The organism is Frankia sp. CgMI4, assembly GCF_001756285.1.
Classification (GTDB): Bacteria; Actinomycetota; Actinomycetes; order Frankiales; family Frankiaceae; genus Frankia; species Frankia casuarinae.
On record NZ_MAQZ01000125.1, the window covers coordinates 57672 to 173014 of the forward strand.

Genomic DNA, 115343 nt, shown 5'->3' on the forward strand with positions numbered 1-115343 from the left:
GAACCGCCCTCGTGGACGCGGTGCGCCAGGTGGCGGCGGGCAAGTCTCTGCTCGATCCCGCGGTGACGCCCCGGGTCCTGGTGCGGCTGCGGGAGGGACCGGCCGAGGACGAACGGCTCTCCGGGCTCACCGACCAGGAGCGGCGCATCCTCCGGCTGATCGCGGAGGGGCTCACCAACCGCCAGATCGCCAGCCGGATGTTCCTCGCCKAGAAGACCGTGAAGAACTACGTCTCCAGCATGCTGTCCAAGCTCGGGCTGGAGAGCCGGACCCAGGCCGCGGTGTTCGCCACCAGGCTGAACCCCTGAACCCCTGAGACTCTTGAGGCCTCTGAGGCCCGGGGCTCCCCGCAACCCCGCCGCACCCGCTAACCGAGGACGCCCCATCCCTCGCCGGAGTGCACGCGAAGCTCGGGCAACGGCGCGATCACTGGAACCTGCCAGGTCATGGTGGTGCCGATGCCGCCCGCTCCCGGGCCGAACTCCATCCGGCCGCCGAGGTCGAGCGCACGGTGTCGCAGGTTGGCCAGCCCGCTGCTGCGCGAGGCCTTGCCAGGGCCGCGGCCGTCGTCGCGCACCTCGACCAGGAGGTCAGCGTCGGTGACCCGCAGCAACACGTGGATCCGGGAGGCCCGCGCGTGGCGGGCGATGTTGGACAACGCCTCGCGCAGCGCCGCGAGCATGTGCGGGCGGATGGCCGCGGGGACCCCGCGGTCGATCGGTCCGTCCAGCCGGACCGTCGGGGTGATTCCCAGGGCCCGTTCGGCCTGGGCGATGACCGCTTGGATCTCGGCGCGCARATCGGTCTCCTCAGCAGCGTTGGAGGTCAACGAGAAGATCGTCTGACGGATGTCGGAGATGGTCTGGTCAAGCTCGCCGGCGGCGGCGTCCAGCCGCTCGGCCGCCCGGCTGTCCACGGCCCGGGCGAGGCTCTGCAGGTGCAGACCGGTGGCGAACAACCGCTGGATCACGACGTCGTGCAGGTCCCGAGCGATGCGGTCCCGTTCCTCGAAGACGGCCAGACGCTCCCGGTCGCGGTGCACCCGGGCCAGTTCGAGGGTGAGCGCGGCCTGCCCGGCGAAAGCCGCGGCCATCTCCAGGTCCAGACCGCCGAAGGAGGCCGAACGCCCACCCGAGCCGAGGACAAGGATGCCCAGCGCCCGGCCACCCGCCATCAGCGGCACCACCATGCCGACCTTCACCGGGAGGTCGGCATGGTCCGCGCCGAACAGCGGACCGCCCGGGGAGTCGGCGGGCACGAGCACGGCCCGGCCGGTGCGCATGGCCTCGTTCAGGCGGCGGTTGTCGGCGAAGACCCGGCCCCGCAGGTCGTCGTCCCCCTCCCCGTCGACAACCCCGACGACCAGGCCGKCCTCGTCGGGGACGAGGATCGCGGCGAGCCGGGCCGCAGTCGCCTGACGGGCCCGCCGGGCCACCAGGTCGAGCGCCTTCTCGGGCTCCGCAACCGACAGCAGCGCGGTCGTGATCTCCGCGCTGGCCGAGAGCCAGGCCTGCCGGCGCCTGGTCTCCTCGTACAGCCGCGCGTTCTCGATCGCGAAACCGACCGCGGCCGCCAACGCGCACGCCAGATCCTCGTCCTCCTGGGTGAACTCGCCGCCGCCGCGCTTCGCGCCGAGGAACAGCGTTCCGAACGCCGCGCCCCGCACCATGATCGGGACGTTGAGGAAGGTGTCGAACCGCGGGTGCCCGCCGGGAAACCCGATCGCGACGGGATGACGGGCGACGTCGGCCACCCGCAACGGCCGCGGGTGGCGCAGACTCTCCCCGATCAGGCCGCGCCCCTCGGGAAGCCTGCCGATCATGGTGGGCACCTCGTCAGGGAAGCCCACGTGGATGAGCTCCGAGATCTCCCCGTCGTCGCCGATCACCCCGAGGGCGCCGTACTTGGCCCCCACGAGCTGGCAGGCGGCCTGCGCGATCCGGCGCAGGGTGACCGGCAGGCTCAGTTCCCGGGCCACGTCGACGACCGCGTCGAGCAGGCCACGCATCCGGGTCTGCACGGACGCCACTTCGTTCACCTGCTCGGAGAGCTGGATCAGAAGCTGTTCGAGCCGCGTGGGATCGACATCGGGGACGGGTCCGCTCATCGGCCCAGGCCCAGGGCAATGACCGAACCTTCGTCCGGGTATCGACGGAATTCGACGAAAACCACCGCGCGTGGCACCTCATTTCCGGTCCCTCGCTCCAGCAGGGTGACGCGCGGGCGCCTGCCCAGGCGGAAGGATTGCCTGCCATGCAGGATATCCGGCAAACACCCACTCCGTGGAGCCGCGGGCGGAACGCCATGACGGGCACCGGCCGGGTCTCGGGAGGCCACAACGCGCCGGGCTACCTCCAACGTAGAGTGTTGTTCATGGCAGTGCCCCACCTCTTCCTGCACCGCGACCGTGTGACGGACCTGAGCCGGGTCGTCAGCGCGGCGTGTACCGGGCGGGCCTGAGCCAGCGTCATCCTCCCGCGGCGCCGCCGGCGGCGCCGGTGGCTCGTCGCCTGCCGTCCCTGGCTGGCTGATCGGCTGGTCCAGCTGACAGTTCCGTCGCCCCGCCCCGACGATCCGTCGGCCGCGCGACGCCACRCTCAGCCCGTTCGCACCGTGATCTCCACCGCTCCGCGCCGTCGCGCTCCGTGCCTGCGTCGCGGCGGGCCAACGCCGGCAGGACATCACCATCGTGCTCATTCGATGCGGTGACCCGGCGCCTCAGTCCCGCGCGCGGCACCGCTTCTCCCCGCCCGGCCGTGTCCGGCAGTGTGCCGGCGAACGCCACCGGCATCACCCGCGTCCCGGCATCACCCGCGTCCCGGCATCACCCGCGTCTTGGGAGTGACCCGTGYCCCTCCTCCACCCGGTCCTCATCGCCGACCCCATCCGCATCGCCGACCCCACCTGCATCGCCGACCCCACCCGCAGCGCCGACCCCTTCGTGCCGGCCTCGTGCCTGAGCGATGAGCCGGGCCTCATCGACCTGGTGACCCTGTGCGAACTGACCGCCGCGCTCGCGGCGACACCCGAGGTCTGGCGTCCCGTCATCCGTCACCGTCCCGACCGCCGGTGGTACACCCGGCTGCTGCTCTCCGCGACCGTGGAGGTGTGGCTGATCGGCTGGTATCCGGGGCAGYAGACGGAGGTACACGATCACGGCGGCGCGCTGGKGGCGCTGACGGTCGCCGAGGGTTTCGTGGAGGAGGACCAGTACGACCGGAGCTGGACCAGCTCCCAGGTGCACCGGCACGGGACCGGGGCCGTGGTCGGCTTCGACCCGACCCACATCCACCGGGTCGCCAACCGCGGCCGGCAGGTCGCGACGACGATCCACGCCTACTCCCCACCGGAACTGTCGATGYGGTTCGCGCCGGCGCCGGCCGATGGCGGCCGGGCGGAGGATCCGCGTGCCGTCGAGATCCCACCCGCGGCCGCGGCAGCCGCGACGGTCCTGGGCCCGGCCGTCACCATCGGCGCGGCCACCGCGGCGATGGAGGCGGGCAGGGGCGACCGCAGGGCTCCGACCCACGCGGTGGCCGGGAGCGGCGCATGACGGCAACCGAGCACGCCACAGCCACACCACCGAGCCGGATTGACGCGATGCTCGCGGCGGCCCGGTCCCGGCTGCACCGACTCGAACCGGCGCAGGCCGCGCGTGCCCTGGCCGAGAACGGCGACGCGGTGCTGGTCGACATCCGACCCGCGGCGCAACGCGCCGCGGAGGGGGAGATCCCCGGCGCCGTCATCGTGGAGCGCAACGTCCTCGAATGGCGGTTCGACCCCACCAGCGACGCGTGCCTGCCACTGGCGACGGGGGACGATCTGCAGGTCATCGTGATCTGCTCAGAGGGTTACACCTCCAGCCTCGCAGCCGACTCGTTGCGACAGCTCGGCCTGTGGCGCGCCACCGACGTGATCGGCGGATTCCACGGCTGGGCGGCGACCGGGCTCCCCACCTGCCCGGCCCGCTGACCGCCGCGACCCGCCGGCCCGACCGAGGCTTCGACCGGCTTCGACCGGGCCGGCGGGTTTACCCAGGGGGTCTACCCGGGGGGTCTACCCGGGGGGATCCCGGTCGTGCCGGCCACGTCATCGCCGCCCCTGCACCCCGCAGAGGTCAGGGGCGCATGCAGCGGCAAAAGCATCGGATGTGGTTCTGCGCACATTTCTCTACCGAAATCATCCCCCGAGAACCGGGGTAAGCGGACCTTCGCGGGATCGTCACCCGTACGCAATCGAACCCGGGTACCGCTCCAACCTTGATCGACGATGCCCCGCCGACGCCCCTCCCGGGCCGCGCCGGCCATCCGGCAACGATCTTCATGCAGGCTGTTTCCGCTGTCCAGTAGCGCTTCCCCGCCCATCCGGYGGTACCCGGCGAGCCCGGCACCGGCCGCCGTGGCGACCGAGCCCGACCGACGGCAACACCGATCCCGCCCGACGGCAGTCATCTCGGAACGCGCACGGTGCGTGACCATCTACCTCGGCACACGCCGGTACGGAGCCCCGGACGTCCGCGTTCCGGAACCCTTGCTATCCGGTCGAGAGACGTCTACGTTCCTCGGTTAACGAGACGAGACGGGATCGTTTCCGAGCGGGGCTCCGGCCACGGTAGGCCAACCGAAAAGGCAGCGTCGACGGATTCCACCCGGAACGCCCGAGGGCTTCTCGGCTCGACCAGGTCGACCTGCCTGTCTGGGTGTAGGCAACACCGGATTCGGCGGTCTGGAAAAGCAGTGTGTCCGCCTTTGCAACGTCAGCAGGAGACGGTATGCCCAGTCAGCCCAGCGTGCTACCCGCTCGAAGCTTCGCCACGCTCAGCTCCCTGTCCGCCGCGTGTCACCACGTGTCCGGCGGTGCACGATGAGCGCCGGCGTCCCGGTTCTTCCCGGCCGTGATCTGCCGCCACAGCCGTTCGGAGCTGGTTGGCCCGCCTACTGGCGCCAGGAARCGGCATGCCGCGACGGCGACCCGGACGCATTCTTCCYGCCGGACGGCCGCAACACGAAAGCCCGGGCCGCGGCCGAGAGGCGGGCCCGCAAGATCTGCTCCGACTGCCCGGTGCAGCGCCCATGCCTGGCCACCGCGATCTTCTGTCAGGAAGAGCACGGGGTGTGGGGCGGCCTGACCTCGGACGAGCGTGCTTCCGTCGTCCCCCGCGGGCGGCTGAGCGCGGACGACGCCCTGGTCTTCGCCGACCGGCTGCTGCTGTCCGTGTCGGTCGCGAGCTGAGCGGACCGCGCCCGGTGACCCCGGGCGCGTCCCGCAGCGGTGATCGCCCCCTGGTCACGCGGTGGCTCCTCACGCCKGCCGATCTGCCCGGATATCGGCGGCGATGATCAGGATCATGGTTCCAGACGGCTCGGCCGCGACGCCCTCGCTATCCGGTCGGGCCATACCTCATTGACGGACCCGGCCCATCCTGGGCAGTCTGCATGTCATCACCTCACGCCGCGGGGCGTGCGGCGCGGCGGCGCGGGGACCGGACGCGGGAGGGCGCGGTGGRCACGGGTATGGCTCCCGGCGAGGCCGGATTCGACGATCCGGGCGGTGGCGGCAAGAAACCCCGGGCCGTGCTGCCACAGATAGACCCTGGGAAATTCGCCGGAAAATTCTTTTCCCTGAATATCATACTTTATATCGAACCAGCCCTGCAGGGTCCTGCTCGCCGTTCCGCGCCCGCCACGCCAGGTACGGATTCCCGGCAACTCCGGCTGGAACGGCAATTCCGGCTGGAACGCGACGGACGTCGCGCCGTCGATTTCCTCCCCGTACGGCGGAGAGTTCGCTCGTGAAACCACGGCGGCGCCTTCTTCTGCTGCGGCACRCAAAGTCGGACTGGGCCGAAGGGTCAATCCACGACGCCGATCGACCGCTGTCCGGATCGGGCCGGCGGGGCTGCGAGCTCATCTCGCGCTACCTCACGGACAACAAGCTCGCGCCCGACCTCATTCTGTGCTCCTCCGCGCTGCGGACCCGGCAGACCGTCGAGGGCCTCGCGGATGCGCTCCCCCCGAACGTCCCGGTCCTGACCGAGGACCGGCTCTATCTGGCCGAGGCGCAGGACCTGCTGGACCGGCTGCGTGAGATCGACGACGGAGTGCCCAGCGTGATGCTCGTCGGGCACAATCCCGGTATCCACACGCTGGCCGTGGCCCTGCTGCCCCCGGCCGAGCGATACCGGATCTCCACGTTTCCGACGGCGGCACTCGCCATCCAGGATCTGACCGTTACGCGCTGGGCGGAGCTGGGTCAGGACTCGGCCCGGCTCGTCTCCTTCGTCACGCCGCGGGGCCTGCGGGAGGCCGTCGGACCGGCAGGGGCCCCGAAACCCGGCCCGCCGGCCTGAGTCGGGAACGCCGCCGGCCTGAGCTCGGCCGGCGGCCGAGCGCCGCGGCGCGGCAGCCCGATGAACTGGTAGGTGCCGCGCCAGGCCTCGTGAACCAGATCGGCACTGCACTCAGTAGGCCTGCTCCATGATCTTGGATGCGAGGGCGAAGACGCCGCCAACGACCAGCAGTGCGCCAGCCGCGATCCACAACGGCACCGAGGCGAGCGGGAGGGCGAACGTCCCGACAACAAAGCCTACGATGATCAGAAGTACCGCGGCCCACGAACCCGTGTTGGCCTTGTGGTGACCGGTCTCACTAGCCACGTCCACTCCCGTTCGTCCTCATCGGGGCCGCCCGGCGACCCGATGCACATCGTTTTCCGGTGCGAGACTACCCGCGATCGGCATGTCCGATCCCGGATGGCGATGTACCTTTGCCCAATCTCGCCATTCTGCCCGATCTTGCCATTCCCTTCCCGCGCCGGGAGCCCGGTCACCCGAATCCGGCGACCCGCCGCAAGTCCACCAACTGGTCGTCGAGCCAGCGCCGCACGTCGTGGGTGCGGACCTGTCTGGCGGCCGCGGCGAGCCGACGATGGCGCTCCTCCATCGGCATCGTCAGCGCGGTGTACAGGGCGTCGGCCATCTGCTGCACGTCGAAGGGGTGCAGGGTAACGGCGAACTCGCCCAGCTCCTCGTGCGCCCCGGCCATCTCCGACAGCGCCAGCACGCCGCCACGCCGGTTGACGACCGCGACCTCCTTCGCGACCAGGTTCATCCCGTCGGCGATCGCGTTGACGATCAGAACGTCACAGATGGAGTAGGCCGCCACGGCGAGCGGGAAGTCCTCGACCATCCGCAGGTCGATCGGCTGGCGCCCCTCCTTGGTATGCCGGGCGTTGATCTCCGCGACGACCGCGCCGATCAGGGCGATGTAGTCGGCGTACTCCGGCACGTCGGTGCGGCTGGGCTGCAGCAGCGCCAGGAAGCTGACCTTGCCCACCAGCTCCGGATGCTGATCGAGTAGGGTGCCGAAGGCCAGAAAGCCACGCACGACGTTCTTGCTGGGGTCGGTGCGGTCCACCCGCAGGATGAGCTGACGGTCATCGTCGAGGAAGATGTAGCGCAGCATCGCYACATGCGCCGCCACCTCCTCAGAGGCCTGCGTAGCGTCCAGCGCCGCCGGGTCGACCGAGATCGGGTGGTACCGGGCGCGGACCACCCGATCCGCCACCGTCACCGTCAGCTGCTCCAGGTCGATCGGCAGGCCGAGCAGCTCCTGGGCGCACAGGACGAAGTTGCGGGCGTAGCGCCGGGTATGGAAACCGACCACATCACTACCGAGCAGCCCGCGCAGTAGTCGCTCCCGGATGTCGGCGGGCAGGATGCGCCACTCGTCCGGCCCCGGCCAGGGAATGTGGATGAAATGCGTGAGCACCGCATCCGGGCACTGCTCCCGCACCCAGTCAGCCACGAGGTAGAAGTGGTAGTCCTGCAGCAGGACAAGCGCCTTGCCACCCCGCGCGCGCACCTCGTCAACCACCGCGTCGGCGTAGGCCCGGTTGACCGCCGCGTAGCCGTTCTCGAAGGCGTCGTGCTCGGCCCGGGTGAACACCGGTGACAGCGACCGGCCGTAGAGGCCGTGCTGGATGAACCACAGGACCGGGTTGGACCACACGCTGTAGAAGTCGGCGTAGGCGGTCGGATCGGTAACGACGAGCCGGACCCGGATGGCGGGGCCGTCCGGGTCGCCCTCCACGAGCCGGGGCGAGGGATAGGTCTGGACGAGGATGGAGCTCCCGGCGCTCTCCCCGGCGACGGCRACGTCCTCCTCGCTGGCTGCGCCGCACACCCACACCGCGTCGTCGAGATGCTCGGCGAGTCCGGACAGGGCCGAGACGAGGCCGCCCGCCCCCCYGGTGACGGTACGACCGGTGGCGTCCCGGTCGAACCTGACCGGACCGCGATTRGACAGCAGCACGAGCGGCAGGTCGAGCGACAGGTCGAGCGGGTTGAAGTCCGACACGGCGGATGCGGCCTCCTGGTCACGGGCGGTACTCGGCGTCCGGCACCGCTGAACCCGAGCGCCCGAGCGCACGGGGACAATCCGGACTGTAGTAAGCCCGGCTTTCGGATGCACCGCGTTGCAACGCGGCTAGGACGTTGTTACCCAGACCTTCATCTGGTTACTGCTCTCACCCGAAAGGTGTCCTCCTGTAATCAGATGCCCMGGCAAGCCGCAACGGGGAGATCCCGTCCCACGTCGGGAGGCGTGCCGTGCCTCACCCCAGCCGTCTACAGACCGTCCCGGTAGTCCCGAACCTCCTGCACGGCCGATCCCAACGACGCCAGCGACGTCTGCAATGTGTCGCGTGTCTCCACCAGCGCGCTGGTCAACTGTTCGACCGCACGGTGCTCACTGCCGTCGGTCGCCGCGATCACCATCGCCTGCGCCTCCTCGATCATGCTMAGCGCGCCCTCCAACTGCCCGGCCACCTCCTCGGTGCGCCGGAACGCCTCGTCGAGCTGCGCCTTGACGTCGGCGATCGTGCCTGACACCCGTCCTCATCCCTTCCTGGAACCACCGCTCCTGGAACCACCGCTCTTCGATGCGCCGGCCGAAGCCTGCCCGCCGCCGAGGCCGAGACCGAAGCGGACCGCCACCGCGAGCGCGGCCAGCGACGCGATCACCCCGACCGGTTCCATCGGGGCGAGCCGGAACGTAGCCAGCACCATCACCGCGGCCGTGCCCGCGCCCAGGGTGCCCGCCCGCAACACCGCCTTCGCCCCATCCTCGCCGCCGGCCCCGAGGGCGACCAGAACGGCGGCGGCCACTGTCGACCCGACCAGGCATGGCAGCGCGGGCGCGGCGACGAAGGCCCGCAGAAGTCCGACGATCCCGAGGATGAGCAGGCAGGCGAGGGCGGTCAGCAGCCCGGCCGACGCCGGGCCGGTGCCCTTGGAGACGGCCCGCAGCTCGGCGGCCTTGCTCATCGCGTCCAGGCAGAGCTCGTATGCCTGGCGCGGCGCGGTCCGCGGGTCCACCTGCGCGGCGGACGGCTCGTGCGGGCCGCCGGCGCGGCCATCCCGCGCAGCCCGGCCCGCCCCCAGCGGCAGGCCATCCGACCGGTGCCGCTGCCGCGCGAGCCCCCGTCCCGTGCGGTCGGCCTCCCGTCCGGCCTGTGCCAATGATCGGCCCCGCCGATCGCCCGGTTCGGCCGGGACGTACCCGCCCCCGTCGCGGTAGAGGCCGCGATCCGCCGTCCCCTTCTTCGCCAGGCCGACCCGCGGGACGGCGGCAGCCGCTTCGGCCGAGGCGTCGCCGGCCGCCGAGCGCAGCTGGTCGAGCTCGGTGAGCCCATACTGGGCGAGGGGCTCGGCGACCTGGTCCCAGACACTGCGGACCCTGGCCCGGATGTCCTGGGCGGCGYCCCGGTGCCGACGCGCGGCCGCCCGGCCGTCCTGCCGTCGGTCGCGGGCGTCGCGGCCGGCCCGGGCCCGGGCCTCGTCGGACGCACCGAGCAGGCGCCGGTACTGCATCGCCGCCTTGGCCGGATCGTCAAGATCCGGGTCGCCAAGGCCCGCGTCGCCAAGGCCCGCGTCGCCAAGGCCCGCGTCGCCGAACAGGTCGGCGAGATCGGACGCATCCACCGGCACAGATCCAGCCACGATCCCGTTCCGTCCTCTCCCGGCGCCTGCTCGGCCGTCGATCCCCACGTCGCCGACAGCCGCCACGTCGCCGACAGCCGCCACGTCGCCGTCGCTTCCCGCCCCGTCGTCGGTCCGCATCGGACTACCCCTGATCCAACGGCGCGAACGGCACCACGGTGCGCGGTTCGGCCTGGACGTGCCGGTCGAACAGGACCGCCCGATTCGGCATGGTCCCACCGGTCACCGACCGGTGTCCGGCCAGGACGAACAGGTCGCTGCCGGGTACCCCGGCCGCCACCCACGCGGCGATGTCGTCCCGGTTACCCGGACCGAGGTCCTCGGCCAGCCGGGACACTCCCCGCCACCAGCCCAGCAGGTGCACGCGCTGCGCCGGTCCCCGGCGGGTGAGCGTGCGCAGGTCGTCCAGTCCGGTGCGACGGGTCACCGGGTCACGCGCCTCCAGCCCGGCCCGGCCAGCGTCCATCGCAAAGACGACGACGAGCCGCAGCGGCGGCGCGACCGGGCCCACGCTGCCGGTGAGTGCGGACTCCTCCCGGACACGGGTCTCGTCGGCGGCACCGGCCAGCACCGACCGCAGGCCGGTGACATCGGCGACCCGAACGGGATGCCCGGCCCGGCGCACGCGCGCCGCGAGCACCTCCGCGGCGGCGAGCGCCATCGGCTCCGCGACGATGATCTCGACCACCAGTCCACCGGCCGGGACCTGCGCGGCGACGCTGGCCGCCGCCGCCTGCAGGATGCCGACCGCCTCCCGACGCAGCGGACCGAGCACGGCGAGATGCCGGCCGGGCAGCGCGGCGAGCCGTACCCCGACCGCGGGCGGCGCGAGGTCCAGGGGCACGCCAACCAGCGCGAGGGGATCGACATCGTTCTCGGCACCGTCCCCTGAGCCGCTCCCGGAACCGCAAGCACGCCCCGGCGACGCATCGCCCGCCAGCAGGCTCGGACCGGTTTCGCCACCGTCGCCGATGATCGCTTCGGCCGCAACCGCCTCGACGGCCGTCGGCGCCGGACGCCCGTCCAACGCCTGGTAGATCGGGTTGTCGTCAAGAACCGCGGGGGYGTGACCAGCAAAGACCCGCGGGGGCCTCGCATTCGGCACACTGCGCGCGGTCGTGGCCGCCAGCCGCCCACGCAGCACGCCTATCGCCGCCGGATCCGGGAAGGCGACCCGGACGAGTTCGTTGCCCGCAGGATGGCCGTTGCGCCGGTTGACGATAGCCTCCCCGACGCCCGAGAGCGCGCCGGCAGCCTCGTTCGCCGTGGACAGCAGGACCCGTGACTCCGAGATCGAGGTACGCAGCGCCACGCGCAACGCGAACTGCCCGAAGATCGAACCACGCTTCCCGGCGGTGGCATCGAGCGCGTCGATACCGGACAGCGTCTGGCTGGCGAGCAGCAGATGGACCCCGTAGGCGCGGCCCTGGCGGGCCAGGACCTCCAGGTGCGCGACGGCCTCCCGCGCCACCGAGTCCATCGGGGTGAGCATCACCTGGAACTCGTCGACCACGACGATGATCCGCGGCCAGGCCGAGCTCCGGTCGGCCGCCCGCAGGCCTCGCAGGTCGCGGGCGCCGACCGCGCGCATCGCCACGGCGCGGCGGCGCATCTGTTCACGGACCGCCCGCAGCACCGCGACGCCGAACTCGCGGTCGCTCTCGATGCCGACGGTGTCGGCGTGCGGCAGGTAGAACGGGTCCGTCGGACCGGCGGCAAACTGGGCGAACTCCAGCCCCTCCTTGAAGTCGAGCAGATGGAAGCGGACCTGGTCGGGCCCGTAACGCGCGGCGATCCCGTAGATCACGTCGAGGAGCAACGTCGACTTGCCCGACCCGGCCTGGCCGCCGACGAGGGCGTGCACGGTGTCGTCGTCGAAGGTGAACCCCACCGGCCCGTCGGGGCCCTGCGCCACCTCGACACCCACCCCGGCTGCGCTGTCGAACTCCCACAGGCCGCGGGGCAGCATGTCGCTGATGGCGGGCGGGCGGGCGGCCTCCCGGGTGGCCGCCGCGGCGACCTGAGCCGCGACCGCTGCGACCAGCATGGAGTGCGGCGGCGGGTCCAGCTCGACCCGCAGCAGACCGGTCAGCGACGTGCGCCAGCCTCCCGCGGCGGCCCCGCGCCATCCCGGCCGATCGGCGAGGAGCTCGACCGCGGTGAACACCACCGACCTCGGCAGGGGTTCCGTCACCGAGTCCTCGTCCTCGTCGGCTCCCAGACCGCCGACGTCGGGATCCAGCGGCGTCACCGCATCGGGATCGTCTCGCGAGCCGCCCAGGACCGGCTCCACGCCGGACGGCCGGACCTCCACGATGGAGATCACCACCACCCCGCAGGACGGGCCCTGGGCCGCGATGGCGGCGAGCGCCCGCGCGCCCTCGTCGTGCAGCCGGGGCTCACCAAGCAGCACCAGGACGCGCCAGGGCTCCGAACGCGGAAGCCCGGCCTCCTCCCGCTCCCGCAACGAGTCGAACCGGCCACCGAGCCGGTCCACGGTGATTCTTCCCACCTCCGCCGACAGCTCCGCGAGGACCTCCTCGAGCCGGGCCCGCGTCGTGAGCGTGGGGGTGGCCACACCGGCGGCACGCAGCGGCGCAAAGCCGGCGAGCCCGGCACCGAACTCGTGGGGATCGTAGACGACGAGTCGGACCCACCCGGCCGGCGCCGCGGCGAGGACGCGGGTCAGCAGGCCACGCACGAGGTCGACCGCGGCGGGCCGGCTGGACCGGGTCGTCTCGATCCGCAGGTTCAGGCCGTCCAGCAGCGGGATGGCCAGTGGCACCGTCCGGTGCTGCGCCGTGGGATCGTCGGGCGGCACGATGACCTGACCGACCTGCCACAGAGCGGGCCGGAAACGAGCCCGGTCGCCGACCGGGGCGACGCCGAAGGGGCCGTGCCGCCAGTCGGGCGCCGCCCAGGACGCGCCGGCGAATCCACGCGCCCGGGAACGGGCGATCACGGCGGCCCGGGCGAGCTCCCCGGCGACGTCGAGCCGCCCCGCGCCGGACTCACCGGGGCCACCGGCCTTCCCCGAGGCACCGGCCTTCCCGGAAGCACCGGAGCCCACCTCGGTCTCGATCCGGTCCGCCTGCTCATCCAGCCGGTCGGCGAGCGCCAGTGCCGCCCCCAGCGAGGACTGGATGCCGGCCACGAGCGTGCGCGCCCGCCGGGTACCCGACACGTCGACCTCCCCACACTGTGTGTTGCCGTGCTCGGCGTCGAGCCCCCCGACGACCATGACACGTCCGACGGAGCAAACATCCCAGAACGCGCCGACCGGCCGAACTGGCCTGCCGGCGCGACGGTCTGGACACAGGGACATCGCCGGACGAAAGCATGCGACGACATCGGCGACGTTATCGGTACAACCACCCGCCGCCTGGCCGTTCCGGACGACGGCGACGCCGGGACCACCCGAGCGGGCCACCCCCGACCGGCACCAAACCAACGGCGCCGCGCGTGTTCAATGATCCGTCGGGGCAACCGTCCCGGTCAGGTAAGCCAGCGCACCGATCGAAGGGGCGAAGGTCGGCGATGAGCAGGTGGAAAGGGAACGTCGGTGACGGACGCGGCTGACACGGCTGACACGGCGGGCCGCACGGAGACGGCGGGTCCGGCAGGTACGGCAGGTACGGCAGGTACGGCGGCGAAACAGCGACCGCTCGCCGTCATCGACGTCGACGGGGTGGTGGCCGACGTCCGACACCGATTGCGCTTCCTGCGCGCCAGTCCCAGCGACTGGGAGGCGTTCTTCGCGGCGGCGCCCGCCGATCCCCCCCTGGCCGAAGGGGTGGAACTGGCCCGCAAGCTGGCCCGAGACCACGAGGTGGTATGGCTGACCGGCCGGCCGGAGCGTTCCAGAGAGGCGACGCGGCGCTGGCTGACCGAGCAGGATCTGCCGCCGGGTGAGCTGCGGATGCGTCCGGACGCCGACCGTCGGCCGGCTCGGGTGTTCAAACGCGCCGAACTTCGCGAGCTCGGCGCCGGCCGTCGGGTCGCCGTCGTGGTCGACGACGACCCCGCCGTGGTGGACCTGCTGCGCGCCGACGGCTGGCCGGTCCTGCGGGCCGAATGGCTCGCCTACGAGGCGACGCTGGGCAACGCCCAGGAGACCGAGGGCCGCACCTGACCATGAGCCGCGCCTCGGCGATGTCGGGTACGGCCCGCGTCCGGCGGTCGGGCCCGCCGGTCAGCGCGAGGCCGACCGCCGGTACACGCGCGCGGCGAACGGCCCGAACACCACCAACAGACCCAGACACCAGGCGAGGGACTGCAGGAGGACGGAGACGACCGGACCGCCGAGGAACAACGCCCGCACGGCGTCGACGGTCACCGTCACCGGCTGATGCCGGGCGAACGCCTGCAGCCAGCCCGGCATGGTCTCCACCCGGGCGAAGGCCGAGCTGGCGAAGACCAGCGGGAAAATCCAGATGAATCCCGCCGACTGCGCCGCCTCCGCGCTACTCACCGACAGCCCGATGACGGCGGACAGCCAGGAGAAGGCGTACGAGAACAACAGCATCAGYCCGAACCCGGCCAGCGCCGCCGGCACCGTGGTCTCCCCGAACCGGAATCCCACGGCCAGACCTACCAGAAGCATCACCACGACGATGAAGACGTTGCGGGCGAGATCGGCCAGGGTACGGCCGGTGAGCAGCGCCGACCGGCTCATGGGAAGGGAACGGAACCGGTCGATCAGGCCCCGCTGACGGTCCTCCGCCAGCCCCACGCCGGTCAACATCGACCCGAAGATCACCGTCTGTAGGAAGATGCCCGGCATCAGGTAGTCCACGTACTTGACCCCGTCACCCACGTTGATCGCGCCACCGAAGACGTAGGTGAACAGCAGGACGAACATGACCGGCTGGATGGTCGCGAAGATGACGAGCTCGGGTATCCGCCAGGTCTGGATCAGATTGCGCCGGCACATCACCCACGCGTCAGCGACGGCCCACGACAGCCGCCCGCGCCCCGCCGGAGTCAGCTCGATGGTGCTCATATGGTCACCATGTCCTTGTCATCCTTGTCATCCTTGTCATCCCGGTCGTCCTTGTCATCCCGGTCGTCCCGGTCATCCCGGTCATCCCGGTCATCCCGGTCATCCCGGTCATCAGGGTTGCCGGTGTCGCCACGGCCGTCGCCGCCCGCACGTGCGGGCGGCGTCTCGCTGCCGGCCGAAGCGCGCCCGGTCATGGCGAGGAAGACGTCGTCCAGCGACGGCCGGTGCAGGGCGACGTCGGAAATCGGCACCCCCAGCTCGTCGAGACCCCGGACCACATCGGACAGCACGCTCGCGCCCGGTACCGGCACACTGACCCGACGCGTCTCCCCGTCGGCCGTCGCCGCGCCGGATCCGAACCGGGCGAGCACCGCCCGGGCGGCCTGGACATCCTCGGCGGCGTCACCACCGACGACGATGTCCAGCCGGTCGCCACCGACCTGCGACTTCAGCTCGTTCGGGGTACCCCGCGCGATGACCCGGCCGCCGTCGACCACCGAGATCCGGTGGGCCAGCCGGTCGGCCTCCTCCAGGTACTGCGTCGTGAGCAGGACCGTCGTGCCGTCCCGCACCAGATCGGCGATCACCCTCCACATCGCCGAGCGGCTGCGGGGATCCAGYCCGGTGGTCGGCTCGTCGAGGAACAGCACCGCCGGGTTGATGATCAGACTGGCCGCGAGATCGAGCCGCCGCCGCATCCCGCCCGAGTAGGTACGCGCCTGCCGACCGGCCGACTCGGCGAGCTCGAACCGCTCGAGCAGCTCGACCGCGCGGGCCCGCGCGACGCGGCTGCGCAGACGGTAGAGCCGCCCGAACATCTCCAGGTTCTCCAGGCCGGTGAGCCGCTCGTCGACCGCCGCGTACTGGCCGGTCAGACCGATCCGGGCACGCAGCGCGTCCGCCTGCCGGACGACGTCCAGACCGAGGACCCTGGCCTGGCCGCCGTCCGGGCGCAGCAGGGTCGACAGGATGCGTACCGCCGTCGTCTTGCCGGCTCCGTTGGGCCCCAGCACACCGTGCACGGTGCCGGCATCGACCCGCAGGTCCAGGCCCACCAGCGCTCGTTTGCCGCCGTAGCTCTTCTGCAGGCCCTCGGTGAGGACCGTCGGGTTGTCTGTCACGAGGCGGACCGTAYGACGAACCACCGACAGTTCGGRACCGAATAAGGGCGGGGGGCTAGGCCGAGCTCCGCCGGATCCGACGACTGGCCAGCTCGTCGCCGGGATGGGTCGCCGGCGGATGACCAGGCCGCTCGCAGGGCAGTTCGGCCAGCTGGCCACRCATGTCGCGCAGGGCTCGGCCGACGGCGATGGCGAACACGCCCTGTCYACCCCGGACAAGATCGATCACCWGATCGTCCGAGGTGCACTCGTACACGGTGGAGCCGTCGCTGATCAGGGTGAGCTGCGCCAGGTCGTCCACGCCGCGGGTACGCAGATGTTCCACCGCCACCCGGATGTTCTGCAGCGACACACCGGCCTCGAGCAGCTTGCGGACCACGCGCAGCACCAGGACGTCACGAAAGGAGTACAGCCGTTGGCTGCCGGAACCGGACGCGTCGCGGACGCTGGGGACGACCAGAGCGGTCCGAGCCCAGTAGTCGAGCTGGCGGTAGGTGATGCCCGCCGCGGCGCAAGCCGTCGGCCCCCGGTACCCGACGTCGTCCCCCGGCGGTTCGGGAATCTCATCCGGAAAGAGCTGGCCCTGTTCGATCATCGCTGTACGCACTTCGCCGCCATGCCAGCCCCATCCTCTGGACCGTTCCGGATCCGTCCCGACCGCCGACGTCACCCGACGCCGCCATCCCGGACACCCGGCCCGATCGAACCGTTTCCACTGTCGTGCGGCCTGCCACGATCACCTCGACCGCACGACTCCCCGACCACCGACGGCCGGCGAGGCCGCGACGTGGCACCCCTGTGCCCGTGATCCGGGACCGCCCGTCCACCCGTCGGCACGGAACCGGGCAGAGCACATCACGCCGTTGCCACAGCCCGGCAAGGTCAGAGCCGGAGAGAGCCCGTTCCGCCACGTCTACCGCGGGCAGGGGCACGAACTCTACGGTCGGGCTCTCCCGACCGTAGGAGCGACGCGCGGYTCCTTCAATGATCTAAGCCGGCGTGTCTGGAGTCCAGCGGACGCCATTCAACAGATCGGTCAAATCGGAAGCTCGCCCCGATACTGCCCGCACTGTGGATCACAGTGGATCACAGCCGACCTCGGCCACGGCTCGCTGAAAGTCTCAGCGGCCGACCTGCTCCCAGGCGGGCACGCCAAGGGCCGGGAAACCTCAGGAGCCGGGGGTGTTGAAATCCTCCGGGGAGATCGTGTCAAGGAACTCCCGGAACTTCTCCAGCTCGCTCTCCTGTTCTTGTTCCTGTTCCTCGGGAACGGTGATCCCGGCCTCGGCCAGGACCGCCTCGACCCCGTAGACCGGCGCTCCCATCCGCATCGCCAACGCGATCGCGTCGGACGGCCGGGCGGAGACCTCCACCCCGTTGCCGAACACGAGCGTGGCGAAGAAGACGCCGTCCTGAAGGTCGGTGATGGTCACCCGGGTCAGGTCCGTCTGCAGCGCACGCAACACGTCCCGCATCAGGTCATGGGTCATAGGTCGAGCCGTCGTGATGCCCTCCTGGGCGAAGGCGATCGCCGTCGCCTCGACAGCACCGATCCAGATAGGCAGATACCGCTCACCGCCCACCTCCTTGAGCAGGACGATCGGCTGCTTCGACGGAAGCTCGACTCGCACGCCGACGATGTCCAGCCGATGCACCGATCTACCTCCTCGCAGGTGGGGCGGGGCGGGATGTTGTGACCGGAGCCAGAAAACCCCACAGGGGAGACAGTATCCCCGCTTCCGTCCGGCGTCAGCGCGCCCACCGGTTCGGCTGTCCGGCAAGGCACTCCGAGCGCAGCCCCGACAGCCTCCTCACCTTGGTCTCAACTCGATCGTCCCGCCGCCAGCCGGGAGCGCAACAGGGCCGCGTGCAAGCGGACCAGCAACGCCGCCAGCTCATCGGCGGTCTCGGCGTGCCGTCCCGAACCCTCACCACCGCGCTGGCCCCGCAACGGGGCGACGGCGGCCTCGATGAGACCAGCCTCACGGTCGGCCACCGTACGGGCGGCCCGCAGATGCCGGGGCTGCACGCCGTGGCCGGCCAGCAGCGCCACGGTCCGCGCGACGAGCAGGGCGTCGGAATCGTAGTACCCGCCGCCGGCGATCGGACCCACCAGGCCGTGCTGTTCCARCTCGGTCAGGGCCTCGTCGCCGAGCCCCGCGGCGGCGAGAAGCTCCCGGCGCGACATTCTGACCCTTTCCGCCCCGAGGAACGCGTCCAGGCCGGTAGGGGCCGGATGCGGGGGCAGCGCGCGGGSTCCAGGCCGATGCACCGGGGTCTCACCGCGGTCGAGCGACGCCAGCTCCTCCTTGATCACGCGCAGCGGAAGAAAGCGCTCCCGCTGCGCGTGCAGGACGTAACGGAGCCGGGCGACGTCGTCGACCGAGTACTTGCGGTAGTTCGCGCTGGTACGGGCGGGTTCGACGAGTCCCTCCGCCTCGAGATAGCRGATCTTCGACAGGGTGATGTCGGCGAAGTCCGCCCGCAGACGGTCGAGAACCTGGCCGATGTTGAGCACCTTCGCGTTCTGTCCGGCCTGGTCCGAGCGCGTTGCGCCCGAACGCGGGGCCGACGATGCCGCGGCGAGGCCGCCGCTCACCGTGGGTCCTTCCTCGTCACCGTGCCGCTGACCCCCCGTAGCTCGCGCCAGTCAGGAACACCAGTCGGAACTTGCCGATCTGCACCTCGTCGCCGCTGGTGAGCTCAGCCGAGTCGATCCGCTCGCGGTTGAGGTAGGTACCGTTCAGGCTCCCGACGTCGCGAACCGAGAAGCCCTTGGTGTACGGCGAGCGATGGAACTCCGCATGCCGACGGGAGACGGTCACATCGTCRAGGAAGATATCGCTCTCGGGATGGCGGCCGACGGTCGTCATGTCGGCGTCCAGCAGAAAACGACTCCCCGCATTCGGCCCCCTCTTGACGACGAGCAACGCCGAGCCGGGAGGTAGCGCGTCAACGGCGGCCACGGCGTCCCGCTCGGTCGACTCGTCGACGTGATCGCCCTCGATGCCGGACAGCGCGGCCGCCAGGTTCAGCGTTGACGTCTGCTCCGCGGGTCTCTCCGGCGCCACGGGCTCACCCGGACGTACCAGAGGAGACCCGCACCGCGCGCAATACAGCGCGTCGGACGGGTTCTGCTGTCCGCACCTCGTGCAGAACACAGTCGCGTCCGCTTCCTGCCGGGATCCCGCACGGGCGGGGTACCCCAGCCGCTTCGGCCGCCACCGGACGGGCGGCGGGAACGTCTCTGCCAACACTGCGATGGTGGTAGCCAGACGTCCGCAGCCCACCCCCATCACCAGGATGATCACATGGCGACGGTCGGGCCGTCCACGATCGTGCCCCGGTGCACTCCGAGGCTAGTGCATCGCGGGCACGGTCGTGAAAAGAGTGCGACCCGTGTTGTTCGGCGTGGCGTGGCCCACCACCCACCAGAAGCACAAACCAGATACTCTCAGTTTTCCTTCACGTGCTCCGCGTACTCTTCGGCGGTCAGTAGGCCGGTGACGTCGGCGACATCCGCGACCGTGAGCTCGACGAGCCAGCCTTCCCCATAGGGATCAGAGTTGATCAGTTCCGGCGCACCGGCAAGTGCCTCGTTGCGCGCCGTCACCTCTCCGGCGATCGGCGCGTAGATCTCGGACACGCTCTTGGTCGACTCGACCTCTCCGAAGGACTCACCGGCCTGGACCGCGGAGCCGAGGTCGGGCAGAGAGACAAAGACGATGTCGCCCAGCGCCTCCTGCGCGTAGGACGTGATGCCGACCCGTGCCGTGCTCCCGTCGAGCCGGATCCATTCGTGCTCACGGGTGTACTTCAGGTCGTCCGGGTACACCGGAGATCGCCTCCCCTYGCTCTGACCACTGCGCGGACCGCTCTGCGCCGCCCGGCCCGACGCCATACCGTGCCGCGCCGCGCCGTGAACTCCACCAGGAACCACGTTCCTCGGCTGGCCCGGGGACAGGGGGTCTCCTATCCGGCCGGACGGGCGTAGCGAGGACTCGGAGCGGGTCGCAGCGCACGGATCTCGATGTGCTCGGAGGTCCGAACGGTCGCCTGCGCCCCGTCCCGTGCCGCTACCGTATCGAGCACCCCGCCGGGGATCCGCATCGCCTGGTCCAGCGTGTGGGCGTCGCCCACCACCCGCAGCACGTACGGCGGCGCGATCGACGTGCCGTCGACCACCAACCCCCGCCCGGGCTCGTCGGCCACGTAGGTCGAGACGACCGCTCGGACCCCGGCGATCTCGATCGCCTCGGCGCCCGCGTCCCGTAGCTCCTGCAGGGCGTCGACGAGGATCGAGGCGTCGACCGCGCGGTGAGGGTCCTGGATCGTCAGCTCGAGCCCCGATCCGGTGACCGGCACCATGCCGGTGAGGATCGCCAGCCGGTCGGCCTCGCGACGCACCTCGTCCGGCCCGGCCGCCGGGGCCGGCACCGACGTCGGCACGGGCGGCATCATCGGTTCCGCCTCCCGGCGGAGCTGCTGCTCCCGGGCTGCCAGGGACCGGTCGACGGCGCCGATCGCACCGAGGGTCGCGGCGAGCTCGTCCGGCCGCGCGGTGGCGAGTCCGAAGGACGGCTGCGCGGACCGGGTCGCGGCGACCGCGGCGAAACCGAGACCGGCGAGCAGGACCAGACTCAGGGCACGCCGCGTCCGGGCACGACCCGGCCGGACGTGCCCCGGAACCGGGCTCGGTGTCGGCTCCGACGCGACAGGGACCACGACGGGCGACGTGGGCGGGTCCGACGGCGCATCGGAGACCGGCGCATCGGAGACCGGCGCATCGGAGACCGGCGCATCGGAGACCGGCACCGGATCGGGCTTCGGATCGGATGCGGACTTCCGTCCGGGCCCGGATTCCGAAGGGTCGCCTGTCGAGGTCACCGCCATCGTCAGACCTTGATCAGATGTTGGCGCAACGCGGTCGCGGTGGTGAAGATGCGGATGCCCAGCACCACGACCACCGCGGTGGACAACGCGCCGCCGAACCCGATCAGGTCGCCGAGCAGCACCATCAGGACGGCGATCGCGACGTCGAAGACGAACGAGACGATGAACACCCGGTCGTCGAACACCCTCTCCGCGACGGCCCGCGCGCCGCCGAGAGCAGCGTCCACCGCGGCCACCACGGCGACTGGGAGGTAGGGATCCATCCAGTCGGGGACGGTCGGGCCCAGCACCAGGCCGGCCGTCACGCCCAGGGCAAGGGCTACCACGGCGATCATGATTCGCTCCGTCGAGCATGCCGCAGCACCTGGGGATCGGCCGCGGGCAGGGTCAGGTTTCTGACGGTGACGACCGACAGGGAGGTCACCGGTGAGTCGGGACGATGCCGCAGCCGGTCGATCACGGCGGACTCCTCGAGACGCCGCACGAGATCGTCCGGATCACCCACCGCTTCGACGGTGTACGGCGCGATCATCGGTACGAATCCGACGAGAATGAGATCACCGGCCGCCCGGATAGCGCTGAGAGCCGTCAGGCGGACGCCGTTGACCGCGACAGCCTCGGCACCCGAGATCCACAGCACGTTGACGAGATCGGCAAGATCTCGATCTTGAATCCGGGTCCAGTCGGACGCCGGTGCGGGGTGGGGACCGGCGAGCCCGGTCAACGGGCGCAGCGGGGTGGGTGCCGTTGACGCACGAGGTGCCGACGGTGCCGACGGTGCCGACGGCCCGGGGGCGGTCCGGTCCGCGAGCTCGATCCGGGCACCCGGTCCACGCACGGGGGACCAGCCTGCCGCCGGCCCGAGATCCGACAGCGCCGCCGTGGCCCAGGCCAGCTCACGCTCGGCCCGGGCGCGCTGTTCCCGCGCCGTCTTCACCCGCAGGCGCAGCTCGCCGACCCGGGTCGCGGCCGCAGTGGTCACGGCGGATCGCTCATGTATCTTCGCGCGCAGGGCCGCGACGAGCTCCGCACGTTCCCCGGCCGTCGTCGCGGCACGCCGGGCCCCGGTCGCGATCACCAGGCCGAGCAGGCCGAGGACGAGGGCCAAGGCGAGGGGACGCTGCCAAGGGCGACGGGGCCGCCCGGAGACTCCGCAGGGATCCGAAGGGCCGGCGGCCCCGGGGCATACCGGCCCTCGGCGTGGCCATCCGGTCCGTTCTCGCACATTCGGCATTCTGACCGACCGGACACCGAGCGCCGCCGACCAAGGCCTCGCCGCGCGTGCCGCGGCTACCGCGCCTCGACCACCTCGACCCAGCGCCGCAGCAGCACGTGGGCCTCCTCGATGTCGGCGCCCTCCGACCACAGGTGGGTGACCGCCTCGCTCGGGTCAGGCAACACCAGGATCCAGGAGCCGTCCGGACCGACGATCCGAACCCCGTCCGTGGTGTCGATGACATACCCCGTATCCGGGTCGACCGACTCCACCACGCGACGCATGACGGTGCCCTTGACCGCCCACGGGGTGGGCACTGAACGGCGCAGGATCGCCACCGAAGGTATCCGGGCGTCGATGGTGCTGAGTGTCAGCCGGGTCCGTGCCACCAGGGCCAGCAGTTTCACGAACGCCGCGATCCCGTCGATCGCGGGGGCGAACTCGGGGACGATGAAGCCGCCCCGCCCGTCGGCGGCGAAGACGATGCCGTCGTCACGGGCGACCCCGGTCAGCGCCGCCGCCGACAGGRAGGTCCGGCGTACCGTCAGCCCGTGGAAGCGGGTGACCTGGTCGGCTACCCGGGTGATGGTCACCGGGAGGGCTACCTCCGCGCCGGGATTCTCCGCCGCGACGAGGTCGAGGAACACCAGCAGGGCCCGGTCATCGTCGATAAGGTCCCCCCGCTCGTCAACGATCGTGACGCGCTCGCCGACATGATCGAACCGCACGCCGAAGGCCGCCCCGGAGCTGGCGACGAGGGCGCCCAGGCGGTCGGTGGCCCGCRGATCCTCCAGGGCGCTGCGGGGCGGGATGGTCTCGTCAACGCGTCCGTTGACGGTGAGCACGTCAACGCCGAGCCGGCCGAGCAGTGTCGGCAGCACCAGGGACGCCGAGCCACCCGAGGAATCAACGACGATCTTGAGATCCGCCTCGRCGACGCCGGCGGTATCGACCCGGTCGAGCAGATCCTGGATGTAGAGATCCATGGTACGGGCCGGGAAACGCAGGTCACCGATCTCACCGGGAAAGGCCCGGCGGAACTCCTGGCGGGAGAAGACCCGGTCTAGCTTGCGCTGTGCCACCGGGGAGAGGTCGTCGCCGTCGGCATCCAGGAAGATGATGTCGATGCGTTCCGGGTCTCCGGGGGTGGTGCGCAGCATGATCCCCCCGGCGGCGTTGGACGAGCGGACGTCGAAGCGGGTGACCGGCATCGGTGCCACCTCGAGATCACGGACGTTGATGGCGCCGGCGGTCAACGCGCTGATGACGGCCCGCTTGAGGGCCCGGGCGGCGCGGGAACCGTCCCGCGCGGTGGTGACGGTGGCCCCCTTCTTCAGGGTCGTGGCGTAGGCGCCGGCGAGGCGCACCACCAGCTCCGGGGTGATCTCCGCGTTCACCAGGCCGGACACCCCGCGCGGCCCGAACAGGGTCCGCTGGCCGCGGGACTCCCAGATGACGGAGGTGTTGACGACCGCGCCGGCCTCGATCGTCTTGAACGGATACACCTTCACGTCATGGGAGACGAACGCCTCCTCGCGGACGACGCACTCGTCTCCGACGACGGCGCCCTCCTCGATCCTGGCCGCCCGCAGCACGTCGGTGCTCTTGCCGATGACGCAGCCGCGCAGGTTCGTCTGCGGGCCGATGAGCGCGTTGTCCTGGACGATCGCCCGGTGCAGGAACGCGCCGCTCTTCACCAGCACGTTGCTGCCCAGCACGGAAAACTCCCGCAGCTCGGCGCCGGCCTCCACCTTGCTGTAGTCACCGACCACGAGCGGCCCCTTGAGGATCGCCTCCGGATGGACCTCGGCGTCCTCACCGATCCACACCCCGGGGGACACCTCGAAACCGCCGATCTCCACGTCGACCTGGCGGTTGAGCACGTCGGCCTGGGCCCGTTGGAAGCTCGCGATGGTGCCGACGTCCTCCCAGTACCCGGACGCCACGTAGCCGTACACCGGGGCACCCGCCTCGACCAGCCGGGGGAAGRTGTCGCCGGACCAGTCCACCGCCTCGCCGGGCGGCACCTGGGCAAGCACCTCGGGCTCCATCACGTAGATGCCGGTGTTGACGGTGTCGGAGAACACCTGCCCCCAGGTCGGCTTCTCCAGGAAGCGCTGGATCCGTCCGTCCTCGCCGGTGATGACGATGCCGAACTCGAGCGGATCGGGGACGGATTTCAGCGCGACGGTGACGAGCGCGCCCTGACGCCGGTGGAAGGCAACCAGGTCGGTGAGGTCGATGTCGGTCAGCGCGTCCCCGCTGATGACCAGGAACGCCTCGTCCCGCAGGGCGTCCTCGGCGTTCTTCACGCTGCCGGCGGTGCCCAGCGGGGTCGTCTCGGTGGCGTACGACAGGTGCATCCCGAGCTCGTCACCGGAACCGAAGTATGTCCGGATCATCGAGGCCAGAAACTGGACGGTCACCACCGTCTCGTCGAAGCCGTGCCGTTTGAGTAGGCGCAGCACATGCTCCATGATCGGCCGGTTGACGACGGGGAGCAGTGGTTTGGGCAGGTTCGCGGTCAACGGACGCAGCCGGGTGCCCTCGCCACCGGCCATGACGACGGCTCTCACCGGTCACCTCCCACTTGCGCTGGTCCGGGCGTCCGCCCGGAAGCGCCGGACGAGCTGGCCGGCCTGGACGAAGTACAGAAGACCAGACCACCAGTACAGGGCAGTACCCCAGATCGCGAACGCCCATCCGACCGGGCGTGCCGCGGTGGCCAGCCAGGAATCCCCGGCGGACAGCAGCAGGAGAGGGAAGGCGTACAACAGGTTGAACGTCGCAGCCTTGCCCAGGTAGTGCACGGGCAGCGTGACGCCGACCCCGATCCTGCGCAGCAACGGCGGCAGCGCCAGCAGCGCCACGTCGCGGGCAAGGAGCAGAACCGCGAACCAGACCGGCACGATCCCGCGGAGGGTCAGAGCGACGATGGTGGCGAGGATGTAGAACCGGTCGGCGAGGGGATCCAGCAGGACGCCGAGGCGACTCGTCTGGTTCAGCACCCGCGCGAGCTTGCCGTCCAGGTAGTCGCTGATTCCGGCGAACGCGAGAACGCCGAGCGCCGCACCGTCCGCCTTCGGACCCAGCACCAGCCAGAGGAAGACCGGCACGCCGAGCAGCCGCAGGGCGGACAGCGCGTTCGGAACCGTCCAGATCCGGTCCGAGGCGGTGGGCATGGTCATGCGGCCGTCTCTCCTCCACCGGTTGGGCGGCGCGACGCGCCGCGAAGGCGGTGAACGGYAGCCCACCGCACCCGGCGCTCCCGCAGGTCCCCACCCGACGGGTTCGGCGCCAGTGGGGACGTCCGGGCCCGGTGGGGGCCGCAACGCCCCGCCGACGGGCCGGACATCGCTGACGCTAGCGGATCGTGGGACACGGGGAGCGGAGAGGGATCCGCCGGCGGGGTACCCCGGCGTTCGGACCGGGTCGGATGGGACCGGGCTCAGAGGATGCGGCCGACCTTGTAGGTGGAGCTGTAGATGGGCCGCAGCGACACGACACCGCCGGTCTGCGGGRCAGCCCACATATACCCATTCCCGGCATAGATGCCGACATGGTAGATATTCCCAGGAGTACCGTAAAAGATCAAGTCGCCGGGCTGCTTGCCGGACTGGGGCACCTTCATCGAGACCCGGTACTGGTCCTCGGCCACGCGCGGCAGCGAGCGGCCGAGTTGTTTGAAGACGTACTGGACGAGTCCGGRGCAGTCGAACGAGTACGGACCCTCCGCGCCCCAGACATACGGCTTACCCTTGTTCAACGACGCGAGGTAGACGGCCTTCTCCCCGATCGAGCTACCCGGGATGACCTTTGGGATCGCCTGGTCGATGACGGAACCCGACCCTCCCGAACCCGACCCTCCCGAACCCGACCCTCCCGAACCCGACCGTCCCGGACCCGTCGGACTCGCGATCGTCACCGTGGCGGCACCGGCCACGGAGGGACGCAGGGCGTTCGATCCGTCGAAGACCGCGGTGATCGTCGTCGTGGAGAGCAGGCGCGCGGTGATCTGCGCGGCGCCGTTCGCGTCGGTCCGCAACCTCGTGGAGGTCTGCCACTGGGGACCGTTCACCACGACGATACGGACGTCCTGGTTCGCGAGCGGGGTGCCGCTGTCCGATTCCAACGCCCGCACCGTGAGCACCACCGGGGTGTTGGGCGCGACCGAGGTCTTGTCCGCGGCGATCGAGACGCTGGTGAAGACGGGGTCGTGGTCCGCGATGGCGGTGGCCAACGGGGCGAGCCTGCGGGCCGAGGCCGCATCGCCGCCGGTGGCGTGGTGTCCCGGGACGAGCGCGGCTTCCTGGGTGAGGGAGTTCGACTCCAGTGACGAGGTTCCGTCGGCGCCCCCGGGGACGGTGGCCGCGAAGGCGGCGGTCGAGGCCGCGATCGTCCCGGTGGTGAACGCGGCGATGGTGACCGCGCGTCGCGGAGGAGGAGTGGTACGGCGGCGAGCCGCGCCGGAGCCTGAGGAGCCGTGGGGCGCCGGCGGGCGCTGACGATTCCGGACGAACTGGTCCCAGTCCTCCGGAAGCCAGGCCATACCACGACGGGGCAAGACGTGTCCTTCCCGTGCGCCTACGAGGGAGCTGTCGGGTTCGGGCTGGCCAGCCCGGCGGCCGACGACCCGGTCAGTGCCGTCACCGCCAGAACGCGGCCGGATCCGCCGGCCACACCCGGAACCACGGCTCCCCGCACCTGCCCCGACATACTCGGAGGGGCCGCCGAACCGGGGGCAGGACCAGGCACATCGGTCCGACGGGTATCTCTATCAAAATAGGTATATCTGTATGACATGTAGCAGACACTTCATAATCCGGACACCTATGGATCGGTAGAACAGAAGTGCCGTTGATGACCATAGTGGACATACCCGGGCGGCTCGCAATCACCCCCACCCCAACGCTTGAACACGGCACCAGAAGACCGTCGCTACTCGGCAAGAAGTACGGATGCCGTCACGCCGGGTGTCCGTCGGCGGCTTGATCACGCCACCTCGCGTCAGGTCGTCACGACGCCCCGAGCATCGACGTGTCGTAGATCTCGCCGGCTGTCTCGTCGGCGATCCGGCAGCGGAACGGGCCGGGTCGTCAGGGTGCGGGCGGCGGGTTCACGCTCGGGACGGAACCGACCTGCGCCGGCGGCTGCCCGGGCGACGGCTGCCCGGGCGATGGGTGCGCGGGCACGGGCCCCCGCGACGGATCCGGCGGAAGCACGCTCGCCGCAGACCGGGCCGGCACGACGGGCGCGGCTCCTGCCGAGGATTCGGCGTGCGCGTACACCACCAGGTTGTTGAGATAGTGCCTGGCCTTCCGGTCGAAGGCGCCCCCGCAGGTGATCAGGCGCAGTTCAGGGCGGATTACCGGTCCGTAGACCCGGTTCGTCGGGAACCTCGACTTCACCACGTTCTCCGCGCGATCGACGACGAACGTCGTGGACACGCCGGTCGGCGAAGCGACCTCGATACGGTCGCCGGGCACGAGCTCGTGCAGCCGGTAGAAGACCGCCGGGCCGGTGGTGGAATCGTAATGGCCGACGAGCACGGCAGGGCCGATGCCACCAGGCGCCGGACCGCGGTCATACCAGCCGACATCTCCCCATGCCTTGGGCACCCCGAGCGTGCCATCCGGGTTCAGACCCAGATGAATGATCGGAGCGTCCACCCTGATCCGGGGGATGCGCAGCCGGGACGGATTGTTGACGACCACCACTGGCTGCTCGGGGACGGCGGGAGGTAGCCCGAACCGGCCGGTCGTCGGCACGGGGGTGGGCGGCGGCGGGACGTCGGCGATGTCGGCCGTCGCGTCCGCCCCGGGAGCGCCATGGACGGCATCGAACGCCGGTTCCGCCAGCCGGAAACCGCTGCCGAGGACGAGGACCGCCCCGACGAGGAGAAGCCACCGCCAGAGCGGGATGCGCCGACCCGCGACGGGTGTCCGGACGGAGAAGGCCGTCGGTGCGCCGTTCGCGGGCCGCTGGTTACCGCCGCCCGTCCCACCTTTCACAGCTCCTCCCGCCATCCCGCCCGTCGATCGTCCACGTACGCGTGCGGATCGCTCCCGAGGTGGATCGTCCGGCGCCCCGCCCGCGGCTCCGAACCGTCACGTGCCAGGGTCACGAAACCACCGACGGTGACTCTACCAATCAGTGAAGATACTTTCCGTGAGCGGCATGCTTGTGAGCGAGGTGTACCGGTCTCAACGATTCCGAGATCACCGAAAACTGGACGAACTAGACCGAAAAAGCAACCCGATCGCCGCCACAAGGAGGTCGATCCGGCCGCACCACGCCCGGGCGGTTAACCCGCATCCCCACACTCAGTCGCTATGGTATCACTCGCAGTAACGAATAGATCACCGTACGTGAGAGAGGGGACCAGATGAAGAAAGGTATGGGTCGAAGCGCCGCCGTTCTCGCGATATCAAGCGCGGCGAGCGTCACCCTAACCTTCGGGCCCGGCCTGGCCGCTGCCCACGCCCTCGACGACAAGGACAACCACCGGTGCGACGACAAGAAGGACGGGTGGGGCCTCTTTGGCGACAAGGACAATCTGGACGGCAAGGACCGCGACCGCGATGACAAGATCGACGGCGACAAGCGGATCCGGGCCGATCGGATCGACGACGGCAGGGACGGCCTGGACGGCAAGAACGGCAAGGACGGTCTGGACGGCAAGGACGGTCTGGACGGCAAGAACGGCAAGGACGGCAAGGACGGCAAGGACGACTGGTTCAACTGGGACGACAAGAAGCGCGACTGCGCCATTGCCGGCGTYGGTGCCGGCGTCGGTGCCGGCGTCGGGCCGGGGGGCGGGCCGGGGGGCGGTGTCGCCGCAGGTGGCGGCGGGATGGCCGACCCCGGGTCCTCGCCCCTGCTCCCGCTGGCCGGTGCGGCAGTGGGCGCCCTGCTGATCGGCGCCGGGGTTACCCGACGGCGCGCCCAGGGTGCGAGCTGACCCTGCTGTTCGGCGGCCCTGCGGCGTGCGGACACCCTCGTGGGTGACGGCCTCGGCCTGGTCCCACGCGGGGCCCACGCACGAGGGTCGGGGGTCGCGTCGTCAACGACGCGACCCCCGGTCACCGTAGTGGTCGCCGGTACGGTAATGTGGCTGCTGTACGGGACGTGGCGCAGCTTGGTAGCGCACCAGACTGGGGGTCTGGGGGTCGCAGGTTCAAATCCTGTCGTCCCGACAGAGGTGGTAAAACCCGTTGCTCAGGCAGGTGAGCCTGCTCAACGGGTTTTTTCGTCGTAAGCCGCCGTCACGCCGGTCCGGCCGGACCGGAAAGCCCACCCGGCTGACGGCCGGAACCCGGTCCAACCGTCAGCCGCCGCCCCTGCGGTCGCCGCGTTCACGCACCCGCACCGAGATCGAGATGGGCGAACCGGCGAAGCCGAAGTCCTCCCGGAGCCGGCGTTCCAGGAATCGACGGTAGGACGACTCCAGAAAACCCGTCGTGAACACCACGAACCGCGGCGGGCGCACTCCGGCCTGGGTCGCGAACAGGACCTTCGGAACCCGCCCTCCACGTGCTGGCGGCGGGGTCGCGGCGACGACCTCACCCAACCAGGTGTTCAGCCGGCCGGTCGGGATCCGGGTACCCCAGGACTCCAGCGCGGTGCGCAGCGCGGGGGCGAGCCGGTCGGTCGCACGCCCGGTACGGGCCGAGACGTTCACCCGCGGCGCCCACGCGACCCGGCCGAGGTCACGGACGATCTCCCGTTCCAGGGTGAGCCGGCGGTCGGTGTCCACCAGGTCCCACTTGTTGAAGGCGAGGACGAGGGCCCGTCCCGCGTCGACGACCATCGAGATGACCCGCTGGTCCTGCTCGGTCACCGGCTCGTCCGCGGCGAGCAGGACGATGGCGACCTCGGCGGCTTCCAGGGCCGAGGCGGTGCGCAGCGACGAGTAGTACTCGGCGCCGGAGGCCTCCCGGACGCGACGGCGCAGCCCGGCGGTGTCGATGAACATCCACTCCTCGCCGCCGACCGTCACCAGCTCGTCGACCGGGTCCCGGGTGGTGCCGGCGACGTCGTGCACCAACGACCGCCGGCTGCCGGCGAGCTTGTTCAGCAGACTCGACTTGCCGACGTTGGGCCGGCCGATCAGGGCGACCCGCCGTGGGCCGTCGGACTCKGTGAGGATCTCGCGCGGCGCCTCGGGCAACGCGGCGAGCACGGCGTCGAGCAGGTCTCCACTGCCCCGGCCGTGCAGGGCCGAGACCGGGTGCGGCTCGCCGAGCCCGAGGCTCCACAGCGCCGCCGCATCAGCCTCGAATCGTACGTCGTCGACCTTGTTCGCCACCAGGATCACCGGCAGCCCGCAGCGGTGCAGCACCCGGGCGACCGCCTCGTCGGCGTCGGTGGCACCGGTGACGACGTCCACGATGAACAGCACCGCATCGGCGGTGTCGAGCGCCGCGCGGGCCTGCTCGGAGACCTGGGCGGCCAGCCCCGTCGCGTCGGGTTCCCAGCCGCCGGTGTCGACGAGGGTGAACCGCCGCCCGCTCCAGACCGCGTCGTAGGCGACGCGGTCACGGGTCACCCCGGGGACGTCCTCGACGACCGCGGCCCGCCGGCCGAGGATGCGGTTGACCAACGTCGACTTGCCCACGTTGGGTCGCCCCACGACGGCCACCACCGGTTGACCGATCCCGGGGCCCGCGAACTCGCCGTCGAGCTCGCCCGCGAACCCATCGGGGCCGCCGACGTCATCGCCGAGGCCACCGTCGGCAAACCGGTCGAACCCGGCCGCGCCGAGGTCCGTTGATAGGTCTTGTCCGCTCATCACTGTCACTGCCAACTGTCATCGTGGGACGGGGATCGCCTGTGATTCCCGGGCTCGGCGCCGGACACGCGAGCGTGGTCGGATCGCCGGGGGCTCTCACCCGCCCGTCCGGAGCGAGCAGCGATCTTGCTCAGATTACCCGGCGCCGGCCCGGTCAGCTCCGCCGGTCCCGCCCGCCTCGCCGCAGGCCTTTCCGGCCCGGACGGTCGCCAGATGGTCGAGCAGGCGCACCCGGATGTCCTCCGCGACGGCGGCCAGCGCCTTGCGCGAGCGTGGGTTCGCCGGGACCTCCACCGCGAACGGCGCACCGAAGACCACCCGGATCGGCACCGACCGGCGCGGCCAGCGCGCCCCCCGGGGCAGGGCGGCACCGGTGTTGATGCAGGCCACCGGTAGGACGCGGCAGCGGCCGTGCACCGCGAGGTAGGCGATGCCGTGCTGGACCGCCGCCATCTCCCCGCTGCCCCGGGTGCCCTCGGGGAACAGCCCGATCGCCCCGCCACGGGAGAGCTCGTCCAGCGCGGTGTGCAGGGCCTCCCGGTCGGCCCGATCACGATCGATCGGAATCTGACCGCTGAACAGCAGCGCCCGGCCGAGCACCCCCCGGTACATCTCGACCTTGCTCAGGCAGCRCACGGTCCGTGGGGACTCGATCACCACCAACGGGCCATCCAGCCAACTGCTGTGGTTCCCAGCGAAGATCAACGGCTCGTCGAAGGGGACGTTCTCAAGCCCCTCCAGGCTGATCTGCATGACCACCCGGTTGAGGAACCAGCGGACCCCGGGCTTGAGGACGCGGTGCGGGAGGTCGTTGTAGATCGGTGACGCGGCACCCCGGTGGACCGGTCCACGCGCCACCCGGGCGGCCCGCCGGGCCGCCTCCGCGGCACGTTCGCCGGCACCGTCGTCCGGCCGAGYGGCCTCAACGCGGGGCGCCTCAACGCGGGGGTTCGACGTGGTCATCTCGTCCGGTTCGGCAGCTGCTCGCAACGCCGAAGCACCTCGTCGACGACTTCGGACACCGACAGGGCCGTCGAGTCCAGAACCACCGCGTCGGGCGGGATGGCCAGCGGGTCCGCCGCCCGGTTGCTGTCGAGCGCGTCGCGCCGGTCGAGTTCGGCGAGGGTCCGGGCGACGTCGTCGACGCCCTTCTCCCCGAGCTGGCGGGAGCGACGCAGCGCACGGACCTCGGTCGAGGCGGTGAGGAAGACTTTGATCTGGGCGCCCGGCGCCACGACCGAGCCGATGTCGCGACCCTCCACGACGATGCCGCCGGCCGGCAACGCGGCGGCGATCACCTGACGCTGTTGGGTGACGAGCAACGCCCGCACCGCCGGCACCGCCGCGATCRCACTGACCGCGTTGGTCACCGCGCGGGTGCGGATCTGGGCGTCCACCCCGACACCGTCGATGGCGATCGAGGGCTCGTCCGGGTCCGTACCGACCGAGATCACCGCCCGCTCGGCCAGCTCCGCGACCGCCGCCGAGTCCTCGATGTCAATCCGCTGTTCCAGCGCGAGCTGGGTGACCGCGCGGTACATCGCCCCAGTGTCGAGGTACCGCAGGCCGAGGCGGCGGGCGATCTCGCGGGCCACGGTGCTCTTCCCCGACCCTCCGGGACCGTCGACCGCCACGATCAGACCCTCGGCCCCGCCTTCGTGGACCGCGGGACCATCTCCCTCGGACCCGAGCGGCGCAGACGTTCCCTCCCGGCTGTCGGTGACCGTGCTTCCCGCCGACAGCGCAGACCCGTGGTCGGGCTTCACCCGATTCCTCCGTCCCGGTCACATAAAGAGTCGTCGGATCGCGCCCCCGCGGATGCCGACATGTGCAACCCGGATCAGGCTACTCGGTACGGCATCAGGATCGCCGGTATGCCGTCCAGCCGTTGAGCGTCAACCGGYCGACGAGCTCGTCCGCRGCCGTCGGATCCACCGCGAGCTCGACGATGCCGGCGGGTGCGTCAAGGCTGTGCTCGAAGGGCCCGACATCCTCAATGTTGATCTGCCACTGGCTGATGAAGCCGACGAGCGCGGCGAGCTGGCCGGGTCGGTCGTCGAGCACGACCCCCACCCAGCCCCAGGACTGCGCCGGGGCGCCGGGCTTGCGCGGAAGCAGCGCACGGCCGGCCTGGCCGCCCCGCATGAGCCGGGAGACCGCGGCGGTGACCTCGTCACCGGAACCGGTGTCGAGGACGTCGGCGAGCGCGGTGAGCTGGGCGCCGAGGGAACGCACCCGCTCGGCGATCGGGCCGCGGTTACCCTCGATGATCCCCGACCACAGCTCGGCGTCGCTGTCGGCGAGCCGGGTGGTGTCGCGGAACCCCTGCCCGACGAAGGGCACGTCCCGTTCCGGCAGCCCGACGAGCGCCCCCGCGAGCGCGCTCGCGACGATCTGGGGCACGTGGGAGACCGACGCCATCGCCGYGTCGTGACGCTGCGGGGTGGTCCGCACCGGCGTGGCCCCGCAGGCGAACGCCAGCGCCACCGTGGCGTGCACCGCGGCCGACCCGGTGTGCGGGACGGGACAGACCGCCCAGACCCGCTCGGCGAACAGGTCCGCCCGGGCGGAGACGGCCCCGTGCCGTTCCCGGCCGGCGATGGGGTGGGCCGGGCACCACGTCGTGAGGTCGCAGCCGAGCTGGACTCCCTCGACCAACGGTCGGACCTTGACGCTGCCGGCGTCGCTGATCGTGTCCGCGAGGCCGGAGCGGGCCAGGGCGCGTACCTGGACCGCGACACTCGGCAGTGGGGTGGCGACGACCGCATGATCGACCCGCTCCCCCGCCCACGGCCGCCCGGCCCCCATCTTCTCGGCAAGCGCGACCTGTGCCTCGTCCACGTCGCGGAGCAGGACCTCGACGCCCCTTGCCGACAGCGCGAGACCGATGCTGGTCCCGATCAGGCCCGTGCCGACGACCCCGACCCGGCGCAGGCGCGGAAGGCGTGCGGCATCCCATTCCAACCCGACCATGGCCTTGATCCTAAAGCCTCGGGCCTAGAGACCGACGCCGTGATACAGGGCGCCGATCTCGTGACGGGTGAGGTGACGGGCCCGCCCGGCGCGCAGGGTTCCCAGCGACACCGCCCCGAACCGGGTGCGCACCAGTCGATGCACCGGGTGGCCGACGGCGTCCATCATCCGGCGGACGACGTGCTTGCGCCCTTCGTGCACGACGACCTCGACCATCACCCGTCCGTTCGCGTTGTCGACGATGCGCGCCGAGTCCGCGCGCACCGGGCCGTCGTCGAGTTCGACCTCCGCGCGCAGCTGGCGCAGGACGTCACGGCGCAGCGGACCGGACACCTCGACGAGGTAGGTCTTGGGGACGGCGAACGAGGGATGGGTGAGCCGGTGCGCGAGCTCTCCGTCGTTGGTGACGAGCAGCAGCCCCTCGCTGTCGGCGTCGAGCCGGCCGACGTGGAACAGCCCGCCGCCGAACTCCGTGAGCAGATCCGCGATCGTCGGCCGACCCCGGTCGTCCGRCATCGCCGAGAGCACCCCGCGCGGCTTGTTCAACGCCAAGTGGACCAGGCCCGTCCGGGTGACGATCCGCTCACCGTCGACCTCGATGAGGGCGGTTTCGGGATCGACCCGGCGGCCCTGCTCGCGCACCACGGTGCCATCCACCCGGACCCGACCGGCAGCGATCAACTCCTCGCCGTGCCGGCGGGAGCCCACCCCGGCGGCGGCCAGCACCTTCTGCAGCCGGATGCCCTGGTCCTGGGGCCCGTCCGGGCGGTCACCGCTACTCATGACGGGAACCTGGTACTCATGACAGCAGCCCGATACTCATGACGGGAACCTGGTACTCATGACGTAACAATGTCATCAATCTCATCGATACCGGGCAGCAGGGGGGCAAGCGGCGGCAGTTCGTCGAGCCCGCGCAGCCCCATCCGTTCGAGAAAGTAGTCGGTGGTGCCGTAGAGGATCGCGCCGGTCTCCGGATCGTGCCCCACCTCCTCGACCAGGCCGCGGGCGGTGAGGGTGCGGATGACGCCGTCGGCGGAGACACCCCGCACCGCCGAGATCCGCCCCCGGCTCACCGGCTGCTGGTAGGCGACGACGGCCAGGGTCTCCAGCGCGGCCTGCGACAGCCGGGCCGACTGGCCGGCGAGCACGAAGCGCTCGACCCAGGGGGCGCACTCGTCCGCGGTGTAGAAGCGCCAGCCGCCACCGGTGTGCCGCAGTCGGAAGCCACGGCCGTCGCGGACATACTGCTCGGCGAGCTGCGCGAGCAGCCGCTCGACCTCCAGCGCCGGGGCGCCGAGGCCGGTCGCGAGCTCCGCGACGCCGACCGGCTTCTCCGCGACCATGAGGACCGCCTCGAGCAACGCGCCCAGCGGCGGCCGGGCCTCCCCGGCAGCCCCGGCCTCCCTGGTCACGACGCCACCTCCCGCGACTCCTCCTGCGCGTCCCCACCGTACCGATCAGATCCGAACAGCCCGTGGCCGATCGGCGGGGCGTCCGCCTCGACCGCCGGATCCAGGGCGATCCAGCGCACCGTCAGCTCGCCGAGCGGGACCTGCTGGTCGAAGGAGATCCGGCCCTCGCGGAAGAGCTCCAGCAGCGCCAGGAACCGGGCCACCACCTCGATGGTCTGCCGACAGCCGACGCACAGCATCCCGAAGGTCGCGGTGCCCACCTCGCGCAGCATCGCGATGACGGCGAGCATGTGCTCCCGCACGCTGATCCGGGGCAGGTGCACGTGATCGGTCGCAACCAGCGGCGGCAGCGGCGGCTCACGCAGCCGGGCCGCGAGCGCCGCGAGCTCCGTCGGGCCGATGCCGATCTGGACCTCCGGCAGCGCGGCGGCGTAACGGGGCTCCAGGGGTACCGCCCGGGGGGTGTGGCGCGCCTCCAGGGCCATGAGGCCGGCGAAGAGCGCCGCAGCCTCCTTGTACGCCTTGTACTGCAGCAGCCGGGCGAAAAGCAGGTCGCGGGCCTCCAGCAGGGCCAGGTCCGCCGACTCGTCCTCGGACAGGGCGCCCGGCAGCAGCCGGGCCGCCTTCAGGTCGAGCAGGGTCGCCGCGATCACCAGGAACTCGGTGGCCTGGCCGAGGTCGAACCGGTCCCCCAGCCGCCGGATGTGCGCGACGAACTCGTCGGTGACTYGGGAGAGCGCGACCTCGGTCACGTCGAGGCGATGCTTGGCGATGAGCGAGAGCAGCAGATCGAAGGGGCCGGTGAAGTTGTCGAGTTCGACGACGAAGGTCTCCGTGCGCCCACCACGACCCGTCGGCACGCCGGTGCGCGGGGCGGCCTTCCCGTCGGTCTGGTCAGCCGGAGCGGCCTGGTCAGCCGGGGCGGCGCGAGACCGGGTCATGGCGCCACGCTACGCCCCGGCGGCGTCGACGTGATCATCATCACCCCAGGTTGAGGCCTATCAGCGAGGCGAGTCCCCGCAGCAACGGGCCGATGAGCTGGCCGACGACCGAGGGGAATCCGACGAACAGCACCGGCAGCAGCAACAACGCCAGCAGGATGCCCAACCCGATGTTGCGCTCGGCCAACTGGTACCGGGCGTTGCGCCAGCCAGCCGTGGTCGGACCGAGCAGGAACAGCAACCGCCCGGCGTCTGTCGGGGGGACCGGGACGAGGCTGATGATGAACATCGACCCGAACGTGACGGCCATCCACAACGCGAGCTCGGCACCGAAGCTGTTCGGCACCGTCACCTCGGTGACGCGGTCACCGAGTCGCACCAGCCCCGGCTCGCCGAGCGGCTGGAACACCGCCAGGGAGGCCAGGGCGAGCAGGAGATACGTCAGCGGCCCGGCCAGGACGGCAGCGGCCACGTGGAACCGGCGGCGCCGCCACACGTCGTTCATGGGCACCGACTCGGCCCAGCCGTAGCCGACGACGAAGACGGCGACTGCGCTGAACGGGCTGAGCCGGTCCTTCAGGCCCGTCATCATCCGCCCCGAGCGCATCGGGGTCGGGTCACGGACCAGCCGGGCCACGAGCACCTGGGCGGCGTCGTGGGCGAAGATCCCGATGAGGAAGGCGAGGAGGATCCCGAGAAGCGCCGCGGGTTCGGCAAGGTGGAACAGCACGTCGCTACCTTTTCGCCCCGATCGCCTCGTTGTCCCGGTTCAGCCGACGGCTGGCGGCGTGTCGTGCCGGACCATCAGTTCCCGGGCGAGTCGCCGGTAGCCGGCAGCCCCCACCGACGTCGGGGCGTAGGTGGTGATCGGCTCGCCGGCCACCGTGGTCTCCGGGAACCGAACCGTCCTGTTGATCACAGTGTGGAACACCTCGTCCGGGAACCGTTCGACGACCCGGGCCAGCACCTCCCGGGCGTGCAGGGTGCGGGCGTCGTACATGGTGGCCAGAATGCCGGCGAGCTCCAGGCGCGAGTTGAGCCGCTCGCGCACCTTGTCAATGGTCTGCAACAGCAGCGCCACTCCCCGCAGCGCGAAGTACTCGCATTCCAGCGGGACGATGACGGCGTCCGCCGCCGTCAGCGCGTTCACGGTCAGTAGGCCGAGCGAGGGCTGGCAGTCGACGAGGATGACGTCGTACTCGTCGAGGATCGGCGCCAGCGCGCGGGCGAGGCTGTGCTCGCGGCCGACCTCGGTGACCAGCAGCACCTCCGCGGCGGACAGGTCGATGTTGCTCGGCAGCAGGTCGAGCCCATCGACCTGGGTCTCGACGATCACCTCGCGGACGTCGGCGTCCCCGCCCAGCAGGAGGTCGTGCACTGTCAGGTCGAACTGCATCGGGTTGACGCCGAGCCCGACCGACAGCGCACCCTGAGGATCGAAGTCGACGAGGAGTACCCGCCGGCCGTACTCCGCGAGAGCGGCACCCAGGTTGATCGTACTGGTGGTCTTGCCGACCCCGCCCTTCTGGTTGCACATCGCGACGATCCAGGCGGGACCGTGCGACGTCAGCGGGGGCGGGACGGGAAACGACGGCAGCGGCCGTCCGGTGGGTCCGGGCTCGCCCACCCCCGCATCGACACTCTCACCGCCGGCCTCGAGCCGCCCGTCCTCGGACAGGCGGGGATCACCGACCGTCACCTCCCCATAGAAGCGGCGGGTCGGTGAGGCGACGGACGACGTGTCGGTGAAACGGACCACTGAGGGATTGCTCCTTCTACAAAGAGCAGAAACGGACCGGTAGGAGCGTACCGACACCGACCCGTTCTCGGTGGCGCCGGGTGGCCGTAAAGCGGCGTGTCGCGCCATGAGCGGCGTGACCACGTTGGACGGACCCCACCTGTGTTGGACGGACCCCACCAACGGAGGTAGGAAATCAGACACCGGGGGGTGACCGCTCCGGTTCGACGAGGGATTCATCTCTCCGATCAGTGCTCGAGGAGACTCGAGGAGAAGGGATCCGGGATGGGCGCGCAGACGGTGGAAGCGGTGGTGGCCCGGGAGAAGGGCGCCGCGGTCTCGCTGGAGCAGATCGTTGTTCCAGATCCGGGTCCAGGCGAGGCACGGGTACGGGTGCGCGCCTGCGGCGTATGCCATACCGACCTGCACTACCGCGAGGGCGCGATCAACGACGACTATCCGTTCCTGTTGGGGCACGAGGCGGCCGGCACCGTCGAATCGGTGGGCGAGGGCGTGGTGGGTCTGGCCCCGGGTGACTACGTGGTGCTGGCCTGGCGGGCCCCCTGCGGAACCTGCCGGGCCTGTCGGCGCGGCATGGCCTGGTACTGCTTCGACTCCCGCAACGCGCGAAATCCGATGACCCTGGCGGACGGGACGCCGCTGGCGCCGGCGCTGGGCATCGGCGCGTTCACGCCGCTGACCCTGGTCGCCGCGGGCCAGTGCGTGCCGGTGGACCCCGCGGCCCGGCCAGAGGCGGCCGGGCTGATCGGCTGCGGGGTGATGGCCGGTTTCGGTGCCGCCGTGAACACCGGCAGGGTCACCCGGGGTGAGACGGTGGCGGTGATCGGCTGCGGCGGGGTCGGCGGCGCGGCGATCGCCGGCGCCTCGATCGCGGGAGCGCGGAAGATCATCGCGGTCGATGTCGACGACCGGAAGCTCACCTGGGCCCGACGCTTCGGTGCCACCGATGTCGTGAATGCCACGGCAGACGATCCGGTGGCGGCCATCCGGGCGCTCACCGACGGCTTCGGCGCCGATGTGGTCATCGATGCGGTGGGCCGCCCGGAGACCTACCGCCAGGCCTTCGACGCCCGCGACCTGGCGGGGCGGCTGGTCCTGGTGGGTGTACCCGACCCGACGATGACCGTGGAGCTGCCGCTCGCCGAGGTCTTCGGCCGCGGCGGTCACCTGTCGTCGTCCTGGTACGGCGACAGCCTGCCGAGCCGCGACTTCCCGATCCTCATCGACCTCTATCGCCGGGGCCGACTCGACCTCGACGCCTTCGTCACCGAGACCATCGGGATCGGCGACGTCGAGGAGGCGTTCACCCGGATGCAGCGCGGCGACGTGTTGCGCAGCGTCGTCATCCTCTGAGTCGTCGTTCACCGGGCCGCCATCTACTGAACCATCGTTCACCAAGCCTTTGCTCACTGGCGAGCTTCGTTGGCGGCGGGTCCACCCGGAGCCGGGAACCGCCGGATACGGTCGACCCCACCGGGTGCACCGCCGTCCGACGGCACCCGCGACACGCGCAGCGGGCAGCGGGCAGACCGATCGGGTCGAGGAGGGGACGCAATGATCGTCAATACMGGGCTTCGGGTGGATCGGGTGATCACACGCGGCGACTTCACGCTCGACGGTCAGTCGTTCACGGTCGACAACAACGTCTGGCTCGTGGGAAACGACGACGAGGTACTGGTCATCGACGCCGCGCACGACCCGTCGGTGATCGCGGCGGCCATCGGCACCCGCGTGGTCACATCGATCATTGCTACACACGGTCACAACGACCACATCAATGCGGCGACGGAGCTCGCGGACCTGGTCCGGGCGCCCATCGCGCTGCACCCCGCCGACGTGGTGCTGTGGAAGGCGATCTATCCGCACCGGGCGCCCGACCACGCGCTCGCGGACGGACAGCTCATCAGCCTGCCCGAAGGTGGAGCGCTGCGCGTCCTGCACACCCCGGGCCACTCTCCCGGCGKGATCTGCCTGTTCGGGGAGATCAACGGCGACCCGGTCCTGTTCAGCGGCGACACGCTCTTCCGCGGGGGTCCCGGGGCGACCGGGCGATCCTACTCCGATTTCCCGACCATCCTGGCCTCGATCCGTACCAGACTGCTCACCCTGCCCGCGCACACCGTCGTGCACACCGGTCACGGCGACGACACGACCATCGGCGAGGAGGGTATCGACTACGACGACTGGGTGAGCCGCGGCCACTGAGCGGCCACTGAGCGGCCACCGAGCGGGCGCAACCGGCGCGGGCACGACCGAGCCGGTCAGCGGCCGCTGACCGGCCGCTTCCCCGCATCACCGCCTGGTGTGCGCACCGGACCCCGGGTGTGCGCACCAGGCTAGAGTCGGYCCGCGGTGCGCCGGGTGCCGCTGCTCTGCCCGCGACGCGCCGCCCACATCGGGGAGACGATCGCGACTAGCGCGACCGCGACACCAACCTGCAGGATGTGCCGGATCCAGTCGAAGCCGCCGGTGTGGCGCACGCCGAGCGCGCTCGCGATTACGTTACCCACCAGCGCGCCGATGATACCGAACCCGACCGTCAGCCAGAGTGGGATGTTCTGCCGACCCCGGACGATCAGACGGGCCAGAAGACCGATCACCAGACCGGCCAGAACGATCCAGAGAATTTGGAACACCGAACACCCTCCAGAGCCTGAGTCTGCCTCCTCTTCGTCTCCATGAACCCGGCTGCACAAACACCGCGGGCACCCGACCTGCACCGGATGCACAAACCTTCCTTATTTGGTTTTTTCCTGGAAAATAGGCCCAATCCGGCGGAACGCCGCCCGTCCGTCAACGCGGAAGATCCCGGACGTCGACGGCCCGCAGATTGATGTTCGCGAATCCCTGGTGCATTCSGGGTACCAGGTCGACCCAGAAATAACCACGCAGCCGGTAGGAACCCTGCACGTAGCCGAAGGAAGCACCGCTGTGCGCCATCTCGGCAAGGCGGTACGTGCTCCCGAAGCACTCCTTCCCCGGCTCGAAGCCGGGCGGCTCCCCCGGCCCGAGCGCCCCGCACGCGTCGAAGAGGGTGAAGTTGGGCCGGTTGTCCCCCCCAAAGTCCGGTCCGGGGTAGAAGGCCCCTTCGTTACCCTCAGCGAGGGTGGAGATGTCGAGGAAGATGATCTGGGTGTCGTGGGCGGCGACGAAGTCGGTGAACGCCTTGGCCTGTGTGAGCTGGCCGACCGTGCCCCGGAACCCGGGGATCGGCCGCCCCGACGACAAACCGGCGGGAGGAACGATGACAGAGGGTGAGGGGAGCCCCAGTGGCCCAGGAGTACGTCCCGATCGGGCCGGGACGTCGTCACGCGACGACGGGGTGGGTGGCACGTCGTGCGGGCCGGGCTCCAGTTCCCCGCCCGTCGCCCGGGAGCTGGCGGCCGTCCCGGGGGCCCGCGGACCGAGGTCGCTGGCGGCCTCGGATGCGCTCAGGGCGGCCAGGCCCGCGAGTGTCGCGGCCAGGGCGGCCAGACCCGCGGTCCGGCGCGGGTGGCGTCGGGCGCGGGCCCGCCGGCCGGACAGGGGCCGCTTCGCCCCGGCGGAAGCTACCTCGGCGGAAGCGGCCACATCATGATCATCTCCAGTCGGCCGGCCACCGGCCGGACCGTCATCCTCGCCGGGCGCGGACCCGCGGACCCGCCCAAGCTCGCCAACCTGCCCGGACTCGCCAACCTGCCCGGACTCGCCAACCTGCCCGGACTCGCCAACCTGCCCGGACTCGCCCGCCGGACCACCGGTCCCGAGTGGCGCCCGGTCCGCTGTCCCCGCGCCGTTTGTCCCCGCGCCGGCGCTCTCCGGCGCATCGAGGCGGATCTGCGTCTTGGCGTCGTGGGTATCCTCCTCCACGGCCGGCAGAAGGCTCCTCACACGGGTCGCCACCGGTGGAGCGAGCCAGGCGTCCCGCAGTATCCGGCGTGTCTCGCGCCCCGGGTCGCCAGTAGACCCGATCAGCACGCGCAGCAACGCGTGGGCGCTCGGCCGGGCCATGGGCTCCTTGAGCAGCGCCGCGCGGACCGCTGGGCGCAGGGCCGGCGGAACATCCCCGGTGTCGGCCTCGTCGTGGACCACCCGGTACAGCAGTGCGTCGGGCCGGCCGGTGCCGAAGGGGGGTCGCCCCGACGCGGCAAACAGTACCGTCAGGCCCCAGGCGAAGACGTCCGCCGGCGGGCCGATCTCGCCGCGTCCAGTGACCTGCTCCGGGGCCATGTAACCCGGGCTGCCCAGCAACACCCCCGTCCTGGTAGCGRCCGTCGCGTCGACCGCCGCCGCGATGCCGAAGTCGATCACTTTCGGGCCGTCCTCGCTGAGGATCACGTTGCCCGGTTTCAGGTCCCGATGGACGATGCCGGCGTCGTGGATGGACTTCAGGGCCTCGGCGAGCCCGGTCGCCAGCGCCATGACGACCGGCATGGCCAGCGCGCCCCGGTCGGCGATCGCCTCGGCGAGGCTCTGGCCGTGGATGTGCTCGGTTGCCATCCACGGATCCTCGGCGTCGGGATCGGCATCGACCAGCCTCGCGGTGCAGGCACCGTCGACCGCCCGGGCGGCCGCGACMTCGCGACGGAACCGGCTGCGGAACTCGGGATCGGCCGTGAAGTCCGACCGGATCACCTTGAGGGCGACCGGCCCTCCGGTCTCGTCGTCGATGCCGAGGTAGACGACTCCCATACCGCCGGAGCCGAGCCGCGCGGTGAGCGTGAACCGGGCGATCCGCTCCGGATCGCCAGAGCGCAGCGACATCGCCGGCACCGCGCCCTCCCTTCCGTCGAGCTTTCCGCCGCGAGCCGACCGACAGCCGGCGAGGATTGGCCGCCGGGGCCGACCGCAGCTCCGAACGTTCCGACGCAGTGGCCGAGGCAACGGTCGATGGAGCATCCCGACAGGCCCGGAGCTCCCGGCCGAGGCACAAGCGGTCGATCCCGACCGATCGGCCTGGCCTGCCGGTTCCAATCAGTTCCGGGGAGCCGACCCAACGACTCGATCCCGGTTGCCACGTCCACCGTGCCAGCTAAATCTGTGACGGATCTGTGACGGAGATGTGACGGTCYGCGCGGTCGAATCACAGCGAGCAAACGAGTCCTGCCCGTGAGCGGATTCCGAGATTCGGAGATCAGGAGATTCGAAGATCAGAAAATAGTTTGATGTTCGCGTAGCCGGATCAGGTCCGGATCCTGCTCKATCGCCTGGATGTCCTCGGCCCGGGCATGGGTGACGAAGTGCTCCATGGGTACTTCGACGAACAGCCCTCGGGCCCGGACCGCGACCCGTCCGGTAGGGCTGTTCAACCGTCCCTCGCCACTGGCGTAGACCCGCCGGCCGAGCACGCCCTCGACCCGCGCGCTCAGGTGCAGGACAGTGCCCACGGGTACCGGCCGCAGGAAGTCCGTCTCCAGCCGGCCGGTCACCAGGCTGGTCCGGGTCAGATGCCCGAGCGCACCCAACGCCTCGTCGAGGGCGCAGCTGAGCAGGCCCCCGTGGGCGAGGCCCGGCGCTCCCTGATGATGCTCGGTCACCTCGAACGTCGCGCACAGCGCGAGCCCGGCATCGGCGTCGACCCGTAGGTGCAGTCCGTGGGCGGACTGGTCACCGCAGGCGAAGCACCGCACGTAGTGGGACGGCAGCACGGTGCCAGGCGCCGGTGYGTTCGCTGGACGTGGCGGGAGTTGTGCTCCCGGTGGCAGATCTGTTCGCAACGGCGTCACGACCCGGACTGTACCGACGCGGTGGGATCCGCCTGGCATCTTGCCGACGTCCCTTCCACCAACCGGCTACACCAACCGGCTACCGGCCGACCCGCGGCCAAGGACTCCGCTCAGCTACCGGCGGCTGGCCGCGCGACGCAGGTGGCGCAACTCGCGGCGCAGCCTGATCTGAGGAATGACACCGATGAGTAGGCCAACGACGAGACCGGCGGCGGCCGAGGCGGCCAGTGCACCCGCGACCGACATCTGCTTGGTCGAACCGAACAGCCAGATGCTCACGCGCGCGTCGTTCTGCACGACGAAGACCACGACAGCGATCGCGATGAGCAGCACCAGCACGGTGATCGCATAGGTGGTGTAGGCAACCCCGCGACGCGGGGGCCGGGCGCCGCCAGTGGGCGCACCCGGGACGCCGGGAGAATCCGGTGCGCCCGGGTGGACCGGCTGGTGCGGCACGGGCGCCACCTCGCCTGAACCACCCGGACCGCCCGGACCGGCTCGACCAACCGAACCAACCGGAACCTGGCCGGCGGGCGTTCCAGGAGGCGAGGCCGCGGGGGTCTGCCCGGCCGGCGCAGGCGCCGCGGGCGCGGACGGAACGGCGGACGGAGAGGCCACACGCCCCGCGTCGCCGAACCCTTGGCCCGGCTGCTTCGGTCCCGTCATGATCTTCCTGTTCCTCGACCCGCCGCCATCCCGCCCGATCGGCCGGCTCCGCGCACCGACAGCCCGATCAGCCCTACGCCCAGGAAGCGTGGACCGGGAAGCACTCTATACTGAAGGAAGCGGACGAGTTGGCCGGGCGGCCGCGTCGGCGCCGGCCGGTCCGGCGTCGCCGAGGAAAGTCCGGGCTCCACAGGGCAGGGCGGTGGGTAACACCCACCCGGGGTGACCCGCGGGACAGTGCCACAGAAAACAGACCGCCGGTGCCGGTCCCGGCGCCGGTAAGGGTGAAACGGTGCGGTAAGAGCGCACCAGCGCCCAGGGTGACCTGGGCGGCTCGGTAAACCCCGCCCGGAGCAAGGTCAGAAGGCCCGTGGCCGTCACAGGTCGCGGACCGCGCAGGCGTTCGAGGGCTGCCCGCCCGAGCCTGCGGGTGGACCGCTGGAGGCTGCCGGCAACGGCAGCCCGAGAGAGATGGTCGCCGCCGGCGAGCCGTGAGGCGAGCCGGTACAGGACCCGGCTTATAGGCCACCTCGTCCGCCTCAGCGGCCCGACCGCTCCCCGGTTTGTACAATCTGGGGATGAGTGAGATGCCGATCAGCGAGGCACGCGACCACCTCGGCGAGATCGTCTCCAAGGCGGAGCACGCCCGGGAGCGGATCGTCCTGACCCGTCACGGTCGCGCGGTCGCGGCAGTAATCTCCATAGAAGATCTCCGTGAGCTGGAAGCGGCAGAGGACGAAGCGGATCTCGCCGTCGCCCGAGAGGCGCTGGCCGCCGAGGAGCCTCGCGTACCCCATGCCGACGTCCTCRCCGAGTTCGGCCTGAACTGACGTGGCGCACACCGTCGAGTGGGCGACTGCGGCGCTGCGAGAGCTGCGCAAGCTCGACGCCTCCGCCGCTCGACGGATCCTGATCGCGGTGACACGACTCGCGGCGGAACCCCGCCCCTCCGGGGCCCGGGCCCTCACCGGCCAACCCACCGGGATACTGCGGATCAGAGTTGGTGAATATCGGGTGATCTACCAAGTCGACCACACCCGCGTTCTCGTCACGATCGTTCACGTCGCCCATCGACGTGAGGTGTACCGGCACCTCTGACCCGAGCGACTCGACACAGTGATATCAAGATCGCCCATCACCTGCCTACGTCCACGACAGGGCCGCTGTCCATGGCGCGCGTTCTATCGACGGATCGGGCCGAACCTGGTCATCGGTGTCGAGGCCGACACCGATCCGAAAAGCCGTCAGGTCGGCCGAAGAACGTCTCGACGACGTGGAGGGTGACGCATGAAGCTCGCAGCTCYCAAGCCTCTCGACCAGGTCATTGAGGACAACCGCGCGGATGCCGAGTTCCGTGACGCACCGGACCGCAGGGCTTTCGCCCGCGACGTTGCGAACAAGGTGGTGCGATACCRCACCGAGCACGGTCTAAGTCAGCGTCAGCTGGCGGCTGTCGTCGGCCTGGTGCAGCCCCAGATCGCCAGGCTGGAGAGAGCCGACCACCAACCCTCCTCCGACACTCGGCGCTGATCATCTCTGGAGGGATCGAAACGCTGGGTCGCCGTCCTCACCTGACTGGTCGTTTCTAGCCATGATGTGGTGACACTGCTACGGTAGGTGGCAATGTCGRTCGAACGGCCGGATGCGAGCGTCGATGCGCCGGCCGCTCCCTGGAGACCGGGGGCTGGGCCGAGCCAGGCCGAGGTGAAGGCGCGGCTGCTCGACCGGCTCACATCACCGGAGGCAGGCTCCCCCGTTTCCGCCGACGGCACCGAATCCGATGGCTTGGCATCCGCAGGCTCGGCCCCTGAAGGCTCGGCGCGGCCGGAGACGGAACGTTCCAGGATCGACGCCAAGCTGGACGCGCTCGACCGCCGGAACACCTCGGATGATCGTGCCCCGTGGCCGGCCGACCGTCGGTCGGTAGAGGACACGCGGTCCGCCGATCCTTCGCCGGTGGAACGCAAGCTCGCGCTGCTCGACCGCGGGCCCGGCGGTGAGATGGACGCGGCCAGGAAGCAGGATCGGCCGGCCGGACCGGAGAAGCTGGGGTGGCGGCTCACGAGGATCTGGCGGGAAAGCCTCCCGACTCGAGATGGACGCGCCTTCTTCGAGAAGTCCGACACGGACATGCGGAGGACCGCGATGGCCGCCGAGCCGGTCCCGGGAACCTACACAGCCGACCTGCATGGCGACCCGTCGGGATTCCGGGTCGGCAAGGTCGCGCTCGACGCCCGGCAGCTCGGCGCGCTCATCCGCGCCGACGAGAACTGGCGCGGCCGACCGGTGCGGCTGCTGTCCTGCGAGACCGGGCAGGGCGACAACCCCGTGGCCCAGAAGGTCGCGGACGAACTCGGGGTCGCGGTGACGGCACCGACCGAGCTGGCCTGGGCCGACGACCGCGGTAACGTGTGGACGACATCAATGACCGAAAATGAGTACGGTCGTCTGGTGCAAACCGTTCCCCATGACGGCTCCTGGATCAATTTTCATCCGAGAGGCGAGGGCAAACAGAATGCCTGAGGTGTTCGGCAACATTAAGATAGCGAAACTGTTCGACGGCACCCAGGACGGCACCCCCTTCGCCGCCGATCGTCCGAAGCTTCCCGCCGGCCGCGAACGGGCAGCATTTCTCGCCTATCTCTGCAAGGGTGAAGTCATCCTGCGCGCGGCGGGCCTCTCGGTGGACCGTTTGGACGAGTCACGCGGGAAGCAAGTTCCCATCGTGTTCTTGACAGACGGGGAATGGGTGTGGAGCGCATCGATCGCCTATTATCTGGAGGAGCACGATCTTCCGCCGGAGCCGGCGTTTCTCGACTATCTCCGCGGCCGGGACTTCACGTATGTGGCGCCGACGGAGGAACAGGTCAGCGCCGCGGCGGCGGCCCTGCGGGCGCGGTAGCGCCGCGGGGCCGGCAGCCTCGGCCCTGACCCCGCATCAACCCGCCTGAGCTGCCCCTATTCGCCGTAGATCGTCTGGCCCGCCAGGTGATGGGTGTCGTTGAACCCGCGTAGCACCGCCGGGCCGTCGGAGTACCAGTCGATGGTCGTCATCGACACCAGATCCAGGTGGAGGCGGTAGAGCACGGCCGGTTCCGCCGCCAGCGCCAGCTGGGCCAACCCCTTGATCGGCGTGACGTGTGAGACGATGAGGACCCGCCCGCCTGGCTGCTCGGCGAGCAGCCGGTCACGCACCCGCGCTACCCGGGCCACGGTGGCGATCAGGCTCTCCCCGCCGGGCGGCGGGACGTGCGGGTCGGCGAGCCAGGCATTGAGCTCATCGGGGAACTTCTCACGCACCTCGGCGAAGGTCAGCCCCTCCCAGGCGCCGAAGTCGGTCTCCCGCAAATCGTCGACGACGACGTAGTCGCGGCCGAGGGCCTCGGCGGTCTGCCGGGCCCGCTTCAGCGGCGAACTGACGACGAGATCGAACGGCTCGTCGCGCAGCCGGTTCGCTACGGCCGCGGCCTGGCCGRGCCCGACGTCGGTCAGGGCCGCCTCGACCGTCCCGCTGAAGCGCTTCTCCACCGAGAGCGGGGTCTGCCCGTGACGCAGCAGCACGGTCGTCGTCGGCGGTGCGGGCGGCGCCATCCAGCCGGAGAGCCGGTTCGTCGTCGGCGCGTGGTGCGGGACCGGGTCCGGGGACTGCGGGACCGCGGGTTCCCAGGCCCGCCCGGCGGCGGCGGCGTCCATCGCCTCGTTCGCGAGCCGATCGGCGTCGGCGTTGCGCGCGCGGGGCACCCACTGGAAACGGACCGCGGGGAACCGGGCGGCGAGTTCCGTCGCCTCGGCCACCAGCGGCCGCATCGCCGGATGCTTGACCTTCCACCGGCCGCTCATCTGCTCGACGACGAGCTTGGAGTCCATCCGGACCTCCAGCTCGGCGTCCGGGGCGATCTCAGCGGCGGCCCGCAGCCCGGCGATCAGCCCGGAGTACTCGGCGACGTTGTTCGTGGCGCGCCCGATCGAGTCCGCGCGCTCGGCCAGCAGCTTCCCCGAGCCGGCGTCGCGGACCACGGCCCCGTAGCCCGCCGGGCCCGGGTTACCCCGCGACCCGCCGTCGGCCTCGATGACCAGCCTGCGCACGGTGCCCATCTACATGCTCCCCTCGTCTACCCCCGAGGCGGGGGTCCCGCCGACGGTGTTACAGCCCCGATTCGGGGGTACGGACCAGGATGCGCCGGCACTCCTCACAGCGCACCACCTCATCCCCCGGCGCCGCCGCCACGGCGCGCAGGTCGCCGCCCGACAGCTCAAGATGGCAGCCCTGGCAGCGGCGGCGCAGCAGGGCCGCGGCGCCCACTCCGCTGGAGGACGCCCGGATCCGCTCGTACAGCGTGACCAGCGCCTCGGGCAGCTCCGGGACGAGAGCGTCGCGGTCATGGCGCAGCCGCGCCACCTCGGCATCGAGCTCGGCGTAGGCCTTGTCCCGCGCGGCCACCGCCGCGTCGAGCTCGGCCTGCAGGGCTGATCGCTGCTGGGACAACGCGGAGAGCCGGCTCTCCAGGCCCTCGACGATCTCCATCTTCTCGAGCGCGTCGTCCTCGAGCACGCCCTGACGACGGGTCAGCGAGGCGAGCTCCGCCTGCAGGTTCTCCAGCTCACGCGGCGTCGAGACGGCGCCGGAATCAAGCCGCTGGGAGTCACGGGCCGAACGGGTCCGCACGAGGTCGATCTCGTTCTCCAGCTTGCGCTGGGCACGCGCGACGTCGCTCAGCTCGGTCCGCACCCCGACGACCTCACCGTCCAACGAGGTCAGCGCGGCGGTGCGCTCGGTGATGACGGCGTGCTCCGGCAGACCGCGTCGGCGGGCCACCGACCGGTCGATACCGGTGTCGAGCGCCTGCAGATCGAGCAGGCGGAGCTGAACTGCTGGATCGGCCTTCATCGATTCCTCACTGGTACGCCTGAACGACTACACCTGGCCGACCTGACCAGACCCGACGCGGCGCCCTCCGTGACCCGGGCCTCCGCGTGACCCGGGCCTCCGCGCCGCCGGCACCGCCTACCGGGACGGAACGTGCACCCGCCAGGGATCGGTSACGATAGCGGATACCGACGTGCTCACCGTACGTCCCCTCGCACGCAGACCGGTGTGCAGGCGGGTGGCGGCCTGGCTCAGCCAGGGCCATTCACTCGCCCAGTGGGCGACATCGACCACCACGACCCCATGCGCACCGACGGCGTCGAGGACGTGGTGATGCCGGCCGTCCGCGGTGACGAGGACGTCCGCTCCCGCGGCCTCGGCTGCGGCGACCAGTTCTCCCCCCGAGCCGCCGCACACCGCGATCCGCCGGACGAGCCGGTCCGCGGTACCCGTCGCCCGGACCCCGCCCGCCGTCGCCGGCAGCGCTCGGACGACCCGGGCGCAGAACCGTTCCAGGGACTCGGCCGCGGGCAGGTCACCGATCCGGCCGAGGCCCCAGCACACGCTCGCCCCGCCGACACCGCCCTCATCACCGACACCACCCTCATCACCGGCGCTGCTCCCGGCACCGCCCTCGTCGGCCCCGGCACCGCCCTCGTCGGCCCCGGCACCGCCCTCGTCGGCCCCGACGTTCGCCGGGGCGGACAGCGGGGCCGGGGCGGACAGCGGGGCGACGTCACGCAACCCCAGCGCGTCGGCAAGCGCGTCACTCACGCCCGGCGCGGCGACATCGGCGTTCGTGTGCACGGTGTACAGGGCGACGCCGGCCCGGATCAGGGTGGCAACGACCCGCCCGCCCGGACCGGTCTCGGCGACGCCGTGYACTCCCCGCAGGAACAGCGGGTGGTGGGTGACGAGCAGCTGAGCTCCCGCCGTGACGGCCTCGGCCGCCACCTCGGGGGTCGGATCCACCGCGAACAGGACCGCCGAGGCCGGCGCGTCCAGATCACCCACCGCCAGTCCCACCGCGTCCCAGGACTCGGCCCAGGACGGAGGGAAGAAACGCTCAAGCACGGCCACACAGTCACGCACTGTCGCTGACGGAAAGGTCACCACCGTGACCCTACCCGCTTCGTCGCAGCGACCTGCCAGCCGGTCACGCTGTCCGGTGCCACACCCGGGCGCCGTGGGGGCGGTCGTTCCGGCCCCGTAACGTCACCGGTGGCAACACGCCTGCGATGTGCTGGCGAGCCGCGAGGAAAGGGCAGTCGTCATGGCGGACGTTTCGGTGCGATTCCAGGTGGCGGGGGATGCCGAGATCGTGCTGAACCTCGCGACCCCGCAGGCTGTCCGGCTGGTGGAAGCCATCATGCGCAAGGTGGCCGAGGCCATGGGTGCGCCGGAACGGCCCGCCGTCGGGGCCATGTGGCCCGACGTGCCATCGGCGCAGGCATCGTTCGCTCCGGACCGGCGCTGAGGCGCTGAGGCACTGAGACGCTGAGACGCCGAGACGCCGAGGCACTGAGACGCCGAGCCACCCGGGCGGCTGCCCGGCTCCGGCCGGGTGGACGCCCGCCGCCGGCTATGTTGGYGCAATCCCTCTAAACAAAGCAGGCGAAGGCACCAGATCGGCACTCTGCGTACTTGTTTCCACAAAAGCCGGCACAACAAAGCCGCAACACGATACAACTCCGCACAGCCATCCCCACCGAAAGGAAAACGATCAAGTATGGCGGGGGACGTACCGGCCGACGAACACGCGCTCATCATCTCGGCCGGAGGGGAGACGGGCCGAGCACTCCGTGCGGCGTTCGCGGCGATCGCACCCACCGACGCGTCCTCGGATGACGGGGTAGACCAGACCGCCGAGGGCGACGGCTCGCCAGCCGATCCCACCCTGGCCAACGAACGACGGCCGCTGCACCGCTACGGCAGGGTCCACGTGTTGGGCCAGCCTCGGGGCACCTCCACGGCGACGGCGGAGCGCACCGCCGCCCGGCTGGCGGCGGCGGTACTCCCCCCCGCGGACGGCAGCGTCGTGTCGACCACCGGGGTGTCGCCCGGGCTGAACCGCGCCGAGACGCTCGGGCTGGACGCCTTCCGCCTGCGGGCCAGCGCCGCCTACCGGCAGCTCAAGCAGGAACGTCCCCGCGACGGCCGGCCATGGGACATGGACCGGCCCTGCACCGACATCCCGCCGCCCCGGGGCAGCTCGCCTGATCCGGACCAGCCGACACCACATGCCCAGCCGACACCACATGCCCAGCCGACACCGCATGCCCAGCCGAACGGGCGGGCCGAGGCCCAGAGCCCGACCTCCGCGCCCACGGACACCCGGGCCACGGACACCCGGGCCACCGCGCAGATCGCCCAGGCGTCCTCCCCCACCAGCGCGGCGCTGGAGGGATCGGTGGCCGTCGGGCTGATCCTCGTGGAAGGGCCGACCACCGCGCTGCAACTGACCGCCGCGGAACGCACCAAGATCGTAGCTGAGGTGCAGAACGGGTTGTCCTGGTACGCAACCACGAACCCGGCTGCCGACCTGACCTTCCACTACGACATCCAGATCGTGCGGCTGTCCGTCCCACCGGACCCGAACGCGCCCGACCTCGAGGCGCTGTGGCGTGACCCCACCATGAGCCGGCTCGGCTACGCGGCCAGCTTCGACGGCGTCTACGACTACGTCGACGCGCTCCGGTCCCGGCTCGGCACMCGGTCCGCCTACTGCGCGTTCTTCACCAAGTATCCGCTGGGATACTTCGCGTACTCCTCGGTGGGTGGCCCCCGGCTCGTGATGTCCGTCGACAACGACGGCTGGGGACCGGACAATATCGACCGGGTCTTCACCCACGAGACCGGCCACATCTTCGGCGCTCCGGACGAGTACGCGGGCGCCCAGTGCGACTGCGGCGGTCGGTGGGGGGCGTTCCACGCCCCGAACGGCAACTGCGACGCCTGCGCGCCCGCGCCCGTCGACTGCCTGATGCGCTCGAACAGTTTCGCGCTGTGCCGCTACACCCCCAGCCACATCGGCTGGGGCCACGGAGTAAGCGGCAACCCGGCGCTCGTCCAGGCCAGGGGGCTCGGCCAGATCGGCAACTTCGACGCCGTCGTCCCGTCGGCCTTCGCCGGGCTGACCCACGTCTGGCGGGACAACGACGCGGCTGGCTTCCCCTGGATGGCCCCGTGGCAGACGGCTCAGGAGCTCGGCCGGATCGATGCCGCCACCATGATCCAGAGCACCCTGGCCAGGCCGGGACCCCTCGAGGTCGCCGTCCGGGTCGGCTCGACGCTGTACTTCCTGTGGCGGGACTCCACCGGCGCCTTCGCCTGGCACCCGCCGACCCGCCTCGTCCAGGGGGTGGGGGGCGTTCCGTCKCTGGTGCAGAGCCGGCTGGGCACCAAGGGCAACTTCGAACTGCTCGTGCCCGCCGCGGACGTCGGCATCCTGCACCTGTGGCGCAACCATGACATCCACGGATTTCCGTGGAGCACTCCGAAGCTGTTCGGCGCGAACCTCGGGCGCGTCGACGCCGTCAGCCTCATCCACGGCACGCTGGGCGGCGGCAACGGGATGCTGGAAGCGGTCGCCCGGGTCGGCAACCGGCTCRTGCACCTCACCCGCGACAACGGGGCGGTCTGGCGCACCGGCCCCGTCTTCGCCGAGGGCGTGACGGGCAATCCGGCGCTCATCCAGAGCGCCTTCCCCGACGGCTCCCGCAACTTCGAGGTGGTCGTCCCCGCCGCGGACCGCGGGCTCATCCACTTCTACCGGAACAACGGCGCGCCCTCCCCGGGCTGGAGCGGACCGCGGCCGTTCGCACCGGAGCTGGGCCGGGTGGACGCCGTCTCGATGATCCAGAGCAACTTCGACGGGCATCTGGAGGTGCTCGCCCGCGTCGGCGACCGGCTCCACATGGTCTGGCGTTCGTCGGGCCCCGGTGCAAGCTGGTCGGTCCCCCGGCGCGTGTTCTGAGCCGCCGCGCGTGTTCTGAGCCGCCGCGCGTGTTCTGAGCCGCCGCGCGGGGTCATCCGGCCGGCGCCGCCCCGGGTGGCCGGTCGGGCGGGAGGTACCCCGGCGTGTCCCAGGGYTCACCACCTGCGGGATCGCGGCGCTTGGCGCCCCTCCGCGCCAGCCAGCCGTCGACGAACAGGCTCTCGGCTGCGGTGAGGGTCTCCCGCAGCGCCGGGGGAACCTGATCGATGAAGACCCCGCACACCCCGGGCAGGGCAGCCACCTCCGGCGCCCGGGAGGGGGGCAGCGCCACGAGAGCCAGCCGGGGGCGCAAGGCCGAGGTCACGGTGCCGAGGACGGSCAGTTCGGCCAGTGGGTCGACACCCGTGCCGGTCGAGAAGCCCCGGTCCGGCCGATGGAAGACGACCAGTAGCTCCGGCTCGGTTTCCCACACCGGGCCATTGTCCCGCGAACGAACCCGGATGGAAGGTCCCCAGGCACCGACGGTCCACCGCCCGGGCTCCCGGTCCACCGCCCGAACCCGCGCCCGGTGAGAATCACAGCCCTTCGTGGATGGACACCATGGCTACCGGGGGACAGGGTTGGGACAAACGTCCGACTCCTGGTCGTGGACCCGCCCCAGGCGGTCCTCGCCCGACCGCCGCCGGCCGCTTCCGGTCCCGTCCGGGGCCGGAGAGGGCAGGGCAGGAAGAAGGCACCGCAGTTGAGCGAGCGGCTTCCTCTGTTCCCGCTCGGGACGGTCCTGCTCCCCGGGCTGGTCCTACCCCTGGAGATCTTCGAGGAACGGTACCGGATCTTGGTGCGGAAACTGCTCGAGCAGCCCGCCGACCAGGTCCGACGGTTCGGAGTGATCGCCATCCGGCGAGGCCGGGAGGTGGGTCCGGYCCTGCCGGCGATCCACGACGTGGGCTGCACCGCCGTGCTGCGGCGCGTCCAGGAACACTCCGACGGGCGGTTCTCGCTCATCACGGTGGGCGGTGACCGGTTCCGGATCCGCACGGTGGACCGGCACAGCGAGCCCTACCTCGTCGGGGATGTYGACTACCTGCCGGACGACGTCGGCGACACCGACGACACCGACGACACCGTTCCGGCAGTCCAGCGTCTGCTCCGAACCTACGCCGACCGGCTCGCCGCCACCGGCACCGTGCAGATCTCRCTGCCGGACCTCCCCGACGACCCGATCGCCCTTTCGTACGTGATCGCCGCCGCCGCCGTCACCGACGTCACCGAACGTCAGGGGCTGCTCGCCGCGCCGGACGCGGCCAACCGACTGCGGGCCGAACGGGCGCTGCTCCGCCGGGAGATCGGCCTCCTGGAAAAGATCACCACCATCGGATCGAGCGAGTTGCGCCGGGTCGATCCCAGCCCGAACTGACCCCCGCCCGAACTGACCCCAGCCCGAACCGTGGGACGTTCGCCACCCGGGGGATCGACGCTCAGTCCCCAGCCCCGACCTCAGCCCCAGCCCCGTGGCCGGGCGCGTCGCCGGGCGCGGTCGGACCCCGCCTGTCCTCGGCGGCGTCCGACTGGGCCCGCGAGGTCACCCACAGCCCGACGAGGAGTACGAGCAGGGCGGTCACCGGCATGACAAAGTAGAGCCCGCCCGCGCGGACCTTCATGTCCACCAGGTCGGTGAGCAGCGGAGAGGCGTCCTTCGGCAGCGCGTGCAGCAGCTGGGGCGAGCGCCGCAGGTGGCCGATCCAGCCGGCGATCAGCGAGCCGCCGATACCGCCCGCGGCGAGCCCGACCGGGACCGGCCATCCCGCGTCCCGGACCCGCCAGCACGCCACGGCACCGCCGATCACGCCGGCGACCGCGCAGATCAGGGCGAACCGGACGTCGATGTCGCTCTGGACCGTAAACGCCGATTCATGCCCGTCCAACGCCACGGCAAGATCCAGATGCGGCGCGGTCGCGGCCCAGAGCAGGCCGAGCGGGAAGCCGGCGAGCGCCATCGCCGCCGCGCAGATCAGGCCGGCGACGGCCGCCGAACGAGCACCGAACGCCCGGCCCGGGTTCCGCCCGGGCGGCGCCGGTTCACCGGCCGCGGGGACGGCGATCGCCGGATCGAGGGTCGGCTGACCAGGGTGGTGCGGCCCGTCCCCGGGTGGGACGTCCCCGGGTGGGACGGACAGCGCGACCGGCTCGRCTCCGCGGATGCCCGACGACCGCTCCATCATGACGCGCTTTCTGCCACTGGCTGTCTGTCTCCTCGTCCCCGGCCTACCAGCATCCCCGGCCTACCAGCATCCCCGGCCTACCAGCATCCCCGGCCTACCAGCATCCCCGGCCTACCAGCGCGTTGTCGCCGACCGGCCGCAGGCCGTTGACCCTACCGCGCCGGTCGGTCCCGCAGCAGTCCTGCTACTACGCTGGCCCCGCTAACTATGACGCCCTCAGGACGTGCCGACACGGCGCAGTGCCATCGCCGCGACAGACAGCGCCACCATCCCGACGGCGGCGCAGATCCCGAGGTCGAGGACCACCTTCGCCCAGTCGACACCGGGTTGGAAGGCGGCCGCGAGGGCGTCCACCGCGTAGCTGCTGGGCAACGCGTCCCGCGCCCAGCGGCCGACCTCGGGCAGCCGGCCGGAGGGGATCACACCGAAGAACAGCACGATGCTCATTCCGAGCTGGCCGGCGACGGTCGCGAGCTCCGGCCGAGGGGCGAGCAGGCCGATCGCCGCCCCGAGCCCGGACAGGCAGATCCCGGCGAGCGCCACGACGGGCAGCAGCAGCCACAGGCCGGACAGCGGCAGCCCGTAGAGCAGCGCCCCCAGCACCGCGGTGACGACAGTGCCGGGCGCCGCGAAGGTCGCGTACGAGGCCGCCGTGCCCAGCACCACCGCGACGCCGGGCACCGGCAACGTGAGGTAGTAGTCCAGGGCACCGGCCGCCCGCAGCGCCCCGAACCGCTGGGCCAGCAGGTTCAACGCGACGAAGGCGACCACGAGCACCGTGGAACCCGCCACGACCTGCCCGGCGGCCGTGGTGTCGCCGACGTCGAGGATCCCGCGCAGCAGCACGAGGATCCCGACCGACTGGAACGACGCGACGAACAACAGGGGGATCCGTCCCACCTTGGAGCGGGCGAGCTGCCCGCGGTAGACCGCACCGAACGCGGTGCGGAACGACGTCGGCGGCGGCAGCTGCGGCGGGGCACTGCTCGGCGGGGCGGAGGCCGACACCGGCCGCGTGGCGGGAGCCGGGCGGCCATCCGCGACCGATGGCGCCGGCACCCCGGGTGCCCCGCCACCGGGTGCCCCGCGCGCGTCCGGAACGACGGTCACCGGAAAATCACGATCATGCGCGCTCCAGGTCCCGCGACCTGCCGCCGAGGGTGAGGTACACGTCCTCCAGCGAGGGGGTGGCGAGACTGAAATCGTCCAGCGCGGCGAACGCCGGGCCGGCGGTCAACCGGCCGAGGGCGTCACGGGCCGCGGCCGGAGCCAACCGGATGGTMCACCGCCGTCCGTTGACCACGGCGAGCGCGGCCAACGTCGCGACGGTGGGGTCGTCCGCGGGCGGGTCGTGGCGCCACGCGAGGTCGAGCCGGACGTCACCGGACAACGATGCCTTGAGCTGGCCCGGAGTGTCGCAGGCGATCACCCGCCCGGCATCCAGGACGGCGACCCGGTCAAGCACCGACTCCGCCTCGAGGACGTTGTGCGTGATCAGCAGGACGGTGACACCGACGGTGTCCCGGCGACGTTGCAGCGCCGACCACACGGCCCGCCGGGCGACGGGGTCGAGGCCGGTGGTCGGCTCGTCGAGGACGAGCATCGGCCGGTCCCCCACCAGGGTGGTAGCGACACACGCCAGCCGGCGTTGCCCACCGGACAGCTTCGACAGCGGGCGATGCGCCACCGCCTCCAGACCGAGCTCGCCGAGCACGGCGTCACGGACCGCCCGCACGGCGGAGCGGGGGACGCCGCGCATGCGGGCGGTGGTCGCCACGGCGGTGGCGACCGGCAGCTCGGCCAGCGCGAGATCGTCCTGGCCCAGATAGGCGGCGAGCCGGGCCGGCAGACCGCGGGCGGCCAGCACGTCGCGGCCAAAAAGGGTAATCGTGCCCGCGTCCGGCCGCAGCAGACCCATCAACTGGCGGACCAGCGTGGTCTTCCCGGCGCCGTTCGGCCCGAGCACCCCGAACACCTCGCCCTGCCGGACGTCGAGATCGATCCGATCATTGGCGAGAACGGCATGCTCACCCGTCCCGTGCCGCCGGGTGAGCCCGCGGACCGCGTAGCTCAACACATCGACCATTGTCGCAGTCGGAGCCGGTCGATGGTCCCGGGCCGACAACGGGCGCTGATCACACCGCGCTKCTCATCCACACCACGACGTCGAGCATCCGCAGCGGGGTGATCGGGGGACCCGCGACGGGTACCAGCGCCCCGAGCCGGCGGAACTCCTCGGCGTTCTCCCGCAGGTCGTACTGCATCGCGCGGATGAGCAGGCCCATGTACTGCCGCCAGGACCGCCCGTCCCGCGGCGACGGCGGGACGCAGTCCTCGTGCTGGTAGAAGATCCTCACCTTGGAGTCGAACAACGGGACCRGGGCGGGCCGCTTGCGGTGCAGCACCTTGGCGATGAGGGAGCCCTTGACGTCCCGGTCGGAGACGTCCGGGTCGTCGAGGGGGTCGTAGAGCGCGGCGACCAGATCGAGGGTGACCTCGTCGGCCTCGATGAGCTCGATGCCGGGAGGAAGCCTGTCCAACGCCCGCTGCAGCAACGGCATCAGCGCGGTGAGCGTGTGCATCCGATCCAGGTCCACGTGGACGCCGAGCAGGCACGGGGCCAGGAGATCCCCGGTGCACAGCAGATCCGGATCACTATTGGTGACCAGGCCGTCGTAGTACGGGTAGGCGTAGCGCAGACCTCGCTTGCGCGGCMCCAGGTACTCCTCGAGCAGGCTCTCCGCGTCGAAGACCTCCCGGGTGCCCTTCGCCAGCTTCAACCTGGGTCTCCTCATCATGATCCGTGAACTCCCCGGCCGGTCGCAACCCCAGGTGACGAAGCCGGTCTCGCCCCTCATCCTCTCCTGTCCCGGTCGACGATGGCGCAGGGGTCGGATGCCACGCCAGAACGGTCACCGTCCGCCACCCGTGCCCGGCACGTCGTCCGATCATGCGGACGGCTCAACCGGATCAGCGACGGTCCGGGGACAGTGGGATGAATCTCACACCCGGCGGCCCGCTTCCCGGTGGGGCCGGATCCACCACCCGCACCCGGGGATCGGTTTCGAGCTGCGAGAGYCGGCCGGCCGGGGCGCGGACCACCACGGCGAACAGACACCCGCACCCGGCCCGCAGGTCGTTCGCCGCCCGCCGCTCGCGGTCGGCGGCGGCGGTGTTGCCGACCTGTGTGTCGGCGGCGGCTCGGGCGTCCGCCTGGGCCGCCGCCGACCCGAAGGCCGCCCGGACGTCGGCCACCGGATCGCGCACGACGGCCTGCTCCTGTTCACCCCCGATACCGGCGGTGAAGAACACCTGGACGGTCCGGAAGTCGCCGAACACCTCGAGCAGGTCGGCGGGGGTGCGGGGCGCGGTGAGACTGGCCACGGCGTAGAGATCGGCGCCGGGGGCGGCCGAGGTCAGCAACGCGAGGTTCTGCCGGCTGGCGCCGAGGTAGTCGGCGACCGGGTCGTTCGGCCCGGGGCCGATCGTCACCGCGGGCAGCGCGGGCGCCACCGGCTGGTCGGGCGCCGCCGGCTGGTTCGCGGACGTCGCTGCCTGCTCGGTCGCCGAGGAGGACGGTCCGGACGACGGAGCATGATCGACGCCCTGCAGGATCGCGGCCGTCGCGCTCACCACGATCAACGCGACGAGTCCGAGGACGAGCATCCGGACGCCCCAGTCCACCACCCCGCCGGGCGTGACTCCGGCCACGTCGAGCAGGGCCGGCGGACCGTCATCGTCGTCGGAGCCGGCAGGCGAGGGCCGGACCCGGTCCCGGGTCCGGCGGACCCGACCGATCTCCCGCTCCGCCAGGCCCACCATCCACGCCCGGACGATCGCGATCGCGCGAGAGGTCGCCGGCAGCGTGCGGGCGTCGACCCGATCGAGCAGCGCCCCCAACCCGTGGACCGGTGGGCGCACGGTGGACCACCCCCGGCAGGCGGGGGCCGGGGCCGGCACCGCTCCCCCGGGTGCCGCGGGAGCGGGCACCGGCGCCGAGGTCGCCTCCCCGAGCGTCGCCGGCTCCGTCATGGCTGGTCCCGCAGCCGTTCCACCGCCTCGGCCAGGTCAGCCGGGTCCGGACTGGTGAACTCGACCCGTCCGCCGTGACCGGGATGATCGAAGGACAGCCGCGCCGCGTGCAGCCACTGGCGGGTCAGGCCGAGCCGCTCGGCGAGCGTGGGATCGGCCCCGTAGGCGAGATCCCCGACACACGGGTGCCGCAGGGCGGACATGTGCACCCGGATCTGGTGGRTGCGCCCGGTCTCCAATCGCACGGACAGCAGGGAGGCGGCCCGRAACGCCTCCTGGAGGTCGTAGTGGGTGATACTCGGCTTGCCGTCCGCGACGACGGCGAACAGCCCCGGCCGGCGCGGATGCCGGTCGATCGGGGCGTCCACGGTGCCCCGCAGCGGATCGGGATGGCCCTGCACCACGGCCCGGTAGCGCTTGTCCACCGTACGGTCAYGAAACGCCCGTTTCAGCAGGGTATATGCGCGCTCGCTCTTGGCGACCACCATCACCCCGGTGGTACCGACGTCGAGACGGTGCACCACCCCCTGACGCTCGGCCGCGCCCGAGGTGGAAATGCGGTATCCCGCGGCGGCCAACGCCCCGATCACGGTCGGTCCGGTGAAGCCGGGCGCCGGATGGACGGCGACCCCGACCGGCTTGTCCACCACGATGATGTCGTCGTCGTCGTAGAGAATGCCGAGAGCCTCGACCGGCGTGGGTTCCACCGCCACCGGACGCGGCGGAGCGGGCAGCCGGACCTCCAGCCAGGCACCGCCGCTGACCCGGTCGGACCGGCCCCGGACCTTCCCGTCGAGGCTCGCCTGGCCGTCGTCGACGAGCGCGGCGGCCACGGTCCGCGACAGCCCGAACATCCTCGCGATCGCCGCGTCGAGACGGACGCCGTCGAGCCCGTCCGGGACCGGCAGGGACCGCAGGTCACCGCCCGTGATGGTCACTGCCCCCGCCGGGGGGATGATGCTCGGCGTAGCGCGTGCCGTCCAGACCCACGCCGCGCAGGGACAGGATGACCGCGAGCACGCCGCCGCAGACGATCGCGGAGTCGGCCACGTTGAAGATGGGCCAGTAGTGGAGGTGGACGAAGTCCACGACGTGACCGCGCAGGGGACCGGGCGCGCGGAAGAGGCGGTCGGCGAGGTTGCCCACCGCCCCGCCGAGCAGGGCGCCGAGCACGAGAGCCCACCCCACCGACCGCAGCCGGCGGGCGGTGAACACCACCACCGCGACCACGGCCAGGGCGACCAGGCTGAGTAGCACCGTCGCGCCGCCCGCGAGGCTGAAGGCCGCTCCGGAGTTGCGGGTGAGCTCCAGGTCGAGCAGGCCGGGGATGACCTCGACAGGCCCCCGGTCAGACAGGGTGGCCACCGCGACATGCTTGGTGAGGATGTCCGACAGCAGGACGATCGCCGCCGCGACCGTCAGCGTGGCCACCGCCCGGCGGGAACCGACGGTAGGGCGAGCCTCGTCCCGCCCGTGCGGCACCGGCGTCGACCCCCCGGGCGGGGCCGAGGGCTTCGTCGACATCGCCGGCGCGACGGACCCCGCGCCCGGGGTGACGCCCCCCGGCGCGGTCACCGCGTGATCGACGGGATCTTCGGACACACCGCTCCCGATGGTCGGCACCTCTCCTACCGGACCACTCTACGGCCCCGAGTCCCGACGATGAACCGGCCGCGCGGCGAAGGGCCGAGCCGGGGACGGGACCACTCGTCCCGCTGAGCTACGCTGATGGACAGCGGTACGGCGTGGACGGGGACGAGTAGCGGCGGGCGCAGCCCGAGCGAGYCGGGGTCGGTGGAAGCCCGGTGGCCAGCGCGTCGCGAAGATCACCCCCGAGCCGCCGGAAGAACGGAATCCGGTCGACCATCGGGTCCCCAGTAGATCCGGCCGCCGCGAGGACAACGAGGGGCCATCCCTCGGCCCGATCCGGCCGAGCGGGTGCGCAAGGAGGGTGGTACCGCGGTACCCCCGGTCCGGGTAGGACAGGCGGCCGGCGCATCGGCCGGATGGTCACGCCCGGGACCGGTGAGGCGTCGTCCCTCCGTTGGAGAACCAGCCCGACGGAGATTACGACTATGGAGACCGGGTCCCCACGATGAGCACCCCTCTGCGGCATCCCACCTTCGCTCCGCTGCCCGCCCAGGTGGACCTGCCCGCCCTGGAGCGGGAGACGTTGGCCCGCTGGCGCGACACCAAGGTGTTCCACCGTTCGCTGGAGGCCACCGCGGACCGCCCGCTGTGGGTTTTCTACGAGGGCCCACCCACCGCCAACGGCAGGCCGGGGGCGCACCACGTGGAGGCCAGGGTCTTCAAGGACCTGTTCCCCCGCTACCGGACGATGAAGGGCTACCACGTTCCCCGGCGGGCGGGCTGGGACTGCCACGGGCTGYCCGTCGAGCTCGCGGTCGAGAAGGAGCTCGGCTTCACCAGCAAAAACGACATCGAGGCGTTCGGCATCGCCGAGTTCAACGCCCGGTGCCGCGAGTCGGTGCTGCGCCATGTCGCGGACTTCTCCGCGATGACCGAGCGGATGGGCTATTGGGTCGACCTCGATGGCGCCTACCGCACCATGGACACCAGCTACGTCGAGAGCGTCTGGTGGTCGCTCAAGCAGATCTTCGACCAGGGCCTGCTGGTCGAGGACTTCCGGGTCACCCCGTACTGCCCGCGCGACGAAACGCCGCTTAGTGACCACGAGGTGTCCCAGGGCTACTCGGACGTCGACGACCCCTCGGTCTACGTCCGTTTCCCGCTCGTCGCCGACGCCCTGGGCCTCGCCGGGCAGGGTGCGCAGCTGCTGGTATGGACGACGACCCCGTGGACGCTGGTGTCGAACACGGCGGTGGCCGTTCACCCGGAGGTGGAGTACGTCCTGGCCCGCGCGGGGGACGGGGAGTTGTTCGTCGTCGCCGAACCACTGGTCACCGCGGCCCTCGGCGAGGACGCCGAGATCGTCGAGCGGTTCCGCGGGGCGGAGCTGGCCGGTGCCCGCTACACCCGCCCGTTCGAGCTGCTGGCGGCCGAGCGGTTCGCGGCCGGCACCGGCGTCCCGCACTCGGTCGTGCTCGCCGACTACGTGACGACCACGGATGGCACGGGCCTGGTCCACCAGGCGCCAGCGTTCGGCGCGGAGGACCTCGCGGTCTGCCGGGCGAGCGGGCTGCCGGTGGTGAACCCGATCGGGACGGACGGTCGCTTCCTCGCCGACGTCCCCCTGGTCGGCGGGATGTTCTTCAAGGATGCCGACGCGCCGCTGACCGCCGACCTGCGCGAGCGGGGCCGGCTGTGGCGGGCGTCGACGTATACGCACAGTTATCCGCACTGCTGGCGCTGTCACACACCGTTGATCTACTATCCGCTGCCGTCCTGGTACATCCGGACCACCGCCATCCGCGACGAGCTGCTGGCGCAGAACGAGCGGACGACCTGGCACCMCGAGCGGATCAAGACCGGTCGGTACGGCGAGTGGCTGCGCGGCAACGTCGACTGGGCGCTGTCCCGCAACCGATACTGGGGGACACCGCTGCCGGTCTGGCGCTGCGACGACGACCCCACCCACCTGGTGTGCGTCGGGTCACTCGCGGAGCTCTCCGAGCTCRCCGGGCGGAACCTGGCCGACCTCGACCCGCACCGCCCGTTCGTCGACGAGGTCACCGGGACCTGCCCGACCTGTGGCGGCGCCTCGCACCGGGTGCCCGAGGTGATCGACGTCTGGTATGACAGCGGCGCGATGCCGTTCGCCCAGTGGGGCGCCCCGCACCACAACCTCGCGGCGTTCACCCGGCAGTACCCGGCGCAGTACATTTGCGAGGCGATCGACCAGACCCGCGGCTGGTTCTACACGATGATGGCGGTCGGCACGCTGGTGTTCGGCCGCTCCTCCTACGAGACGGTGCTCTGTCTCGGCCTGCTCCTGGACGCCGACGGCCGCAAGATGAGCAAGCATCTCGGCAACGTGCTCGATCCCTTCGAGCTGTTCGAGCGGCACGGCGCGGACGCGGTCCGCTGGCTGATGCTCGCCGGCGGCTCGCCGTRGGCGGACCGCCGGGTGAGTCACGAGGCGATCGAGGACATCGTCCGCAAGGTCCTGCTCACCTACTGGAACACCTCGTCCTTCTTCGCTCTCTATGCCGGGGCAGCCGGCTGGCGCCCAGGCGCGGACCCGGCCGCGGACCCGCGCGCGACACCGCCGGCCCGACGGCACGTGCTGGACCGCTGGGCGCTGTCCGAGCTCGCGGCCACCGTCGCCGAGGTGGACGATGCGCTGGAGAACTTCGACTCGCTGCGGGCCGGGCGGCGGATCGCCCGGTTCGTCGACGACCTGTCCAACTGGTACGTCCGCCGGTCCCGCCGCCGGTTCTGGGCCGGCGACGCCGACGCCCTGAGCACCCTGCACACCTGCCTGGACGCGCTGACCCGGGTGATGGCGCCGTTCACGCCGTTCCTCACCGACTGGCTGTGGTCACGGCTGTTCGCCGACGCATCCCCGCGGACCCCCGACTCGGTGCACCTGGCCGCCTGGCCCGAGCTCCCGGCGGGGCTGCACACGCCGGAGCTCTCGGAGCAGATGGATCTCGTCCGGCGGATCGTGGAACTCGGCCGCGCCGCCCGGGCCGCCAGCGGGGTGCGCACCCGCCAGCCGTTGCCGCGGGCGGTCGTCGGCGCGAGTGCCTTTGACGAGCTCTCCCCCGAGCTGATCGCGCAGATCACCGAGGAGCTCAACGTGACCACGGTGGAGCCGGCGACCTCGGAGGTCGTCGACATCTCGGTGAAGCCGAACTTCCGGGCGCTGGGGCGGCGCTTCGGCAGGAACACCAAGGCGGCCGCCGCGGCCATCGCGGCCGCCGGTCCTCCCGTCAACGGACGGCTCACCGTCACCGTTGACGGGGAGGACGTCGAGCTGTCCGGGGACGAGCTGATCATCACGGAGACGCCGCGGCAGGGCTGGGCGGTCACCGCCGAGTCCGGGCTCTCCGTCGCCCTCGACCTGGAGATCTCCCCGCAGCTCGCCCGCGCCGGGCTCGCCCGCGACGTCGTCCGGGTGCTCCAGGACGCGCGCAAGGCGGCGGGGCTGGAGATCACCGACCGGGTGGACGTCTCCTGGGCGGCGACGCGCGAGGAGACCGCGCTCGCTCTGCGTACCCACGGTCAGACGGTGGCCGAGGAGGTGCTGGCGGTCTCCTTCACCGAGGCGGCCCGCACGGAGCTACCTGCGGCGCAGCCGCGCGAGACGGCAGCCCGCTCGGCGGCCGAGGAGCTGGGCCTGGCGTTCACGCTCACCCGGCACGAGACGACCGGCGGCTGAGACCGAGGCCCGGGGTCAGCGAGAGGCCCGGGGCCAGCGAGAGGCCCGGCGTACTGCTCCCGCCGGGAGCAGCGCCGCGGCGGCCAGCGTCAAGATCAGGGACGCATAGACGAAACCGCTGCCGGCGAGGATGCCGACCACCGCAAGAACCGTACACAGAGCAAGAACCGCTCCACAAAGCGTCAGCATCTCTCGATCACCCCATCACGAGACCGGCCGTCCGCGCCGGTGCCGAGGGCCACGCCGGACCCGCCGAGGGCCGCGCGGTGGATGATCAGAACTCCTGCATTCCCGGGGCGTCCCGCCGGGTGGCGTCCATGTCCGGCCGGCCGTGACCGTTGTCGCGGGCCATGGYGGCGCCGGCGGGCAGGGGCGGACCGGGCGGGAAGGTCGGCTGGTGGGCGGGGCTCTGCGCAGCGCCACTGGGCCCCATGCCCACCGCGGGCGGTGTGGGTCCACCACCCGGGTTGAGGCCCGGCCGCGGAGGCCCGCCGGCACCGACGGCCGGCTGGGTCGGCATGCCGTCCAGGTCCCGCAGCTGCATCTCCAGGTAGGCCCGCAGCCGGGTGCGGTACTCCCGCTCGAACGCCCGAAGCTGCTCGACCTGGCCCTCGAGACGACGCTTGTCGTCCTCCAAGCCGCCGAGCTGCTCGGCCACGTGCGCCCGGGCCTCACCGATGATGCGGTCCGCGTCCGCCCTCGCCTCGCGGCGGGCGCGTTCGGACTCCGCGCGCGCCTCGCGCAGCGCCTCGTCCGCCGTGCGCTGGGCCAGCACGAGGGTACGGGCGACCCGCTGCTCGATGTCGGCCTCCACCTGCGGGTTGCCGCCGGCCCGGGCGGGCGGTCCGGAGGTACCCACCGCCGAGATCACCGTGGTGGGGGCGCCACCCTGCTGCGGCGCGGGGGGCTGCGGCTGCTGGCCCCGCTCCCGGGCAGCCTGGGCGGCCTGGGCCTGCGCCTGGGCGATCTGGCGACGCGCCTCGTCGAGCTGGCGGCGCAGGCCCTGGTTCTCCTCGAGGATCTGCGCGGGCACGCCCGGACCACCACCGCCGGAACGCCGGGCCTCGTCGAGCTGCCGGCGCAGGTCGCTGTTCTCGTCCAGCAGCCGCGTCAGCTCGGCCTCGACCTCGTCGAGGAAGGTGTCGACCTCATCCTCGTTGTAGCCCGTGCGAAACCTCGTCGGACTGAAGACCTTGTTCTGAACGTCCTGTGGTGTCAGAGCCACGTCGCCTCCTCGTGCGGCATCGCCGCTCCCCGAAGAGAGGGCGGTCTGCGGGCAGTCTGCCGCGCCCGCGCTCGCGGTGTGCACAACAACCCCGTCACAGCCTCTGCGCATAGCTTCGAAGCACGATGACCACTAGGAAGAGCAGCAGGAACCCGAGGTCAAGCGCAACGCTACMCACCCGCAACGGCGGAAGAAATCGCCGGATGAATCGTAACGGAGGGTCAGTTACCGTGTACAYGATCTCGAAGACCAGTACCAGCGGGCCGGTCGGGCGGAACGATCGGCTGAGGGCAAGAACCAGATCGATGATCCATCGTGCTATCAGGAGCAACAGATAGACCGTCAGCACCCAAAAGATCAAGCTTCCTACTGTGCTGATGGTGCTCTCTCCTGAGAAACGGGGGGGACGCGAACGCCCCCTGACTATGACTGGTTGTAGAACCCACCCTCGCGGATGCGTCGCTTGTCCGTCTCGGTGACCTCGACGTTGTGCGGCGAGAGCAGGAAGACCTTGTTTGTCACCTTCTCGAGGTCGCCCCGCAGCCCGAAGATCRGACCTGCGGCGAAGTCGACCAGCCGCTTGGCGTCGGCATCGTCCATGTCGGTGAGGTTCATGATAACGGGCGTCCCGTCCCTGAACTCCTCGCCGATCTGGCGCGCCTCATTGTAGCTGCGTGGCTGAAGCGTGGTGATCCGGTAGGGGTGCGACTCCTCCACYGCGGCCACCCTGCGCATCGGCACGGGACCGGCGGGACGCAGCGGTTCGACCGGTGGACGTCGCGGCATGGCGACCGGCTCCTCACGTGCGTCTATCCGACGGACCGTACGGTCCATCGGAACCGGTTCGTGCATAGCACGCCGGTCGTCACGACCGACCGCACGACCGTCGTCATAGTCGTCGTCGAGATAGTCCTCATCCTCCTCGGCCAGACCGAGGTAGACCATCGCCCTGCGCCCGAGCCCCATGGGCGCGACTCTRAGGGACACCAGGCCGTTCACCGAACAAAGCGGTGCCGATCCGAAGGTGTGTCGCGCCTTCGGCCACAGCGTCCTCAAGATCTCCCGACATGCCGGCACTGATGACGGTGGCCTGGGGATGCCCCACCTTCAGGCGTTCCGCCACCTCACGCAGTCGCGCGAACGCAGGTCGTGGCTGCCCCCTCCGGGGGGCGACAGCCATCACGCCTCGCAGGGCCAGTCCCGGCGCCTCCTCGACAAGATCGGCCAGGGCGGAAAGGCCGGCCGGATCGATCCCTCCGCGCCTCGAGCCGGCGATCGACGCGCCGATCTTCCCATCGGAAGCACCAGGGAGGTCCAACGAGACCTGGAGACAGATCRACAGCGGGCGGCCGCGTTCCATTGCCAGCCGGGAGAGCACTGGCACCAGGCTCACCCGATCCACCGACTGCACCCAATCCGCCCAACGAAGAACGGATCTGGCCTTGTTGCGCTGCAGTTGTCCCACGAAATGCCAGATCGGATCGTCGGAACCGGTGGCACCGGAGGACAGGCCGTCACCGGTTCCCTTGGCCGGGACGCTCCGTTCCCCGCCGATCAGCCGGGTGACGAGACTCACCTTCGGCCCGGCCTCCTGCTCCCGGTTCTCGGCGAAGTGCCGCACCCCGAGCGTGTGCATCATCACAACATCCTGGGGTGGGTAGGTTTTACTGACCGCAATGAGGGTGAGGTGGTCCGGATCACGGCCCGCGGCCCGGGCCGCCCCCGCGATCCGAGCCCGGACCTCGGCCAGCCGCTGCGTCAACCGGTCCAGGCGCGCCGGATCGAGCTCGATCGGGGCGGGCCGGTCCGGGGCGGGCCGGTCCGGGTCGAACGGTCCGTCGGACTCCCCCGAGCCGGATGCGCCATGCCTCGCGGGCATCTCGGGCCGGTGGATCATGGCGTCGGCCCGAGCCAGGCCAGACCGGCGAAGCGTCCCGTCCGACCCTCTCGACGGTAGGAGTAGAGCTCCGGATCCTCGGCGGTGCATCGAGCAGAAATTGTTATATCGGTCACACCGGCGGCGGCGAGTTGACGACGGATACCGGCACGCAGGTCGATCGCCGCGGTGCCGACGCGGGTGGTGGCCGCACTCCCCGGCACCTGGGTATCCACCTCGCAACGAAGATCCTCCGGCACCTCGTAACAGCCGGCACAGATACATGGACCGATGGTGACACGGAGCTCGTCCCGGGCGGCGCCGAGCCGCTCGAGGGCCCCAAGAGTGGCGTGTATCACGCCACTGGYCATCCCAACCCGGCCGGCGTGCGCCACTCCCACCACCGCGGGGGCCTCGAACAGCACCGGTGCGCAGTCGGCAACCATCACGGCGAGCACGAGGCCGGGGACATCGGTCACCAGCGCGTCCGCCTGTGGAGGCGGCCCGTGCCGACGCAACACGGCGACCTGCCTCCCATGCACCTGCCGCATGTACTGGACCGGCATCCGCAGCCGGTCGACGAGCCGGCGTCGGTTGACGGCGACGGCCTCGTCGGCATCCCCGACGTGGTCGCCCAGATTGAGTCCCTCGRACGGCGGGTCGCTGACCCCGCCCGAGCGCGAGGTGACGAGAACCGGCATGCCGGAAGTCTGCCTGGCACCGGCTACTTGAGGAAGTCCGGCACGTCCAACTCGTCGTCGTCGGCCACCGGCCGCACCGGCCGGCGAGGCGGGTAGGTCGGCCGGGGAGCAGTGCGCGGCGGCTCCGGGCGGTGCTGACCATAGGCCTGATCGACCGGCGGCTCCACCGGTTCACGGTTCGGCGGGGCGAGGCGAGACTCGATCGTCGGGATCACGGTCGATTCGGCCGTGGCGGCCGCAGCGGGTTCGTTCGAGGCCGGCGCCCCCGGCAGCGGTTCCGGGTGGTAATGACCGACGTTCGACGGCGCGATCGGCGGCGGGGGTGCCTGCAGGTAGCTCGGTGTGGGCGGCGGGACCGGCGCGACGGGCGGGGGCGCGGCGGGGGTGGCGGGGGCGGCGGGCGGCGTCCGAGACGGGACTGTGGAGATCGTCGGCAGCGGCGGCAGGATCGTTGTCGCGGGCGAGGTGGCCGGGGCGGCCACCGTCGGCGGCCCGGCAGCCGACCCGCCGGCCGGCCCCGGCGGGCGCCGCTGCCCCGCCGCGTTGAGGGTGCGGGTCCGCCGGTCCTGGACGGTGTCGAAGCCGGCGGCGATGACCGTCACCCGCACCTCGTCCCCGAGTGCGTCGTCGATGACCGCACCGAAGATGATGTTCGCTTCCGGGTGGGCCGCGTCGGCGACCAGCTCGGCGGCCGCGTTGATCTCGAACAGGCCGAGGTCCGACCCACCCGAGATGTTGAGCAGCACCCCCTGAGCCCCGTCCATGCTCGCCTCGAGCAGGGGGGACGCGATGGCCTGTTCGGCGGCGACGGTGGCCCGGTCGTCGCCGCGGGCCMGTCCGATGCCCATCAGGGCGCTGCCGGCATGGGACATGACCGTCTTGACGTCGGCGAAGTCCAGGTTGATCAGGCCGGGCGTGGTGATCAGGTCAGTGATGCCCTGGACACCGGAGAGCAACACCTGGTCGGCGCTGCGGAAGGCGTCGAGAACGCTGATGTCCCGGTCCGTCATCGCCAGCAGACGGTCGTTCGGGATGACGATGAGGGTGTCGACCTCATTACGCAAAGTGTCGATACCGGTGTCGGCCTGAGTGGCCCGGCGCCGACCCTCGAAGGTGAACGGCCGGGTGACCACACCGATGGTGAGTGCTCCGAGGGAGCGGGCGACGTTCRCGACGACCGGCGCACCGCCGGTACCCGTGCCACCACCCTCACCCGCGGTGACGAAGACCATGTCGGCCCCCTTGAGGACCTCCTCGATCTCCTCCCGGTGATCCTCGRCAGCCTGGCGGCCGACCTCGGGGTCGGCTCCGGCGCCGAGGCCTCGGGTGAGCTCACGGCCGACATCGAGTTTCACGTCGGCGTCGCTCATGAGCAGGGCCTGGGCATCGGTGTTGATGGCGATGAACTCGACGCCCTTGAGACCGACTTCGATCATCCGGTTGACGGCGTTGACGCCACCACCACCGATCCCGACGACCTTGATGACCGCGAGATAGTTCTGTGGGGCAGCCATGCGGTGTCGGTCCTCCAGCGGCGTCGGTGGTCGGACGGGGGTTACCCCGCCCCTGCGCCGCCGCGGGAAGGCGGAGCCGCGCGGCGAGCGAGGAAAGCAGTCGAAGTCTCAACCTTCACCGTCAGCTAGACGGTTACAGTTATGTCAACTTCCGACTGTGGATCGGACAGTAGGCACGGCTTCGGCGGTGGTCAAGGACGCTGTCGGCGCGTCACGACTTTCCCCGCATGGTGGCTTCGCCACAATGCGGGGACCCCCGCCCCGGAAGGAGTCTGTGGTAACCGTGACTCGCCTCCGGCGACCTTCCCGGCGCAGCCGACGGGGGCTTCGTCTCAATGTACGGACCCCGATCAATGTACGGATCCCGACGCCTGGCCGTGCCACGGATCAAGAGACCTCACCACCACCGGGGCCGATGATGGTGTACTGCCTCCCGTGACCGGTCAGCGCACCCAGCACGTCCATTTCCTCGGCATCGGAGGCAGCGGCCTGTCTCCGCTGGCCCAGATCCATCTCGCGGGCGGCGGGACGGTGAGCGGCAGTGACTCCGAAGACTCGCCCCGGGTGGCGACCCTACGCGCACGGGGGGTACCGATCCGGATCGGGGCCACGCCCGGTCCGGCCGCCTTCGCCGCCGAGCTCGCCGGTGCGGATGTCGTGGTCGCGTCCAGTGCGCTGCCCGACGACCATCCGGAGATCGTCGCCKCCCGCGCGCTCGGTCTGCCCGTGCGCCGCCGTTCGGAATGGCTACCGGAGCTCACCGCCGGCTACCGGCTGGTCGCCGTCGCCGGTTCGCACGGCAAGTCGACCACCTCGGCGATGCTCACCCTGGTCCTGCGCGCCGCCGGGCTGGATCCCACGGCGGTCATCGGCGCGGAGGTGTCACAGCTGGGAGGGAACGCGCTGGCCGGCTCCGRCGACGTCTTCGTCCTGGAGTCCGACGAGTACGGCGGCGCCTTCGCGGGCCTCGACCCGAGCATCGCCGTCATCACCAACGTCGAGTGGGAGCACCCTGACGTCTTCCCCGACGAGGCATCGGTCCGGACGGCCTTCGCCGCGTTCGCCCGACGGGTCCGGCCGGGTGGACGACTGGTCGTCTGCGGAGATCATCCCGGGGTGGTCGCCGTCCTCACCGAGCTGGGTCGCCAGCGGCCCGGCAATGACGTCGCGGTGAATGACGTCGCGGTGATCGACTACGGCTTCGGTGCCGAACGCCACTGGCGCGCCGTCGACGTCGTCACCACCGCGGGGGACGACATGACCAGGGCGACCGTCCTGCGGGCCGGTCAGGAGATCGGCGCGCTGACCCTGACGGTACCCGGCCGGCACTCGGTGCTGAACGCGCTCGCGGTCCTCGCCACCGCCACCGAGCTGGGAGTCGCTCCCGCCCAGACCCTCACCACCCTGACGACCTTCACCGGCGCGGCCCGACGGTTCGAGTTCGTGGGCTTCTGGAACGGCCCCGCCGACAGCACCGGCGTCGGACCCGCCGGAGGTCCGGGCAGCCTGGAGGTGATCGACGACTACGCGCATCATCCGACGGAGGTCCGTCTGACGCTCGCCGCGGCCCGTTCACGGGCTCGGGGACGGCAGATCTGGACGGTACTCCAGCCACATACGTTCAGTCGGTTCGCCGCGCTACTGGACGACTTCGCGGCCGCGTTCAGCGACGCCGACCGGGTGTACGTCACCGACATCTATGCCGCCCGCGAGACCGACGACCTCGGTCTGCATGCCGTCGACCTGGTCAAGCGGGTGAGCGAGCCGGCGGCAACATACTACGTGTCCTGGCCCGAACTCGTCGAACGACTCRCCACGGACGTCCGCGTCACCCTGAGCGACGAGGCGTCGCGGGGGATCCTGCTGCTCACGCTCGGAGCGGGAACGATCACCACGGTCGGTCCCCGGCTRCTGGCCGCCCTGGGCTTCTCGGCGGCCGGTTGACCGTTGCATGTGAGCGTCCAATGGCRCTCTCATGCCGCCTTACCTCGCCGCGACGGGTACTCCCCCACGGCCGTCCGAACGGCGGTGAGGTACCGCGGTGGGGTACCGTCGAAAACAAGAAGGGCTTCAATTCTCTCGTACAAAGAAGTGCCATCCGATGCCCGTGAGACGGCGCCTCCTCCCCGGCGTGAAAGCGGCACCGCGCCGCGGACCCGTAACGCCGACGCGACGTCCCGGGCGATGATCCTGCCGGCTGTTGCCCGGCGTCGATGGTTGACTGCCGCAACACGCCCCCGCCGGCATGGYCGGCGGCGACAGGTGAGGATCGRGACGATGGCCGACACGCAGGACCCGCGCAGACCTGGCTTCGACGTCAGGGCGGTCAATCAGACCGTGATCGCCGAGTACCGGGCGACTGGCGGCGTGTTGGAGAAGACGCTGCCCGGTTCCAGGCTGGTGCTCGTGACGACGACCGGGCGGCGCAGCGGGAAGGAGCACACCACCCCGCTGGGGTACGTCATGGACGGCGGTCCCGGCCGCATCGTCGTCTTCGCGTCCAACATGGCCGCCCCACGGCATCCGGACTGGTACCAGAACCTGACGGCCGAGCCGAAGGTCGTGGTGGAGCTCGGCACCGACCGGTTCGAGGCCGAGGCGTTGACCGCCACCGGGGACGAGCGGCAGCGGCTCTACGAGGCACTGGTCGAGACGATGCCGGGGATCCGCGGCCACCAGGAGCAGGTGGAACGGGAGATCCCGGTGGTCGTGCTGGTCACGCTGTGATAACCGGCCAGCGTTGGACACCMCCTGGCTGTCCAGCGGCCGGGGACGGCGGAGCGGTCAGGGAGCCGCGTGCCGCGGGCGGGATCGCCGCCGGGTGGYGGCGGCGTCCCGGATCATGGCGACGATCGCGGCGGCGGCCTGGGGATGGCCGCTGCCGGCGCAGGCGGCCGACATCTTCGCCAGCCGTTCGGCGGAGATGAGCACCGGCAGCGCGTTCTCGAGCAGCCAGGACGCGCTGAGCTCGGCGTCGTCGACGAGGAGACCACCGCCGGCCTCCACCGTCGGCAGCGCGTTGCGGCGCTGCTCACCGTTGCCGTGCGGCAGGGGGACGTACACCGCCGGGAGCCCCGCCGCGGCGAGTTCCGCGCATGTCATCGCGCCCGACCGGCACAGGGTCATGTCGGCCGCGGCGTAGGCCGAGGGGATGTGGTCGAGGTACGGCCGCAGCTCGTATGGCGTGGGCAGGTCGAGGGGCAGCGCCGCGGCGACCTCGTCGAAGTTCTTCGGTCCGGTCGCGTGCAGCACCTGGATCCCGGCGGCGGCAAGGGGATGCGCCGCCGCCGTCATCACCTGGTTGAGCGAGCGGGCGCCCTGCGAACCGCCGAAGACGAGCAGGGTCGGCCGGTGYGGGTCGAGCCCGTAGCGCGCCCGGGCGGCCCGCATCGCGGCCGGGGAACGGTCGAGGGTGAGGATCTCCCCCCGCAGCGGGATCCCGGTGAGCGTCGCGCCGCGCAGGGGCGTGCTCGGGTAGGACGTGGCGACGAACGGGGTGAGCCGGGCGCCGAGCCGGTTGGCCAGTCCCGGCAGCGGGTTCGCCTCGTGCACCACGATCGGGATGCCGCGGCGCCGGGCGGCGAGGTACGCGGGCGCGGACACRTATCCACCGAACCCCACGACCACGTCCRCCCGAACCAGGTCGAGGGTCTCCCCCGCCTGACAGATCGCGTCGAGGAACCGGGCGGGCARCTTGAACACGGCCGGGGTGGGGCGGCGCGGCATCGGGACCTTCGGCACCGTCGCCAACTCATGGCCCCGGGCGGGCACCAGGCGCGCCTCCAGACCGGTCGCGGTGCCGAGCAGGGTCAGCCGTACCCGGGAGTCGGTCGCCCGCAGCGCGTCCGCGACGGCGAGTGCGGGTTCCACGTGGCCGGCTGTCCCGCCGCCGGCGAGCACTACGCTTCGCAACATCGGTCAAGACGATGACACATCACGCCGTCTCCCGGGCAGCCCGGCCCCGGTTACCCGGGCCCGCACACGGGATGATATGCGCCCCGACGAACGCCCCGACCCGGACTCCGGCACCGGACCCACCGGACCCGACCGCGCGTCGTCGACCGGTACGAGGCCGAGGTCCGGTCGGTGGCCCCGGCGGCCGGGCGGCCGCCTCTCCTCCCGCGGTATCACCCCGGTGGCATCGGCGCGCCGCTCCCGGCCGCGGCGCCAGCGCTGGCGGCGCCGGCCGGACGCGGCGAGACGCGCGGCGTGGCGTTCCTCGGCCCGTCGGGACAAGAATTCGGCCGCGGCCGGCTCGGACCGGGCGAAGGAGAGCAGCATGCCGAGGGCCGCGAGGGTCGGCAGCAACGCGGAGCCACCGAACGACACCAGCGGAAGGGTGACGCCGGTAATCGGCAACAGACCCACGACGGCACCTATGTTGACCACCGCCTGGACGAGGATCCAGGCGGTGACCCCCGCTGCGGCGAGCCGGACGAACAGCTCGTCACAACGGTGCGCAATCCGCAGGCCCGCGTATCCCAGCACGCCGAACAGGCCCACCACCACCAGGCTGCCGACCAGCCCGAGTTCCTCGCCGATGATCGCGAGGATGAAGTCGGTGTGCACCGCGGGCAGTAACTGCGGCCACTTCTCCCGGGATGCRCCAAGGCCCTCCCCCCACCAGCCGCCGGTCGACAGGGCATAGATGCCCTGCACGGCCTGGAAGCCGTCGCCGTGCGCGTCGGCGAACGGATCGGTGAACGACAGCAGGCGCCGGACGCGGTAGGGCTCGACCACGGCGAGGACCGACGCCGCCGCGACCATCGATCCCAGGATCCCGGTGTAGAGGCGCATCGGGGTACCGATCACCCACAGCACGGTCAACGGCACGACGGTCACGCAGATCGCCCCGCCGAGATCCGGTTCCAGCAGCAGCAGCAGGTCGATGAACAGGAACACCGGGACCAGCGGAACGAGCAGGTGTTTGGGGTCGGACAGCAGCCGCCGTTTGCGGACAAGCAGATCCGAACACCACAGCGCAAGGGCGATCTTCGCCAACTCGCTGGGCTGGATCGTGATCGGCCCGACGACGATCCACTGGCGGGCGCCACCACGCACGCTGCCGATACCCGGGATGAGCACCGCCATCAGCATCAGCACGGTCCCGAGCAACAACGGGTAGGCAAAGGCGCGGAAGACCCGCACAGGCAGCCGGGAGGCGACGGCGACCACCGGCAGACCGATCGCGACCCAGATCACCTGCCGGATGAACAGCGTGTAGGAGGAGCCGAAGTCGGCGTAGGAGCGCACGCTCGACGCCGACAGGACCATGACCAGTCCGAGCACCAGCAGCAGAGCGGCCGAGGACAGCAGCAGGTAGTAGGACGCCAACGGCCGGTCGAGCAGCGGCAGCCGTGCTTCGGCCCCGTCCGCCGCGCCGGTTCCCCCGCCGGCGGAGTCGGGCTCGGCCGCGGAGCCGGTTCGCACGGCTTTGGGCCCTCGCGCCGCCCGCGCGGGCCGCGCCGACGTCCCGGTGGACGGCGGCGACGACGCTCCCGACCCCGCCACGGTTACCCCTCTCGTGCGCGGACCGCCGCCGCGAACAGATCTCCGCGCGCCGCGTAGTCCCGGAACATGTCCATCGAGGCCGCGGCCGGCGCCAAGAGCACAGTGTCACCGGTGGTCGCGAACGCCGCCGCAGCCTTCACCGCATCGTCCATGCCGTCAGCCCGTTCCACGGGGACATCGGGGGCGTGTCGGGCGAGAGCGGCGGCGATCTCATCGGCGCAGCGCCCGATGAGGACCGCGGCGCGCAGCACCCGGCGCGCGTCGCGGACGAGATCGTCGAAGGCGAGGCCCTTGTTGAGGCCGCCCGCGATCCACACCACCGAGGGGTAGCCGGCCAGCGACGCGGCGGCGGCGTGTGGGTTCGTCGCCTTGCTGTCATCCACCCAGCGGACCCCGTCGATGACGGCCACCTCGGCGTTGCGGTGGGCGCCGGGCCGGAAAGCGACGAGCGCCGCGCCGATCGCGGCCGGGCCAACGCCCTCGGCGCGGGCAAGCGCGGCGGCGGCCAGCGCATTGGAGATCATGTGCGGACTTGTCAGCACGAGGTCACGGACGGCGACCAGCCGCCCGCCACCGAAGGCGTCGTCGACGAGGTGGCCGTCGACGACGGTCAGGCCGGGCCGCGGCCGGGCCGCCGGGTCGAGACCGAACAGGACCCGCCGCCCCGGAGCGGCGGCGAGCAGGTCCGCGCTGGTTGCGTCGTCGGCGTTGCCGATCGCGGTCGTCCCGGGACGACGCCAGATCCCCGCCTTCGCTGCCGCATAGGCCGCCGCGCCCCCGTGCCAGTCGAGATGGTCGGGGGCGACGTTGAGCACGGCCGCGGCGAGGGGGGCCATGGTGTGGGTGTAATGGAGCTGGAAGCTGGACAGTTCCACCGCGAGGGTCTCGTAGGGCGGCTCGGCGGCAACCGCGTCCACGATCGGGGTCCCGATGTTCCCGGCGGTGGTGGATCGCCGGCCACCGGCGGCGAGCATCGCGCCGAGCATCTCGGTGGTCGTCGTCTTGCCGTTCGTTCCCGTGACGGCGAGCCACCGGCTCCCACCCCGCCACCGCCAGGCGAGCTCCACCTCCCCCCAGACCGGGATCCCGGCGCCGGCCGCCCCGGTGATCAGCGGGGCCGTCGGCGGGACGCCGGGCGAGGTGACGACGAGGGCGCTGTCCCCGGGGCCGGCCGGCAGGCCGCCGAGGTTCACCTCGGCCCCGAGCGCCCGCAGCGTCGCGGCCGCACCCTGGTGACGTGGGGAGTCGCCGGCGTCGACGACCCGGACCCGCGCACCGCGGGCAAGCAGCGCCCGGGCCGCGGCGAGCCCGGAGACCCCGATCCCGACGACCAGCACGGGCAGGCCCGCCCAGGAGATCGAGGTCGTGAGGTTGCCTGGGCCCTGACCGTCGCCCGGGCCCTGACCGTCGCCCGTCATGGCGTCAGCCACCTCCGTGGGAGAGGAACTCCGCGTAGAACAGGCCCAGGCCGAAGGCCACCGCGAGTCCCGAGACGATCCAGAATCTGATGATCACCGTCGTCTCGGGCCATTCGGCGAGCTCGAAATGGTGATGGATCGGCGCCATGTTGAACACGCGTTTCTTCGTCGCCTTGAAGAACGCGACCTGGATCATCACGGACAGGGTCTCGATGACGAACAGGCCGCCGAGGACGACGAGAAGCAGCTCGGTCCGGCTGACGATCGCGATACTGGCGAAGGCACCRCCCAGCGCGAGCGACCCGGTGTCCCCCATGAAGATCTTCGCCGGGCTGGCGTTCCACCACAGGAACCCGAAACAGGCCCCCATCGCCGCCGCCGCGACCAGCGCGACGTCGAGGGGATCACGCACGAGGTAACAGCCCGCCTCGGCCGCGTGCGGCTCGCACAGGTTGCCGAACTGCCAGAAGGAGATGATGACGTACGCGCCGAACACCATTGCCGAGGTGCCGGCCGCGAGGCCGTCGAGGCCGTCGGTGAGGTTCACCGCGTTAGAGGTCGCGGCGATGATGATCCAGGCCAGCAAGGGAAAGGCGATGATGCCGACGGAGAGGCTCGTGTCCCGCACGATCGAGATGTACGTCGAGYCGGGGAGCAGCCCGGCGTCGTTCTTGAACCGGACGGCCAGCAGGCCGAAGACGATCGCGACCGCGGCCTGCCCGGTGAACTTCATCCGGGCGGTGAGCCCGAGGCTGCGCTGCTTGCGGATCTTGATGTAGTCGTCCAGAAAGCCGACCAGGCCAAGCCCGGTCATCACCATCAGCACAAGCAGACCCGACGCGGTGAACCCGATGCCGGTCACCAGGTGGGCCAGGAAGTACCCGGCCAGGGCAGCGACAATGATGACAGTGCCCCCCATCGTGGGGGTGCCCCGCTTGGTCAGGTGGCTGGACGGCCCGTCCTCGCGGATCTCCTGGCCATATCCCTGCCGGCGGAAGAGCCGGATCACCCAGGGTGTGCCCAGCAACGACACGACCAACGCGACCATGGCCGCGATAAGAACGCCTCTCACGCGTGCGTCACCCGCGCGGGTCCGCGTGTGTGAAGCCAGCCGTCCGCCGTCATGTCCCCTCGATCCCGGCGCCGAGGACGCCGAATCTGGTCACCAACGCCTCGGCGACGCGCTCCAGACCGAAGGACCGGCTGGCCTTGACCAGTACCACGTCGTCCGGTCCGGCCTGCGCGGCCACCAGGGCCACCRCCTCCTCGGCGTCGGTCACCTCCACCGACTCCCCGTCCCAGGAGCCTTCCAGCGAGGCGCCCAGGTGGATATGGCGGGCCGCCGGACCCACCGCGATCAGTCGATCGACCCCGAGGCGGACCGCGAACCGGCCGAGCACGTCGTGCTCGGCGGCGGCGGCGTCACCGAGTTCCCCCATCGGACCGAGCACCGCGAACGCCCGGCCCTTCCCCCGCATGTCCACCAACGCCTTCAGCGCCGCCCGCATCGACTCCGGGTTCGCGTTGTAGGCGTCGTTGACGACCACCACCCCGGCCGCGGTGGAGGTCACCTCCATCCGCCACCGGCTGCGCGGGCGGGCGGCGGACAGCGCCGCGGCGACCCGGTCCGGGGACAGCCCCAGCCGGATCGCGACGGCCGCCGCGGCCAACGCGTTCGGCACCTGGTGCGCGCCGACGAGCCCGAGGGTCACCCGATGGTGCTCGCCGTGCGCCAGCAGGTCGAACGAGGCGCGGMCCAGCCGGTCGACATCGACGGCACCGGCCCGCACGTCGGCCCGTCCACCCTCCCCGAAAGTGATCACTTCGGCCGTCGTCCGAACCGCCATCGCCGCGACCAGCGGGTCATCGGCGTTGAGCACGACGGCCTCGCTCGCGGCCTCGGCAAGCTCGCCCTTGGCCGCGGCGATCCCCAGCCGGCCGTCGGCGTACTCGCCCAGGTGGGCACTGCCGACGTTGAGGACCACCCCCACAGCCGGGCGGGCTACCGCGCAGAGGGTGGCGATGTGCCCCGGACCGCGGGCACCCATCTCCAGGACGACGAACGCCGTGTCCGGCTCGGTGCGCAGCAGCGTCAGCGGCAGTCCGATCTCGTTGTTGAAGGAGCCGGGCGCGGCCACCGTCGGGGCGAGCCCGCCCAGCACGTCGGCGAGCAGGTCCTTGGTCGTCGTCTTGCCCGCCGACCCGGTCACGGCGACCACGGTGGCGGCGGCCAGATCACGGACGTACGCGGCGAGCGCGGCGAGCGCCGAAGGCGGATCGGGAACGATGACGGCCGGCTCGCCCACCGACCGGGCGGCGAGCACGGCGGACGCGCCGGCGGCGACGGCGGCGGCGGCGAAGTCGTGCCCGTCGACCCGGCTGCCAGCCAGGGCGACGAACAAGGCGCCGTCGCGGACCTCGCGGGAGTCGACGACGACCGAACGCACCGTGACGCCCGGGTCGGGCACCGCGTCGAGCCGGCCGCCGGTCGCCGACGCGACCTCGGCCAGGGTCAGCGGGATCATCTCCTCTCCACCGAGGAGAGCGCGGCGCGCAGGGCGACCCGATCGTCGAAGGGGGTCACCACCCCCGCCTGTTCCTGGCCCGACTCATGACCCTTGCCGGCGACAACGACGGCGTCCTGAGGTCCGGCCTCGGCCACGGCGGCCGCGATGGCCGCGGCGCGGTCCGGTTCGACCAAGACCGTGGCCGAGGCCGACAGCGCCGTGACCCCGGCGAGCATCTGGGCGAGGATCTCCGCCGGATCCTCCGAGCGCGGATTGTCGTTCGTGAGGATCGCGACGTCGGCGAGTGTCGCCGCGGCGGCCCCCATCAGCGGGCGCTTGCCGCGGTCGCGGTCGCCACCGCAGCCGAGCACGACGATGACCCTGCCCTTCACCAGCGGGCGAACCGTCTCGAGCAGCGTCGTGACCGCGTCCGGGGTGTGCGCGAAGTCGACCAGGGCCAGGAACGGCTGGCCGGCGTCGACCCGCTCCATCCGGCCGGGCACCCCGGGCAGGGAGCCGATCCCCGCCGCCGCCGTGGCCGGGGGGACCCCGATGGCGACGAGCAGCGCCAGCGCGCCGAGCGTGTTGGCGACGTTAAAGGCGCCGGGCAGCGGCACGGACAGATCCACCCGCAGCCCGTCCGGACCCTCGGCGCGCAGCAGTGTGCCGGTCGGCCCGTAGGAGACGTCCCGGGCCGTCCAGTCGGCCGGCCCCTCGACGGCGAACGTGATCGCGCCGGGATGCCGTTCGGCGAGCCGGCGGCCCCACCGGTCCGCCACGCCGATCACCGCGACGGCGGTCCGGGCCGGGTCGAACAGGGACGCCTTCGCCGCGAAGTAGTCCTCCATGGAGGAGTGGAAGTCCAGATGGTCCTGGCTGAGGTTGGTGAACACGGCCCCGGCGAAGTGCAGGGCGTCGGCCCGGTGCAGGGCCAGCGCGTGGCTGGACACCTCCATCGTGGCGGCCCCCACGCCACGCTCGACCATCGTGGCGAGCAGGGCCTGCAGGTCGCTCGCCTCCGGGGTGGTGCGGGCGGAGGCCAGCCGTTCGTCGGCGATCCGGGTCTCGATCGTGCCGATCAGGCCCGTGGTGTGGCCGGCGGCGCGCAGCCCGGCGTCGAGCAGGAAGGCCGTGGTCGTCTTCCCGTTGGTGCCGGTGACGCCGAGCAGGCGCAGCGCCGCAGAGGGATCACCGTAGATCCTCGCCGCCACCGGGGCGAGGTCGCGCCGTGGATCGTCGCTGACAAGCACCGGGACTTCCCCGGGGGGGCCGGGCGGCATGGCCGCGATCCGGCGGGCGCCCTCGGCGTCGGTGAGCACGGCGACGGCGCCGCCGGCCACCGCGGCGGCCGCGAAGGCCGCACCGTGCGTGTGGGCACCGGGCAGTRCCGCGTGGAGGTCGCCCGGCCGGACCGCATGCGAGTCGTGGGTGACGCCATGCACGATCACGTCCGTGTCCGTGTCCGCATGTGTGTCCGCATGTGTGTCCGACGGCGAATGTCCCGCACCCGCGAACGCCGCCGGCTCCGGGACGGGCGCCACGGCCGCGAGCACCGCGCGCAGATCGGCGAGGCTGCACGCGGGCGGGGCAGCCGGTCGAGGTGCCGGAGAGGTCACGGTCACGACCTTAGTGGGGGCGGGCACGGCCATCCCCACGGGCGCCCGGGCACGGCGGTGGTCCAGCCGACCTTCCCCGCCCACCACGTCCCGGCGCGGATCGCGATCATCTGTCCAGGTCGAGCAGGAGCGGTGCGGGCCTGGTGATCGGCTGTGGCACGCCGAGGGTGGTCAACGCGAAGGACATGACACGTTGGAACACGGGCGCGGCGACCTGACCGCCGAAGTAACCCTTCTTCGGGTTGTCCAGGACGATCTCCACCACCACCCGCGGATCATCCGCCGGGGCGAACCCGATGAACGAGGGAACGTAGCCCTGGTAACCGCCGTGCACCGGGTCGGGCCGTTTGGCGGTGCCCGTCTTGCCGGCCACCCGGTAACCGGGAACCTCGGCAAGCGGCGCCGTGCCCTCGTTCGTCGCCACCGCCTCGAGCATCCGGGTGAGCGTGGCCGCGGTCTGCGCGCTGACGACGCGCTGACCAGGCGGTTGGGGAGTCACCTTGACGACGCCGTCCGGACCGGTGATGGCGTCGACAAGCCGCGGGGTCACGCGAACACCGCCGTTCGCGATAGTCGCGTACACCGAGGCCATCTGGAGCGCCGTCGCCGACATGCCCTGCCCGTAGGAAATGGTGGCGGCCTGGCTGCCCGACCAGTCCCGGGCTGCCGGCAGCAGGCCGGCGCCCTCGCCGGGGAAGTTCAGACCCGTGCGGGCACCGAGCCCGAACGAGCRCAGCGCCTGCTCCAGCCCGATCCGCCCGACCCGCTCGGAGATCTCCACGGTGCCGATGTTGCTGGAGCGGGCCAGGACGCCGGCGGCGGTGAGATGTTCGACGCCGTGCGGCTCGGAGTCCTCGATGCGTACCCCACCCCGGGTGATGAACGGCGGGATGGTCATCGGGGTCTCGGAGGTGATCAGACCGCGGTCCAGCGCCGCGGCCATCGTGATCACTTTGTTGACGCTGCCGGGCTCGTAGGCGTCCCGCGTGGACCGATTGCCCAGCGCCGGGGTGTCCCGGGCGGTGATGTTGTTCGGGTCGAACTGCGGCGCGTCGGCCATCGCGAGGATGTCCCCGGTGCGGGGGTCCATCACGACGGCCGTGCCGCCGTCGGCCTCGGAGGTACGGACCGCGTCGGCGATCGCGTTCTGGGCGTTCCACTGGATGTCCCGCTCGAGGGTCAGGCGCAGCGAAGAACCCGGGATCGGGTCCTTCTCGCGGCTCTGGCCCGAGGGGATCTCGATGCCCGCCGGGTTCGCCTCCAGTCGGCGAAGGCCGTCGGTACCGCGCAGCACCTCGTCATACGCCAGCTCCAGCCCGCCGCCGCCCTCGAGGATGTCACCATCGCCGTGCCGCATGAACCCGATGACGTTCGCGGCCAGTTCCCGGGACGGGTAGGTGCGTCCGCGTTCCTCGGTGATGCCGATACCGCGCAGCCCCAGGGCGCTGACCTTCTCCGCCACGTCCGGAGTGAGCCCGCGGGCGAGGTAGACGAACTTGATGTGCTCGGCCGGGTCGGTGGTAAGCCGTCTGCGCAACGCCTCGGTGCTGTCGTYGAGGACCGGCGCGAGCTTCGCGGCCGTCCCCGCGATGTCCCTGACGTTCGTCGGGTTCGCGTAGACGGCCCGCAGCTCGACATACTGCGCGAGCGTGTGGCCCGCCCGGTCGGTGATGGCGCCACGCGCCGCGGGCAGCACGATGGTCCGCAGCCGCTGGGCCTCGGCCTGGGCCGCGTAGGTGGAGGCGGAGAAACCCTGCAGCTGGGTCAGGCGCAGCCCGAGGACACTGAGGACCGCGCACATGAGCACGATGGACACCCGCAGCCGCCGACGCGGGCTGCCCAGCCGGTAGGCGCGACGAGCCGGGGGGTGCCGCGGCCGGCTGACCCGACCGGGACGCCAGGGCACCGAGCCTGGCCGGCCCACATACCGGCCGCCCGGATACCGGCCGTCGTGCTCCTCGTCGCCGTACTCGTCCGCACCGGGCCCGTCGCCGACCGCCCGACCCGGGTCGTCGACATCCCTCCGCAACCGACCGCCATACACTGAAGGTGGCGGTGGAGGAACAAGGCGTAGCCGTCCGCGGCCGCGCTGAGGGGAGCCCGGGGGCGTCGAGCTCACTGCCCGGCTCCGGCCTTTCCCGCCGCCCCGATCGCGGCACCACCGGCCGCGGCAGCGTTCGCCCCGGTGGCGGGAAGGTGGGCGTGAGCGGTTCCGCCGGCACCACCCGCCGTCGCGCCGGCCGCTGGCTGACCGTTCTTCCCGGGACCGCCGGTCTTCCCGGGACCGCCGGCCGGGCTCGGGCCGGGCGATGCGGGCACGACGATGATGACGGATCCGCTGCCCGGTTCCCGGGCCAGGGTCCGGGAACCAACGGGCAGCGGAGCGCCCGGCGGAAGGTATTCCGGTATCCCGCCGGGGATCATGCCGTAGCGGGAGGCCTGCGCGGCCAGCGACGCCGGATCGGAGAGCTGGTCGGCATGCACCGACAGCGCCTGTTCCTCGTCGGCCAGGGCGGACGCCCGATTGCGCAGAGTGTTGGCCTGGAACGAGTTCTCCATCAACGCCAGGTTCAGCAGCAGCAGGCAGAGCAGACCAGCGCCCAGCAGGACCAGCAGCAACACGACGAAGGGACCCTTGCGGCCCCCGTCCGGCGCAGGCCGGACCACCGCGAGCCGCGCCCGGCTCGACGCCCGGCGCGGCTGCGGGCCGATGGCCGGAGCGGTCGCGGCGGCCGAGCGGGCCGCGGGCCGCCCCGTCGAGGGGGTCGGGGCGCTTGTCATCCGCCCAGGGCCCCCTTGCCCGGAGCCGGTCCGGGCGGAGCCGGTCCGGGCGGAGGCGGAACCGGAACGCCCGGCGCGGGCGAGCGGCTGCGCGGGAGCGGTCACGATGCACCTCCGGTCGGTTTCCGGGTGTGGTCCGGGTTCGGCGCGGTACGTTCGACGGCACGCAGGCGGACGGAGGCCGCCCGCGGGTTCTCGGCCTTCTCGGTCTCGCTCGCCGGTTCCGCACCTCGGGTCAACCAGCGCAACCTGGGGCCCGCGCCCTCGGGCACCACCGGCAGGTCCGGCGGGACCGAGGCCTCCGCGTAGCCGCGCAGTTGCCGCTTGACCAGCCGGTCCTCAAGCGAGTGGTACGACAGGACGACGAGCCGGCCGGACACGGCCAGCGCGTCGAAGGCCGCGGGCAACGCCCGGGCGAGCACGTCGAGTTCGGCGTTGACCTCGATACGTAACGCCTGGAAAGTGCGTTTTGCCGGATTGCCGCCGGTCCGCCGGGCCGGCGCCGGGATGGCGTCGCGTACCAGGTCGGCGAGCCGCGCCGAGGTGGCGAACGGGGTGACGGCCCTGGCCTGGACGATCGCACCGGCGATGCGGCGGGCGAAGCGCTCCTCGCCGTATTCCCGCAGGATGCGGGTCAGCGCGTCGGCATCGTAGGTGTTGAGGACGTCGGCGGCCGTCCTGCCCCGTGTCTGGTCCATCCGCATGTCCAGCGGCGCGTCCCGGGAGTAGGCGAACCCACGGTCGTCCGTGTCCAGCTGCAACGACGACACGCCGAGGTCGAACAGGATGCCCTGCACCACCGGATGACCGAGCCGGTCCAGGATCTCGGCCACCTCGTCGTAGACGGCGTGGACGAGCTCCACCCGGCCGGGGGCGAGCCCGTGCAGCCGCTCACCGCTGCGCTCCAGGGCGTCGGGGTCGCGGTCGAGCCCCACCAGCCGTACGTGCGGGAAGGCCGTGAGCACAGCCGCGGCATGCCCAYCGAGACCCACCGTCGCGTCCACCACGATCGCTCCGGATGCCCGCAGGGCGGGAGCCAACAAAGTCAGTACACGGTCGGTCAGCACAGGCGTATGTGTGGCGTTCAGTGCTGAGCCTCCCTCGACCGCTCGTGGACCTCGTCTTCAGATGTGCTGACGGGCATGGGGGCTTCGTCGGCGGAAGCCACCGGGCGGCGGGCCCGGGTCGGGTGACCGGGGCCGACCGCCCTCGCGTACGTCCCGGATGCCGGCCGCCGGGGRAGGGACAGCCGGAGGGGACGGTGCGCGTGGCGAGCCCGCGGAGCACCCGGATCCATGAACCCAAGGCAGCTCAGATCACTCCGGGCAGGACCTCCTCGGACAGCTCGGCGAAGCTCTCCTCCTGGCTTTCCAGGTAGGCCTGCCACCGCTGGGCATCCCAGATCTCAATCCGGGTGTTGGCCCCATTGACCACGCAGTCGCGCATCAAGCCCGCGTAGGACCGCAGCGGAGCCGGAACCGTGATCCGCCCCTGCCGGTCCGGCACGTCGTCCGCGGCCGAGGAGAAGAACACCCGACTGTAGTCACGCAACGCCTTTGCGGTAACCGGAACGGTACGGAGGGACTCGCTGATCCGAGTGAACTCCGCCATCGGAAAGACGTACAGGCAGCGTTCCTGCCCCTTGGTGATCACAAGCCCCCCTCCAACTCGYCGCGGAATTTCGCGGGCAGCGTCAGTCGCCCTTTGTCGTCGAGCCGCGGCGCGTGGCTGCCGAGAAACACCGGCAACCTCCTCGCCACTGCGAGGAAGACAGCGACAGGTCACCCCGCGACGGCCACCCGTAAGCTGCTGTCCCCCACTGCGCGCCACTCTACCCCACTCCCCCCCACCCGACACCCCCTCAACACCCCGCACCACCCCACCGAACCCCCTCTATCGGGGGTCGCCCGCGATACCTAAGAAGAAGGTGGTATAAATCGCAAAAAATCAGTACAAATGACTCTGGTGGGCGAAGGAACATTTGGTCTCACTCGCCGTCCCGGCGAGGCCGGTCAGCTACGGACACCTACCCCTCAATCTCCTGTCGGGTTCCGCTTCGAGGCATGTTTCCTCGACCACCACGGCCTGCGCGCCCGCGGTGGATGTCACACTCGGGGGGGGACAGGTCCCACCGGGGCCGGGTCCGCGCATCCCGACGCGCGACGCATCCCGACACTCGACACCCGGAGGGGGGCCAACCTCGTGGTGACCGACCCTGGTCTTCTGCACTGGCGTGACCCGGTGACCGACATCGGCCATCTCGCCGACGTCACCAATCGAGTGCGGACCAGCGTCGAGACGGTCATCGACGGCAAGTCCGAGGYGATCACGACGGCCCTGGTCGTGCTGCTGTCCGAGGGTCATCTGCTGATCGAGGACGTCCCCGGGGTCGGCAAGACCATGCTCGCCAAGGCCCTCGCACGGTCCATCGATGCCCGGGTGCGCCGCATCCAGTTCACTCCGGACCTGCTCCCCGGCGACGTCACYGGAGTCAGCATCTACAACCAGGGCACCCGTGACTTCGAGTTCCGTCCCGGCCCGGTGTTCGCCAACATCGTCGTCGGCGACGAGATCAACCGCGCCGAGYCGAAGGCGCAGTCGGCGCTCCTCGAATGCATGGAAGAACACCRGGTCACGGTCGACGGCGTCACCTACCGGCTCGAGTCACCCTTCATGGTGATCGCGACCCAGAACCCGGTGGAGATGGAGGGCACCCGGGCGTTGCCGGAGGCCCAGCGCGACCGTTTCACCGCCCGGATCTCGATGGGCTACCCCTCCCCCGCGGCCGAGCTGGAGATGCTCGACAGCCACGGCAACGCCAACCCGCTGGYCGRCATCACCCCGGTCACCGACGCCGCCGAGATCGCCAAGCTGATCGCACTCGTCCGCACGGTGCACGTCTCGCCCGAGGTGCGCCACTACATCGTCGACCTGGTCGGCGGGACCCGCACGCATCCCGAGATCGCGCTCGGCGCGTCCCCCCGGGCGGCGCTGCATCTCATCCGTGCTGCCCGGGCCCGCGCGGCCCTGGACCAGCGCGGTTTCGTCCTCCCCGACGACGTTCAGGAGATGGCTGTCCCGGTCATGGCGCACCGCCTACTGCTGCACCCCGAGATCATGCTCTCCGGGGAGCCGACGATCGAGGTCGCCGCCCGCATCCTGACCGACGTCCTGCGCCGGATTCCGATCCTTCGCCCCGGTACGGCACGCCCGACCCGGCACGGCCGTTAGAGCTCCGTGTGCGGAACCTCCGGGTGCGGAACCTCCGGGTGCGTGACTTTGTCGCGGCGCTGCGTGGCCTGACGATCCGCGGCCGGTCGTTCGTCGCCGCCGGCATCGCCTGCGCGGCGTCCGCGGCCGTGCTCGGCGAGCAGGACCTGCTGCGGATCGGCCTGCTCGTCATGCTCCTCCCCGTGCTCGCGGCGGCCTTCGTCTGCCGGACCCGCTACCGGCTCGCCTGCACCCGCCGGCTCGAACCGAGCCGGGTGACCGCCGGGGACCGGGTCTCGGTCCAGATCAGGCTGGAGAACGTCAGCCGGTCGCCGTCGTCGGTGCTCCTGCTGGAGGACGCTGCCGCGGACGGGCTGGGCGGCGGGGCCCGGTTCGTACTCGACCGGATCGAGCCCGGTGGCAGCCGGGACCTGTCCTATGTCCTCCACGCGGGGATGCGCGGCCGCTACCAGATCGGACCGATGGCGATCCGCCTCGGTGACCCGTTCGGGCTGTGCGAACTGTCGCGCAGTTTCCGCAGCCTGGACGAACTGGTCGTGGCCCCCCCGATCGAGCGGCTGCCGCCGGCCCGCCCGACCGGTGCCGCGCGCGTCAGCACCGAGCTGCGCCGCGCGACCGGGCTCGTGGGTGAGGACGAGACGACGACCCGTCCGTACCGGTCCGGCGACGACCTGCGCAAGGTGCACTGGAAGACGACCGCCCGCCGCGGCGAGCTGATGGTCCGGCGCGAGGAGCACCCGCGGACGGGCGGGGCGACCATCCTGATCGACACTCGGGCCCGGGCGTGGCCTGACGGGGGCCCGTCAGCGTCGTTCGAGTGGGCGGTGAGCGCGGTCGGGGCGATCGGCGTCCACCTCGTCCGGGGCGGGTACCGGGTCCGGCTGCTGACCGATCAGGGGCTGGCGGCCATCGCCGCGGAGGGTACCGTCGGCAGGCTCCTTGACGAGCTTTCGACGCTGACGCCCGCCCCCACCGAGTCCCTGTACCCAGCGCTCGCGGCCGGCCGCGGGCGAGTCGATCGCGGCGGCATGTTCGTCGCCGTCCTCGGCCACACCGATGCGCCCACCGCCACCGCGCTGGCCGGGCTGCGGCCCCGCAGCGCCCCGGCGATCGCGGTGCTCGTCAACGTGGCCAGCTGGAGCACCGCCGCGGCGGCCCCGAAGATCGCCGCCGACCTCGAAACGACGCACGCGGTGCTCACCCGCGCCGGCTGGGCGGTCCTCGGCGCGGCGGCGGGCACCAGCCTCGCGGCGATGTGGCCGCGGGTCGCCGCCCGGGCCCGGGGCCCGGGCGGCGTCGGTGCCCCGGGTGCCGCCGGAGTCTCCGGACGTCCCGGGGCCGCGGGACTCACCAGGACCGTGGGACTCACCGGGGCGACGGGACTCACCGGGGCGACGGGACTCACCGGCGATCTCCACACCGGCGGACGGTCGGTGCCGTGAACGCCCGCCCGGTGCCCACAGTGATCGCCACCGTCGCCTGTCTGCTGTCCACCAGCGCGCTGACCCGTCTGTTCGAGGGTGTCCTCTGGTGGTTCGGGCCGGTGCTCGTTGCCACGACCGTGGCCGTCGGGACGGGGGTGGCGAGCCGCCTGCTCCGGCTGCCGGCGGCGGCCGAGATCCTGCTCAGTCTGGTCGGCCTCATCGGCACCGTCACCGTGCTGTCCGCGCGGTCGACGGCGTTGCTGGGCTTCCTGCCGACCGCCACCACGGTCGAGACGCTRCACACGCTCATCTCCGCCGGCGGCTCCGACATCTCACGGCTGGCCGCGCCGGTGCCCGCCCGGCCGGGCCTGGTGGTCCTCACGGTGATCGGCGTCTACCTCCTGGTGATGATCGTCGATCTGATCGTGGTGAAGTTCGACCACCCGACGCTCGGCGGCCTTCCGCTGCTGGCGCTGTATGCGGTGTCGGCGGCGATTCTGCCCGGGGGGGTCGGCGTGGTGCCCTTCCTGCTCGGCGCGGTGAGCTTCATCGCCCTGCTCCTGCTCGACGGGCGGTTGSCGTACGAGCGATGGGGCCGGACCGTCTCCGACCAGCGGAGGGCTGGCGTCGAGATGTTCGGCGGTCGCATCGCCGTGGGCGCGCTCGGGGTCGCCGTCACCGCGCTGGTCGCCGCGATCGTGGTGCCGCTTGGCCTGCCGTCCCTTGACGGCGAGGGACTGGTGTCGSGCAAGGGTGGATCCGGTGCCGGGGACGGTCCGAGTTCGGCCAGCGTCGTGCAGCCGATCGTCTCGGTGAGCCAGCAGCTGCACGCCAGCACGGAGGTGCCCCTGCTTCGGCTGCGCTCCGACGAGCCGAAGTATCTGCGACTGACGGCGCTGGAGAACTTCGACGGCCAACTGTTCACCCTGCGGGCGTTGAATGCCACCCGGGAAGACCGGGTCAGCGAGGGATTACCGAAACCACGGACGGGCGGCGCTACCCAGTCGGTGCGTGCGGAGGTGGCCGTCACCGGGCGGTTCAACGAGCTGTATCTGCCGGTTCCGGGCATCCCAATCCGGATCGAGGGGCTGACCGGCGACTGGCGGCTGGCGAGCCCGACAGGCACGATCTTCTCGACCCGGACCTCGACGGCGAACGCGCACTACCAGGTGGACGCGGTGGTGCCGAATCCCACAAGCGCGCAGCTTCAGGCCGCGACCGGGCCGATCCCGGACTCGCTCGGCGTCGCGACCGCRCTCCCTGACAATCTCGATCCCCAGCTGCGTCAGCTCACCAAGGCCGTGACCGCGGGTGCGCGCACCCCCTATGAAAAGGTGTACGCGATCCAGGAATACCTGCGGGGGCCGCAGTTCACCTACGACCTCCGGGGCGCCCCCACCACGCAGGAGGGCGCGCTCAGCCAGTTCCTGTTCGACACCCACCGCGGCTACTGCGAACAGTTCGCCTCGRCCATGACGGTCATGGTGCGGATACTGGGCCTACCCGCCCGGGTCGCGATCGGCTTCGTCCCCGGGGAGCGGCAGAGCGACGGCAGCTACGTCATCACCAACCGGCAGGCGCACGCCTGGYCCGAGGTCTGGTTCCCGTCGATCGGCTGGATCAGCTTCGAGCCGACCCGCCGCAGCGACGGAACCACCTCGGCGCCGTCCTACGCCCCCGCCGGGCCCGAGGACCCCGACAACGACGCCGCCCTGCCGGAAGAGCAGGCTCAGGCCGAACCGCAGGCAGTGCCCGAGCCGGTGCCCGTGCCGGATACCTCCACGCCGGCTCCCGGCGACGATCCGACCGCGATGGGCGCTGCGCGGTCAGGTGACGACGCATCGACCTCCACCGAAATTCCCTCCTGGGTGGTCTGGCTGTGCGCTGCCCTGCCCGTCCTGGGCCTGCTAGCCGTTCCGGCGATCATCCGGATCCGGCGGAGGCGGGTCCGGCTGCGCCCGGCCGAAGACGATCCCCCAGATCCGTCTGGGGCGACGGTGGAACGGGTCCACGACGCCTGGGCGGAACTGCTGGACGTCGCCGCGGACCTGGGAATCATGATCCGGCCGAACGACTCGCCGCGGGCCGGAGTGGCCCGGCTGACCGCCTACCTGGACGCCGAGCCGACCACCGCACAGGCTCCGGGATCCGGCCCGGAACCGTCTGCGTGGCAGTCCGGGGGCAGCGAGCCCCCCACGACCTACCCGCAGGCCCGCGCGGCACTCGCCCGACTGGCCTCCGCGGAGGAGCGGGCCCGCTACGCGCCGCCGGAGATGGCCGCGCCGCCGTCCGTCGCAGACCTCAGCGAAGATGTCGTCCTGGCCACCACCACGCTGTTGGCGCTGGCACCGCGGGCCAGGCGGATGTTGGCGCGGATCGCCCCGGCATCGGTTCTCCGGCGCGCCGCGCCGGCCTCGGCGCGCGGACGGTCGAGGATGGGACGGGGAGGCGGTAAGGACGACGGACCCGCCACGCCCACCACGGTTCAGAACGAAGACAATCAGGACAATCAGGACTGGCTGGACGCGGTCAGGGACGGTCCTCCCAGCGCCGCCGCCACCGCTCCTCGACCCGTTCCATGAACGGAGCCCTAGCCCGCGGCTTCGGCTTCGATCCCCCCTGCACGCCGCCCGGCCGCCGGTGACCGGTGTCACGGCCGCTGATCCGGCGCAGGTCTGCCGCACCGCGCAGCGCGGCGAACAACATCATGAGGAAACCGAGGATGYCGAGGATCACCGTCAGCGGTACCCGGTTGAGTACCACACCGACGACCAGGACGGCCAGACCGAGGACGAAGACGACCGCGHTGCGGCGCACCCGGCGCAGCAGATAGGTACGGGGGTCCGTCGAACGCACGGTACTGGCAAACTTTGGATCGTCCTGTACGAGAGCGCGCTCGATCTGCTCCAGCAGGCGCTGCTCGTTCTCCGAGAGCGGCATCGACGCTCCTCCCACGACCTGTAGGCCCGGCGGACGGAACCTGATAACCAAGGATAGGCATGTGCGGGCGGGTGCGGTAGGCAACCTGTCATGCTGGTTGGAACCGAGCGATTCCCGTCACCTGGTCCGTGCCCGAACTGGGGTCTTTCATACCGGGAAATCCACGGTCACGGGAACCCGGCGGCGCCGGCTTCGCGAGCGGTACCAGCGGCACGACGGCGGGCAAGCACGTGCAGCTGTGCCGCGAGGTCACGGAACGGCTCCAGGGCGGCCGCGGCCAGTTCCAGGCGCAGCAGCCGCTGCGCGGTGAAGGGATCGGAGTCGACCCGCGCCCCGGGGACCAGGTCGGCGAACACGCGCACCCCGTGGACGTCGACGACGTCCGCGCCCGCCGCGTTCACCAGCGCGACGATCTCGGCGGTGGTGAACCCGGCGGGCGTCCGGGGCGCCCCGGCGCCCTGGCCGGTCAGCACGGCCTGCGCCTGCTCGAAGCGACCCGCCAGGGCGCGGGCGAGCACCGTGGCAGCCCGGCCCGCGACGACGAGGCTGAGAACGCCTCCCGGGCGCAGCACCCGCAGGGCCCCCGCCAGCGCGGCCTCGGGATCGTCAACGACGTCGAGGACGGAGTGGCACAGCAACAAATCGGCGGTCTCGGCTCCGACGATGCCGGTCAGGTCGGCCAGATCGCCCTGCTCGGCCGTGACCCGGTCGGCGACGCCCCGTTCGTCGGCGCGACGGCGCAACGCTGCCAGGGCGTCCGGCGACGGGTCCACGACGATCACCAGGTAGCCCTCGACCGCCAGGGGTACGGCGAAGCCACCACTCCCACCGCCCGCGTCAACGATGATCGGCGGGATGGCTGTGGCCGTCGGGGCCACCGACCAGGCCGGAACCCCCGCTGCCGATCCGGGCAGGACCGTCCGCAGGCCGTGCCAGATCGCGGCCTGCCGCAGATCCGCGCCGGTGACATGGCTGGTCATGCGCGTCGCGCCTCCTCACGCCGGCATCGTCGGCGCCGCCGTCAGCCCGCTCGCCCACGCCGGAGGACCAGGCGCGTCACCGACCCACGGTGAGGCCTATGGCGACCCCGACGACCAGCCCGCCAGCCGACAGCCCTACGACCCGCAGTACCCAGATGTTGCGACGCGCAACGGCGGACGGCACGGCCCGATGCGCGCCGCGGTGCCGATGCTCAGAACCGGTGAGGACCATCGATGATCTCCTGCTCCGCCAACCACTACCCCTCGGAAGGTAACCGATAGTGACCGATGCTCACCGTAAACGCAACCGCTCGTCACCCACCCGGGGCGCCGCCGGGCCGACCACGGTCAGCCTGCCCTCGGCCCGGCGACATGACCATCGTGACCTCCCCAGGCCCGACCGGACCGGTGCCGGCGATCATCGGTTGGGACGGGAGGCCCAGTACGCCCTCGACAACCCCGACGAACAGATCGACCTGACGGATCAGATCATCGGCCTCCCGCCTGGTCACTACCTTCAGCCCGGCCTCGGCCGCCGATCGCCGGGCGGCCCCCGCCGCGAAGAACTCCGCCCACTCCGCGAGCTCGGGGGCCACCCGGACAAGCAGGCACCAGGCACTCACGGGCCGACCGCGACGACCGGGACGGGGCCGGGCCCGGTCCGCCAGGACAGCGGCCGCCGCCCGCAGCGCCGCGAGGTGGGCGAGGGCGTAGCGCTCCCCGGCCGTCTGGGCGCACTCGGCCTCACCGAGACCGCGCCGGGCGGCGACCAACAGATCGTCGCGGGAGCGGCGAGGCAACCCCGCCGCCGGCACCAGGGTCCGTCCAACCGGCCCGGTGGATCCACCGTGCGGCCCGGTGGATCCACCGGGGCCGCCAAACGCACCCTTACCGCGGGCCGCTCCTCCCGCCGGGTCCGAGCCACTGTCCGAGCCACTGATCGGCCGACTGGTCACGGTGGTCACAACACCTCCCGAGTCTCGAACATAGGTTCGATCACGAAGTAGTGAACCCTCGCCAGCGCCGCCCGTCAAGCATCGAGGTATCGAACACGCGATCGAGCAGATCCGGCGACCTCGGACTCGACCACCCGAAGAAACCAGCCGAGGACGAGCAGGGCCACCACGTCGGGAACCCATCCCAGCCGCGGGTCCGCGACTTTCCCCCGACAGACATGTCCCGAATCCGCACCTGTCGTCCGGGCCACCCGGGTGACCCTCGGGTCGAGCGCATCCGGATCGGCCACGACAAGCGCCGTTCCGTCCAGCGCAAACCGGATGATGTTCACATCACGGTGACCCACGAGCCCGCTGGCGAACTCGCCGCGGGTCGGCCTGAGCCAACGCAGCGTGGCACCGTCCGACAGGCGCACCCAGCCCCCGTGGCGGCCTGGCTCGAAGGCGGCCAGGGGCACCCGTCCCATGGGTTCGACCAGACGGATCCCGAAACCGTCGAGGTCGGTCTCCAGCACGAACGGCCGGCCGGCCGCCATCAGCTCGACCCGGCCCCGCGACCACCAGTCGGCCAGCACCGCGCCCTCGTCGGTCTCGACGTGCACGTGCCGGACCGAGGCGTGCCGGGATACCGACTCGATCCGGAAGATCAGCTCGTGCGGCAGTCCGCCGGCCCGCCGCGGGAGAAGGTCCGCCCCGGCCGTCGTCCGCGGTGTCCGGGTCCGGGTCACCGCCGGGGYCACCGCCGGGGTCACCGCCGGGCCCGCCGCCGACGCGGGCCGCCTCGCCAGGCTCCTGGGCACCGTGATCGCCATGTTCCCAACCCCCTCCGCCTCGCCGGCCGTCTCCCGGCCGTCTGCCGCCTCGATTTCGTGGACTCAGTGCACCTCCAAGCGATCAACACCCACTGCACGCACAATCACCAGAACCATWGAGAATGTGTTGATCGGAACACCTGGATTCCGCGATCGGGTCACACGACACCCCACGGAGTCGGACCCCCACCCGCGTCGCACCGGACACCGGACACCGGGCGCCGGAGCAGGCCTGACGCGGAAACGACAGGGGGCCGTTCCAGATCGGTAGTTGCCGCCATGTCCCCTCCCGGCGCACGCTGCGGTAATACAGACATCACCGGGGGTCGTACGAGAGGACCAGATGCCTGACCGCGACAGCCTGCAGTTYGCCATCCTCGGCCCGTTGGAGATCACTGCCGGGGGAGCACCCATCGTGCTCGGCGGCACCCAGCGCAAGGTGCTGATGGCCGCGTTGCTGCTGGAAGCCGGTCAGGTGGTGCCCGGTCACCGGCTGCTGGAGGTGATCTGGGGGGACCCACCGCCGGAGAAGGCGCTGGCCACATTGCGCACCCATGTCAGCGAGCTGCGGCGGCGGCTGGAGACCGGTTCCGAGGTGCTGTTGCGCAAGGGGACCGGGTACGTCCTTGACGTGCGCCCGGAGCAGATCGACTCCGAGCAGGCCCGTCGGCTGCTGGAACAGGGCCGGCGCGCGGTGGATGACGGTGACCYGGTGAGCGCGATCGCCCCGTTGCAGGAGGCCCAGGCCCTCTGGCGGGGACCGCCGCTGGTCGACCYGATCGACTACCCGTTCACCCGGGCCTACGTGGACGCCCTCGACGAACTCCAGCTCGACATCGCCAAGACCCGGATCGCCGCCGATCTCTCTCTGGGTCGTCATCGCGAGGTCATCGGGGATCTGCGCGTGCTGGTGACACGGCACCCCCACGACGACGGGCTGCGCCGAGAGCTGGTTCTCGCCTTCTACCGGGACGGTCGGATCGAGGACGCGGCCCGGGCCTGCCGGGAGGGCCTGGAGGCGCTGCACGACCTGGGGCTGGACTCCGCGATGTTGCAGCAGCTGCAGGAGGACGTGCTGCGCGGCGCGTCCAGCCTGGCCTGGACCCCGCCCCGCTCGCTCGACCGGCGGGTCTCCGTGGCGCCCACGAGCCAGGGGGGGTACCAGCTGCCCCCGGACATCCGCGAATACACCGGGCGCGACACGATCCAGGCCCAGGTGCACGCCATGCTGACCGATCCGGTCGGGCTGTCACGGGGAACCGTGGTGGCGGCGTTCGCGGGTAAGGCCGGCGCCGGCAAGACCGCCCTGGCCGTGCACATCGCGCATCGCGTCCGCACGGGGTTCACCGACACGCTGTACGTGGACCTGCGGGGCAACAGCACCCCGCTGGCCCCGGCCCGGGTGCTGTCCCGGTTCGTCCAGACGCTCGGGGTCAGCCGCTCCGCGGTACCGGCCGACCCCGACGATCTCGGCGAGATGTACCGGGAGCTGCTCGCGACCCGCAAGGTCCTGATCATCCTCGACAACGCGGGGGGCGAGGCACAGATCCGGCCGCTGCTGCCGACCAGCCCGGGCTGCGCGGTCATCATCACGAGTCGGTCGCGGCTGCACGGTCTGAGCGCCCCGTACTGGATGGTGGACGTCCTGCTGCCCAGTGACGCGGTGGAGCTGCTGGCCAAGATGGTCAGCACGCAGCGGGTCGACACCGAGCCCGAGGCCGCGCGTGACATCGTCGGCCTGTGCGGCTACCTACCGCTGGCGATCCAGATCGCCGGGCGCAAGCTGGCCGCCCATCCGCACTGGAAACTGGCCCGCCTGGCCGGGCGGCTCGCCAACGAACGCGACCGGCTGTCCTGGCTGGAGGCCGGCGACCTGGAGATCCGGGCCAGCTTCTCGCTGAGCTACGAGGGCCGGCCGCCGGACGAGCAGCGCGCCTTCCGGCTGCTGTCGCTGCCCGCGATGAGCGATTTCGCGCCATGGGCCGCGGCGGCGGTCCTCGACCTCGACCTCGACGAAGCCGAGGACGTCGTCGACCGGCTCGCCGACGCCCAGCTACTCGAACGACGTGGCGCCGACCGGACGGGAACCGAGCGCTACCGCTTTCACGACCTGCTCCGGGTGTTCGCCCGGGAGCGCGAGACCGGGGTCGGCACCCCGCTCGGCCACCCCGCGGCCCCGGGTCGGATCCCCGAGGCCGGCGGGGACAACCGTCACACCGGCAACGGGCACACCGGCAACGGGCACACCGGCAACGGGCACCACGACGCTGCCGGGGCCCCCTCCGCCGGGGCCCCCTCCACCGAGGCCCCCTCCACCGTGTCCGGAGAACACCGGGCGGCCTTGGGGCGGCTGCTGTACGCCTATCTGGCGATGCTGCGGGAGGCGGTCGACACCTTCAGCCCCGGCGGGGTGCGCACCCTCACCCCCGCCGCCGAGGACGCGGCGGCGCTCACGACGGGTGCCGTGTTTCGGTTTGAACAGGCRGGCGTCGCCGACCTGGTCGGTCGGCCGCTGGTCTGGTTCGGCGGGGAACGGGGAAACCTCCTGAGCCTGATCGACCAGGCCCACGCGGCCGGTCTCGACGAGCCGACCTGGCTGCTCGCCACCGAGGCCGCCGAGTTCTACGCCTTCGCGGCGCACTGGGGCGACTGGGAGCAGAGCCACGTCCTGGGGCTGGCCGCGGCCCGCCGGGGCGGGCACCGCCTCGCCGAGGCGACGCTGCTGACCAACCTCGCCGAGCGCGACATCACGCTGGCCTTCGAGGACGCCTTCTGGCGACTGGACGCGGACGGCACGGACCCCGACGGTCAACCGGCGGTCGAGGTCTACCGGGCTACGGTCGACCACCTGGCGCTGGCCACGGAACGCCTCACCCGCGCCCGGAAGATCTTCGTCGACTTCGGCGACGAGCTGGGTGAGGCCCGGACGCTGCGCGGGCTGGCCGACGCCTGCCGCGGTCGGGGGGAGTTCTCCGCGGCCCTGGTCCACTTCGAGGCCGGCCTGGAGATGATGCGCCGGGGCGGCGCCCGCAAGGCCGAGGCGGAGACCCTGGTGAACGTCGCCATGGTCCACGGCGACCGGGACGAGCTCACCGACGRCATCAACTGCCTGACGATGAGCCTGTCGATCGCCCGCGAACTCGGCAACCGCCCGCTGGAGGCGCTGGCCCTGCGCCGGTTGGGCGATCTCCACCGTTTCCAGTACCGGTTGGACCGGGCTCTGGCAAGCTACAACGAGAGCCTGYCGCTGCTCGCCGAGCTACCCGACACCCGCTGGGAGCCACGCGTGCTCATCCGCCGGGGTGACATCCTCGCCCAGATGGACGACCATCCGGCGGCGCGGCGATCCTGGCAGCAGGGCATCACGCTGCTACGTCAGCAGGGCTCCCCCGAGCTGCCGGCCGCCGAGGAACGGCTGAGCGCACCGGTCACGGCCGAGCCCACCCAGTTCACCAGCGGGCGGCTGCTCAGCACGTTCGACCCGGCGTACTTCATCGCCCGGATCGCATCGTCCCGGCGCAGCGTCCGGTTACTCAACACCTGGACGGATCTGGCGACCCCCGAGCACCGGACCGCCTTCGCCGACGCGGTGCTCGCGGCGGTCGACGCCGGAGCGATCATTCAGGTGCTCCTACTCGACCCGGACTCCCCGGCCGTGGCCGGACGAGCCGCCGACCTCCTGCACAGCGTCGACGTACCGGGCATGATCYGCTCGAACCTGCTGGTCCTCGAGGCACTGCGGGATCGGCTCGCTCCCGTCCTGCGCTCCCGGCTCGCGGTGCGTCTCTACACCGAACAGCCCCTGACGACGTATCACCGCTGGGACACCGGGGCGCTGGTCTCGACGTTCCCCGTCGGGTACTCCTCGGCCGCCGCGACCCAGCACGAGGCGGCCGTCTCCTCCACCCTGGTCCAGTTCGTCGAACAGCACTTCGAGCGGCTCTGGAGTCTGGAAGGGAGCACCGCCTTGGACGACTATCTGCGGGTGCCGCTGCGCGTCTCCCCGTCGGACGYGGGCCATCTCGAGGTACAGGCCGAGTTCGTGCGCCTCGACGGGGCGGTGTACGTCTCCTCCCCCGACCTCGTCGCGCTGCTGGGCCGCGGCGGTCCGGACGGCCTGCTCGCGGAGGTGGCGGGCGACGGTCGGCATGTACTGGCTGGAACCGGACGGTRCCGGATGGTACCCCTGCGCGATAACGACGGCGCCGGGGCCGTGGCCACGGCCTTCGCCGACAAGTACGGGGCCGCCCGGGACAGCTTGCTGCGCCTGTCATCGGTGCGGCGATGAGCACGCTTGTCACCGTCGACTTCTGGCGGGTGCCCCGGCGACGGATCGGTTACGCCCTGGCGCGGATGGCCGCCGACCGTACCGCCCTGCGGCACACACCGGGACTGACCTTCGCAAAACTGCTGGGCACCGGTTCGGCGAGCAGTTTCACCCTGCGCGACGCCGATCCGTGCCAGTGGGCGATGGTCGCCGTCTGGTCCTCCCCGTCGGCGGCCCGTTCCTTCGAACGATCCGCGCCGGTGCGGGCATGGTCGTCGCTGGCCGAAGAACGCTGGCGGATCGACCTTCACCCGCTGTCGTCACGTGGGCGGTGGTCACGGCAGGAGCCCTTCGGCGACCCGGCGGCGTCGAACGTTCCGCCTCCCGCGAGCGCCCCCGCGGCGGTCGCGGTGATCACCCGGGCCCGCATCGCCCTGCGGCACACCCTCGCCTTCCGCCAAGCGGTGCCGGCGGTGGCGGTCGACCTCGCCGAGGCCGAGGGTCTGATCTTCGCGGCTGGCATCGGGGAGGCGCCGATCGGCTTACAGGGAACGTTCAGCCTCTGGCAGGACGCGGCGTCGCTGCGCAGGTTCRCTTACGGCCGCCCCGCGCACAGCGAGGTCGTCCGGCGCACACCGATGGTCGGCTGGTACAGCGAGGAACTGTTCGCGCGGTTCGCGGTGCTCGGCTCGCGGGGGACGCTGGGCGGGCGGGATCCTCTCCTGCAGGTCAGCCCCGGGCCGACGTTGACGCCGCGTTGAAGATCCGGCCACGGCCCCCCGCCGTATCCGGGCGGGGACACGGCCTGCTTTGACACCCCGTTGAACGGCACCCGCCACCGTGGAGGGGCCGCCCGTACCTTCCCACGCCCCGCACCTTCCCACGAACCGGGTGAAGCAAGCCGCATGTCGATACCCCGCGAGCAGGCGCCCTGGACGCAGCCCCCCCGCCGTCGGGTTCTGATCGCGACACCGGTGAGCGAACGGGTCGCGCGGCTCGTCACTCGGCACGACGCCGCCCGGCTACGCCCGGAGCTGGCCACCCGGCCGACGGGCCTGGCCGACGCCCTGGTCGAACTGCGGCCGCACACCCTCGTCGTCGGGGTGAACGCGGTGGATGGACCGGCACTCGAACGGTGGGCCACCGCGGTCCGCACGGACCCGGCGGAGGCCGGCCGGGACCGACCCCTGCTGCTGGTCCGCCGGGGCACCTCCCTCGCTGCCGTCGACCTGGCCGCCGCGGCCCGCCACCGGATCGAGGTGCGCAACACCCCCGAGGTCAACGCCCGGCACGTCGCCCGGTTCATCGTCGACCGGCTGTTCGACCCGCTCGGCCACGCACCCGGCGCCGAGTCGGCCGGGGCCGCCACGCGCACCGATCGGCCGGGCGTGCTCGGCCTCGTCGGCGCCGGAAACATCAACAGCCGGGTCGCCCGGGAGGGCGTCGCACGCGGCTGGCACCTGGCCGTGCACGCTCCCTCACTCGCGGCGAGGCCGGCGACGGTCGCGCTCTGGGCGGCGAAGCACCGACTGCCGGTAGACCGGATCCACGTCGCCCGCACCGTCGAGGACGTCCTCGACGCCGCCGATCTGATMAGCATCGCCGCGCCCCTCGTGCACGACGGGCCCCGGATATCCGCGGGCATGATCGACATGCGGCACGTCAAGTCGTTCACCGGCCGCCGACTCGTGTCGGTCAGCGAACCGCACGTCTTCACCGACCGGGCGCTGGTCGACGCCTACGACCGCCGCGACCTGGAGGTCGTGATCGACAACGCCCCCCGGTTCCTCGGCCCGGTCCGCGAGCTGCTCGCGGGGCGGATCGCCGAGGACGGCGGGGAGCCGCGGCGCGGATTCACTCTCTGCTCCGTGGCGATGCACAGTCCCGCCTGCAGCAACGATCTCGATCAGGCGTTCCTCGCGGTGGTCGGACGGGCCGACCTGGACGACCTCACCGGGAACGACCTCACCGGGAACGACCTCACCGGGAACGGCCTCACCGGGAACGGCCCGAAGGACGATCGTCATGACCTGGCCGATCGCCGGGGCGATCGGCGGGGCACCGGCCGCCGGGCCGTCGAGGACCCGGCCTCTGACGGTTCCGCCGTCGACAAGCACGACGTGGTGGTCGTCGGCGGCGGGATCGTCGGACTCACGATCGCGCTCGTGCTGCGGCTGCGGGGCCACCCCGTCCGGGTCCTCGACGCCGCGCCTGCCGACCGGGCAGACCCTGCCGCCCAGGGCACGACGTTCGCGGGGACGAACGGTCGGCACCTGTCGGCGACCGAGACCCTGCCGCAGGCGGACGCGAGCCGCGCGGGTGTCCTCGATCGCGATCCGACGCACGGCGGCTGGCGGCTACGGGACCCGGAGTCGCTGTCGGAGCCGGAGAGGGCCTGGGCCGGCGCCTTCGAGCAGTGCGCCGACCGTCCCGGGCTGCACGCGGTGGCCCGGGACCTGGTGATCGCCCTGAACCGKCTGGGGTTGCGCGGGTGGGAGCATCTTTTCGCGCTCGCCGACGGCGGGGACGGGCTCGCTGCCGGGTGYGGGTTGCGCTGGGACGCCCGCATCCCGCGGATCTATCTCGGTCCGGACGACCTCGCCGCGGGCGAGCGGCTGCAGCGGTCCGCGGGGGGGCGGGTCGTTCGGTTGTCCCGGGCGGACCTGGTTCGCGACTGGCCCGCGCTGGGCCGCTCGGTCCCGCTGCCCGACGGCGTCCGGGAGGTGACCGCAGCGGTCGAGGTGGACGGCTACGCGGTCAACATCCACGATCTGGCCACGGTACTCATCGACCGGCTGCGGGCCGCGGGCGTCGAGGTGCGCGCCGGCACCCGGGTGGAACGCATCGAGACCGACATCGAGACCGACATCGACGGGAACCTCGACGGGAACCCCGACGGCAACGGGAACGAGGCCGGGCACGAAATCGGGAACGGAGCCGGCAGCGGGGTCCGGCTGCATCTCGCGGACGGCTCGACCCTGCGCACCGGCTGGGCCGTGGTGACCGTGGCCGGCCGCGACCTGCAGCGGCTGCTGGGCGCCGCCTGGCCCGGCGCCGGTGCCGTCGCGCATCTGCTCGGCCTCTCGCTGACCCTGCCGAACCCGGGTCTGCGACGGCCGGTGAAGGTCCACGCCGGAGATCCCCTAGGTGTGATCAATGTGACGCTGTCCGCCGATGGTGCCAGGATCCATGTCAGCGGCGGATTCGGGTATCTGGGCACCGCCGTGCGGGCGGCCGCGGACAGCGGCGTCGCCCGTCTGCGCGCGGTTTTCGAGCAGGCGGTCGCCGGCCTGTTCCCGACGCTGCGCCGGCCTGACGGCAGCGTGGAGATGCTCGACGTCCGCGTCTGCGAGCGCCCGGCGACCCCGGACGGCCTCCCCCTTGTCGAGGCCGTGGCAGACCACGGCGGCCGGGTGATCGTGGCGGCAGGGACGAACGCGGGTGGCACCGTGCAGGCCCCGGCGGTGGCCATGCTGGTGGCCGACCTCCTCGCCGGCACGCCGCGCTGCGCCACGCTCGCCATGGCCGGTGATCGGGCCGGTCTCCCACCCATCCGGAGTTAGCACCCTCCACATCAGTGGAATGACGTTACGTAGCAGTAATTCCCATCGCCGAGCGGTGCCGGCGGGCGGCGAGTTATCGTCGAGCGACGTGATGGTGCGCCCCAGCCTCCTGGCTCGCCGGACCCGACTCGTGGGGCCAGGTCGGCGATCCGGGCGCGGACAGGAGGCGACGCCGGTGACCGACGTGGACGTGAGGGTGGTCCGCTGGTCCCCGAGCCGGATGCGCACCCGGCTCGACGATGTCATCGCGGTCTACAAGGCCGCTTTCCTCGATCACCACGAGCCTGACCCGCAGCGGGCCGCCCGGGACCGGGCCGCCCATGCGCGCCGGCACTTCGAGCGGYGGGACCTTCGTGCCGTGGCGGCCGTCACACCCGACGACGAACTCATCGGGATCACCTACGCCCTGCCCGGCCGGRTCGGCCAGTGGTGGCACGACGTCGTCGCCGGCGCGCTCCCGCCGGACTCGGCCGCGTACTGGCTCGACGACTGTCTCGAGATCGTGGAGCTGCACGTCCTGCCCGCCTACCAGGGCCGGGCGATCGGGCGCACCATACTGCGGGAGCTGCTGCGCGGGGCCCCGCAACGCACGGCCGCGCTGTCCGCCCTCGAACCCCCGGGCAGTCCGGCGCGCCGGTTGTACGATCATGAGGGATTCGTTCCATTGTTGTCCGACTTCCAGTTCCCCGGGACCCTCACCCCCTACGCCGTGCTCGGCAAGGAGCTCCGCGGACGCTCCCCCGCCCGTCCCGACGGTGCCTCCGCCCAAGGAGCCGACCGGCACGCACCGGTACGATGACCGCCGACGCGCTCTTCACCGGATCGGCGCGGCCGGCGCGGCCCACCGCGGTGCCGTGGATCTTCGCGGCGGCCACCGTGGCGGTGCAGCTCCCCTGTCCGTTGGTCACCGGATCCGCCGGGGCGGCGCTCGCCATCGCCTCGATCGTGCTGTTCTTCGCCTCCTCGGTGAGCCACGCCCTGCTCACCCGTGGCCGAGCGTGGACCGCCGGGTTTCTCGCCGTGACCGTCGGCGGCGGGCTGCTCGTGGAGACCGTGGGCGTGCACACCGGCTGGCCCTTCGGCCGCTACGTCTACGGCTCCGCCCTGGGCACCCGCCTGTACGGCGTCCCGGTCGTGGTGCCGATGGCCTGGGCGATGGCGACCTACCCGGCGTATGTCCTGGCCCGTCGCCACCACCGCGGCCGGGCGCGCACCGTCGTGCTGGCCGCGCTCGTCCTCGCGGCCTGGGATCTTTTCATCGACCCGCAGATGGTCGCCGCGGGGTACTGGCGGTGGCTCGGCGGCGGCCCGACGCTCAACGGAATCCCACTCACCAACACCGCCGGCTGGGTGGCCGTCRCGATCGCCATGACCGCGGCGTTGACGGCGCTTCCGGACCAGGCCGGGAGCACGGCTCGCGACGAGCGCGCCCCGCTCGCCCTTCTCCTGTGGGCCTACGTCTCCTCGACGCTGGCGAACCTCACCTTCTTCGACCGTCCCGGTGTGGCCGCGGCCGGCGGGATCGCGATGGGGGCTGCGCTCGTCGCGGCGGCCCGGGCCGGACCCCGGGACCGTGCCCGGGCCGGGGACCGCCCGGTCCCGGCGGGCTCCCCACCACGATGACGGCGCCGTGGCGGACAGGGCACGGGACGAGGCACCGGACGGTACCGAGATCCCCGGCCCGGTGGCTTGCCGGGCGATGCTGGTCGGGTGCGGTACGGTCCGCCGCGGTGGCGTCCACCGCCATCGCCGTGCACACGGCGGTGAACGCGCGGCTGCTACGCGTCCCACCGCCGGCCCGGCCGGTACGCGAACGGGTGACGGTCGTGCTACCCGTCCGCGACGAGGCCAGGAGCCTGCCGCGGTGCCTGTCGGCCCTGCTCGGCTCACGGTGGGTGCCCGACCTCGAGATCCTCGTCTACGACGACGGTTCCACCGACGGCACCGGGGAGATCCTCGCGCGGTGGGCGGCGAGGGACAACCGGATCGTCGCGCTGCGCGGTGCGGAGCCGCCCGCCGGCTGGCTCGGCAAACCGCACGCCTGCGCCCGGGCCGCGGCGGCGGCCACGGGCACGGTCCTCGTCTTCGTCGACGCCGACGTCACGGTGGCCCCCGACGGCGTCGCGCGGACCGTTCTCCTCCTGCGGGACGCCGGCCTCGACCTCGTCTCGCCCTACCCGCGTCAGGAGGCGGCCGGTGTCGCCGAAAGGCTGATCCAACCCCTGCTCCAGTGGTCGTGGCTGGYGCTGCTGCCGCTGCGGCTGGCCGAACGCTCCGCCCGGCCGTCGCTTTCGGCGGCGGGCGGACAGCTGCTGGCCGTGGACGTGGCGGCCTACCGCCGGGCCGGCGGCCACGAGGGTGTCCGGGACCAGGTCATCGAGGATGTCGCCCTGCTGCGCAGGCTCAAGCGTGCCGGCGGGCGGGGAGTGGTCGTGGACGGCACCGATCTCGCGGTCAACCGGATGTACTCCGGATGGTCACAGCTGCGGGACGGCTACGCGAAGTCGCTGGCCGTCGCCGGTGGAAGCACGCTCGGCAGCGTCGGGCAGATCGGCATGCTGGCCTGGCTGTTCGTCGTGCCGGCGGTGGCGGCACTGGGTGGCTCGGGCCCGGGCGCGGTCGGGTACCTCGCCGGGGTCGCCGGCCGGGTGCTCGCCGCCCGCCGCACGGGCGGCCGGAGCTGGCCCGACGCCGCCGCTCATCCGGCTTCCGTGAGCCTGTTGGGCTACCTGACTGCGGTGTCGTGGTGGCGTCGTCGGCGGGGTACCGCCCGATGGAAGGGACGACCGGTTACCCGCTGCCCCTGACCACTGGTCCGCACCCCGCACCCCGCACCCCGCACCCCGCACCCCGCCAGGAGCTTCCCTTGCCCCTCCGGCGGCTTCCTTCTTCTTCCCGAGGCTTCGATGCCCGTTTCCTTCCTCGTGGATAACCGGGAAGGAGCAGCTCGTACAGTCGTCGCATGGCCCGTGTTGTGGTGATCGGCGCCGGTGTGGGCGGGCTGGCGGCCGCGGCCCGGCTCGCCGCCACCGGGCATGACGTGACGGTCTGCGAGCAGTCGTCGCGGACCGGAGGCAAGCTCGGCTGGTACGAGCGCGATGGGTTCGGCTTCGACACCGGTCCGTCCCTGCTGACCATGCCCGRCGTGTTCGAGGACCTGTTCACCGCGACCGGCGGGCCGTTGCGCRGCGAGGTGGAGCTGCGTCGGCTGGACCCGATCGCGTCCTACCGGTTCGCCGACGGCACGACGCTCGCCGCACATGCCGACGACGACGCGTTCGTGGCCGAACTGGACGATCGGATCGCCCCCGGGTCGGGCGAGGACTGGCGGCGGCTCGCCGACCGGGCCTGCCGGGTCTTCGACGCCGCCGAAGGACCGTTCCTGTCCAGTCCCGTGTCGGCGACCGGGCTGGTTCGGCTCGCCTGGTCCGCACCCGGTGACATCGCCGCGATCGCGCCCGGCCGGAGCCTGCGCCGGCTGGGCCTGCGCTACCTGCGTGATCCCCGGCTGCGGATGATCCTGGACCGCTATGCCACCTACTCCGGGTCCGATCCCCGGCACGCCCCCGCCGCTCTGGTGTCGGTGGTCCACGCGGAACGGCGCTTCGGGGGCTGGTACGTCGCGGGCGGCCTGCGCCGCCTCGGGGATGCGCTCACCCGCCGCGCCGAGGAACGCGGCGTCCGGATCCTGCTCGACGCGCCGGTGCTGGCGGTGACCCGGACCCCCGGCGGCCGGGTCGACGGGGTCCGTCTCGCCGACGGTATCCGGCTGCCCGCGGACGTCGTCGTCGCGAACGCCGACGCGGCGGCGCTCTACGGCCGGCTGGTGAACGATCGGGTCGGCCGCCGGCGGCTGCGGCGGACTGTACCGTCGATGTCCGGCTTCGTGCTGCTGCTGGCCCTGACGGGTCGCACGCCCGGGCTGGGGCATCACACGGTCACCTTCCCCGCCGACTACGATGCCGAGTTCGATGCCGTCTTCGCGGGCCGGCTGGCGGCCGATCCCACTATCTATCTTGCCGCGCCCGCCGACCCGGCCTGCGCGCCGCCGGGCTGCGAGGCGTGGTTCATCCTGGTGAACGCGCCCCCGCATCGCGGCGCGGGCGGCCACAACGGCGCAGGCACCCTGGACTGGGACCGTCCCGGGCTCACCGACGGCTACGCCCGGCGCATCCTCGACGTGCTCGCCGCCCGCGGGTTCGACGTCCGCTCCCGGTTGCGCTGGTACGAGACCATCACCCCGGCGGATCTGGAACGGCGCACCGGGACGGTGGGCGGATCCATCTACGGTGGATCCTCGAACGGCGTGCGGGCGGCCTTCCTGCGGCCTCCGAACGCATCCCGGGTACCCGGCCTGTTCCTCGTCGGTGGGTCAACCCATCCCGGCGGCGGGCTGCCGCTCGTCGTGCTCTCCGCCGGCATCGTCGCCGGTCTCATCGGCCCGGCCTGACCCGGCGGTCAGGGCCGCGTGGACCGTGGCCGTGAGCTGAAGGAGGCCGATGGCGCAGACCGCCAGCGTCGCGGTCGTCGCGATACTCGCGGCGAGGTTCGCGAGGCCGGGCACCAGACCCGCTCCGAACGAGCCAACCGCGGCGATGATGATCCGGGTCGGCCGCTCCCCGACGGTCACCACACCGATCTCGTCGAAGCCGGCGTTGCCGGCCCGGGCCCGGGTGTACTCCAGCAGTCCCAGCATGCTGCCTGCCGCGATCACGAGGCCGCCGGGTGCGCCGAGACACCACAGGGCCAGCAGGTAGGCCAGGTCACCGCAGCGGTCCACGACGGAGTCCAGGACATATCCCCAGGCGCTCGCGCGTCGGGTGAGAATCGCCACCGCTCCGTCGAGGTTGTCGGCCAGGCCACTGAGCACGATCACCAGAGCCCCCAGCAGTGGCCACCGGCCACCGGCCACGGCCGGGGGAATCGCGAGGGCGGTGAGCACGGCCCCCCCGGCGGTCACCGCCGACGGGCGCACCCGGCGGGCGGCGAGCGGCCTGRCCAGCCAGTAGACCACCGTCAACCAGGCASGAACGAGCCATAGCCCGCGCGCCAGGTCGTAGCCGCCGTGCAGGGCCGACCATTGGGCAAGGTAGGTGTCCCGACCGGGTAGCGGGGTGCTCACGTCGTCCATCGTGCCCGTCGTCCATCCCGTTCCGCCATCCCGTTCCGCCCGGTACGGCCAGCGCCCCGCCCGGTACGCCGCCATCCGTCCGGTACGCCGTCTCGCGCTGGGACATGCTGGGACATAGAGTCTCGTCGTCCCCTACCGCGAGCCGTAGCGGCACCCTGCGTCCGGCCGGCGACCAAAACCGAAGGCGTCGATCGGTCACCGGACCGGCCCGAGGTGGGGAGACGCGGTGTCGGAGGAACAGCGGTGTCACGAGAGAACAGCGGTGCCACCCAGRCGTGGCGGGAGTGACGTGTCCGAACAGGTAGGCGGCGTAGTGGAGACCCTTGAGGACCTCGACCCGCGGGCGGTCTTCTCCGCCCATCGCGACCAGGTGATCCTTGCGGTACGGATCACCCCGATCTTCAACACCCTTGATCTCAGCCTGGTGACGGCGGTGGTGGACGCCGCCAACCAGGCCGGGTTCGCGCTGGTCCGGGAGCATTCGCTCCGCGACGAATGGCTGCTGTGCGTCTTCGATGCCTACGACGAGCACGACTGAGTGCCGGCCCGGYGGCATGAGCGCGGACGGGTCAGGCGAGCGGCCCACCCGTCATGCGCCACCGGGACACCCCGCGGATCGGCCACCCCGCGGACCGCGGCCGGCTATCGGACCGCCTGGTAGATCTCTCGGGTGGCGCTGGAGCGGTTGAGGGTGATGAAGTGCAGGCCCGGTGCACCGCCGTCCAGCAGGCGAYGGGACAACTCGGTCGCCACCTCGACCCCGATCGCCCGCACGGCCGCCGGGTCGTCGGCGACGGCCTGCAACCGGGAGGCCAGCRCCGGCGGGAAGGCCGCGCCGGACAGYTGCGCCATCCGGACGATCTGCGCGACGTTCGTCACCGGCATGATCCCAGGAATGATCGGCTTGTCGCAGCCCAGCCGGCGGACCCGGTCGACGAGACGGAAATAGTCGTCAGCGCCGAAGAAGAACTGGGTGATGGCGTAGTCCGCGCCGGCGTCGAACTTGCCCACCAGGTAGCGCGCGTCGCTGTCGAAGTCGACCGATCGTGGGTGCTTGTCGGGGAAGGCTGCCACGCCGACGCAGAAGCCGCCGACCGACCTCACCAGGCGCACGAGTTCGTCCGCGTGCCGCAGGCCCGCGGGATGGGCGGTCCAGGTGCCCTGCGGATCCCCTGGCGGGTCGCCGCGCAGGGCCAGGACGTTGCGCACCCCGACGCCGGCGTAGTTGCCGATGACCCGGCGCAGCTCGGCGACGGAGTGGTTGACCGCGGTGAGATGGGCGATCGGCGTGAGGGTGGTGTCGGTGGCGATCCGCTCGGTCACCCGGATCGTGCCCTCGCGCGTCGACCCGCCCGCCCCGTACGTCACCGAGACGAACGAGGGATGCAGCGCCTCGATCTGGCGCAGGGCCGTCCACAACTGCCGCTCGCCGTCCGGCGTCTTCGGCGGAAAGAACTCGAAGGAAAAGGACGCACGACCGGTGGCGAGGTACTCGCCCATCGTCGTGGGTTGCGTGCTCAGACTCCGGACCGCCGCCATGGCACGAGGGTAGACCGAGCGTGGCCACGATCGAAGACGGACCCCCGATCGGAARCACGACCGATCAGGCCCCGACAGCGGGCAGCAACATTTCCCCGGCGTGATCCCATGAATCCCCAGCGTGATCACGCGAGAGTCATGATCCGTCGATTCCACCAACGTGGGTGAGCAACCCGGCTGAAACGGGCTCGTTGGGCGGGACCAGCTGGGACAACCCAGATGGACGGTAGATGGACAAGAGACGTCAGATAGACAAGGGTCCCAGCGGCGCGGCGAGACCGACCCGTACCCGCCCGGACACGCTGCGCGCCACCACCTGGCACGCCGCGTGCGCCGACGGGGTCAGCTCCACGTCGGCCGCCCCGGGATCGGCGGTCTCCACCTCCACCCCGTACTCGCCGTCGGGCAGCATGACGGTGACCATGCCTGTCTCGCTCTGCGCCCGCACGCCGTCCGGCGGTTCGCTGAAGTGCAGGTTGACGTCGCCGTCCCGGCTGCGCGCGGCGACCGGACCGCGCGTGAGCTCCCGCCCGGCGATGGTGCCATCGCGGGTGACCAGGGACAGTTCACCGCCTACCCCCCACAGCGTGATTTCRCCGGCGAGCACCTCGGCCCGCACCCGGACCCGTGGCGGCACGGTCAGCCTGACCCGCACGTCGCTGGCCCGGCCGTCGATCCGCAGCGTGCTCCCGGCCCTCGTGAGCACGGGTACGGACCGACCGGGACGACGCCGCACGGTCAGCGCGACGTGCACGTCCTCGCGGTCCCGCCCGGAGATCTCGACGCGGCCGGYGGCCACCAGARCCTCCACGGCGTCGATACCGTCGACAGTGTGAGTCAGCTCCGCGGGTGGCAGCCGCAACAGGGTCAATCCGCCCAGTGCGGCGGCGACCAGCAGAACGGCGACCACGACGACGGCGGTGTCGAACACGGGCACACCGCACGGTACCCCGGGCGCCGGCCAATCCCCGGCCACACCACGGTGCCGGACCACACCACGGTGCCGGACCACACCACGGTGCCGGACCACACCACGGTGGATGTGCGCCGGCGGGTCTCCGCCGTGTTGCGGCGCTTCGCCGGTTCGCGCGGAGCGCTCCTGCGCGGAATCGACGACGATCTGATCCCGTTCGTCCGTATCGCCACCGAATTTCTGCTGGCGGAGGGCAAGCGGTTGCGTCCCGCCTTCTGCTACTGGGGGTGGCGGGGCGCGGGCGGCCCGGACTGCGACGAGATTGTGACCGCCGCCGCCGCCATCGAGCTGCTGCACGCCTGCGCGCTGATCCACGACGACGTCATGGACGCCTCCGACACACGGCGCGGCAGGCCGGCCGCGCACCGGCGCTTCTCCCGGGTCCACCGGACCGCCGGCTGGCGGGGTGATCCCGCCGACTTCGGCCGCTCGGCCGCGATCCTGCTCGGCGATCTGTTCCTGGCCTGGGCCGACGAACTGCTCGCGGCCAGCAGGATGCCACCCGAGGCGTTGGTCCGGGCCTGGCCCACCTACGGGCGGATGCGCAGCGAGCTGATGGCGGGGCAGTACCTCGACCTCGTCGGCCAGGCCGAGGCCGGTCCGCACGGCGGCCTCGATCCCGGGCGGGCGGTCCGCATCGCCCGGTACAAGACCGCCGGTTACACGGTGGTCCGTCCCCTGCAGCTCGGCGGTCTGCTCGCGGGCGCGCCGCCGGACCTGTTGGCGGCCTATGCGGCGTTCGGCCTGCCGCTCGGCGAGGMGTTCCAACTCCGCGATGACCTCCTGGGCGTGTTCGGCGATCCGGCGGTGACGGGAAAACCCACCGGGGAGGATCTGCGTGACGGGCGGCCCACTGGCCTGCTGGCGCTCGCGCTGACCCGTGCGCAGCCGGCCGCGGCGGCCCGGCTGCGCACGCTGATCTCCCCGCCGGTCCGGCGCGCCGGGCACCCTGAGGATGCGGGACAGCCCGAGAATCCCGGGTATTCCGGGGGACCCGGATGTTCCCCGGGATTCGGGCCCACCGAGAACCCCGCGGCCCGCGCCGCCCGGGTCGCCGAGGCCCGCGACATCATCGCCGCAAGCGGAGCGGTGGCCGCCGCCGAGGAACGGATCGCCGCCCGGACCGCCACGGCGGTCGAGGCGGCCCGACGGGCGGATCTGGACGTCACAACCCTCGCCGCCCTGACGGAACTCGCCATGGCAGCGACTTCGCGATCACATTGAGCAACCGACCACATCGGGTAACCGCACCATCGACAGGGAAGTCCATCGACCAGGAAGCAGGTGGCAGGTGCGCACGGTGACCGGAGCGACGGATCACGTCGTCATCGTCGGGGCCGGTCTCGCYGGTCTGTCGGTCGCGCTGCRCCTGGTCGGAGCCGGCCGGCGGKTGACGGTGCTCGAGCGGGATGCGACCCCCGGCGGTCGGGCCGGCCTGCTCRCACTGGGCGACTATCGTTTCGACACCGGACCGACCGTCCTGACCATGCCCGAGCTGATTGCCGACGCCCTGGACTGTGTCGGGGAGGATCTCGACCGCTGGCTGTCACTGACCCGGCTCGACCCGATGTACCGGGGGTTCTTCGCCGACGGTTCGTCGCTGGACATCCGCGCCGACCCCGCCGACACCGCACAGGAGATCCGGGCGCTGTGCGGCCCGGCGGAGGCGGCCGGCTTCGAGCGGTTCGTCGGAATCGTCACTGCAATGTTCCGCACCCAGCTGCGCCACTTCATCGACGCGCAGGTCGACTCCCCGCTGTCGTTGCTGCGCCCGCAGCTCGCCCGGCTGGCCGCCCTCGGCGGCTTCCGCCGGCTCGACACCGTCGTCGGCCGCCATCTACGGGACCCGCGGACCCGGCGGATGTTCTCCTTCCAGGCGATGTACGCCGGGCTCGCCCCGCACGACGCACTGGCCCTCTATGCCGTCATCTCCTACATGGACTGCGTCGCCGGGGTCTACCACCCGGCCGGCGGCATGCACGCCGTCGCCGAGGCGCTGGCCGGCGCCGCGGCCAAACACGGTGCCACCCTGCGCTACGAGACCACGGTGACGCGGGTGGAGGTGCGGGGCGGCCGGGCGGTCGCGGTGCACACCGCGGCGGGGGAGCGCATCGGCGCCGACGTGGTGGTGCTCAACCCCGACCTGCCGATCGCCTACACCGAACTGCTGCCTCCCTCGACGGCGCCGGCCCGCCTGCGCCGCCTGCGGTACTCGCCCTCGTGCTTCCTCCTGCTGGCTGGGGCGCGCGTGGAGTACCCGCACACCGCGCATCACACCATCCACTTCGGCCGGGCCTGGCGGTCGACCTTCCGCGAGATCATCGATCGCGGCGAGCTGATGAGCGACCCGTCCTTCCTCGTCACCACCCCCTCACGCACCGAACCCGCGATGGCCTCGGCCGGCGGCCACACGTACTACGTGCTCTTCCCCACACCCAACCTCACCGCCCCGCTCGACTGGTCGGTGCTGCGCTCGCGCTACCGCGACGAGGTGGTCGCCACCTGCGAACGCCACGGCTACCGAGGCTTCGGCGACGCCATCGAGGTGGAGCAGGTCACCACGCCCGCCGACTGGCGGGCCCGCGGGATGGCGGCGGGCGCCCCGTTCGCGGCGGCCCACACCTTTCGCCAGACCGGTCCGTTCCGCCCCTCGAACCTGGCCCCGGGCCTCGCGAACGTCGTGTTCGCCGGCAGCGGCACCCGGCCCGGCGTCGGGGTCCCGATGGTCCTCATTTCCGGCCGGCTGGCCGCGGAGCGGATCCTCGGCGCTGACCGGGGTTACCGTTCCCGCGCCCTGTGCTGACCCGTGACGCACCCCGGCAGCCCGACAGCCCGACAGCCCGGTGCCCCGGTGCCCCGGTGCCCCGGTGCCCCGAACATTTCCCACCGCCGAGAAGTTGCTGAAGAGCGGCTTAGAAGAGGCTTCCGGCCAGGCCGTGCCGAGTCCTTTGGCACCCTGTTCCACGATGCGGCTGGGACAATGCTGCCATGGACGAAGGGCACAGCCCGGCCGGCCTCGCCGTACCGGACACCACGTCGGACGCGGCGCTGCTCGAACGCGCCCTGTTCGAGATCAAAAAAGTGATCGTCGGACAGGACCGGATGGTCGAACGTATGCTCGTCGCCCTGCTCGCCCGGGGCCACTGCCTGCTGGAGGGCGTGCCCGGGGTCGCGAAGACGCTGGCCGTGCAGACCCTCGCAACCGTCGTCGGCGGTTCGTTTGTCCGCATCCAGTTCACCAACGACCTCGTGCCCTCCGACATCGTCGGTGCCCGCATCTACCGGGCGAGTCAGGAGGCGTTCGRCGTCGAGCTCGGCCCGGTCTTCGCGAACTTCGTGCTCGCCGACGAGATCAACCGGGCACCCGCGAAGGTGCAGTCGGCGCTGCTGGAGGTGATGTCGGAGAAGCAGGTCTCGCTCGGCGGGGTCACCCACCGGCTTCCCGAGCCGTTCCTGGTACTGGCCACCCAGAACCCGATCGAATCCGAGGGTGTCTACCCGCTACCGGAGGCGCAGCGGGACCGGTTCCTGATGAAGGTCAACGTCCCCTACCCGAACCCGGCGGAGGAGCTCGAGATCGTCCGGCGGATGGGCACCTCGCCACCGCTCCCCGAGCGGGTCCTGACCCCGCAGGCGCTGACCCGGCTGCAGACCCGAGCCGACGAGGTGTTCGTCCATCACGCCATCATCGAGTTCGCCGTCCGGCTGGTGCTCGCCACCCGGTCCCCCGGCGAGGCGGGTCTACCCGAACTCGAGGGCCACCTGGCCTACGGAGCCTCGCCGCGCGCCTCGCTCGGACTGGTCGCGGCGGCCCGCGCGCTCGGCCTGCTGCGCGGGCGCGACTACGTCGTACCCGACGACGTCGCCGCGGTCGCCCTGGACGTCCTGCCCCACCGCCTGGTGCTCTCGTACGAGGCGCTGGCCGAGGGGCTGACCGCGGACGCGATCGCCGCCCGGATCCTGGGCGTGGTCCCGCAGCCTCAGGTGGCGCCCCGCCAGCAGGGCCCCCACTACCCCACCGGTCCGCATGCCGGCGGGTGGGGGACGAACCCGCGTTCGGGCTTCCCGGAATACCTCGACCAGGGTGCGTCCGGATGACGGACCCCGCGGACCGGCTCCGGGCCGGCTCCGTGTCGGCGACCGATCCGGCGGTGGAGCGGACCCTGCGCCGGCTCGAACTGACCGTGCTCCGCCGTCTCGACGGCATGCTCCTCGGCGATCATCTCGGGCTGCTGCCCGGTCAGGGCAGCGAGAAGGCCGAGAGCCGCGAGTACGCCGTCGGTGACGACGTGCGCCGGATGGACTGGGCCGTCACGGCCCGGACCACCGTCCCCCACGTCCACGATCTCATCGCCGACCGGGAGCTCGAGACCTGGGCGCTGGTGGACCTCACCGCCAGCACCGAGTTCGGCACCGGTACCTGGCAGAAGCGTGATCTGGCGATTGCCGCCACGGCCGCGGTCGGCTTCCTGACCGCCCGCACCGGCAACCGGATGGGCGCGATCGCGCTGACCCAGGCCGGTCCACGGGCGATCCCGGCCCGGCCCGGCCGGGACGGGCTGCGGGCGCTGCTGCACACGCTCATCACCGCGCCTCGCGGCGCGCACGACCGGCCCCGCCGCCGGCCCGATCCGGCGGCGGCCACCGACCTCGCCGCGGCGGTGGAGGGCCTGCTGCGCCCGCCGCGCCGCCGGGGGCTCGCGGTCGTCGTCTCCGACTTCCTGTCCACCGACCTGCGCTGGGAACGGCCGCTGCGGGTGCTCGCGGCGCGGCATCAGGTGCTCGCCATCGAGATCGTTGACCCGCTCGAGCTGACCCTGCCACCGGTCGGGCCGCTGCCCGTCGTCGACGCCGAGACGGGGGCGTTCGTCGAGGTCCCGACGTCGTCGCGGCGGTTGCGGGAACGTTACGCCGCGGCCGCCGTCGCCCACCGCAGCGCGGTCTCGCTGGCGTTGCGCCGGGTCGGCGCCGACCATCTGGTCCTGCGCACCGACTCGGACTGGCTGGTCGACATCGTCCGGTTCGCCTCGGCGAACCGGCGCGGCCGGGGAGCCGGCCGCCGCCCGCCCGTGGGTCGGACCGACCAGGGTGGCACGGCGGCGCCCGCCACCAGTCGGGCAGGCACCAGTCGGGCAGGCAGCCGGTGAGCTTCCTGGCCGGGCACTGGCTGTGGCTGTACCTGGGGGTCGGCGCGTTGCTGATCTCCTATGTCGTGGTCTCGGCGCGGCGGCGGGTGTATGCCGCCCGGCTGTCGTCGACGTCGCTGCTGTCCTCGGTGCTTCCCCGCCGACCGCAGTGGTGGCGCCGTCACGTCCCGGCGGCGCTGCTGCTGCTCGCCCTCGCCGGGTTGGTGTTCTCCCTGGCGCGACCGGCGCGGGCCGAGCGGGTTCCCCGGGAACGCGCGACGATCATCCTGGCGATCGACGTCTCCAACTCGATGGCGGCCACGGACATCGCCCCGACCCGGCTGGCGGCCGCCAAGCAGGGCGCCTCGGCATTCGTCGACCAGCTCCCTCCCCGTATCAACCTCGGG

Annotated in this window: 102 protein-coding genes, 1 tRNA gene, 1 other RNA gene and 1 pseudogene (2 of these 105 cut by a window edge); 38 read left to right on the forward strand and 67 right to left on the reverse strand. The window is 71.7% G+C overall.

All coding sequences use genetic code 11. The features are described 5' to 3' along the window. On the forward strand, positions 1-308 hold the 3' end of the coding sequence (locus Manayef4_RS21010; protein ID WP_070133196.1) for a response regulator transcription factor. It extends 376 nt beyond the left edge of the window; 308 of the gene's 684 nt are visible here — the last part of the coding sequence; the start codon falls outside the window, past its left edge; the stop codon is at positions 306-308. Between the two features lie 59 nt (positions 309-367). Here Manayef4_RS21010 and Manayef4_RS21015 read toward each other — a convergent pair whose 3' ends face one another. Continuing rightward, positions 368-2107 carry a GAF domain-containing sensor histidine kinase gene (locus tag Manayef4_RS21015; RefSeq protein WP_070133051.1) on the reverse strand — a complete coding sequence of 580 codons (1740 nt, stop codon included), beginning with the start codon at positions 2105-2107 and terminating at the stop codon, positions 368-370. Between the two features lie 741 nt (positions 2108-2848). Between Manayef4_RS21015 and Manayef4_RS21020 the strand changes: the two genes are divergently transcribed. The 4 genes from Manayef4_RS21020 to Manayef4_RS21035 all read left to right on the forward strand — a co-directional run bounded on the left by Manayef4_RS21020 (position 2849) and on the right by Manayef4_RS21035 (position 6349). Continuing rightward, positions 2849-3553, forward strand: coding sequence for a cysteine dioxygenase family protein (locus Manayef4_RS21020; RefSeq protein ID WP_070133052.1), 705 nt, complete (start codon positions 2849-2851; stop codon positions 3551-3553). A gap of 47 nt (positions 3554-3600) precedes the next feature. Continuing rightward, positions 3601-3972, forward strand: coding sequence for a rhodanese-like domain-containing protein (locus tag Manayef4_RS21025; protein ID WP_035941325.1), 372 nt, complete (start codon positions 3601-3603; stop codon positions 3970-3972). An 891-nt stretch (positions 3973-4863) separates the two neighbouring features. Continuing rightward, positions 4864-5232 (forward strand): WhiB family transcriptional regulator, encoded by a 369-nt coding sequence (locus tag Manayef4_RS21030; protein WP_070133053.1) that lies wholly within the window; start codon positions 4864-4866, stop codon positions 5230-5232. Positions 5233-5791: 559 nt separating this feature from the next. Beyond that, entirely contained in the window at positions 5792-6349 is a 558-nt protein-coding gene (locus tag Manayef4_RS21035) for a histidine phosphatase family protein (RefSeq protein ID WP_070133054.1), read from the forward strand. Between the two features lie 111 nt (positions 6350-6460). Here Manayef4_RS21035 and Manayef4_RS21040 read toward each other — a convergent pair whose 3' ends face one another. The 5 genes from Manayef4_RS21040 to Manayef4_RS21060 all read right to left on the reverse strand — a co-directional run bounded on the left by Manayef4_RS21040 (position 6461) and on the right by Manayef4_RS21060 (position 13241). Further along, a complete protein-coding gene (locus tag Manayef4_RS21040) occupies positions 6461-6661 on the reverse strand; it encodes a hypothetical protein (protein WP_023840511.1) in 201 nt (66 codons plus the stop codon). 163 nt (positions 6662-6824) lie between these two features. Next, positions 6825-8357 (reverse strand): trehalose-6-phosphate synthase, encoded by a 1533-nt coding sequence (locus Manayef4_RS21045; protein ID WP_070133055.1) that lies wholly within the window; start codon positions 8355-8357, stop codon positions 6825-6827. A 269-nt stretch (positions 8358-8626) separates the two neighbouring features. Continuing rightward, positions 8627-8890 (reverse strand): hypothetical protein, encoded by a 264-nt coding sequence (locus Manayef4_RS21050; RefSeq protein WP_011435917.1) that lies wholly within the window; start codon positions 8888-8890, stop codon positions 8627-8629. Positions 8891-8896: 6 nt separating this feature from the next. After that, complete coding sequence (locus Manayef4_RS21055) at positions 8897-10120, reverse strand: hypothetical protein (RefSeq protein ID WP_070133057.1); 1224 nt, start codon at positions 10118-10120, stop codon at positions 8897-8899. Between the two features lie 4 nt (positions 10121-10124). After that, on the reverse strand, positions 10125-13241 hold the full coding sequence (locus tag Manayef4_RS21060; RefSeq protein ID WP_254665780.1) for an FtsK/SpoIIIE domain-containing protein: 3117 nt from the start codon (positions 13239-13241) through the stop codon (positions 10125-10127). Positions 13242-13673: 432 nt separating this feature from the next. On the opposite strand from Manayef4_RS21060, the gene Manayef4_RS21065 reads away from it, so the two are divergent. Further along, the gene (locus tag Manayef4_RS21065) at positions 13674-14132 is read left to right on the forward strand and encodes a hypothetical protein (protein ID WP_035730648.1); all 459 of its coding nucleotides are present in this window, start codon (positions 13674-13676) and stop codon (positions 14130-14132) included. Between the two features lie 60 nt (positions 14133-14192). Here Manayef4_RS21065 and Manayef4_RS21070 read toward each other — a convergent pair whose 3' ends face one another. From Manayef4_RS21070 to Manayef4_RS21135, 14 genes are all read right to left on the reverse strand, one after another. After that, the gene (locus tag Manayef4_RS21070) at positions 14193-15002 is read right to left on the reverse strand and encodes an ABC transporter permease (RefSeq protein WP_011435913.1); all 810 of its coding nucleotides are present in this window, start codon (positions 15000-15002) and stop codon (positions 14193-14195) included. Further along, positions 14999-16123, reverse strand: coding sequence for a daunorubicin resistance protein DrrA family ABC transporter ATP-binding protein (locus Manayef4_RS21075; RefSeq protein ID WP_035941297.1), 1125 nt, complete (start codon positions 16121-16123; stop codon positions 14999-15001). Before Manayef4_RS21075 ends, Manayef4_RS21070 begins: the two co-directional genes overlap by 4 nt. 55 nt (positions 16124-16178) lie before the next feature. Continuing rightward, positions 16179-16718 (reverse strand): MerR family transcriptional regulator, encoded by a 540-nt coding sequence (locus Manayef4_RS21080; protein WP_139140174.1) that lies wholly within the window; start codon positions 16716-16718, stop codon positions 16179-16181. A 574-nt stretch (positions 16719-17292) separates the two neighbouring features. Further along, positions 17293-17778 carry a bifunctional nuclease family protein gene (locus tag Manayef4_RS21085; RefSeq protein WP_009739504.1) on the reverse strand — a complete coding sequence of 162 codons (486 nt, stop codon included), beginning with the start codon at positions 17776-17778 and terminating at the stop codon, positions 17293-17295. 167 nt (positions 17779-17945) lie between these two features. Further along, positions 17946-18722: a MerR family transcriptional regulator gene (locus tag Manayef4_RS21090; protein ID WP_070133059.1), complete on the reverse strand. Its 777-nt coding sequence runs from the start codon at positions 18720-18722 to the stop codon at positions 17946-17948. 16 nt (positions 18723-18738) lie between these two features. Next, positions 18739-19284: an FHA domain-containing protein gene (locus tag Manayef4_RS21095; protein ID WP_009739506.1), complete on the reverse strand. Its 546-nt coding sequence runs from the start codon at positions 19282-19284 to the stop codon at positions 18739-18741. A gap of 293 nt (positions 19285-19577) precedes the next feature. Further along, on the reverse strand, positions 19578-19958 hold the full coding sequence (gene gcvH, locus Manayef4_RS21100; protein WP_035908712.1) for a glycine cleavage system protein GcvH: 381 nt from the start codon (positions 19956-19958) through the stop codon (positions 19578-19580). Between the two features lie 137 nt (positions 19959-20095). Beyond that, positions 20096-21016, reverse strand: coding sequence for a DUF881 domain-containing protein (locus tag Manayef4_RS21105; RefSeq protein ID WP_083282616.1), 921 nt, complete (start codon positions 21014-21016; stop codon positions 20096-20098). A 2-nt stretch (positions 21017-21018) separates the two neighbouring features. After that, positions 21019-21351 carry a small basic family protein gene (locus Manayef4_RS21110; protein WP_011435907.1) on the reverse strand — a complete coding sequence of 111 codons (333 nt, stop codon included), beginning with the start codon at positions 21349-21351 and terminating at the stop codon, positions 21019-21021. Further along, entirely contained in the window at positions 21348-22124 is a 777-nt protein-coding gene (locus Manayef4_RS21115) for a DUF881 domain-containing protein (protein ID WP_235186883.1), read from the reverse strand. The genes Manayef4_RS21110 and Manayef4_RS21115 overlap by 4 nt, the downstream gene beginning before the upstream one ends. Before the next feature lie 182 nt (positions 22125-22306). Next, positions 22307-24793, reverse strand: a complete 2487-nt coding sequence (locus tag Manayef4_RS21120; protein ID WP_070133061.1) for a mannose-1-phosphate guanyltransferase — start codon at positions 24791-24793, stop codon at positions 22307-22309. An 18-nt stretch (positions 24794-24811) separates the two neighbouring features. Continuing rightward, complete coding sequence (locus Manayef4_RS21125) at positions 24812-25420, reverse strand: CDP-alcohol phosphatidyltransferase family protein (protein ID WP_011435904.1); 609 nt, start codon at positions 25418-25420, stop codon at positions 24812-24814. Positions 25421-25680: 260 nt separating this feature from the next. Next, on the reverse strand, positions 25681-26796 hold the full coding sequence (locus tag Manayef4_RS21130) for an NlpC/P60 family protein (RefSeq protein ID WP_070133062.1): 1116 nt from the start codon (positions 26794-26796) through the stop codon (positions 25681-25683). A gap of 532 nt (positions 26797-27328) precedes the next feature. After that, positions 27329-28243, reverse strand: a complete 915-nt coding sequence (locus tag Manayef4_RS21135) for a class F sortase (RefSeq protein ID WP_070133063.1) — start codon at positions 28241-28243, stop codon at positions 27329-27331. 386 nt (positions 28244-28629) lie between these two features. Between Manayef4_RS21135 and Manayef4_RS21140 the strand changes: the two genes are divergently transcribed. Together Manayef4_RS21140 and Manayef4_RS21145 are read left to right on the forward strand one after the other, a co-directional pair. Beyond that, a complete protein-coding gene (locus Manayef4_RS21140; protein WP_232234942.1) occupies positions 28630-29193 on the forward strand; it encodes a hypothetical protein in 564 nt (187 codons plus the stop codon). A 161-nt stretch (positions 29194-29354) separates the two neighbouring features. Further along, positions 29355-29428: transfer RNA gene (locus tag Manayef4_RS21145), tRNA-Pro, on the forward strand. Between the two features lie 131 nt (positions 29429-29559). Here the strand turns inward: Manayef4_RS21145 and der are convergent. From der to Manayef4_RS21190, 9 genes are all read right to left on the reverse strand, one after another. Continuing rightward, entirely contained in the window at positions 29560-31023 is a 1464-nt protein-coding gene (der, locus tag Manayef4_RS21150) for a ribosome biogenesis GTPase Der (RefSeq protein WP_011435900.1), read from the reverse strand. A gap of 135 nt (positions 31024-31158) precedes the next feature. Beyond that, positions 31159-31986: a lysophospholipid acyltransferase family protein gene (locus Manayef4_RS21155; protein WP_070133065.1), complete on the reverse strand. Its 828-nt coding sequence runs from the start codon at positions 31984-31986 to the stop codon at positions 31159-31161. Next, positions 31983-32789 (reverse strand): (d)CMP kinase, encoded by an 807-nt coding sequence (gene cmk, locus Manayef4_RS21160; RefSeq protein WP_070133067.1) that lies wholly within the window; start codon positions 32787-32789, stop codon positions 31983-31985. The genes Manayef4_RS21155 and cmk overlap by 4 nt, the downstream gene beginning before the upstream one ends. A 94-nt stretch (positions 32790-32883) precedes the next feature. Beyond that, positions 32884-33996: a prephenate dehydrogenase gene (locus tag Manayef4_RS21165; protein ID WP_070133068.1), complete on the reverse strand. Its 1113-nt coding sequence runs from the start codon at positions 33994-33996 to the stop codon at positions 32884-32886. A gap of 24 nt (positions 33997-34020) precedes the next feature. Continuing rightward, on the reverse strand, positions 34021-34779 hold the full coding sequence (locus tag Manayef4_RS21170; RefSeq protein WP_070133070.1) for a pseudouridine synthase: 759 nt from the start codon (positions 34777-34779) through the stop codon (positions 34021-34023). Between the two features lie 56 nt (positions 34780-34835). Further along, positions 34836-35411, reverse strand: coding sequence for an SMC-Scp complex subunit ScpB (gene scpB / locus Manayef4_RS21175; protein WP_011435895.1), 576 nt, complete (start codon positions 35409-35411; stop codon positions 34836-34838). Next, positions 35408-36352 carry a ScpA family protein gene (locus Manayef4_RS21180; RefSeq protein WP_070133072.1) on the reverse strand — a complete coding sequence of 315 codons (945 nt, stop codon included), beginning with the start codon at positions 36350-36352 and terminating at the stop codon, positions 35408-35410. Before Manayef4_RS21180 ends, scpB begins: the two co-directional genes overlap by 4 nt. Before the next feature lie 40 nt (positions 36353-36392). Beyond that, a complete protein-coding gene (locus tag Manayef4_RS21185; protein WP_011435893.1) occupies positions 36393-37082 on the reverse strand; it encodes a M50 family metallopeptidase in 690 nt (229 codons plus the stop codon). A 39-nt stretch (positions 37083-37121) separates the two neighbouring features. Then, positions 37122-38111: an AAA family ATPase gene (locus Manayef4_RS21190; protein ID WP_011435892.1), complete on the reverse strand. Its 990-nt coding sequence runs from the start codon at positions 38109-38111 to the stop codon at positions 37122-37124. A 264-nt stretch (positions 38112-38375) separates the two neighbouring features. Here Manayef4_RS21190 and Manayef4_RS21195 point away from each other — a divergent pair, with 264 nt between their 5' ends. Together Manayef4_RS21195 and Manayef4_RS21200 are read left to right on the forward strand one after the other, a co-directional pair. After that, the gene (locus Manayef4_RS21195; protein WP_011435891.1) at positions 38376-39464 is read left to right on the forward strand and encodes an S-(hydroxymethyl)mycothiol dehydrogenase; all 1089 of its coding nucleotides are present in this window, start codon (positions 38376-38378) and stop codon (positions 39462-39464) included. Between the two features lie 201 nt (positions 39465-39665). Further along, positions 39666-40316, forward strand: coding sequence for an MBL fold metallo-hydrolase (locus Manayef4_RS21200; RefSeq protein WP_070133074.1), 651 nt, complete (start codon positions 39666-39668; stop codon positions 40314-40316). 131 nt (positions 40317-40447) lie between these two features. Here the strand turns inward: Manayef4_RS21200 and Manayef4_RS21205 are convergent, their stop codons facing one another. From Manayef4_RS21205 to Manayef4_RS26300, 4 genes are all read right to left on the reverse strand, one after another. Next, complete coding sequence (locus Manayef4_RS21205; RefSeq protein ID WP_070133076.1) at positions 40448-40747, reverse strand: GlsB/YeaQ/YmgE family stress response membrane protein; 300 nt, start codon at positions 40745-40747, stop codon at positions 40448-40450. Positions 40748-40904: 157 nt separating this feature from the next. Next, positions 40905-42854: a serine/threonine-protein kinase gene (locus Manayef4_RS21210; protein ID WP_254665788.1), complete on the reverse strand. Its 1950-nt coding sequence runs from the start codon at positions 42852-42854 to the stop codon at positions 40905-40907. A 386-nt stretch (positions 42855-43240) separates the two neighbouring features. After that, positions 43241-43738: a PaaI family thioesterase gene (locus Manayef4_RS21215; protein ID WP_023840522.1), complete on the reverse strand. Its 498-nt coding sequence runs from the start codon at positions 43736-43738 to the stop codon at positions 43241-43243. Positions 43739-43930: 192 nt separating this feature from the next. After that, positions 43931-44272 carry a lipopolysaccharide assembly protein LapA domain-containing protein gene (locus tag Manayef4_RS26300; RefSeq protein ID WP_023840523.1) on the reverse strand — a complete coding sequence of 114 codons (342 nt, stop codon included), beginning with the start codon at positions 44270-44272 and terminating at the stop codon, positions 43931-43933. 334 nt (positions 44273-44606) lie between these two features. Here Manayef4_RS26300 and rnpB point away from each other — a divergent pair. The 5 genes from rnpB to Manayef4_RS21250 all read left to right on the forward strand — a co-directional run bounded on the left by rnpB (position 44607) and on the right by Manayef4_RS21250 (position 47384). Beyond that, positions 44607-45019, forward strand: an RNA gene (gene rnpB / locus Manayef4_RS21225) — RNase P RNA component class A. A 41-nt stretch (positions 45020-45060) separates the two neighbouring features. Then, entirely contained in the window at positions 45061-45312 is a 252-nt protein-coding gene (locus Manayef4_RS21230; protein WP_254665781.1) for a type II toxin-antitoxin system Phd/YefM family antitoxin, read from the forward strand. Position 45313: 1 nt separating this feature from the next. Beyond that, entirely contained in the window at positions 45314-45580 is a 267-nt protein-coding gene (locus Manayef4_RS21235; protein WP_023840524.1) for a type II toxin-antitoxin system RelE/ParE family toxin, read from the forward strand. Positions 45581-46105: 525 nt separating this feature from the next. After that, positions 46106-47005 carry a hypothetical protein gene (locus Manayef4_RS21245; RefSeq protein ID WP_070133083.1) on the forward strand — a complete coding sequence of 300 codons (900 nt, stop codon included), beginning with the start codon at positions 46106-46108 and terminating at the stop codon, positions 47003-47005. Continuing rightward, positions 46998-47384 (forward strand): hypothetical protein, encoded by a 387-nt coding sequence (locus Manayef4_RS21250; protein WP_011435881.1) that lies wholly within the window; start codon positions 46998-47000, stop codon positions 47382-47384. Before Manayef4_RS21245 ends, Manayef4_RS21250 begins: the two co-directional genes overlap by 8 nt. A gap of 56 nt (positions 47385-47440) precedes the next feature. Here the strand turns inward: Manayef4_RS21250 and Manayef4_RS21255 are convergent, their stop codons facing one another. The 3 genes from Manayef4_RS21255 to Manayef4_RS21265 all read right to left on the reverse strand — a co-directional run bounded on the left by Manayef4_RS21255 (position 47441) and on the right by Manayef4_RS21265 (position 50465). Next, positions 47441-48577 carry a bifunctional RNase H/acid phosphatase gene (locus Manayef4_RS21255; RefSeq protein WP_070133085.1) on the reverse strand — a complete coding sequence of 379 codons (1137 nt, stop codon included), beginning with the start codon at positions 48575-48577 and terminating at the stop codon, positions 47441-47443. 49 nt (positions 48578-48626) lie between these two features. Further along, entirely contained in the window at positions 48627-49370 is a 744-nt protein-coding gene (locus tag Manayef4_RS21260; RefSeq protein WP_011435879.1) for a C4-type zinc ribbon domain-containing protein, read from the reverse strand. A gap of 117 nt (positions 49371-49487) precedes the next feature. After that, positions 49488-50465, reverse strand: a complete 978-nt coding sequence (locus Manayef4_RS21265; RefSeq protein WP_023840528.1) for a Nif3-like dinuclear metal center hexameric protein — start codon at positions 50463-50465, stop codon at positions 49488-49490. 157 nt (positions 50466-50622) lie between these two features. On the opposite strand from Manayef4_RS21265, the gene Manayef4_RS21270 reads away from it, so the two are divergent. Both Manayef4_RS21270 and Manayef4_RS21275 read left to right on the forward strand, forming a co-directional pair. Beyond that, the gene (locus Manayef4_RS21270) at positions 50623-50826 is read left to right on the forward strand and encodes a hypothetical protein (RefSeq protein WP_011435877.1); all 204 of its coding nucleotides are present in this window, start codon (positions 50623-50625) and stop codon (positions 50824-50826) included. A gap of 252 nt (positions 50827-51078) precedes the next feature. Beyond that, complete coding sequence (locus Manayef4_RS21275) at positions 51079-53325, forward strand: hypothetical protein (protein WP_070133087.1); 2247 nt, start codon at positions 51079-51081, stop codon at positions 53323-53325. Between the two features lie 52 nt (positions 53326-53377). Here Manayef4_RS21275 and Manayef4_RS21280 read toward each other — a convergent pair whose 3' ends face one another. Beyond that, positions 53378-53758, reverse strand: coding sequence for a hypothetical protein (locus tag Manayef4_RS21280; protein ID WP_070133089.1), 381 nt, complete (start codon positions 53756-53758; stop codon positions 53378-53380). Positions 53759-54028: 270 nt separating this feature from the next. On the opposite strand from Manayef4_RS21280, the gene Manayef4_RS21285 reads away from it, so the two are divergent. Then, positions 54029-54703: an LON peptidase substrate-binding domain-containing protein gene (locus tag Manayef4_RS21285; RefSeq protein WP_070133091.1), complete on the forward strand. Its 675-nt coding sequence runs from the start codon at positions 54029-54031 to the stop codon at positions 54701-54703. A gap of 61 nt (positions 54704-54764) precedes the next feature. On the opposite strand, the gene Manayef4_RS21290 is transcribed toward Manayef4_RS21285, so the two are convergent. The 7 genes from Manayef4_RS21290 to Manayef4_RS21320 all read right to left on the reverse strand — a co-directional run bounded on the left by Manayef4_RS21290 (position 54765) and on the right by Manayef4_RS21320 (position 61142). Beyond that, positions 54765-55508, reverse strand: a complete 744-nt coding sequence (locus Manayef4_RS21290) for a hypothetical protein (protein ID WP_070133092.1) — start codon at positions 55506-55508, stop codon at positions 54765-54767. Positions 55509-55724: 216 nt separating this feature from the next. After that, entirely contained in the window at positions 55725-56516 is a 792-nt protein-coding gene (locus Manayef4_RS21295) for an ABC transporter permease (protein ID WP_232234952.1), read from the reverse strand. A 115-nt stretch (positions 56517-56631) separates the two neighbouring features. Further along, a complete protein-coding gene (locus Manayef4_RS21300; protein ID WP_070133094.1) occupies positions 56632-57594 on the reverse strand; it encodes an ABC transporter ATP-binding protein in 963 nt (320 codons plus the stop codon). 49 nt (positions 57595-57643) lie between these two features. Further along, positions 57644-58288 (reverse strand): DUF6308 family protein, encoded by a 645-nt coding sequence (locus tag Manayef4_RS21305; protein ID WP_070133095.1) that lies wholly within the window; start codon positions 58286-58288, stop codon positions 57644-57646. Between the two features lie 190 nt (positions 58289-58478). Further along, a complete protein-coding gene (locus Manayef4_RS21310; protein WP_023840533.1) occupies positions 58479-59540 on the reverse strand; it encodes a hypothetical protein in 1062 nt (353 codons plus the stop codon). Further along, entirely contained in the window at positions 59537-60478 is a 942-nt protein-coding gene (locus tag Manayef4_RS21315; protein WP_070133097.1) for an RluA family pseudouridine synthase, read from the reverse strand. Before Manayef4_RS21315 ends, Manayef4_RS21310 begins: the two co-directional genes overlap by 4 nt. Then, a complete protein-coding gene (locus Manayef4_RS21320) occupies positions 60459-61142 on the reverse strand; it encodes a signal peptidase II (RefSeq protein WP_023840534.1) in 684 nt (227 codons plus the stop codon). The genes Manayef4_RS21315 and Manayef4_RS21320 overlap by 20 nt, the downstream gene beginning before the upstream one ends. Before the next feature lie 493 nt (positions 61143-61635). On the opposite strand from Manayef4_RS21320, the gene ileS reads away from it, so the two are divergent. Continuing rightward, positions 61636-64845, forward strand: coding sequence for an isoleucine--tRNA ligase (gene ileS / locus Manayef4_RS21325; protein WP_070133200.1), 3210 nt, complete (start codon positions 61636-61638; stop codon positions 64843-64845). A 274-nt stretch (positions 64846-65119) separates the two neighbouring features. On the opposite strand, the gene Manayef4_RS21330 is transcribed toward ileS, so the two are convergent. The 6 genes from Manayef4_RS21330 to ftsZ form a co-directional block, all read right to left on the reverse strand. Then, complete coding sequence (locus Manayef4_RS21330) at positions 65120-66070, reverse strand: DivIVA domain-containing protein (protein ID WP_070133099.1); 951 nt, start codon at positions 66068-66070, stop codon at positions 65120-65122. 94 nt (positions 66071-66164) lie between these two features. Beyond that, entirely contained in the window at positions 66165-66419 is a 255-nt protein-coding gene (locus Manayef4_RS21335) for a YggT family protein (RefSeq protein WP_070133101.1), read from the reverse strand. 74 nt (positions 66420-66493) lie between these two features. Then, positions 66494-67036 (reverse strand): cell division protein SepF, encoded by a 543-nt coding sequence (gene sepF, locus Manayef4_RS21340; RefSeq protein WP_070133202.1) that lies wholly within the window; start codon positions 67034-67036, stop codon positions 66494-66496. Further along, entirely contained in the window at positions 66984-67949 is a 966-nt protein-coding gene (locus Manayef4_RS21345) for a YggS family pyridoxal phosphate enzyme (RefSeq protein ID WP_254665782.1), read from the reverse strand. The genes sepF and Manayef4_RS21345 overlap by 53 nt, the downstream gene beginning before the upstream one ends. A gap of 14 nt (positions 67950-67963) precedes the next feature. After that, a complete protein-coding gene (pgeF, locus tag Manayef4_RS21350) occupies positions 67964-68647 on the reverse strand; it encodes a peptidoglycan editing factor PgeF (protein WP_070133103.1) in 684 nt (227 codons plus the stop codon). Between the two features lie 23 nt (positions 68648-68670). Next, positions 68671-70161, reverse strand: coding sequence for a cell division protein FtsZ (gene ftsZ / locus Manayef4_RS21355; protein ID WP_070133105.1), 1491 nt, complete (start codon positions 70159-70161; stop codon positions 68671-68673). A gap of 435 nt (positions 70162-70596) precedes the next feature. Here ftsZ and murC point away from each other — a divergent pair, with 435 nt between their 5' ends. Continuing rightward, positions 70597-72105, forward strand: a complete 1509-nt coding sequence (gene murC, locus Manayef4_RS21360; protein WP_070133107.1) for a UDP-N-acetylmuramate--L-alanine ligase — start codon at positions 70597-70599, stop codon at positions 72103-72105. A 333-nt stretch (positions 72106-72438) separates the two neighbouring features. After that, positions 72439-72888, forward strand: coding sequence for a nitroreductase family deazaflavin-dependent oxidoreductase (locus tag Manayef4_RS21365; RefSeq protein WP_011435858.1), 450 nt, complete (start codon positions 72439-72441; stop codon positions 72886-72888). A 57-nt stretch (positions 72889-72945) separates the two neighbouring features. Here the strand turns inward: Manayef4_RS21365 and murG are convergent, their stop codons facing one another. The 10 genes and pseudogenes from murG to mraZ all read right to left on the reverse strand — a co-directional run bounded on the left by murG (position 72946) and on the right by mraZ (position 85736). After that, the gene (gene murG, locus Manayef4_RS21370) at positions 72946-74076 is read right to left on the reverse strand and encodes an undecaprenyldiphospho-muramoylpentapeptide beta-N-acetylglucosaminyltransferase (protein ID WP_070133109.1); all 1131 of its coding nucleotides are present in this window, start codon (positions 74074-74076) and stop codon (positions 72946-72948) included. Positions 74077-74079: 3 nt separating this feature from the next. Beyond that, positions 74080-75672 carry a putative lipid II flippase FtsW gene (gene ftsW / locus Manayef4_RS21375; RefSeq protein ID WP_011435856.1) on the reverse strand — a complete coding sequence of 531 codons (1593 nt, stop codon included), beginning with the start codon at positions 75670-75672 and terminating at the stop codon, positions 74080-74082. A 2-nt stretch (positions 75673-75674) separates the two neighbouring features. After that, positions 75675-77090 carry a UDP-N-acetylmuramoyl-L-alanine--D-glutamate ligase gene (gene murD / locus Manayef4_RS21380; protein WP_011435855.1) on the reverse strand — a complete coding sequence of 472 codons (1416 nt, stop codon included), beginning with the start codon at positions 77088-77090 and terminating at the stop codon, positions 75675-75677. A 4-nt stretch (positions 77091-77094) separates the two neighbouring features. Beyond that, positions 77095-78162: a phospho-N-acetylmuramoyl-pentapeptide-transferase gene (gene mraY / locus Manayef4_RS21385; protein ID WP_070133110.1), complete on the reverse strand. Its 1068-nt coding sequence runs from the start codon at positions 78160-78162 to the stop codon at positions 77095-77097. Between the two features lie 49 nt (positions 78163-78211). Further along, the gene (gene murF / locus Manayef4_RS21390; RefSeq protein WP_070133111.1) at positions 78212-79615 is read right to left on the reverse strand and encodes a UDP-N-acetylmuramoyl-tripeptide--D-alanyl-D-alanine ligase; all 1404 of its coding nucleotides are present in this window, start codon (positions 79613-79615) and stop codon (positions 78212-78214) included. After that, positions 79612-81246, reverse strand: a complete 1635-nt coding sequence (locus Manayef4_RS21395; RefSeq protein ID WP_083282627.1) for a UDP-N-acetylmuramoyl-L-alanyl-D-glutamate--2,6-diaminopimelate ligase — start codon at positions 81244-81246, stop codon at positions 79612-79614. Before Manayef4_RS21395 ends, murF begins: the two co-directional genes overlap by 4 nt. A 73-nt stretch (positions 81247-81319) precedes the next feature. Continuing rightward, complete coding sequence (locus Manayef4_RS21400) at positions 81320-83332, reverse strand: penicillin-binding protein 2 (RefSeq protein ID WP_070133113.1); 2013 nt, start codon at positions 83330-83332, stop codon at positions 81320-81322. Continuing rightward, positions 83329-84099, reverse strand: coding sequence for a hypothetical protein (locus Manayef4_RS21405; protein WP_023840961.1), 771 nt, complete (start codon positions 84097-84099; stop codon positions 83329-83331). Before Manayef4_RS21405 ends, Manayef4_RS21400 begins: the two co-directional genes overlap by 4 nt. Next, the gene (rsmH, locus tag Manayef4_RS21410; protein WP_070133114.1) at positions 84096-85082 is read right to left on the reverse strand and encodes a 16S rRNA (cytosine(1402)-N(4))-methyltransferase RsmH; all 987 of its coding nucleotides are present in this window, start codon (positions 85080-85082) and stop codon (positions 84096-84098) included. Before rsmH ends, Manayef4_RS21405 begins: the two co-directional genes overlap by 4 nt. A 223-nt stretch (positions 85083-85305) precedes the next feature. After that, positions 85306-85736 (reverse strand): annotated as a pseudogene (gene mraZ / locus Manayef4_RS21415) (division/cell wall cluster transcriptional repressor MraZ). A 460-nt stretch (positions 85737-86196) separates the two neighbouring features. Between mraZ and Manayef4_RS21420 the strand changes: the two are divergent. From Manayef4_RS21420 to Manayef4_RS21430, 3 genes are read left to right on the forward strand one after another with little or no spacing between them, the layout of a single operon-like run. After that, the gene (locus tag Manayef4_RS21420; protein WP_070133115.1) at positions 86197-87225 is read left to right on the forward strand and encodes a MoxR family ATPase; all 1029 of its coding nucleotides are present in this window, start codon (positions 86197-86199) and stop codon (positions 87223-87225) included. Between the two features lie 38 nt (positions 87226-87263). Further along, positions 87264-88667 carry a DUF58 domain-containing protein gene (locus tag Manayef4_RS26505; RefSeq protein ID WP_070133207.1) on the forward strand — a complete coding sequence of 468 codons (1404 nt, stop codon included), beginning with the start codon at positions 87264-87266 and terminating at the stop codon, positions 88665-88667. Beyond that, complete coding sequence (locus Manayef4_RS21430; RefSeq protein ID WP_254665783.1) at positions 88664-91231, forward strand: transglutaminaseTgpA domain-containing protein; 2568 nt, start codon at positions 88664-88666, stop codon at positions 91229-91231. The genes Manayef4_RS26505 and Manayef4_RS21430 overlap by 4 nt, the downstream gene beginning before the upstream one ends. Here the strand turns inward: Manayef4_RS21430 and Manayef4_RS21435 are convergent. After that, complete coding sequence (locus Manayef4_RS21435) at positions 91179-91589, reverse strand: DUF3040 domain-containing protein (protein ID WP_070133205.1); 411 nt, start codon at positions 91587-91589, stop codon at positions 91179-91181. The genes Manayef4_RS21430 and Manayef4_RS21435 overlap by 53 nt on opposite strands. Positions 91590-91756: 167 nt before the next feature. Next, complete coding sequence (locus tag Manayef4_RS21440) at positions 91757-92569, reverse strand: methyltransferase domain-containing protein (RefSeq protein WP_011435843.1); 813 nt, start codon at positions 92567-92569, stop codon at positions 91757-91759. Here Manayef4_RS21440 and Manayef4_RS25230 point away from each other — a divergent pair. Continuing rightward, the gene (locus tag Manayef4_RS25230) at positions 92568-92807 is read left to right on the forward strand and encodes a hypothetical protein (protein ID WP_035730597.1); all 240 of its coding nucleotides are present in this window, start codon (positions 92568-92570) and stop codon (positions 92805-92807) included. The genes Manayef4_RS21440 and Manayef4_RS25230 overlap by 2 nt on opposite strands. Before the next feature lie 76 nt (positions 92808-92883). Here Manayef4_RS25230 and Manayef4_RS21450 read toward each other — a convergent pair whose 3' ends face one another. Continuing rightward, positions 92884-93384 carry an SAV_6107 family HEPN domain-containing protein gene (locus Manayef4_RS21450; RefSeq protein WP_235608347.1) on the reverse strand — a complete coding sequence of 167 codons (501 nt, stop codon included), beginning with the start codon at positions 93382-93384 and terminating at the stop codon, positions 92884-92886. A 215-nt stretch (positions 93385-93599) separates the two neighbouring features. Beyond that, the gene (locus tag Manayef4_RS21455) at positions 93600-94337 is read right to left on the reverse strand and encodes a hypothetical protein (RefSeq protein ID WP_070133116.1); all 738 of its coding nucleotides are present in this window, start codon (positions 94335-94337) and stop codon (positions 93600-93602) included. A gap of 343 nt (positions 94338-94680) precedes the next feature. Here Manayef4_RS21455 and Manayef4_RS21460 point away from each other — a divergent pair, with 343 nt between their 5' ends. From Manayef4_RS21460 to crtI (Manayef4_RS21490), 7 genes are all read left to right on the forward strand, one after another. Continuing rightward, on the forward strand, positions 94681-98625 hold the full coding sequence (locus tag Manayef4_RS21460) for a BTAD domain-containing putative transcriptional regulator (RefSeq protein ID WP_070133118.1): 3945 nt from the start codon (positions 94681-94683) through the stop codon (positions 98623-98625). Further along, positions 98622-99365 carry a spheroidene monooxygenase gene (locus Manayef4_RS21465; RefSeq protein WP_070133119.1) on the forward strand — a complete coding sequence of 248 codons (744 nt, stop codon included), beginning with the start codon at positions 98622-98624 and terminating at the stop codon, positions 99363-99365. Before Manayef4_RS21460 ends, Manayef4_RS21465 begins: the two co-directional genes overlap by 4 nt. Positions 99366-99509: 144 nt before the next feature. Continuing rightward, positions 99510-102167, forward strand: a complete 2658-nt coding sequence (locus Manayef4_RS21470; protein WP_070133120.1) for an FAD-dependent oxidoreductase — start codon at positions 99510-99512, stop codon at positions 102165-102167. Between the two features lie 220 nt (positions 102168-102387). After that, positions 102388-102966, forward strand: a complete 579-nt coding sequence (locus Manayef4_RS21475; protein WP_070133210.1) for a GNAT family N-acetyltransferase — start codon at positions 102388-102390, stop codon at positions 102964-102966. After that, entirely contained in the window at positions 102963-103790 is an 828-nt protein-coding gene (gene cruF, locus Manayef4_RS21480) for a bisanhydrobacterioruberin hydratase CruF (protein WP_070133121.1), read from the forward strand. Before Manayef4_RS21475 ends, cruF begins: the two co-directional genes overlap by 4 nt. 107 nt (positions 103791-103897) lie before the next feature. After that, entirely contained in the window at positions 103898-104974 is a 1077-nt protein-coding gene (locus Manayef4_RS21485; protein ID WP_070133122.1) for a glycosyltransferase family 2 protein, read from the forward strand. Positions 104975-105129: 155 nt separating this feature from the next. Next, positions 105130-106617 carry a phytoene desaturase family protein gene (gene crtI / locus Manayef4_RS21490; protein ID WP_070133123.1) on the forward strand — a complete coding sequence of 496 codons (1488 nt, stop codon included), beginning with the start codon at positions 105130-105132 and terminating at the stop codon, positions 106615-106617. Here crtI (Manayef4_RS21490) and Manayef4_RS21495 read toward each other — a convergent pair. Further along, a complete protein-coding gene (locus Manayef4_RS21495; RefSeq protein ID WP_254665784.1) occupies positions 106540-107298 on the reverse strand; it encodes a CDP-alcohol phosphatidyltransferase family protein in 759 nt (252 codons plus the stop codon). The genes crtI (Manayef4_RS21490) and Manayef4_RS21495 overlap by 78 nt on opposite strands. Before the next feature lie 289 nt (positions 107299-107587). On the opposite strand from Manayef4_RS21495, the gene Manayef4_RS21500 reads away from it, so the two are divergent. Next, complete coding sequence (locus Manayef4_RS21500) at positions 107588-107836, forward strand: hypothetical protein (RefSeq protein WP_011435832.1); 249 nt, start codon at positions 107588-107590, stop codon at positions 107834-107836. A 104-nt stretch (positions 107837-107940) separates the two neighbouring features. Here Manayef4_RS21500 and metF read toward each other — a convergent pair whose 3' ends face one another. Both metF and Manayef4_RS21510 read right to left on the reverse strand, forming a co-directional pair. After that, positions 107941-108837 (reverse strand): methylenetetrahydrofolate reductase [NAD(P)H], encoded by an 897-nt coding sequence (gene metF / locus Manayef4_RS21505; protein WP_070133126.1) that lies wholly within the window; start codon positions 108835-108837, stop codon positions 107941-107943. A gap of 244 nt (positions 108838-109081) precedes the next feature. Next, entirely contained in the window at positions 109082-109768 is a 687-nt protein-coding gene (locus Manayef4_RS21510) for a hypothetical protein (RefSeq protein WP_175443447.1), read from the reverse strand. Positions 109769-109945: 177 nt separating this feature from the next. Between Manayef4_RS21510 and Manayef4_RS21515 the strand changes: the two genes are divergently transcribed. The 5 genes from Manayef4_RS21515 to Manayef4_RS21535 form a co-directional block, all read left to right on the forward strand. Further along, positions 109946-111034: a polyprenyl synthetase family protein gene (locus Manayef4_RS21515; protein ID WP_349257462.1), complete on the forward strand. Its 1089-nt coding sequence runs from the start codon at positions 109946-109948 to the stop codon at positions 111032-111034. Between the two features lie 67 nt (positions 111035-111101). Next, entirely contained in the window at positions 111102-112613 is a 1512-nt protein-coding gene (gene crtI / locus Manayef4_RS21520) for a phytoene desaturase family protein (RefSeq protein ID WP_070133129.1), read from the forward strand. A gap of 185 nt (positions 112614-112798) precedes the next feature. After that, positions 112799-113908 carry a MoxR family ATPase gene (locus Manayef4_RS21525; RefSeq protein WP_070133131.1) on the forward strand — a complete coding sequence of 370 codons (1110 nt, stop codon included), beginning with the start codon at positions 112799-112801 and terminating at the stop codon, positions 113906-113908. Then, entirely contained in the window at positions 113905-114957 is a 1053-nt protein-coding gene (locus tag Manayef4_RS21530) for a DUF58 domain-containing protein (RefSeq protein WP_011435827.1), read from the forward strand. The genes Manayef4_RS21525 and Manayef4_RS21530 overlap by 4 nt, the downstream gene beginning before the upstream one ends. Further along, on the forward strand, positions 114954-115343 hold the 5' end (the start) of the coding sequence (locus Manayef4_RS21535; protein ID WP_070133132.1) for a VWA domain-containing protein. It continues 570 nt past the right edge of the window; 390 of the gene's 960 nt are visible here — the first part of the coding sequence; it begins with the start codon at positions 114954-114956; the stop codon falls past the right edge of the window. Before Manayef4_RS21530 ends, Manayef4_RS21535 begins: the two co-directional genes overlap by 4 nt.

Coding starts and splice junctions, on each gene's coding strand:
- Manayef4_RS21195 (WP_011435891.1), top strand. CDS start 38,376: ATGGGCGCGCAGACGGTGGAAGCGGTGGTGGCCCGGGAGAAGGGCGCC.
- Manayef4_RS21270 (WP_011435877.1), top strand. CDS start 50,623: ATGGCGGACGTTTCGGTGCGATTCCAGGTGGCGGGGGATGCCGAGATC.
- Manayef4_RS25230 (WP_035730597.1), top strand. CDS start 92,568: ATGCGCGTCGCGCCTCCTCACGCCGGCATCGTCGGCGCCGCCGTCAGC.
- Manayef4_RS21250 (WP_011435881.1), top strand. CDS start 46,998: ATGCCTGAGGTGTTCGGCAACATTAAGATAGCGAAACTGTTCGACGGC.
- Manayef4_RS21105 (WP_083282616.1), bottom strand. CDS start 21,016: ATGGCGGTGACCTCGACAGGCGACCCTTCGGAATCCGGGCCCGGACGG.
- murD (WP_011435855.1), bottom strand. CDS start 77,090: ATGACGGGCGACGGTCAGGGCCCGGGCGACGGTCAGGGCCCAGGCAAC.
- Manayef4_RS21110 (WP_011435907.1), bottom strand. CDS start 21,351: ATGATCGCCGTGGTAGCCCTTGCCCTGGGCGTGACGGCCGGCCTGGTG.
- Manayef4_RS21260 (WP_011435879.1), bottom strand. CDS start 49,370: ATGAAGGCCGATCCAGCAGTTCAGCTCCGCCTGCTCGATCTGCAGGCG.
- Manayef4_RS21025 (WP_035941325.1), top strand. CDS start 3,601: ATGCTCGCGGCGGCCCGGTCCCGGCTGCACCGACTCGAACCGGCGCAG.
- Manayef4_RS21365 (WP_011435858.1), top strand. CDS start 72,439: ATGGCCGACACGCAGGACCCGCGCAGACCTGGCTTCGACGTCAGGGCG.
- Manayef4_RS21440 (WP_011435843.1), bottom strand. CDS start 92,569: ATGACCAGCCATGTCACCGGCGCGGATCTGCGGCAGGCCGCGATCTGG.
- Manayef4_RS21125 (WP_011435904.1), bottom strand. CDS start 25,420: ATGACCATGCCCACCGCCTCGGACCGGATCTGGACGGTTCCGAACGCG.
- Manayef4_RS21530 (WP_011435827.1), top strand. CDS start 113,905: ATGACGGACCCCGCGGACCGGCTCCGGGCCGGCTCCGTGTCGGCGACC.